Here is a 115,343-nt window from a genome sequence, read left to right on the forward strand (position 1 = left end):
GCCTGAATTCCTTCAGACCCCGCAAGCTTCGCCGCCCACGTTTCTCTTTCTTCTCATATTCAATTGTCAAAAAACAGACCGCTCAATGCAGTCACAAAATCAAACCCCAAAAGCAAAAGCCCTTGGAAAACAACAAGCAGTCAGCTCATCAACATGATTTCTTTAGAACGAAAGACTTCGTCGCCAGCAGCGCCGCCGCCCTCGTTCAGTGAGCGGACTTATAAGAGATCACCCACAAACAAGTCAACACACCAAAATACAAATCCTAAAAAAAACATTCAAAATATTGATTTTAAATGAGAGTTTGAAATTAGTCATACAAACTAACAGATTTTAACGTTTCGGAGCTGCATGACGGGAGCTAGGACTTTTCCTACCACGACGAGGGCGCTCTCTTGGGCATTGCAGGCATTGCGCCCTTCCCAGTCTTATTCGGAAGACGGGCTGAAACGGGCGACCAGAGCGTGCGCATTGCCGGGATAGGTGAAGCGTACATAGGTGACGGCACCCGAATTGCTCCATGTGCGCCGCTCCACGACAAGGCAGGCCTGCCTGTCGGAGATACCCAACAGGCGTGCCACATCTTTCGAGGGCGTTTCGGCACTGATGCGGTGTTCGGCATTGCTCCAGGGAACATGGCCAAGCAGCCAGGGTCCGGGTGCAATCTCCGTGAAGTCGATTTCAGCGGCATCGGGAACGGTTGCCAGATTGACGAGACGCTGCTCGATACAGAATTCCCGCGTGCCCGCAAAATGAATGCAGACGATATCGAGCAGCGATGTACCAATGGCAATATCGAGACTTGTCCGATCCTCACGCTTCGCGACACGCTGTGTGCGCTTCAGGACCTTGAAGCCATATTCCAGGCCAAGGGATTCGACTTCCGCCCTGATATCGTGGATTTCGAGAACCGCGGACTGGATCTGCGGCTGGCGGACGAAACTGCCGGATTTCTTGCGGCGCTCGATCAAGCCGGCCTTCACAAGCTGGCCCATGACCTTGTTGACGGTCATGCGGGAGCAATCGTAGTGGGTGGCGAGATCAATCTCGAAAGGCAACCGGTGACCCGGCGGCCATTCGCCCGATACGATCCGGCCCTCGATATCACCGAGGATTCGCTGGTGCAGGGTTTGCCCGGCCGATGCTTTCGTCACGTCCGCAATGCCTTCCAACGGCTCGATGTCGTTCCTATCGAGCGCATATCAGCTATCGACAAGTTCGGCCATGACCTTGTTGAAGCGATCCGATATTTCGCGGCGATGGACGTGCCGGCCCGCTTGCACCAGTTTTTTACCGCGCACCCAGACGGTATCGACGTGGACGCTACTCGCGAACATCCACTGGTCGAGAATCTGGGATGCCGGAAGATGGGGAACGGCCGAGCAATCAAGCGCGACAAAATCAGCGCTTTTTCCCGCTTCTATCTGATTTTTTGAATCCAGCGCCCTGCCACCGCCTTGAAGCGCCTGCTGGAACAGTTTCTCGCCCGTGGAACGGCCGACATCGGCGATGACATTTCGCGCCCGAAGCGACAGGCGCTGCGAATATTCGAGCATCCGCAATTCTTCCGGCACGGAGATCAAAATGTTGGAATCCGAACCGACACCGTAATGGCCGCCTTCCGCGATGAAACCGGGAGCGGGGAAGATGCCGTCGCCAAGATTGGCCTCGGTGATGGGGCAAAGGCCGGCAACGGCACCGCTTTTTGCCATGCGGCGAGTTTCGGCTTGTGTCATATGCGTCGCATGGATAAGGCACCAGCGCTCATCGACCGGCGCATTCTGCAAAAGCCACTCCACCGGCCGCGCACCTGAAAAGGCGAGCGAGTCCTCGATTTCCTTGACCTGCTCCGCCACATGAATGTGGATCGGGCCGCCTTTCGCCAGCGGTTCGATCGCCGCCAGTTCTTCACCAGTTACGGCACGGAGACTGTGTGGCGCGATGCCGAGCGTTGCACCGGGAAGCCCATTCACCACGGCTTGGGCGCCCTGCATGAGCCTTTCGTAACTGTCGAGCGAATGGATGAAACGTTTCTGACCGTCTATTGGCGCCTGACCGCCGAAACCGGAATGCGCATAAAATACCGGCAGCAAAGTCAGGCCGATACCCGTTTGCGAGGCGGCGGCACCGATACGTTCGGCCATTTCGGCGATATTGCCGTAATGTGAACCATCCATATCGTTATGCAGGTAATGAAATTCACCGACCCGTCCAAAACCGGCTTCCAGCATTTCCATATAAAGCTGGGCAGCAACCGCCTCGACATGATCCGGTGTCATCGACAGCGCGAATTTGTACATGACCGTGCGCCAGCTCCAGAAGCTGTCATCGGCAGGTCCGCGAATTTCAGCAAGCCCTGCCATGGCCCGCTGAAAGGCATGGCTGTGGAGATTGGGCATGGCTGGCACGATAACGGCATGCCGTTCATCCTGCGGCTGCGGAGAAACACCGGGTTCGACGGATGAAACAGCACCGCCCCTGCAGTGGATGCGAACATCTTGCACCCACCCATCGGCCAGAAGTGCTGCGCCCGCGTGAATTACCGTCATGCCACCCTCTCCTCTTGATCTCTTCTGACAAGGCCACGTCGCATACGAAATTACGGCTTGCCAACATGATTATTATGTATATACATTTGACACATAAAAGAAAGGCGAAAAGCAAATGCCAGGGAACAAATATACAAAGGGAATGGCGACGGGTGACACTACCGCATTGTGGCGCAATGCCCGGCTGGCGACGTTTGATCCTACCATGGAAGGCATCGGCGCTATCGAAAATGCAGCCATTGCCATACGCAACGACCGCATCGTCTTTGCCGGCGCTGAAAGCGATCTGCCCGCCGACCTGGCAACGGCCGACGAGATAACCGATTGTGAGGGACGCTGGATCACCCCGGCCCTGATAGACTGCCACACACATCTGGTCTTCGGCGGCAACCGCGCCATGGAATTCGAAATGCGCCTCAATGGCGCGACCTATGAGGAGATCGCCAAAGCGGGCGGTGGTATCGTTTCTTCGGTACGCGACACGCGCGCCCTCTCGGAAGAGGCTTTGGTGGCACAGGCATTGCCCCGTCTGGATACGCTTCTGGCGGAGGGTGTCTCGACCCTCGAAATAAAATCCGGTTACGGTCTTGATATCGAAACCGAACTGAAAATGCTGCGCGTCGCCCGCAAACTTGAGACACTACGGCCCGTTAGAATCGTCACCAGCTACCTGGCCGCGCATGCGACACCGGCCGAATATAAGGGCCGTAACGCCGACTACATTATGGACGTGGTTCTGCCGGGGCTGGAAAAAGCCAATGCGGAAGGACTGGCGGATGCGGTTGACGGTTTTTGCGAAGGCATCGCCTTTTCCGTTGAGGAAATCACCCGGGTTTTCGAGGCGGCAAAACAGTACGGTCTTCCCGTCAAGCTGCATGCCGAACAGCTTTCCAACCTCGGCGGTACGGAGCTTGCCGCATCCTACGGTGCGCTTTCCGCCGATCATCTGGAATATCTTGATGAGGCCGGTGCAAAAGCACTGGCTAAAGCAGGAACGGTGGCCGTGCTTCTGCCCGGGGCCTTTTACGCGCTCCGGGAAAAACAGCTGCCCCCGGTTCAGGCCCTGCGCGATGCAGGCGCTGACATCGCGCTGGCTACCGATTGCAATCCTGGCACCTCACCACTGACTTCCCTGTTGCTGACCATGAATATGGGTGCCACGCTTTTTCGCATGACGGTGGAGGAATGCCTGACGGCGACCACACGCAATGCCGCAAAGGCGCTCGGCCTGCTTGCGGAAACCGGCACGCTGGAAGCAGGAAAATCCGCTGATTTCATCATCTGGGATATCGAACGCCCGGCTGAACTTGTCTACCGCATCGGCTTCAACCCGCTCCACGCCCGCATTTTCAAGGGACAGAAGGTTTCTACATGACTATCACGCTTCACCCCGGCAATGTGACCCTTGCTGAACTTGCCGCAATCTACTGGGATAACGGCACAGCGAAACTCGACCGTTCGTTCGATGCCGGCATAGAAAAAGCAGCGGCCCGCATCGCCGAGATCGCCGCCGGCAATGCGCCGGTCTATGGCATCAATACCGGTTTCGGCAAACTCGCCTCGATCAAGATCGACGCAGCCGATGTTGCGACGCTGCAGCGTAACCTCATCCTGTCGCATTGCTGCGGCGTCGGTGCGGCGCTTCCGGAAAATGTCGTGCGCCTGATCATGGCGCTGAAGCTGATTTCGCTTGGTCGCGGCGCCTCCGGCGTGCGGCTGGAACTGGTGCGGCTGATTGAGGACATGCTGGAAAAGGGTGTCATCCCTTCCATTCCGGAAAAGGGTTCGGTCGGAGCGTCGGGCGATCTCGCACCGCTTGCCCATATGGCCGCCGTGATGATGGGCGAAGGCGAGGCTTTCTATGAAGGTACGCTTCTGCCCGCCGGCGAAGCTCTCACTAGAGCCGGGCTGACCCCGGTCGTGCTCGCCGCCAAGGAAGGGTTGGCGCTGATCAACGGCACGCAAACCTCGACGGCGCTGGCGCTTGCCGGTCTTTTCCGCGCTCACCGCGCGGCACAGGCAGCGCTGATAACAGGTGCGCTTTCCACCGATGCCGCCATGGGTTCTTCGGCTCCGTTCCATCCCGATATTCACACATTGCGCGGCCACAAGGGCCAGATCGATGCGGGGGCTGCACTGCGCAACCTGCTGGAAGGATCCGAAATCCGTGTCAGCCATATCGAAGGCGACGAGCGCGTTCAGGATCCCTATTGCATCCGCTGCCAGCCGCAGGTGGACGGCGCCTGCCTCGATCTTCTGCGACAGGTAGCCCGCACGCTTGAAATCGAAGCCAATGCCGTGACGGACAATCCGCTGGTGCTTTCCGACAATTCCGTCGTATCCGGGGGCAACTTCCACGCTGAACCGGTGGCATTTGCCGCCGACCAGACGGCGCTTGCCATCTGCGAAATCGGCGCGATCGCGCAACGCCGCGTGGCGCTGCTTGTCGATCCGGCTCTATCCTATGGCCTTCCGGCATTTTTATCGAAAAAACCGGGGCTGAATTCCGGCCTGATGATTGCCGAAGTCACCTCCGCTGCGCTGATGAGCGAGAACAAGCAGATGGCTCATCCGGCTTCGGTCGATTCGACGCCAACCTCAGCCAATCAGGAAGACCATGTCTCCATGGCCTGCCACGGCGCGCGCCGCCTGCTACCGATGACGGAGAACCTTTTCGCCATCCTCGGCATCGAGGCGCTTTCGGCGGTTCAGGGCGTTGAGCTGCGTGGGCCATTGAAAACCAGCGCGGAGCTGCAAAAGGCAATCGCCGTGCTGCGTCAGGCGATCCCTTCACTGGAAGAGGACCGTTATATGGCGCCGGATCTGAAGGCGGCATCCGACCTTATTGCGACCGGCGCTCTTGTGTCCGTGATCTCCGACGGCATTCTTCCGAAGCTGGAGGCGTAAGATGCGCGTCTTCGATATTAAAAAAGGCACATCGCCCGTCATTCTCGGCCTGCCCCACACCGGCACCGATGTTCCGGCAGCGATTTGGCAACGCTTGAACGACAACGGCAAGATGCTTGCCGATACCGACTGGCATATTCAAGGTCTCTACGCGGATCTGCTCCCCGACGCGACGACGGTTCGCGCCACCTTTCATCGTTATGTGATCGATGCCAACCGCGATCCTGAAGGCGTTAGCCTCTATCCGGGACAAAACACCACAGGCCTTGTTCCGGAAACCGATTTCGACGGCAAATCGATCTGGAATGAGGGGCAGGAACCGAATCAGGACGACATAGTCTCTCGGCTGGAAACGTTTCATGCACCCTACCACGCGGCCCTTGCCGCGGAAATCGAGCGGGTTAAGGCCATTCACGGCATCGCCATTCTCTATGATTGCCATTCGATCCGCTCGCATATCCCGTTCCTGTTCGAAGGCAAGCTGCCGGATTTCAACATCGGTACGGATATGGGCAGGACCTGCGACCCAGCCATCGAGACAATGGCGGTCGAAGCGACCGCTACGGCAGAAGGTTACACCAGCATTCTCAACGGTCGCTTCAAGGGTGGCTGGACGACACGCCACTACGGAAAGCCCGAAACCGGCGTGCACGCCATCCAGATGGAACTGGCGCAATCCACCCATCTAACGACAGAGGCACCGCCGTTTGCCTATGACGACGCGAAGGCCACCAAGCTTCGTATCCACCTGAAAGACATTCTCACGCGCATCGAAACGACTGCGCTGACACTCGCACACACCAAAAGGGGAACCAAATGACCAATCCTCGTCACAATATCCGCGACGTCCGCGCTGCGCGTGGAACCGAGCTGACCGCGAAATCGTGGATGACAGAAGCGCCGCTGCGCATGCTGATGAATAATCTCGATCCTGAAGTGGCCGAGAACCCGCATGAACTTGTGGTTTATGGTGGCATCGGCCGTGCCGCCCGCACCTGGGCGGATTTCGACAAGATCGTCGCGACCCTGCGCGACCTTAACGAAGATGAAACGCTGATGGTCCAGTCCGGTAAACCGGTCGGCGTCTTCCGCACCCACAAGGATGCGCCACGCGTGCTGATTGCCAACTCCAACCTCGTGCCGCACTGGGCGACATGGGATCATTTCAATGAGCTGGATAAAAAGGGTCTTGCCATGTACGGCCAGATGACCGCCGGTTCGTGGATCTATATCGGCAGCCAGGGCATCGTGCAGGGCACCTACGAAACCTTCGTCGAGGCCGGTCGTCAGCACTATAATGGCGATCTCACAGGCAAATGGGTTCTGACCGGCGGCCTTGGCGGCATGGGCGGCGCCCAGCCACTTGCCGCCGTGATGGCCGGTGCCTGCTGCCTTGCCATTGAATGCAATCCCGATTCGATCGATTTCCGTCTGCGCACCCGCTACGTCGATGCCCGCGCCGAAACTCTTGATGAGGCGATGGAGATGATTGAGCGCTGGACAGCCGCCGGTGAGGCGAAGTCCGTCGGCCTGCTCGGCAACACGGCTGAAATCCTGCCGGAAATGGTCCGCCGCGGCATCCGTCCAGACATGGTAACCGACCAGACCTCAGCGCACGACCCGATCAACGGCTATCTGCCGAAGGGCTGGACGATGGCCAAGTGGAAGGAAAAGCGCGAGAGCGACCCGAAAGCCGTCGAAAAAGCTGCCCGTGCCTCGATGCGCGAACATGTCGAAGCGATGATTGCCTTCCAGGACATGGGCATACCGACTTTCGACTACGGCAACAACATCCGCCAGGTGGCAAAAGAAGAAGGGCTGGAAAACGCTTTCGCCTTCCCGGGCTTCGTTCCGGCCTATATCCGCCCGCTGTTTTGCCGCGGCGTCGGCCCGTTCCGCTGGGCGGCACTATCGGGTGATCCGGAAGACATCCGCAAGACCGACGCCAAGGTGAAGGAACTGCTGCCCGACAACAAGCACCTGCACAATTGGCTTGATATGGCCGCCGAGCGCATCGCCTTCCAGGGCCTGCCGGCGCGTATCTGCTGGGTTGGCCTTGGTGATCGCCATCGTCTCGGTCTTGCTTTCAACGAAATGGTCAAGAACGGCGAGCTCAGCGCTCCGATCGTCATCGGCCGCGACCACCTCGACAGCGGCTCCGTCGCCTCGCCGAACCGCGAGACCGAAGCCATGCAGGACGGTTCGGATGCCGTATCCGACTGGCCGCTGCTGAACGCGCTGCTCAATACCGCATCCGGCGCGACATGGGTTTCCCTCCACCACGGCGGCGGTGTCGGCATGGGCTTTTCCCAGCATTCCGGAATGGTCATCTGCTGCGACGGCACCGATGACGCGGCCCGCCGCATAGAGCGCGTGCTGTGGAACGACCCGGCAACCGGCGTTATGCGCCATGCCGATGCCGGTTACGAAATCGCCGTGGAATGCGCAAAAGAGCAGGGCCTGCGACTGCCCGGCATTCTCGGTAACTAAAGAAAAAACTCGGCGCAGTCTTCAGGCTGCGCCGTTTATCTGATCCGGGAAGAGAGCCGCGATCCACCCATCGTACAGTGCCGACAGCGGTGCCGCATCAGTTTCGACGCCGCTGTCGGCGGCCGGTGGAACTTCTGGTCTGTCTGCGGCTTTCTTACGTTGCTGTTTTTAACCGACCGACTGTATGCTCGTTTGAAAGCCGCGCTAACCGTTAGGCAGGCATGAAGGACATGGTAGATCAAAGAATGGCGTACAGGTTCCTTCCGCTTGCCTTTACCCTCCTGCTCGGGGCACTTCTTCCGGTTTCCGCTACGAATGCCGTGGCGTCCGAAAAGCAGCAAAATGTTCCCGTGCGGATCGATGTGGGCGGCTACAAGCTGAACAGCATCTTGGTCGAGCCGGGAAAAAGCGCCGAGCTTCCGCCGATCCTCTTCATTCACGGCGCAAGCGCCAGTCTCTATGATCCGATGTTTTCGTTTCTCGAAAAGCTCAGAGGCCGTGCAAAACTGCTATTTGTCGACAGGCCAGGGCACGGCAATTCGGATATCGGCGGCAAGGCAAATATTCTCCCGGATGGACAGGCGGACGCCATTGCCCAGCTTATGAAAAAGCGAGGCGTCCCGAGAGCGATTATCGTCGGACATTCCTTTGGCGGCGCCATCGCGGCATCGCTTGCGGTCCGTCATCCGGAGATGGTCGCGGGCCTCGTATTCCTTTCTCCCGCTGTCTATCCGTGGGAGGGCGGCATCGCCTGGTATTACACAGCGGCAAATGCGCCCTTTACCGGTCCGCTGTTCAGCACCTTCATTGCTCCGCCCGCCGGCCTCCTGGCATTGGATCAGGCAACGCGCGGTGTTTTTGCACCCAATTCCAGACCCACCGGTTATGTGGAAGCAACGCATTCCGTGGCGGCCCTGCGGCCCAGGGCCTTTCGGCACAATGCGCAGGAGGTCGCGGCTCTCAATGAATGGGCGCGTGGAGCTTCCTCGGAGTATCGGCGCATCACGGCACCAACCGTCATCATAACCGGTGATACGGACACGATCGTCTCGCCAGAGGTGCATTCCCGTCATCTGGCCAGAGATATTCGCGGCTCCACTTTGATCGTCGTGCATAATCTCGGGCATAAATCTGACTATGTCGCCAGTGACCTTGCCATTGCCGCGATCGAAAAGGTTGCCGGCCGGCCATCCGATTTAAAGGCGGTCCAAAAAACGATTGAGCGACGCATCGAGAATGATCGCGGATCATAAACTTCCGCCCCCGCCCCCTTAACGACCCGATTCTGGACATCACATGAGAATATTACGCGCTTCCGAATACAAAACCATGCCGTGGAAAAATGGCGGCGGCGTTACGGTGGAAATCGCCATCCATCCGCCGGGTGCTTCCGTGGATGCATTCGACTGGCGCGTCAGCATGGCGACCGTTGCTCAGGACGGGCCATTTTCCAGCTTCCCCGGCATAGACCGCACGCTTGCGATTATCGAGGGAAACGGCCTTGAACTTGCTATTTCGGGTCATGAGCCGGTGGCGCTGACGACGAAGAGTACCCCCCTGCCCTTTGCCGCCGATGTTCCCGTAGATGCGACCCTGATGGACGGCGCGATCGTCGACCTGAACGTCATGACCCGCCGCTCATCCTTCGCCCACAGCGTGCAAAGACTATCCGGCAGCCGCTCGATGCAGGCGGCAACGGGAACAAGGCTGATCCTCGCGCTCGATCCTCTGACGGTCGCCGTCAACAACGACACAGCCCGGCTGGAGAAGCTGGATAGCGTTTTCATCACGGAAAGCGTGCCCTTCACCATCGAGGCAGATCATGGTGAAGGCATATTCTTTCTGATCACGCTACAAGATATCTGAAGCGCCGCTGCCTCAGTCCAACCCCAGCGGATCGGCCACCCGTGGCCATAGCTGGAGGCTTGCCTTGCGATAGGCGGTTGTGGCCGGATCGGTCGGATAGGAAGTGGGCGCGGCGATATAAACGATCTCGGAAGCGACCGGCGCAAAACCCGCATGGAAGTGGTTGGTGGACTTCACCAGCAGCACGTCTTTCCTGGCAAAATCGATGCCGAGATTGGAAAAGATATCCGGCTCATAAGTTTGCGTGCGGCTGGTAATGAGAATGATATCGATTTCCGTTCCGACCGGTCGAACGACGGCGGCGCGGCCGAGCGTGACGCGGCTGTTTCGGAAACTCTGCCACCCTGCTTCTGCAGTGCGCATGACCCTGATCCGGAAATCGAGCGGCTCGCCACCTTCGGGACTGGATTTACCGCCAATACGCAGATCAATCTCCGCCCCCTCGCCTGCCGCGTGACAGAAAGACACAGCAATCGGATCCCAGATCGTTGCCACACCGATATTGTCCATGCCGCGCTCCACCATGCGCCGCAGAATATGGGTGGCATCACCCGCAACGCCGCCACCGGGATTATCCCATATATCCGACACCACGACCGGCATATCCGGATGCTCACTTCGAATGGCGAGAACCCTGTCGAGACCCGATTCCGTGTCGAGCATCGGCATGGCAGTCAACTTGCGCATGGCGTAAAGCTCATGACCGAGTTTTTCGGCCATTGCGTCACCTTTTGCCCTGTCATTATCTGTCACGACGACGATACGCGTGCCCATATCTGGGACATCGCCTGCCATGAAACCGTGAATGACGGAAATAGACAGCACGCCGTCCTTACCCTCCAAAGCCTTCAAACGGTCAACATAAGAACGCATCGGTTCGCGGCTGGTGGGGTAAATGGTGATCATGCGGCAATCAAAAGTGGAAATAACCGGCCTGATTTCTCCGCGCAGGGTGCGAAGTGCCAGTTCAACGACGTGCTCACCACGTTCCTCAAAATCCGTATGCGGGAATTCCAGAAACGTCGCCATTATATCGAGATTTTGGACCCTTAAAGGGGTCAAATGGCTGTGGGGATCGAATTCCGCCGCGATCAGTACGTCGGGACCAACAAGCGTGCGGACATGTGACAGGAAATCGCCTTCCGGATCATCATAACCCTGCGCGACCATGGCGCCATGGAGACCAAGAATTACCGCGTCGACCGGCAGGGCGGCGGCAAGCTCGGCAAGTATCGTATCGCGCAGCGTTTCATAGGTCTGGCGCTGTATCAGGCCCGCCGGTTCCGCCCAGCAGGAGGTACCCTCGATTACCGTAAACCCTTCCGCTTTGCCGCGCCGGCGCAGAATTGGTACCGGTGAGGAGCATAGTGTCGGCGTTTCCGGATGTTCGCCGGGCCCAGCGTAAAAAGCCGCGCGAAAGGCGTCCATGTCCGTCGGGACGGGTGAAAACGTGTTGGTTTCGGTGGCAAGCGATGCCGTGAATATGCGCATGACTGTCATTCTCGTTGCCGATGCCCGCTTTTCAGCAGCATTTTTTTGCAATTTAATTAGCCGGGTAATGTTACCAGACGGTGCCGCGTGCTGTGACGTCTTCCACCCGCGTCACGATACCGTTTCGATGGAAAACCATCCTGTCGAAAAGATTAGTAATGACGCAGGTGTGGTTCGGCACAACCTTGACCAGCTCACCGATTTCCGGCCGGCCCGATGTGCAGCCCGACAAATCGACCACCGCATGTTCTTCCGAAAGCGACATGATTTTCGCGCCTTCATACCCTTCAATCAGCCCGTAATCGCTGAACCCAAGGAGATCGGAGGTCAAAGCCTTGGAGCCACAATCGAGCACAGCGCGATCAGCTGTCGGTCGCGACACCACTGTGGCAAGAACATGCATTGCCAGGTCGCCAGCGGTGCAATGTCCGGCACGCAGCATCGAACGGTCATTATATACATATGTGCCCGCCCGATATTCGGTTGCGGAGGGAACGAGGTGAGCAGAGAAAAAATCCGGTGAGCCGCCGCTGGAGCGAACCGGGCAGTCGATGCCCTTTTCCGCAAGCAACGCCATGGTTTCCCGAATGAAGTTCTCCACCTTTTCAGCGCCACCGGGTGCCGGATAGGTCAAAACGCCCTTGAAATTGAGACCCGGTGCCGCGACGATCTTTCCTGCAAGCTGCAACACGGCGTCCGGGGTCTGCACACCGCAGCGTTTTCCGCCGGTATCGCATTCGACAAGAACGGAAAGCGGTCTTTCCGCATCGAATGTGCCGGCAAGGCCGGCAATCGTCACGGCGCTGTCGGCAACCACGCTCAGCTGCCCTATACGCGCATTCAATGCCCTCAGCCGCGAGAGTTTCGCCACGCCGAGGATATTGTAGGTAATGAGGATGTCGTCGAAACCGGCATCCGCGAAAACTTCCGCCTCGCTGACCTTCTGGCAATTGATGCCGATGGCGCCCGCCTGAAGCTGCTGCTTCGCAATGGCTGGTATCTTATGTGTCTTGATATGGGGGCGAAAAGCCATGCCATGTCCATCAAGATAGGACTGCGCCCGCGCAATATTTGCGGCAAGTCGGTCCTCGTCGATCACGGGCATCGGCGTCGAGATCGCATCGAGTGGGGTGCCTTCGTCAGGCCAGGGGTAGGTCATCGTCAAACGCTCTCAGAATCGGAAATTGGCAATCAAACCAGTGGCTTATAGGCGATAACATCCATTTCAACCTTCGCATCGACCATCAGGGGCGACTGCACGGTTGAACGTGCCGGTGGATGGTCGATGAAATATTTCTGGAAGACCGCGTTGAAGCTCGAAAAATCCCGAGCATCATCCAGCCAGACATTGACCTTGACGACATCGGCAAGTGTACAATCCGCAAGCGCCAGAACATCCATGATATTGGCCACAACCTGCTCGGTCTGAGCCACAATGCCGCCAGTTACTACTTCACCATCGACTGTTGGCACCTGTCCAGACACATAGACGAAATCACCGGCCCGCACGGCCTTGGCAAAAGGCCTGCGCTGTCCGCCAGCCTGAGCGTCAGCCGTCTCGAATCGTACCAGTTTCTGCTTTTCCATAGATGCCTCGCAAATAATTTTCATAGAAATCATATTTTTAAGGGTTAAATAGCTCGTTTTGCATCAATATTCCATAAGTGATGTAAATAATTTAGCAATTGTGTAAATCATCAACTCGCGGACGGATGGACGTCACGGTGAGCTATTCGTATCGCCGCACGTTGTCGAACCGAATAATGAGGCTCAAAACCCATTGTCTGTCGCGATCTATGGAAGCGGCTATTGGCTGAGCCACGGCTCTCACTAACCCTTAGCTCTATCGCGTAATGAGGAAGCCCGGTACATTCGGATGGCTGCCCGATGAGAGAAATAGAGAGGTTAGCCGCGGCAAACCTCAGTATCTGAAAATTTATAGGAGCAGTCTCAAGCGCAAACTCTTCAAGACCTGGCACTGTGCGAGTGTTCTTTCCTTCACATCAACCGTGTGCCGAAACCCGCCGGTCCGATACCACTCTGTCCGTGACAGCTTGCGCAATCTTTTGCGCCTGCGCGCGGATATCCGGCACGGCGGTTATCTCCCAAAAGCGGCCCGCCGTCAGCGCCCCGGCGGCAAACAGGCCAGGCCAGATCTGCCCGTCCGCGTTTGACAAGCGCGACTGGCCATCGACCTCGACCCCAAGACCAAAGGCGTCGAGCAAAAGTACGCCATCGTCCCGCATGGTTTCAAGAAGCCGTGAATGACCGATCCCCGCCCTCTCCATTCCGGTACAATTAACGACCCAATCGACCTGAAACTCTCTAAGCGTCTCCGTATGCCGACGGCGATAGAGTACGGCGATCCCCTCGTCCTGCTCGTCGAGAGAGCGGAGATAACCGGCGTGAATCTCTAGAACGCCGTCAGATAATAGCTTTTCAAAAGCCTTATGCACTTCGGGCGCGATTCGGTGCCGGTGAATGTTCCACCACGGCAAAGCATGGCGAAGAAACCGGCTTCGCTGCTCAGATGTCAGGCTCTGCCAAAGCAGCTGGGTCTTCGGCCGTAGACCATCCATGACACTACGCCACGGCGCACCATCGTTCACCTGCTTACGCAGAGCCTGCACTAACCGGCTGATCTCGGTCGAACCTTCTGGTAAGCGCGGATCAGCTGGCGACAGTGGCGGGCTGATATGTGGATGCGGCACAAGTCCGCGGCGGGACAATACGTGGATTGGGCCACGATGTCCCTTTCCTCGAAGCGTCAGGACCTGATCTATCATCGTCAGGCCAGAACCCAGAATACAGATGCGGTCCCCCGCCTTTACTTTCGACAGCCATCCGGACTGCCAGCAATGCCCGATAATGCGATGCGGCGCGTCGTCATCTTTCGCCAGAGTTTGCACCGGCAAACTTGCCGCGCCGACACCAACACATAAGACAACATTTTTAGCGCGCAGCTTCTCACCATTCTCCAGTGCAAAAGAGAAACCGCGATTGCCATCCGAGCGACAGGCTGAAGCCTTGGCACGGATGAAGTCCACCCTCGCCCGCTGATCCCGGCTTCTCAGCAGGCTGGCGAGCCTGTCCCTGAGATAGAGGCCGTAGTCGCCACGTGAGGCAAAAGCCAATGGATCATTGCCGAGCCCATTCTCCATCAGCCAATCGAGAAAGTCATCCGGCCTGTCGGGGAATACGCTCATCCGCCCTGCCGGCACATTGAGCCGGTGATAGGGCAACTCGGTACGATAGGCCGTACCGCGCCCGAAATCCGACTCGTCGCCGACAATGGCGATCGACGCGTCCCCGGGCAGGGATGATAAGAGATGAGCGGCGGTACAGATGGCCGAGAAACCCGAACCGACGATAGCGACATCATAGGACATTTATTCCTCCAACCTGCGACAGCACGAAAGGTCAGGCGGTGGGCGCCGGACCCGTTGATACTCTAGTCGATGAGTAGAGATTAAACACCTGCCAATGTCTACCCTTCACTTTCCGCCGGCGGGATCGCGCCTTGCACATTTGGTGCGCAGGATTGTCAAAGTTAGCCGCGGCGAACTTTCGCTCTGATCGCTCCTTGTCAGTTTTGAAGGAAGTCGAAAAACCGCGTCTCAGCCAGAACGAAGATGAAGTTAGCCGCGGCTAACCGAAAAACTGTCACAAAAAGCAAAACTGATTCTTCCACAATGCCTTAGCGGTACTTCTGCATCCGGGAAAAAAGCCTATTGCGCCAAAAAGAGAATCGGCGCTTATATCTCAGTTGCGGAAAAAACCGTCTTTTTCGAAAAAAACCGCAACTGCAATATCGAGCGAAAGTAGATCCATGACACAGAGTGCCGACTCAAGATTTGCTGCAGGGGCACCCGACCTCACGAGCCTTATACAACAGCATTCGGCTGCATTGTCAGCCCAATTGCAGGCGCATAATGCGAATACGTTTTCGCCGCATACCGAAAAGAGTATGCGCCATTTTTCGCCGGCGGAAACCGCCCGGCTGATTGGCATCGGTGAAGCCTATCTTCGTCAGATCGCCGCTGAGCGTCCGGAGCTCGATGCAGCGCAGGCATCCGGTCGTCGTTCCTATTCGGTAGAGGATATGGACGAGATCAGAAAGTTTCTCGATCAGGGCGCGCGCGGCACGCGTCGCTATCTGCCCCACCGTCGCGACGGCGAGGAATTGCAGGTCATCGCCGTCATGAATTTCAAAGGCGGTTCGGGTAAGACCACGACATCCGCGCATCTGGCGCAATATCTGGCACTGCGTGGTTACAGGGTCCTGGCTATCGATCTCGATCCGCAGGCCAGTCTCTCCGCTCTCTTCGGTCACCAGCCCGAAATGGATGTCGGCCCGAATGAAACGCTCTACGGCGCGATCCGCTACGATGACGAACGCCGGCCGATCGCCGAGATCGTTCGCGGCACCTATATTCCCAACCTTCATATCGTTCCGGGCAATCTGGAGCTTATGGAGTTCGAACATGATACCCCGCGCGCACTGATGCGTCGCGCACCGGGCGACACGCTGTTTTTCGCCCGCATCGGCCAGGCAATCGCCCAGGCCCAGAATTTCTACGACGTCGTCGTCATCGATTGCCCACCGCAACTCGGTTACCTGACGCTTTCGGCGCTGACGGCAGCAACATCGGTTCTCGTGACAGTTCATCCGCAAATGCTTGATGTCATGTCCATGAACCAGTTCCTTGCCATGACTGGCGATCTTCTCGCTGAAATCGGCAGGGCCGGCGCACGCTCCGATTATAACTGGATGCGTTACCTCATCACGCGTTTCGAACCGAGCGATGGGCCGCAGAACCAGATGGTGGCTTTCCTGCGCTCGATCTTCGGTGAAAACGTCCTCATTCACCCGATGCTGAAGAGCACGGCCGTTTCGGATGCCGGATTGACCAACCAGACGCTTTTCGAGGTGGAAAGAACCCAGTTCACGCGCTCCACCTATGACCGCGCACTGGAAGCCATGAACAACGTGAACGCTGAAATCGAGGGATTGATTAAAAAAGCGTGGGGTAGGGCAGCATGAGCAGAAAACAGATTTTCGCCAATCTTGGCACGCCAGGCACAGACAACGATACCACTCCCGAGCGGTCCCGTCCGCGTGTCAGACCCATCCTCGGTTCTCCCGAACTGGTGACGGATGTGTCGAACTCGCCAGTCGGCATGATCGGCCAGTCTCTGAACGAAGTGTCGGAACGCTCCAAGCGTGCTGAAGAGATCGAAAAACGGCTCGCAGAGGGCCTTACGATCGTTTCGCTCAATCCTGCTGATATCGATCCGTCCTTCATACCCGACCGCATGCCAGCCTCAGAAGAGGCGGATGCAGGCCTGGTGGAGGCTATTCGTGAGCAGGGCCAGCAGGTTCCCATTCTGGTGCGCCCTCATCCCGAATTTCCGGGACGTTATCAGGTCGCATTTGGCCATCGCCGTCTGCGCGCCGTTTCCAACCTGGGTATTCCGGTCAAGGCCGTGGTTCGCGATCTCAGCGACGAACAGCTGGTTGTCGCCCAGGGACAGGAAAACAACGAGCGCCGTGACCTAACCTATATCGAAAAGGCGCGCTTCGCCCAGAAACTGCAGATGCGGTTTCCGCGTGATACGATCATGGCGGCGATGTCCCTGCACAAGGGCGATCTTTCCAACATGCTATCGGTTGTCGGTCGCATTCCCGAGGATCTGATCGATCTTATTGGTCCAGCACCCACCGTCGGTCGCCGTAACTGGATGGATCTCGCAGATCAGCTCTCCTCGTCACAGGTCAAGGAAGCTGCGCGCGCTTATGTAAGGGAGCCATCCGTTGCCGCTCTTCCGTCCGAAGAACGCTTCAAGTCGCTTCTGGATTTTCTGAAACCCAAGGCACAGGCAAAGAAAGCCGGTGTTTGGTCTTCGGAAACTGGCAGCAGACTGGCAAAGGTGGTCGAAAGCGACCGCAAGCTGGATATATCCATCGACAAGAACGAGGCGCCGGAATTTGCCGATTTCGTTCTGGAACACCTTCAGGCGCTGTTTGCCGAATACCGGTCCAAGCAGTGATTGTTAATACCAACGACTAACAGGAGACGCATTACAAAAGAAAAAAGCCCCCGAACGTTGCCGCACGGAAGCCTTTCTTTGATCTAAGCAACCAAAGAATCTCATTTCCGCGAATCATAGTCAAGAGTCTTGGCATCGAATTTTTCGGTGAGCGATTTTCTTTTGCCTTGTGAAAGGTGAAAGACATGGACAGCACATGTGTAACGACGCCCTTTGGGCGGCGAGCGATGTCGTTTGGCGTCCTCGCAACTCAGTTTGCCGCACAGAAAAACAAAAAGACCGAGGCGGTCGATAAATGGAAACTCTACCGTTCGGTCTGTGAAGCCAGACCATTGCTCGGCGTGACCGATCGTTCTCTCGCGGTCTTGAACGCCCTTCTGAGTTTTTATCCGAAAAATGAACTCTCCAGCGAAGCCGGATTGGTCGTCTTTCCGTCGAATACGCAATTGTCATTGCGAGCACATGGAATGGCAGAACAGACATTGCGCCGCCATCTCTCGGCTCTCGTCGAGGCCGGTCTCATCATCCGCAAGGATAGTCCGAACGGAAAACGCTACGCCCGTAAGCACAGGGGCGGGGAAATCAGCGAAGCCTATGGTTTTTCGCTGGCACCGCTTCTCGCCCGCAAATCGGAAATCGAGGAACTCGCCGAACGCATCGTTCGCGAGCGGCTCGACCTTCAGCGGCTTCGTGAAAACATCAGCCTGTGCCGCCGCGATATCCAGAAGCTTTGCGAAATGATAGCCGCCAGCGGTGAAGTCGTAACGTCAGAAGGATTCCAGGCGCGCTACAATGCCATTGCCCGGTCTCTCGGCCGTAATTCAAAGCCTGTCGAACTCAAGGAAATCGCCGGATTTTTGGTCTCCCTGCGTGCAGAAGTGACCAACTATCTGGAAAATATTGAAAATTCGGAGAAATCGGGCGGCAATGACTGCCAAAATGAGCGCCTCATAAAGAATTCAGAATCCGAATCTATATCTAAACCGCAAAATTTGCGTGAACCGGTAATCGTCGCACCTGCCGACACGACAGTCGTACAGCCAGAATACGCCGTACCCGTCAATGCAAAACCGTCATCGCAACAGCCAAAGCCTGTTCTTCATAAGCAATTTTTTGTTCCTGATATTGTTTTGGTTGTGAAGGCTTGCCCGGACATTTCCCTCTATGCACCCGGAGGAGCAGTGACTGGATGGCGTGATCTGGAAGTGGCGACATCAGTCATCAAAACCATGTTCAACGTTAGCCAGTCGGCCTACCAGGACGCCCTCACCACTTTCGGTCGACAGGGAACAGCGGCGATTCTTGCCTGCCTGCTGCAAAAGGCGGACCAGATCAGCTCGCTGGGCGGATATCTGCGCAATCTCACCCGTAAGGCCCATGAGGGCGGGTTTGATCTTCAGGCCATGCTTCTGGCGCAACTGCGGGGTCGAACTGACGGGATAGAGAGAAGCATGGCCGTATGAGTTCTTGAGGACGAACAGAAAATGGCGTCGGCTTGCCGAACTCCCAGTCTGCAGCTACATTGACGCTGTTTCTGCAAGACTCCGAAGATTCGCTGTGAGGCTGCCAGTGTTTACAAACAGACTGCGCTGGCAGGAGTCCCTATGGTTAATGCAAAGTAATGAAAGTTAAGCCTTGATTGACTTTCGTTTGAGTTATTCCATGATTGGTTTCAATCGCTTGAGTCCGGGTATCTTTTAGCGGTAGTGCGATGATACGGGCAGGAAAAGCGTGATTTTTATGCGTTTCTTGCGTGACTAGACCGGGGTAATGCCGAGATTTCGATATGGCACTATGTTGGAACTGAACCTTCCTTAAGATCGTGCGTTTCCCTACCTATGTGGGAAGGGGGCGGTGAGCCTATGGTTTTTCCAGACGATATGGAGCTGGCTGTCGCTGTTTACATGGCGGACATTGCCTTGCCTCGACATACCGCCATCGAAAAGCTCTTGAAGGCGGGACTTGAAGATGCCGGTTATTTAACCGGAGGTGAGGGGCGGCCGCCGGAAATTATCGACGGGCAACCAAGTTCAGACTATGTGCAATATCGCACCTATCTGGACGAGGACAGCTGAAAGACGGCTGGAACCAAACCGGGCGAGGGCTGTTTATGGCGCAGTCAATTGTGACAGGATGTGCCGATGTTCTCCAAGTCCCTCTTTATCGCGACAATTGTCATCTCCGCGACGAGCCACCCGATATTTGCTCAGCCTCTAGAGGTCAGCATATTGGAACCGACCAAGACCCGTAGCGCCGAATTCTCGCCTGGGGCGACCGCATCGAATTATATTACCGATGTCTCCGGCAAGACAGTGCGTCTGGTAGGACCGCGTTTTTATCCCGACAATGCGCGGGCGCTGCAGTTTCCCGGCCGGGACTCGAATGTTAATTCTTCGGCTGAAGCGCAACGCTAACGCGATCGCAATATTTCATATTGACGAACAGGGGCAGAATGGGAACCGAAAGCGAAACGTCCGGGCAGAAACCGGATGCGCAAACCTGGATCAAACAGGACGGGCACGAAGCAGAAAAGGCGACCTTTCCTGAACTGTTCTTCGATCTGGTTTTCGTTTTCGCGCTCATTCAGCTTTCCCATGCGCTAGCAAAGGACTTCGGACCGACAGCGGCGCTTGAGGCGGGCATACTGATATTGTCACTTTGGTGGTTGTGGATACACACTACCTGGATCACCAACCTGCTGAATACCGAAAAGGAGCCTGTCCGGATTCTGCTTTTCGTCCTGATGTTCGGCGGGGTTCTTTTGGCCATCGCGCTGCCGGAGGCTTTTGCGGAACAGGGTTTCGTGTTTGCCCTTATCTACAGTGCCATGCAGGTGGGACGGAGCCTGTTTGCACTTTATGCCTTCAAGGGAGAGGACAGGCAGTCTTTTCTGGTTTTTGTGCGCGTGACGATCTGGCTAGTCGTATCGAGCCTGTTCTGGCTGGCTGGTGGGCTTGTCGATCTGACGGATCGAATCATCCTGTGGGGTATAGCGCTCGCGATAGAATATGCCGGACCCGCTTGTCGTTATGTCGTCCCGGGATTGAAAGCAAGCGATGCGGATAAGCTGCATCTTTCCGGCGAGCACCTTGCGGAGCGCTGTGCGCTTTTCGTCATCATCTGTCTCGGGGAAACGATCCTAACCACCGGCCGCACGGCCACGGAATATATGAATTCCGGCCTCACATTCATCGTCTTTTGTTCGGCCTTCGTCAGCACCGTCACAATGTGGTGGATCTATTTCCATCACGGGCAGGAAGAGGCCTCCAGAAAGGCCGAACATGCCGACGAGAAAGCGAAGATCGCCCAAAATCTTTTCAACTATGGCCATCTGCCTATCGTGGCCGGCATCATCCTTACGGCAGTTGGAGAGGATTTCAGCCTGTCCCATGCCCATGAAGGGACGACGATGAGGGAGTCACTCGCCATTCTTGGCGGCCCGATCCTGTTTCTAGCCGGTAATATCGGCGTCAAGATTGCTGCCACCTATCAGCGGCCGATCTCGCATTTTGCCGGAGTAGCGGCGCTCTGCCTGCTTCTGCCGGTGCCGGGCGTGCCGCTTTTTGCGCTGCAACTGGCAAGCACGGGGATTTTGCTGCTGGTGGCGCTGTGGGAATATCTGGCGCTGAAAAAATCAGTCGCCAACGCCTAGGCAGTGGCGAAATTGCGTGCCCTGTCGTTCCATAGCCTCAGGCTGCGGGCATAGGCCTCATCGAAAGGCAGCACCATATCATTGACCAGCATCAGGGCGATGGCAGCGGTGGAGACGATGATGGTTTCCGCTCTCTCGTCTCTGGCCGCCCCCGTCCAGACGGCGCGCCAATATTCGAAGGTGGTGAACATGGTCGGCATTTCGGCCGGTGGGGTTTCGCGGGCCGGAATGACGAACTCGACATCTTCGCCCCTGGAAAGACCGAAGATCCGGGTGCTGCGGAAGGGAGTAAATTGCGCGAAATCCCGCGTATTGCCGAGAATGGCAAGGCTCTCGACGGAAAGCAGCCGCGCCGTATCGCGATGAAGCTCCTGATAGGAGGGGCGGGCGACGCCGATAATGGTGCTTCTGGCGCGAAGCGGATTGAGAAGATGCACGACCGTATTGAGCGGCAGGCGCATTTCCAGAATGCCGTGCAGGCCAAGCAGGCTCTGAAACTGTAACGATAGTCCACCGATCGGCAGATAGGCGATCCCTTGCGAGGCAGTGGCCTTGGCCGCCTGCGAAAGTGAATGGCAGAGCGGTATGCCGCAGGCTTCAGCGGCGAGTTCGAGCTTACCGCCATTTTCTCCCTGGCCCACATGGCCGTGTAACAAGACGCTATATCCCGCCATGGAAACGAGACGCGCGGAATGCAGGAACCAGGGTGCATCGCGATGTTTGGGCGACATATAGGCCGGCCAGTCGAGATCGACCGATGCGGGCGCTTGCTGGTCTCTTTTTATATGGCCCCACATGGCTTCGATAAAACCGGCAAGCTCTGCCGCGGTCACACCGCGATATTGCATGGTCGCAAGCAGCGCTCCTATCTGTATGGGATCTGCATCGCCTTCGAGAATGATCGAAAGCGCGTCCATCGCCTCTTGCTGGCTGAGCGGGCGGCTGTTGCCGATGCCCATCGCCGAGGTCGCTATATATTTGGCGAGCCTGTGCTGCGGATCGGCATTGTGGCCGATGCGGGCAAGGCGGTCCGCTATATTTTCCGGTGTCGGCTGACCTTCCAGAAGAACGCTGGGGCGCAGCGAAAGAGGCGGCGCCTTCATCAGCACCGGCCGTTCCCAGCCGCTAACATTGGCGGCGGCGGGAGCTGCCGCTTTTTCCTGTGAATAATCGATCAGGTTTTCCGCCTCCGCCGCCAGCGAACGAATGCGCAGCCGCATGGTCTCGGCAAAGGGGGTGGGTCGCAAACCCTGGCCGGTGCGTAAGAACAGCTGGTCGCTGTATTTCTCGCGTAGCTGCTGTAATATCCGGCTCATCGATGATGTCGGCAGTCCCATGCCTGCCGCTGCGCGGCTGACGCTTCCTTCCCGCAACAACGCATCGAACGCGACAAGTAGTTTCAGCTGACCAAGCCTGTCGGGCTTTGTCGGGGAAGCTGGTTCTTCTTTTCTCTTGCCGGTTGTCATCTTGCTGTTTTTTTACCCCGCCCCCGATTAGAGGGGGCCTTTTTGCAATTTCTGGAATTTAGAACTGTTCGAAAACAAACGCGTTGCGCCAGACCTCCCTCCTAAATAAGTGGGGGTAAATTCTCAAGTTAAATGCGGGGGCGTAACATGGAATTGAAGTACGGCGGGCAGGATATGGCCGCGACGATAATAAAGGCTGGCATTTCCGTCGCTATGGCGGGAACGGCGCTCAGCGTTGCCTTGCCTGCTGTCGCGCAGCAGGCGACCGACGGAACCACCGTTCTTCAGCAGATAGTGGTGACCGCGTCCGGCTTCGAGCAGAATGTAAAGGATGCTCCGGCCAGCATCACGGTTGTGACGCGAGAAGATCTGGAAAAGGGGTCTTACCGCGATCTGACAGACGCCTTGCGCGAAGTTCAGGGCGTGTCTGTCACCGGCATTGCCAATGAGAAGGATATTTTCATTCGCGGATTGCCCGGCGCTTACACGTTGATCCTGGTTGACGGTAAGAGGCAGAGCACGCGCGATGCCCGTACCAATGGTAATTCCGGCTTCGAACAGAGTTTCGTACCGCCGGTTTCGGCGATCGAACGCATCGAGGTCGTGCGCGGCCCGATGTCCTCTCTTTACGGTTCCGATGCCATGGGCGGCGTCATCAACATCATCACCCGCAAGGTTGGCGATGTCTGGTCTGGTTCCGTCACCAGCGAGGGTACGGTTCAGCAACATTCAAAATTCGGCAATAGCGGTCAGGTGTCCTGGTATGCCAATGGGCCGATCCTGAAGGACCGGCTGGGGCTGCAGATCTGGGGCAGGGGCTTCACGCGCGGCGAAGACCGCATATTGAATGGTACGACGGGCGCGAAGGAATATGATTTCAATGGACGTTTGACCTTCACGCCGAATGAGGATCACGACATCTATCTCGAGGCTGGCAAAGCACGGCTGCGCCGCGATGCCGAGTCCGGCGAGACGCTGGCAGCCAATGCAGACGGCACCTACAACACCAATACGCGCGACCATTGGTCATTGTCGCATACCGGCCGGTGGGGACCGACCACGTCTGAATTCTCCTTCCAGCAGGAATGGGCCGAGCGCACCAACTTCACCAGAAACTTTCGCACGGGACGCGTCACTGAAAATCCGCGCTCGCCGGAGGTTCGCAATAGCGTTCTCGACGGCAAGTTCACCACGCCGTTCGAACTGTTCGGCAACCATACGCTCGTCACCGGCGGTCAATATTTCGAGGCACAGCTGAAGGACCAGAATCCGGGACGCCGTACCGGTCGCGACGAAACTTTCTCGGCGACGCAATGGGCGCTCTTCGTCGAGGATGAATGGCGCATCGTCGATAGCTTTGCGCTGACGGGCGGCCTTCGTCTGGATAACCATGAAAAATATGGCAATCATTTCAGCCCGCGCCTTTACGGCGTCTGGAGCGCAACCGACGATCTTACGATCAAGGGCGGCATTTCAACAGGTTTCCGCGCACCGGAGATCCGCCAGATCGCACCGGGTTACGCCTATACGACTGGCGGCGGTGGGTGCACCTATGCCTCGAACGGTACCTGCGGCGTGATCATCGGCGATCCGGGTCTGGAGGCGGAAAAAAGCACGAGTTATGAATTGGCAGCACTCTGGGACAATGGTGATGTTGCCCTCGGTGCCACCTATTTCTACACAGATTTCAAGGACAAGATTTCCAACGCGCTGGTGCTCAATCCGGATGGAACGCCTGCCCGCTGGAGCGAAGATAGCAATTATCGCCTCTGGTACAATTATAATATCGACGATGCGGTCATTCAGGGCATAGAACTGACGGCAGCATGGTATGCGACGCCGGAACTGACATTGCGCGGCAACTATACCTATATGCATTCCGAACAGAAGACGGGCGATTACGAGGGTTTTCCGCTGGCGCGGACACCCGAGCACATGGCCAATCTGAGAGGCGAATGGGTCACCCCGGTGGACGGGCTGGAAGCCTGGGCCTCGGTGAATTATCACGGATCGGAAATCAATGCGGGTCCGCGCATCGGTACGAACGGCAAACCGGTTACGATCAACGGCAAGGCCGGGCGTAAATATGACGCTTACACCACCCTCGACATCGGGGCGAAATATGCGGTGGCCGAAAATGTCGATCTCAACGCGGCGGTTTACAATGTATTCGACAAGGAAGTCGGCGCTGACGATTTCAACACGGTCATGGAAGGCCGCCGCTTCTGGATCAGCATGACCGCCAAATTCTGATCCGCGATATTTGTGAATTCAGAGGCGCCCGATGGGCGCCTCTTTTTGCCATCCATCCTATTGACCTCAACTAAGGTTGAGGAATTATACCGGCTGCTCTCTAGTGTGTTTCCGCGTTTTTCAGAGCGGAGGCCGTTCAGAAAACGGAGCCGGCATGGAAAATACCATCTTTAAACACAGCCTGACGGTTGGGGAGGTTGCGCGTCGTAGTGGCGTCGCCGTTTCCACCATCCATTTTTACGAGGCGAAGGGATTGATCGAAGGCTGGCGCACCAGCGGGAACCAGCGTCGTTATCATCGCGCGGTCTTGCGGCGCATTGCCATTATCCGCATTGCGCAGCGAGCAGGTATCCAGCTCAGCATCATCAGAGACGCCTTGGCGGATTTGCCGCAGGACAGGGTGGCGACGACGGCTGACTGGCGCGTGTTCTCGCAGTCCTGGCGGGAAATGCTGCAGCTTCGTATCAACAGCCTGATTATGCTGCGCGACCAGCTTACCGGCTGTATCGGTTGCGGTTGCCTCTCACTCGATGATTGTCCCTTACGCAATCCAAACGATGTTCTGGCCGATGCCGGCGCGGGCCCGCGCCGTCTCGTATCCGTCAAATGAGCAAGGTTTCCGGCTGGCCGCTTTAAAAGCAATTGTTCCTACTCGACGTCGGCCGGAACCCAGACACTGACGCTGCCGCCATTGGTGGAAAACAGACCCTTGCCATGCTCGTCAAGGGTGATCTGTTCGTGACGGTGACCAAGGAAATCGCGCCATACAGCTCCCGCCTGCTCAGGGCCGAGATCTATCTGTTTTTCCGCCGCCTCGCCGTTCGACATCACCACAACGCAGCCCGGCTCATCGGCGGTACCGTGGCGAATAAACGCAATGCAGCTCGGGTCGTCGAAAATATCCGTCTGGGCACCGTTGGAAAAGCGGCTGCGTGCCTCGATAAGCTTCGGAAGGCATTCGATAGCCGGCATGACGATCTCATGGTCGTTGCCGTCATTGCCGGTGTCTATATACGTCGTACCGAAAAGATCGGGATAAAAGACGCAGGGCACACCTTCTTCGCGCAGCAGAATGATCGCATAGGCCAGAGGCTTGAACCAGGGTTCAACGGGCGCTTCCAGAGATTGCAGCGGCTGCGTGTCGTGGTTGTCGACAAGCGTGACGGCGTGATCTGGAACAGCGGAAAGCAGCGAGCCATCAAAGATAGTGCGCATGTCGAAATCGCCGCCCTGCTTGGAAGCGTCATGGAAGCGGTGGTGAAGGGCGACATCGAAGAGCATCAGCTGCTTGTCGACCAGATCGAGATAGCTTTTCAGCGCGTCTATATCGGGGTGCCAGTATTCCGCCACAACGAAGAGGTCGGGATTAATCGTGTCGCGCATATGGCCTACCCAGTCGCGGAAGAACCATGCCGGAATATGTTTGGCGGCATCCAGGCGGAAACCATCCACCTGCACTTGTTCGGCAAGCCACCGGCCCCAATATTTCAGTTCCTCATAGACAGCCCTGTTTCGGAATTCGACATCTGCGCCCATGAGATAATCGAAGTTGCCGTTTTCCTCGTCGACCTCTTCATTCCATTCGCCGTCGCCATATTCGTTGACGAGACGGAAAATGCCGTCCTCATCAGGCTCCTCGATGTGGTCGACGCCGCTGAAGCACTTCAGGTCCCAGATGAATTTGGAATGCGTGCCGTTTCGGCCGGGAAAGGTGAAGCGCGTATAGGCGTGCGCCTCGAAATCCTCGTCCTCTATCTCGGTGCGGTCATCGGGATTGACGCGGCGAACCCGCACCTTCTCCCTTTCATCCGCGCCCATCTTGTGATTGAGAACCACGTCGTGAATGACGCGGATGCCGTTTTCCTTCAGCGTCCGACCAGCCTGTTCGAGGGCAGCGCGATCACCGTATTTGGTCGCGACTGTTCCCTTCTGGTCGAATTCGCCAAGGTCGAAGAGATCATAGGTATCGTAACCTACCGAAAAACCGCCGGCAGAACCCTTGTAGGCCGGCGGTAGCCAAACGTCGGTAATACCCATTCGGGCAAGGCTTTCCGCCTTTTCGGCCACCTCGCTCCATAATTTCCCTCCGTCCGGATAGTACCAATGGAAGAATTGAAGCAAGGTGCGTCCGGCCATATTTCCCTCATGATGGTTAGCAGGTCGCGCCATAAACGGCCCGGCGGCGAAAGGGTTCCGCCACCGTATTGACCAAACTTCGATTGTGAGGGGACCACCTTCCCTGATGGGTCCGGTGGCCTGGTCTATGCGTTATTCCGCAATTTCGAGAAGTGCCGCGCCCGCCTGAAGATAGTCGCCTTCCTTGACGATCAGGCGGACCTTGCCGGCCTTCGTCGCCACGATTTGCGTTTCCATTTTCATGGCTTCCATGACGGCCAGAAGATCGCCTTTGGAAACAGTTTCGCCATCGGTCACCTTGAACGATTGCAAGGTGCCGGAAACGGGAGCGATAATTTCACCTTCCTTCTCCTTGACCGACGCGCCGGGGGCAGCGGCATTGCCGCCGCTGACAGCGCCGAGGCCGGAGAGCAGCAGGTTCGGCAGGCCGACAGAAACACGCTTGCCGTCGATTTCCAGAAAGGTGCGCGTGATGGAAGGGTCTTCAGCCGGTGCAGGACGTTCCATGGCGTCAGGCATGGCGGCGAAATCGGTCTCGATCCAGCGGGTATGAACCTTGAAACCGTCGGTGCCGATGAAGTCGTCCGTCTCGATTGCGGCGCGATGGAACGGCAGAACCGTGGCAATGCCTTCGATACGGAATTCTTTCAGCGCGCGGCGCGCGCGGCGCAGAACCTGATCGCGGTCGGTACCCGTAACGATGAGCTTCGCCATCAGCGAGTCGAATACGCCAGGCACGCTGGAGCCGCTGACGACGCCGCTGTCCACACGGATGCCGGGGCCGGAAGGAGCATCGAAAATCGAGATCGCGCCGGGTGTTGGCAGGAATCCTCGGCCGGGATCTTCGGCATTGATGCGGAATTCCATAGAGTGGCCGCGCGGTTCCGGCGTTCCAACCACCCGCAGGGTGTGGCCCTCGGCGATGCGGAACTGCTCGATGACGAGATCGATACCGGTGGTTTCCTCGGTGACGGGATGTTCCACCTGCAGGCGCGTATTGACCTCCAGGAAAGAAATCGTGCCATCAACGCCGAGCAGGAATTCGACGGTGCCGGCACCGGAATAGCCCGCGGCGGCACAGATCGCCTTTGCCGCGTCGTGGATTTTTTGTCGCTGTTCGGCAGACAAGAACGGGGCCGGAGCCTCCTCTATCAGCTTCTGGTTTCGACGTTGCAGCGAGCAATCGCGGGTGCCCAGCACCAGCACATTGCCGTGCTTGTCGGCCAAAACCTGCGCCTCGATATGGCGGGGCCGGTCGAGGAAGCGTTCGAGAAAGCACTCGCCGCGACCGAAAGCGGCGGTCGCTTCGCGAACGGCGGATTCGTAGAGATCGGCGATCTCTTCCATCTTCCATGCGACCTTCAGGCCGCGCCCACCACCGCCATGCGCCGCCTTGATGGCGACGGGCAGGCCGTATTCTTCGGCGAAAGCGGTGACTTCGGCGGCGGTAGAGACGGGGCCGTCACTGCCGGCCACCAGCGGTGCGCCGACGCTGGTGGCGATGCGCCGCGCTTCCACCTTGTCGCCCAGCGCTTCAATGACATGTGGGTCGGGGCCGATCCAGCTAAGGCCGGCATCGATAACCGCCTGCGCAAATTCGGCGCGTTCGGACAAAAAGCCGTAACCGGGATGCACGGCATCCGCGCCGGCGCGTTTGGCAATCGCGATCAGCTTGGCGATATCGAGATAGGTTTCGGCGGGGCGGACGCCTTCCAGCGCATAGGCCTCATCCGCCAACCGAACGAATAGCGCATCCTGATCGGGATCGGCATAAACGGCAACCGATTGCAGGCCGTAATCACGGCATGCGCGGATGATCCGCACCGCGATCTCGCCGCGATTGGCAATCAGCACTTTTTTCATCGCTATTCTCCCTACAGACTTTTAGCCGCCGCGATTTCGGCAAAAGGGCCGATCGGGCGGAACTTGATTTTGGCATTGACGGGGATTTGCCCCGCAAGATCGAGATGGTATTCCGCGACCGCGCCGATGACGGGATAGCCGCCGGTCAACGGGTGGTCGGCAAGGAAAAGAACGGGCTGGCCGCTATGGGGAATCTGGATTGCTCCGGTGGCCGTGCCTTCGCTCGGCAATTCGGCACTGTCCCTGCGCTCCATCGGCACTTCGCCGGCAAGGCGGATGCCGACGCGGTTCGATTGCGGCGTGACCTGCCAGAGCTGGCCGGTCAGCGTATCGAGGCCCTTTTGCGTGAACCAGTCGGTACGCGGTCCGAGAACCACGTCGAGCGTCACAATATCGCCGGTTGCCGGCGGATCGAAGGCCGGAGCCTCGTCGACAGACACGCTGGAAAGTCCTGTCTTTTCGCCCTTCAGCGGCAGAGTAGTGCCCGCAGTCACGCTTTCTGGACCGACTACGGCGAGCGTATCCGTCGCATAGCTGCCCAGCACGGGCTCGACATCGAACCCGCCACGCACAGCAAGATAACAGCGCATGCCCTTCGGCGGCTGACCCAAGGTTACGATATCGCCGGGTTCGAGAGACACGGGAACATGGGTTTGTGCGGTGAAACTGCGATCTGCGGTCTTGACGGTGATGGGGCAGGGCGCGCCCGCAATGCCGATGACGGCGCGGCTCGTGCTTTTGAAGCAAAAGCCGCCGAGCGTCAGCTCGAGACACGGCGAGTTAACGGGATTGCCGACGATACGGTTGGCGGCGTTAAACGCGCCACGATCCAGTGCGCCGGAGGCGGAGACGCCCTGTCCGGTTTGGCCGAAGCGGCCGAGATCCTGAAAAATGGCGGGCATGGGGGCCGCGAGCACCTCGAAATGCGGGCCTTCACTTGTCATCTCAGGCCGGGCGGTGCGCGGCGATGAGGTGGGAACATCAACCGTTCTTCCGGCCTTGTCCATATCGAAGAAACGCACGCGATAACCCGGCTGGAAAAGCGCGCCGGGATCACGGTCTATATCCCACATCTTCACCGGTGTGGTGCCGATGATCTGCCAGCCGCCGGGGCTGTTTTGCGGATAGACGCCGCTGAAGGCGCCAGCCAGCGCCACCGAACCCGCCGGAATGCGGGTACGCGGGCTTTGCCGGCGCGGCACGTGAAGAGCCGTATCGCCGCCAACCAGATAACCGAAGCCGGGCGCGAAACCGCAGAAGGCCACGGTGAATTCGCTTTCGGTATGGCGGCGGATGACTTCGTCGATGCTCATGCCGGTCAGTTCGGCAACGTCGGCCAGATCTTCGCCGTTATAATGGACGGGGATTTCCACCAGATTGTCCGAGGGCGCGATTTTTGCGGAGAGATCGCGGCTGGAAAGCCGTGCAACCAGCGCCTCTGCGCCAATCTTTTCGGGGCGGAAACGGATCATCAGGGTGCGGGCAGCCGGAACTGTTTCGTCGATGCCCTCGATCGGATCGTTCTGAAGCGAGGCGAACAGCGCCAGCGTTTCATCGAGATCGGCAAGTTCGACGAGAATGGTGGTGAGGCTGACGGGGAGAAAACGCATCATATCCTCACGCGTGATAGGCAGAATCGGGAATGTCGGTGATGAACATGTGCCCGGGCGCATGGGTAATCGCGAACGGCACGCCGGACGCCATGACTGCAGCCTGAGGCGTCACGCCGCAGGCCCAGAAAACTGGAACCTCGCCGGGTTCGATCCGCACCGCATCACCGAAATCCGGTTTCGCGAGATCCGATATGCCGATTTCTTCCGGCGCGCCGACATGCACGGGCGCACCGTGAACCGCCGGAAAACGTCCTGAAATTGTCGCGGCATCGGCCACGCGCGAAGCCGGGATCGGTCGCATGGAAACGACCATGTTGCCCTTAAATCGGCCGGCCGGCCGGCAGGGGCGGTTGGTCAGATACATCGGAACGTTGCTTTTGTCGGTCATGTGACGGATTTCGATACCCGCTTCGACCATCGGCGTTTCAAAGGTAAAGCTGCAACCGATCAGGAAAGCAACGAGATCGTCACGCTCTGCCCATGCGGCGGTCGCATCCGCCGTTTCCTCGGCAAGTTTGCCGTCCCGCCAGATACGGTAAAGCGGTAGGTCGGTCCTGAGATCGGCACCGGGGGCAAGAAGCGTGGTTGGTGAGCCGGGATCTGAAACATCTAGCACCGGGCAGGGCTTGGGATTACGCTGCGCATAAAGCAGGAAATCGAAGGCCCAGTCGCGCGGCAGCACGATCATGTTGGCCTGCGTGAAACCGGGAGCGATGCCGGAGGTCGGTGCAACGAGGCCGCCACGATAATCGGCGCGGGCCGTCCGGGCGGCATCCGCATTGGTGTGGCTCAGAAAGGATAAGGGTATCGTCATTGGTCGCCCTTTTAGAGAATGGATGCAAAAGAGCGGATTTCGATGCCCTCGGCTTCGAAACGGCGGCGGATTTCCTGGGCGATCGCCACCGCGCCGGGGCTGTCGCCATGCACGCAGATGGATTGTGCTTCGATCTTGATGCTGCTGCCGTCGATGGCTTCGAGTGTTCCTTCGCGGGCAAGCTGCACCATCCGGTCGGCGATTTTGGCAGCGTCGTGCAGTACGGCGCCCGCCTCGCGGCGCGAGACGAGTTGGCCTTCGGGCGTATAGGCGCGGTCAGCGAAGGCTTCCGCGACGACGGCAAGGCCTGCCTTGCGGGCGAGATCGAGGATGGGCGCATTGGCAAGACCCATCAGCACCAGCGAGGCATCGACGGCCTTTATACCGTCGATGACCGCTTGTCCCTGTTTCGCGTCATTGGCGATGCGGTTGTAAAGCGCGCCATGCGGCTTCACGTAACGCACCGTGGTTCCGGCAGCGGCGGCAACACCCTTCAGTGCACCGATCTGGTAGATGACATCGGCGATCAGCTCTTCGGAGGTCACATCCAGATCGCGGCGGCCAAAGCCGACGCGGTCCGGGTAGGAAACATGGGCGCCGACGACCACGCCTTTTTCGGCAGCGGCCTTAACGGTCCGGTAGATGCCGGCCGGGTCACCTGCGTGAAATCCGCAGGCGATGTTAGCGCTGGAAACGATGGCAAGCATCGCCTCGTCGTCTCCCATGCGCCACGCGCCGTAACTTTCGCCAAGATCGCTGTTGAGATCGATAGCGGCCATGTTTGCCTCCCTTTAGAGCATTTCCAGCAAAAGTGCGTAGCGGTTTTGCGTCGGGAAAATGCGTAATAACAAATATATAGAGCGTTTCCGCTTTTCTCCGAAATGCGGAAACGCTCTAGTTTTTACAGGCCGAGCAGGCCGAAAATGGTGCCGGCGGACTTGTAGCCCATGTACCACGTCAATGCGCATGTCAGAACGCCAAGCCCGAGCAGAATGCGCGAGTAGCGATGGCCGCCCATCAGGTCTTCACGCTTCCATGCGGCAAACAGGAAGATGCTGAGGCCGATGGGCAGGATAAGACCGTTCAGGCCGCCGACGAAGACCAGCATGGCGGCGGGCGGCGTCGTGATGAGCAGGTAGCAGACGAGCGAGACAGCGATGAAGATGACCGTCGCCATGTTGCGGGCGCGTTCGGTCATGTCCTGCTTGAACACGGGCAGGAACGAGACGGAGGTATACGCCGCGCCGATGACGCTTGTGATGGCCGCAGCCCAGAAGATGATGCCGAATAGGCGGAAGCCGAGATCGCCCGCGGCCGACCGGAAAGCCTGTGCGGCGGGATTGGCGGCCTGGCCCGATGTATCGATGACGACGCCGCTGGCGACAACGCCGAGAATGGCGAGGAACAGCACGTAACGCATGATGCCGGTGACAGCGATGCCGGTCAGAGCGGCGCGGTTGACGGCGGGCAGGTTTTCAATGCCGACCATTCCCCGGTCCAGCAGACGGTGTGCGCCGGAATAGGTGATGTAGCCGCCAACGGTGCCGCCGACGATGGTGGTGATGGTCGCGAAATTGATTGTATCCGGCAGGAAGGTCTGGCGGAAGGCATCACCGACCGGCGGCGCGGATACGAATGCAACGTAGAGCGTCAGCACGATCATCAGGATACCGGCGAAAATGATGAACCGGTCGACGGCGAGGCCAGCCCGTTTGGAAACGAAGATGGCGATGGAAAAAATTGCGCTGATGGCGCCGCCGATTTTCGGATCGAGCCCGAAGATGGCGTTCAGGCCGAGGCCGGTGCCGCCAATATTGCCGATATTAAAAAAAAGGCCGCCGATGATGACGAGAATGGCGAGAAGATAGCCGGAGCCCGGAATGGCAGCATTGGCGATGTCGGACGCACGCATGCGCGTCAGCGTTACGATGCGCCAGATGTTGAGCTGAACGACGAAGTCTATGAGGATGGAAGCAAGAATGCCGAAGGCGAATGCGGCACCAAGCTGCATGGTGAATGTCGCCGTCTGCGTGATGAAGCCGGGACCGATGGCAGATGTTGCCATCAGGAAGATTGCTCCCAAAAGAGATGCACGTTTTGACATTTTGAGATCGGCAGTCGGGGTGAGCTTTTTCTGCTCCATGGATTTTCTCCGCTCCTGTCGCAATCCGCCCCTCGCGGATGCTTTATGCAACCGATCTTGTCTTGTTCCGTGAGATTGTCAATATTGTTCAACAATAAATGATAATCGTTCTTTTATTTTGTCTATTTGTTGGACGTTATGAGTATGAATTCATCACGTTTTTTTGGCGCTTTGCTGAAGCTTTGTGCTATGGGCAATCATGCCGTGTCCGAACATGCCTGTCACGGAATTCCCAACGTTGCATTGCTCTTAAGGAAAGCGCCATGACGGAAACGATAGAGGGTCTGCCGCTTGCGGATCGATTGGCAAAGGGTATTCGCACCCTGCTGATCTCCGGTGAACTGATGCCGGGCCAGCGTCTTTCGGAAGCAGCCTTCAGCGAACGTTTCGAGGTCTCCCGCAATTCGCTGCGTGAAGCCTTTCGTCTCCTGACCAAGGATGGTCTGCTGCGTCACGAGGCCAATCGCGGCGTTTTTGTCGCCGTTCCCACCCTGGCTTCGGTGATTGATATTTACAGGGTGCGGCGCATGGTGGAATGCGGGGCGCTGCGTCAGGCCTGGCACAAGCACCCGGCCATCCGGACAATGCGCACGGCGGTCGATGATGCCAGGATAAAGCGCGACCAGGCAGACTGGTTAGGCGTGGGCAGCGCCAACATGAAGTTCCACGCCGCCGTGGTCGACCTTCTCGACAGCGCTCGTCTCAGCGATTTTTACGAGCGCATTGCCGCTGAGCTCAGGCTTTGTTTCGGCCTGCTGAAAGACCCGGAGCAGCTCCATTCCCCCTTTGTGGACATGAACAGCAAGATCCTGTCGCTGATGGAAGAGGGCAAGGCGGCTGAGGCCGGTGACGAGATGGAAATCTATCTCAATCTTTCCGAGCGGACGGTTTTGAAGGCGCTCGAGCGGGCGTCCTGAGAAATCAGGCGGAGCGGGATGAAAACGTCCCTTTCACGTCCGCTCCATTTTTATATCGGCGCCTGATTGCCAAGTTTGTTGCGGTGCGTCATCAATGCCGACATGACGCTTCGCGACCTCACCATTCTCGTTATAGACGAAAACGCGATCCGCGCCTCGATCATCGAGGAGGGGCTGCGCGAGGCCGGGTATAATCGCGTGACGGTCATCCATGAGGTGCACGGCGTGGCGCGGACCATCGAGACGCTGCAGCCCGATGTCATCTTCATCGATCTTGAGAATCCCAACCGCGACATGATGGAGCATCTGTTTCAGTTGACACGCACGGTCGGCCGGCCGATCGCCATGTTTGTCGACCGCTCCGATACCGCGTCCATCGAGGCGGCCGTTGAGGCCGGTGTTTCCGCCTATGTCGTTGACGGGCTGAAGAAAGAACGCGTCAAACCCATCCTCGATATGGCGGTCAGCCGCTTCAACGCTTTCAGCCGTCTGCGACAGGAACTTGCCGAAGCAAAATCGGCGCTTGAGGAGCGCAAGGTCATCGAGCGCGCCAAAGGCATTTTGATGAAAATGCGTGGCCTGTCCGAAGAGGAGGCTTTTGCGCTTCTGCGGCAAACGGCGATGAACGAGAAAAAGAAAATATCCGAGATCGCGCAAAGCGTGGTCACCGCGGCCGGTCTGTTGATGTAACGAACCCGCCGGCGGGACAGTCGAGGAGTGTATGATATGGCGGGACAGGAAAAATCGGCCGGTTCAAAAGCGGGCGCGCCGGCAATTGTTGGCAGCGACCGGCAAAAAATCCTGCGGGCAGGTTTTATTCCTCTTGTCGATGCGTCCGTCCTCATTGCTGCGGCGGAATTCGGCTTTGCCGAGCGCGAAGGCCTGACGCTCGATCTCGTCAAGGATGTGTCCTGGGCGAATGTGCGCGACCGGCTGGCATTCCGGCAATTCGACGTTGCCCATATGCTGTCGCCGATGCCGGTTGCCTCCATGCTCGGACTCGGCTCGAACCCTTCGCCGACGATCACGCCGTTTTCACTTGGGCGCGGCGGCAATGCTATAACGCTTTCGACGCGGCTTTTTGCCCGGATGAAGGCGTTGACGGGGCTTTCCGAAACGGCGGGGGCGCTGGAAAATGCGAAGGCCTTAAAGCAGGTGCTGGATGACATGCGAGCGCGGGGCGAAGCTACACCGACGCTCGGCATGACCTACCCGTTTTCCTCTCACAATTACGAATTTCGCTATTGGCTCGCCGCTGGTGGCATTCATCCCGATCACGACGTCAAACTGGTGGTCGTACCACCGCCATTGACGTCGGATGCATTGGCGGCGGGCGCCATAGATGGTTTCTGTGTCGGTGCACCGTGGAACATCGTTGCTGCCGAGCGCGGTGTGGGCAGGATCGTCGCTGCCAAGCAGGATTTGTGGCCGTCTGCGCCGGAAAAAGTGATCGGGATGCGGCCTGAATGGGCCGAAAGCCAGCAGGAAACGGTCAGCCGGCTGCTGACGGCGCTCGATGCCGCCGCACGTTGGTGCGACCTTGCGGAAAATCACGATGATCTGAGCAGGACACTTGCCGATCCGCGTTATATCGGTGCGCCGCAAAGCATCATCCGCCATGTGCTTGCCGGTGAATTCAACATCGACAGCCAGGGCAACCGCCGGGTCATCGACAAATATTTCCTCTTCCACGGCGGCCATGCCAATTATCCGCGCCAGAGCCAGGCACTGTGGATTTACAGCCAGATGATCCGCTGGGGGCAGACGGAGTTTTCGCAAGGTGGTGTGGAGGCCACCCTGTCCGCTTACCGTCCAGATATTTATCGGGCGGCACTGGGCGATGCCAATGCGCCCGATGATGCCGATATTCGAGTCGAAGGGCAGGAGGCGGGTGACCGGTTCGTGGACGGTTTTGTTTTCGATCCCGCAGACATTGCTGGATATGTGAATGGCTTTTCCGTGCGCAGTTCTGCCCCGTTTTCCATCTCCCAAGGCGAGGCCTGACAGCCGTCGGCCGGGCAAGCTGCGCAAATTTCAAGCGCGGAATTTATCCATTTGCGCAAACCATAGACAAAATTCCTACTGATTAAAATTTAATCGTCCGATTCAATCTCGGAAATTCCGTTTTTTTCCAAGGCGATAGCTTCCATAAGTAAAACTGGCACGCCTCTTGCGTCTTCGTCTTTGCACTGGTCAACGGCGATCGGGGCGAGCAGGGCGCGGCATAAGCGCTTTCACAGACATAGACGTCGCAAGGTTTTGCTGCCCGGAACATTTCCCGTTCCGAAGGCGCAAACTCCGAGCGGCGTTTTTTTATTTTCAGGTTTTTTCGCAAGCGAACGCGCCACCCATGCGGTGGTCCAATAAGGGGAAGATGCGAATGAAAAAGATATTCTCGGGCGATGTCAGCCGCCGCACCATACTGAAGACGACAGCCGCCGCAGCCCTTGTTACCGCCGTGCGCACCGCTTTTCCGTCAGGCGCTTTCGCAGCCACGGCTGAGCCGGAAGTGAAGGGCGCGAAAATCGGCTTCATCGCGCTGACCGACGCCGCCCCGCTTATCATCGCGGCGGAAAAGGGACTGTTCGCCAAGCATGGCATGCCGGATGTCGAGGTTCTCAAACAGGCATCCTGGGGTGCGACACGTGACAATCTCGTGCTCGGCGGCGCATCGAACGGCATTGATGGCGCGCATATCCTGACCCCGATGCCCTATCTCATGCATACCGGCAAGGTGACGCAGAACAACGTGCCTGTGCCGATGGCGCTTATCGCCCGCCTCAATCTCGACAGCCAGGGTATTTCCGTCGCCAAGGAATATGCTGAAACCGGCGTTCAGCTCGACGCGTCCAAGCTGAAGGCAGCTTTCGAGAAGAAGAAGGCAGAAGGCAAGGAAATCAAGGCTGCCATGACATTTCCCGGCGGCACGCATGATCTGTGGATCCGCTATTGGCTGGCCGCCGGCGGCATCGACCCGGACAAGGACGTCTCCACCATCGTCGTTCCGCCGCCGCAGATGGTCGCCAACATGAAGGTCGGCAATATGGACGTCTTCTGTGTGGGCGAACCCTGGAACGAGCAACTCGTCAATCAGGGCATCGGCTTCACTGCCTGTACCACCGGGGAACTCTGGAAAGGGCATCCCGAGAAGGCGCTCGGCATGCGCGCCGACTGGGTGGAAAAGAACCCCAACGCCACCAAGGCATTGCTGATGGCCGTGATGGAGGCCCAGCAATGGTGCGATGAGATGGCGAACAAGGAGGAGATGTCCACGATCCTCGGCAAGCGCCAATGGTTCAACGTGCCACCGAAGGACGTTCTTGGCCGCCTCAAGGGCAATATCAATTACGGCAACGGCCGCGTGCTGGAAAATACCGGTCTGCAGATGAAGTTCTGGCAGGATCACGCGTCCTATCCCTTCCGCAGCCACGACAGCTGGTTCATCACGGAAAACATCCGCTGGGGTAAATTTGCACCCGATACGGACGTGAAGGCGCTGGTTGCCAAGGTCAACCGCGAGGACATCTGGCGCGACGCTGCAAAGGATCTCGGTGTTGCCGATATTCCCGCCTCCACGTCGCGCGGCAAGGAAACCTTCTTCGACGGCAAGGTCTTCGACCCGGAAAACCCGTCGGCCTATCTCGAAAGTCTTTCCATCAAGGCAGCCTCCTGAGGAGGAGACACGGGTGTCGCCCCTCCTCCGCCGGGTTGCCATTTAATGATGGACACCAAAGGCCGGATGAGGGGCGAGACCCTGACCGCAACCGAAATCCAAAGGAAACGCCATGTCCGCATTGGCTCGAAATTTCAAGGAACAGCCGCAGCAACCGATGGTACAAAAGGCAAACGTCGTGACCCTTCCGCCCAAACATCCCTCGCGGTTCAATCTGCGTAAACTGGGTGCTGCGGCGGCCCGCAATATCATACCGCCATTTGTCGTCCTCGCCGTTCTGCTGGGCGTCTGGCAGGTGCTCTGTTCCGCCCCCGGCTCGTCCCTGCCGCCGCCAAGCCAGGTATTCGAGGAAAGCTACGATCTCATCGTATCGCCGTTCTTCCATAATGGTTCGCAGGATATCGGCCTCGGCTTGCGCGTGCTGGTCTCGTTGGAGCGCGTGGCATACGGTTTCGGCCTTGCGGCCATCGCCGGCATCATTCTCGGTGCGGTCATCGGCCAGTCGGTCTGGGCCATGCGCGGCCTCGACCCGATTTTTCAGGTCCTGCGCACCGTGCCGCCGCTTGCCTGGCTGCCGCTTTCACTTGCCGCCTTTCAGGACAGCAATCCGTCGGCCATTTTCGTGATCTTCATCACCTCCATCTGGCCCGTCATCATCAATACGGCGGTCGGCGTGCGCAACATTCCGCAGGATTATCGCAACGTTGCGAAGGTGCTGCGGCTCAACCAGATCGAATTCTTCTTCAAGATCATGCTGCCGTCGGCCGCCCCCTACATCTTCACCGGTCTGCGCATAGGCATCGGCCTCTCCTGGCTCGCCATCGTGGCGGCGGAAATGCTGACCGGCGGCGTCGGTATCGGCTTCTTCATCTGGGATGCGTGGAACTCCTCGCGCCTGCCCGACATCATCGTGGCGCTCGCTTACATCGGCGTTGTCGGCTTCATGCTCGACAAGCTGGTAGCGGCGCTCGGCAAGGTCATCACCCGCGGCGCTGCGGCCAACTAAAAGGGCGACCATCATGAACGCTTATCTGAAACTCGATCATATCGACAAATATTTCGACAAGGGCGGTTCGCGCGCCGAGGTGCTGAAAGGCATCAACCTGACCATCGGCAAGGGCGAATTCGTCTCAGTCATCGGGCATTCCGGCTGCGGCAAGTCCACCATGCTCAACCTCATCGCCGGGCTGACCAAAGTCTCAGCAGGCGTCGTGCTTCTGGAAAACCGCGAGGTCAACGAACCTGGCCCGGAACGCGCCGTCGTCTTCCAGAACCACAGCCTGCTCCCCTGGCTTTCGGTTTATGAAAACGTCAACCTGGCCGTCGCGAAGGTCTTCAGCAGTACCAAGACCAAAGCGGAACGCCACGACTGGGTTATGCGCAATCTGGATCTCGTGCAGATGGCCCATGCCAAGGACAAGAAACCGTCTGAAATTTCCGGTGGCATGAAACAGCGCGTCGGCATTGCCCGGGCGCTCGCCATGGAGCCGAAAATCCTGCTGCTGGACGAGCCTTTCGGCGCACTGGATGCGCTGACTCGCGCCCACCTTCAGGACGCCGTGATGGAAATCCACGCCCGGCTTGGCAACACCATGGTCATGATCACCCACGATGTGGATGAGGCGGTGCTGCTGTCCGACCGTATCGTAATGATGACCAACGGTCCCGCCGCCCATATCGGCGAAGTGCTTGACGTGCCGCTGCCGCGCCCGCGCAACCGCATCGAGCTTGCATCCGACAAGACCTACCTCAAATGCCGCGAGGCCGTGCTGAAGTTCCTTTACGAACGTCACCGCTTCGTCGAAGCTGCGGAGTAACCACCATGGCGCAAAAACTCGTCATCATCGGCAATGGCATGGCGCCGGGGCGCATGCTGGAAAACCTTTTCGAAACCGCCCCCGGCCTCTACGACGTCACCATTTTCAACGCCGAGCCGCGCGTCAATTACGACCGCATCATGCTCTCGCCAGTACTCTCAGGCGAAAAGAGCTATGAAGATATCATCATCCACAATGACGAATGGTACGCGGCCAACAATGTGACGCTGCACAAGGGCGCCAAGGTCACCGGCATCGACCGCGACAACAAGACCGTAACCAGCGAAAACGGCATCACCGTTTCCTACGACAGGCTGGTGATCGCCACCGGTTCCCTGCCCTTCATCATTCCCGTCCCTGGCCATCAATTGCCGGGCGTTCTCGCCTATCGCGATCTCGACGATGTCACGAAGATGCTTGAAATCGCCGAAGGCAAGGGCCGCGCCATCGTCATCGGCGCCGGCCTTCTGGGTCTGGAAGCAGCTTATGGGCTGAAGCGCCAGGGAATGGACGTCACCGTCATCCATCTGATGCCGACGATCATGGAGCGGCAGCTCGATCCGGCAGCGGCCTATCTTCTGGAAAAGGCGCTGAACGAGCGCGGCATCGACATCATCACCAAGGCCAATACCAAATGCATTCTCGGCGCGGAGAAGGTCGAAGGCATCGAGTTGGAAGACGGTCGCGTCATTAAAGGCGACATGGTGGTGATGGCGGTCGGCATCCGTCCCGCCTCGGGTCTCGCCAAGGAAGCCGGCATCGCCGTCAATCGCGGCATCGTCGTGGATGATGGCATGATGACGTCGGATGCCTCGATATATGCGCTTGGCGAATGCGCCGAGCATCGCGGCATGTGCTACGGGCTGGTCGCGCCGCTCTATGAATCTGCGCGGGTGCTGGCGGACCGGCTTTGCGGCGGTTCAGCCGAGTATCATGGTTCGGTCACCAATACCAAACTGAAGGTCACCGGCATCAACCTGTTTTCCGCCGGCGATTTTGCCGAGGGCGACGACCGCGAGGAAATCGTGCTGCGCGATGCCACCGCCGGTGTCTACAAGCGCCTGATCCTCAAGGAAAATCGCATCATCGGCGCGGTTCTTTACGGTGAGACGGCGGATGGTTCGTGGTTCTTCGACCTGATGAAGAAATCGACCGACATTTCCGCCATGCGCGAAACCCTGATCTTCGGCCAGGCCTATCAGGGAGGGTCCCCGCTGGACCCTATGGCGGCCGTTGCAGCCTTGCCGGATGATGCGGAAATCTGCGGCTGCAACGGCGTCTGCAAGGGCAAGATCACCTCGGTCATCACCTCGAAGGGGCTGACCTCGCTGGATGATGTGCGCGCCCATACCAAGGCATCCGCCTCCTGCGGCAATTGCACCGGCCTTGTCGAGAAACTGATGACGCTGACGCTTGGCGACAGCTACAATCCCGCTGCCGTGCAGCCCATGTGCAAATGCACCGATCTCGGCCACGATGATGTGCGCCGTCTCATCAAGGCCAAGGGCCTGAAGACCATTCCCGCCGTGATGCAGGAACTGGAATGGAAGACATCCTGCGGCTGCGCCAAGTGCAGACCTGCGCTCAACTACTATCTCGTCTGCGATTTTCCCGACGAATATGCCGACGACTACCAGTCGCGTTATATCAATGAGCGCGTCCATGCCAATATCCAGAAGGACGGCACCTATTCCGTCGTTCCACGCATGTGGGGCGGCGTCACATCTTCCTCCGAACTGCGGGCGATTGCGGATGTGGTCGACAAGTTCGAAATCCCGATGGTGAAGGTGACAGGCGGGCAACGCATCGATCTTCTCGGCATCGAGAAGGAGGATTTGCCGGCGGTCTGGGCCGATCTCGGCAAGGCCGGTTTCATTTCCGGCCAGGCCTATGCCAAGGGGCTTCGCACCGTGAAGACCTGCGTTGGAGAACAATGGTGCCGCTTCGGCACGCAGGATTCCACCGGCCTCGGCATCCGCATCGAAAAATTCATGTGGGGCTCATGGACGCCCGCCAAGCTGAAGCTTGCCGTTTCCGGCTGTCCGCGAAACTGCGCTGAGGCGACATGCAAGGATATCGGCGTCATCTGCGTCGATTCCGGTTTCGAAATCCACTTCGCCGGTGCCGCTGGTCTCGATATCAAGGGTACGGAAGTGCTGGGCCTCGTCCATACCGAGGATGAGGCGCTGGAGCATATCGTGGCGTTGACCCAGATGTACCGCGAGCAGGCGCGCTACCTCGAGCGCATCTATAAATGGGCCAAGCGCATCGGTTACGACGAAGTCCGCCGCCAGATCATGGACGATGCCGACAAGCGCCGGGCCTATTTTGACCGCTTCGTCTTCAGCCAGAAATTCGCGCAGGTCGATCCCTGGTCGGAACGTGTGTCCGGCCACGACAAGCACGAATTCAGGCCGATGGCGGCAATCGGTTTCAACGAGGCAGCGGAGTGAGAACGATGGACAGCAACTGGATCGATATTGGCGACATTTCCGACATTCCGCTGCGCGGCGCGCGCTGCGTGAAAACGCCTATGGGCAAGATCGCCGTGTTTCGCACGGCTGAAAATCAGGTCTTCGCCATCGAGGATCATTGCCCGCACAAAGGCGGCCCGCTGTCTCAGGGCATCGTGCACGGGGCTTCGGTGACATGTCCTTTGCACAATTGGGTCATTTCGCTGGAGACCGGCAAGGCGTTGGGGGCGGATGAGGGTGAGGTGAGGACCATTCCTCTCCGCAATCTCGACGGGCGGCTTTCGATTGCGCTCGAAACTTTGATGATTGCGGCGGAGTGATATCAGATGTTGGCGACGATACTCCCCTCTGCCCTGCCGGACATCTCCCCCTCGAGGGGCAAGATCGACAAGTGGCACGCTTCTCGCTTCATCTCTGTTGTCGGAGACGCAAGCTGTAAAATAGAGCCGGTGCCACAATTGATCTACCCCTTTGAGGGGCAGATGTCCGGCAGGGCAGAGGGGGGTAAACGCCACGCACCAAGAGGGCAAACCAATGCCCGTTGAAACGAAAACCACCTGTCCCTATTGCGGTGTCGGCTGCGGCGTCATCGCCACCGTTGCCGATGACGGCATCGTTTCCGTCAAAGGCGATCCGGACCACCCCGCCAATTTCGGCCGGCTGTGTTCCAAGGGTTCGGCTCTGGCCGAAACCATCGACCTCGACGGACGGCTGCTCCATCCCGAAATCCACGGAAAGCGGGTGGCATGGGACGAAGCGCTTCAACTCGTTGCTTCAAGATTCTCCGAGGCCATCTCCGAGCACGGCCCGGATTCGGTTGCCTTTTACGTTTCCGGCCAATTGCTGACGGAGGATTATTACCTCGCCAACAAGCTGATGAAGGGTTTCATCGGATCGGCCAATATCGATACGAATTCAAGGCTTTGCATGTCGTCTTCGGTCGCCGGCCATCGCCGCGCCTTCGGGGCCGATACGGTGCCCGGCACCTATGAGGATATGGAGCTTGCCGATCTGGTAATCCTCACCGGATCCAATCTCGCCTGGTGTCATCCCGTCCTCTATCAACGGCTTGCTGCCGCAAAGGCGGCGCGGCCGGACATGAAGGTGGTGGTCATCGATCCGCGCCGGACGATGAGCGCAGATATTGCCGATATGCGCCTCGCCATCCGCCCGGATGGGGATGTGGCGCTGTTTACCGGTCTTCTGGCCCATCTTTCCGGCAGTTCCGCGTTCGATAATGCTTATGTTGGAAACCACACTGTAGGCCTCGATGCCGCGATGCAGGCAGCGACCGGGCACAGCCTGCCGGAGATTGCCGACAAGACCGGTCTGACAATCGTGGAATTGATTTCCTTTTACGAATTGTTCGAACGCACGCAAAAAACCGTCACCTGCTACAGTCAGGGCGTCAACCAGTCGCAAAGCGGCACCGACAAGGTCAACGCCATCATCAATTGCCATCTCGCCACAGGCCGCATCGGCCGGCCGGGCATGGGGCCGTTTTCGCTGACCGGCCAACCCAACGCCATGGGCGGACGCGAGGTGGGCGGGCTTGCCAATATGCTGGCGGCCCATATGGCCATCGAGAGCGCTGAAGACCGCGACCGCGTGCAGCGCTTCTGGGCCTCGCCGGCGATTGCGCAGAAGCCTGGCCTCAAGGCCGTGGATATGTTCCGGGCGGTTGCCGATGGCCGCATCAAGGCGCTGTGGATCATGGCCACCAACCCCGTCGTTTCCATGCCGGATGCCGGTGCCGTCGAGGCGGCGATCAAGGCCTGTCCCTTTGTCGTGGTGTCCGATCTCATCGCCAATACCGATACCGCCCGCCACGCCCATGTGCTGTTGCCATCGCTCGGCTGGGGTGAAAAAGACGGCACGGTCACCAATTCCGAACGACGTATTTCCCGCCAGCGCGGTTTTCTTGACGCGCCCGGCGAAGCAAAGGCCGACTGGTGGCAATTCGCCGAAGTTGGACGGCGCATGGGTTTTGACGCCGCCTTCGGCTTCCGGCAACCTTCTGAGGTTTTCGCCGAGCATGCCGCTCTCTCCGGCTTCGAGAACGCCGGAAGCCGCGATTTCGATATCGGCGGGATCGACCGTGATTCCTACGGTACGATGAAACCGTTTCAATGGCCAAAAGCCGGACGCGGTGAAGCCGCCAATACCCGCTTTTTCGCGGATGGCCGCTTTTTCCATGCGGATGGCAAGGCCCGTTTCATCGCCACGGCACTGCCGGAGACCCGCAGGACATCGGCGGACTACCCGCTGACGCTGAATACTGGCCGTATCCGCGACCAATGGCACACCATGACCCGCACCGGCAAAAGCGCGCGGCTCACCGCCCATATCGCCGAACCCTTTGCCGAACTTCACCCGCGCGATGCGCAGGCGCTGGGCATCGAAAGCGCCGATCTGGTGGAGCTTGAAAGCCCGCACGGCAAGGTCCTGCTGCGGGCGCTGGTCAGCGAGAGGCAGGCACGGGGAGCTGTGTTTGCGCCGATGCACTGGAACGACCAGTTCGCCTCGCAGGCCCGCATCGATATGCTCGTGCCAGCGGTCACGGACCCGCATTCCGGCCAGCCCGCTTCGAAGAATGTCGGCGTGAGTGCACGACGTTTTGTAGCGAAAGCCTATGGATTTGCGATCTCCCGCACCCGGCCTGATGCGCCGGGCTGCGCCTATTGGGCAGTTGCGAAGGCGGATGGCGGCTACCGCATGGAGCTTGCCTTCGAGGAACAGCCGCAGGACTGGACGCTCTGGGCGCGACGGGTTTTCGGCATCGATATCAGGGTTGAGCCTCTGGGTTACAGTGACCGGGAGACGGGCGATCTGCGGCTTGCTTTCTTCGACGGTGATACCCTGCTGGCGGCGCTCTTCGTCGCCAGAGAGCCGGTGGCCGTTGCCCGCAACTGGGCGATTTCACAGCTGAACGAACGCCATGAGGATTTGCGCATGCGTTTTGCGCTGGTCGCCGGGCGTCCCGGCGCCGGCCGCGCCGATCCGGGGGCGACGGTCTGCTCCTGCTTCAATGTCGGGGTCAACCATATCACGGCTGCCATCCGCAATGGCTGCCACAGCGTCGAAGCCATAGGTGCTGCGTTGAATGCCGGAACCAATTGCGGCTCCTGCCGCGCCGAGATCAGGGGGATCATCGATGGATGCCTTAAAACCGCAGCTGAATGAACCGAACCGCATGGAGAAGCTCGCCAAGTTGCCGGTCTTCTGGGGGCTTGAGGGCAAGCGCGTGGTGCTGGCGGGCGGATCGGATGGGGCCGCATGGAAAGCGGAACTGCTGCTTGCCTGCGGGGCGGAACTTCACCTCTATTGCGAGGAAAGCGAGCTTTCGGATTGCTTTGCGGCGCTCGTCTCGACAAGCCAGATGCTGACATGGCATGACCGTTCCTGGGGTCCGGATAGTTTCAAAGGCGCGGAACTGGCGCTGGCGGATTGTGAAACCGACGAAGAGGCGGGAAGATTTTACAATGCCGCGCGCTCTGCCGGCGTGCCTGTCAATGTCATCGACAAGCCGGAATTCTGCCAGTTCCAGTTTGGCTCCATCGTCAATCGTTCGCCGGTGGTGGTGTCGATCTCCACCGATGGCGCCGCACCCATTCTGGCGCAGGCCATTCGCCGGCGCATCGAGACTTTGCTGCCGCTCGCTCTCAAGGATTGGGGCGCGCTTGCCCAGACCATCCGAGAGCGGGTCAATATACGCCTCGCGCCCGGCACGGCGCGGCGATCATTCTGGGAGAAATTTGTCGACCGGGCGTTTACCGAAAGGCTGGATGAGGGCAGCGAAGAAAGGCTGCTGACAGACATCGGCACGCAGGCAGGTCGGAAAGGATCGGCACGCGGCCTTGTGACGCTGGTCGGTGCCGGACCGGGCGATGCCGAGCTGCTGACGCTGAAAGCGGTACGCGCCTTGCAGGCGGCGGATGTCATTCTGTTCGACGATCTCGTTTCATCCGAGGTGCTGGAACTGGCGCGGCGGGAGGCGAAGCGTATGCTTGTTGGCAAACGCGGCGGCCGGGAAAGCTGCAAGCAGGAAGATATTAACGACATGATGATCCGCCTTGCCAAGGCCGGCAAAAGGGTAGTGCGGCTGAAATCCGGCGATCCGATGATTTTCGGACGCGCCGGCGAGGAGATCGCAGCGCTGGAGGCTGAAAACATCCCGGTCGAAATCGTGCCAGGCATCACCGCGGCAAGCGCCATGGCTTCGCGGCTCGGCGTTTCCCTCACCCACCGCGATCACGCCCAGTCGGTCCGCTTCGTCACCGGGCACTCCAGACAGGGCAAGCTGCCGGAGAATATAGACTGGCAGTCCCTGTCGAACCCTTCCGTGACCACGGTTTTTTACATGGGCGGGCGAACCGCTGCCAGCATCGAGGAAGCCCTTCTGGCGCATGGCATGCCGGCCTCGACGCCCGTCGCCATCATGATTTCCGTCAGCCGCGAAAATGAGCAGCGCTGGTGCGGTTCGCTGGTGCAACTGGCTGCGGCGGTTGAGCGAATGGGCGTGAACGAGCCTATATTGATCGGCATCGGTGATGCGTTTGGTGCTGCAATCTCTGCGTTTTCCGAGATCGGCCTGCCGAAGCCGGTCCCGATGTCAATTCAGAAAGCCGGCTAATAATCTTGCTGGTTCGTGCGGATACGTTTTTCGCGTACCTCCGCAAGTGGACCTGATCGGCGCCACAAAACCGTCCCTTGACATTGGTTTTTCGTTCGCTCTTCAATAAAACGAAAAAATTGAAAGAGGAGGGAGGGTGAAATGATGCTCACACCGCGTCAGGATGAAATCGTTGCGCTGGCGAAAGCAAGCGGGCGTGTGCTGGTGGACGAGCTGGCCACGCGGTTTTCGGTAACGCCACAGACGATCCGCAAGGACCTCAACGATCTCTGCGATACGCGGGTGCTGACGCGCATCCATGGCGGCGCACTTTTTCCGAGCGGCAACGAAAACGTCAAATACGAGGCACGCCGTGCGATCGCCTCCTCCGAAAAGCAGGCGATCGGCGCCGCTGCCGCTGCCCTCATCCCCAACAATTCCTCGCTTTTCATCAATATAGGTACGACGACCGAGGCGGTGGGCGAAGCGCTGGCGGATCATCACGAGTTGATGGTCATCACCAACAATATTAATGTTGCCAACAGGTTACGGGTTTTTCCGGGCATTGAGGTGGTGATCGCTGGCGGCGTCGTGCGCGGTTCCGATGGCGGCATCGTCGGGGAGGCCGCAGTGGATTTTATCCGCCAGTTCAAGGTCGATTTCGCCGTCATCGGCGTTTCTGCAATCGATGAAGACGGCGCTTTGCTGGATTTCGACTTTCGCGAGGTCAAGGTTGCCCAGGCGATCATGTCCAACGCTCGCCACGTCATTCTTGTATCGGATTCACTGAAATTCGAGCGGACGGCGCCGGTGCGCATCGGCCATCTTTCACAGGTGCACACCTTCATTACCGATCATTGTCCGGTCGATTCGATCCGATCCATCTGTGCCGATCATGACGTCAGGTTGATTGAAACCGAGGTTGGGGAGCCTTGATCCGAACCGTCCCGGAATTTCGTTTGACATTCGTTTTGTCTTCAAATTAGATGTCCGTGCTTTCAATATATCGATGAGGAGAGCGTCGATGAAAGCGCGGGAGGGTCCATGTCTGACGAGGCAATCCACGATGTTTTCGTGATCGGCGGCGGCATCAACGGCTGCGGCATCGCGCGTGACGCTGTCGGCAGGGGTTATTCCGTTGCGCTTGCGGAAATGAACGATTTTGCCTCCGGCACCTCTTCGGCCGCCACAAAGCTCATTCATGGCGGTTTGCGTTATCTCGAACATTACGAATTTCGTCTGGTGCGAGAAGCGCTGATGGAGCGCGAGGTGTTGTGGGCCATGGCGCCGCACATCATCTGGCCCATGCGCTTTGTTCTGCCATTCCAGAAGGGCGGCGTGCGCCCGGCCTGGCTCGTGCGTCTCGGGCTTTTTCTTTATGACCATCTCGGCGGCCGCAAGCTTTTGCCCGCCACCCGCTCGCTCGATCTGCGCCGTGATCCCGCAGGGAAACCGCTGAAGCCGATTTTTGCCCGGGCTTTCGAATATTCTGACGGCTGGGTGGACGATGCCCGTCTTGTGGTGCTGAACGCCCGCGATGCCGCCGATCGCGGCGCCTTGATCCTCAACCGCACGCAGGTCGTTTCGGCACGCCGCGAAGGCGCCTTCTGGCGGGTCGAAACGACAAATGGTGCCGGAGAAACCGCGACCTACCGGGCGCGCATGCTTGTAAATGCGGCCGGCCCCTGGGTAGACAAGGTTCTGGCTGCGACATTCGGTAAAAACAATGTCCACAATGTCCGCCTCGTGCAGGGCAGCCACATCATCGTGCGCAAGAAGTTTTCCGATCCGCGCGCCTATTTTTTCCAGAACCCGGACGGGCGCATCATCTTCGCCATCCCTTATGAGCAGGATTTTACCCTGATCGGCACGACGGATCGCGACTATACCGCCGACCCCCGGGCTGTTAAGATCAGCGACGAGGAGATCAGCTATCTTTGCAACGCGGCGAGCGAATATTTCGCTGAACCGGTGACGTCGGCCGATATCGTCTGGACCTATTCCGGCGTGCGGCCGCTGTTTGACGACGGCGCATCGAAAGCGCAGGAGGCAACCCGCGATTATGTGCTGAAAACCGAAGGAGCTGAAGGCGAAGCGCCGCTTCTCAATATCTTCGGTGGCAAGCTCACCACCTATCGACGGCTTGCCGAACATGCTCTTGAAAAAATCGGTGATGCGCTGGGTGAAAAGGGCTCGCCGTGGACGGCAGGTTCACATTTGCCGGGCGGAAATTTCGGTGCCGAGGCTTATGCGGGAGAGGTCACGGCCCTGCGGTCGCGTTATCCTTTCCTCGATGAGCGGCATGCGAAGCGGCTCATCCGCTGCTACGGAACGGACGCTGCGTCGATTATTGGCAATGCCGGGGACATGGCAGGGCTAGGACGGCATTTCGGCGGCACGCTTTATGAGGCCGAGGTGCGCTGGCTGATGGCCCGGGAATGGGCGCTGACGGCGGAGGATATTCTGTGGCGCCGCACCAAGCAGGGGCTTTTCTTTACCCAAGAAGAGGTGCGCGGGCTGGAGGATTATATCGATGACATTGCAGGTGGACGCTTGAAGGCAATCTGACGATCCGATCAAAAAGCGGAGGAGGCTTTGGATCACCATGCTTGAATTGCGAAACGTCTCGAAGATGGCCGGCGGTGAATATCATATTCACCCGACCGATCTGACGTTGCAGCGCGGAAGCCTGAACGTCCTGCTTGGACCGACACTTTCGGGCAAGACGACACTCATGCGGCTGATGGCCGGGCTGGACAAGCCAAGTGGCGGTACGATTCTCTTCAATGGGGAGGACGTGACGGGCTGGCCGGTTCAGAAGCGCAACGTCGCCATGGTCTATCAGCAGTTCATCAATTATCCGGCGCTCAGCGTTTATGAAAACATCGCCTCGCCGATGCGCGTTGCCGGCAAGGACAAGGCAACGATCGACAGGGAGGTGAGGAAGGCCGCCGAGCTTCTGAGGCTGACGCCCTATCTCGATCGTACGCCTCTCAACCTCTCCGGTGGCCAGCAACAACGCACGGCACTTGCCCGCGCCATCGTCAAAAACGCCAATCTGGTGCTCCTCGACGAGCCTCTCGCAAATCTCGATTACAAGCTGCGTGAGGAGTTGCGTGAGGAATTGCCGCGCATCTTTGCCGAATCCGGTGCGATCTTTGTTTACGCCACGACGGAACCCTCCGAAGCTCTGCTGCTTGGTGGCAATACCGCGACGCTGAACGAGGGCAAGGTAACGCAATTCAGCCGCACGATCGAAGTTTACAGGCGTCCGGTGGATATCGTAACGGCTAAAATATTTGCCGATCCGCCACTGAACACCATCGAGGTCATCAAGACGGGCGGCGCCTTCACGCGCGCCGACCATGCGGTTGTGCCGGTGCCGGCGCATCTTGCTGCCATGCCTGACGGTCCAGTGACCATTGCCTTCCAGCCACATCATCTTTTCCCACAGCAAAAGGGGCAGGCGGCGCAATCCATCCGGGCGCGGACACTGATCTCGGAGATCGCCGGATCGGAAAGCTTCGTACATGTGGAATTTTCAGGCCAGCGTTGGGTGATGCTGGCGCAGGGCATTCACGACATCGAGCCGGACACGGAGATCGAACTGTTTCTCGATACGCGGCACCTGATGGCTTTCGATACGCACGGCCACGCCATCGGCGAAGCGGCTTAAGGGGAGATCGATCATGGCACGCATCACGCTCGATCATATTCGCCACGCTTACAACGCCAAGGCGCAGGCGGCAGGTGATTATGCCCTGAAGGAAGTTCATCACGAATGGGAGGATGGCGGTGCCTATGCGCTGCTTGGCCCTTCCGGCTGCGGCAAGACCACGTTGCTTAACATCATTTCCGGCTTGCTGCGCCCCTCGGAAGGTCGCATCGCCTTTGACGGAACGGATGTCACCGATCTTTCCACCGAAGATCGCAACATCGCCCAGGTATTCCAGTTCCCGGTCGTTTACGACACGATGACAGTCTATGACAATCTGGCTTTTCCGCTGCGCAACCGGCAAGTGCCGGAAGCCGAAGTCGACCGCCGTGTGCGGGAAATTCTCGAGATGACCGATCTTTCCGGCATGGCCAAACGCCACGCGCGCGGACTTACGGCGGACCAGAAGCAGAAAATTTCGCTGGCGCGCGGGTTGGTGCGATCCGACGTCAATGCCATCCTCTTCGACGAGCCGCTGACGGTGATCGATCCGCATATGAAATGGGTGCTGCGCTCACAGTTGAAGCGCCTCCACCGCCAGTCCGGTTTCACCATGGTCTACGTCACGCACGACCAGACCGAAGCGCTGACTTTCGCCGACAAGGTGGTGGTCATGTATGACGGACAGATCGTCCAGATCGGCACACCCGCCGAGCTTTTCGAACGCCCGGGACATACGTTCGTCGGTTATTTCATCGGTTCGCCCGGCATGAATGTGATGCCTGCCAGCATTGATGGCGCAACGGCGGTTGTCGGCGGCCTTGGCGTTCCGCTTGCCGGCGTGCCGGTGGTGGATGGATCGAAGCGGATCGAAATCGGCATCCGCCCGGAATTCGTTCGGCTGGAGCGGGGTGGCATGCCCATCACCGTCGACAAGGTCGAGGATATCGGTCGGCAAAAAATCGTTCGCGCCCGGTTCGCCGGCCAAAAGCTTGCGATTGTCGTTCCGGAGGAGGAGGACATTCCGGCAGAAGCGGGTGTTCGCTTCGATCCGGCCGCTATCGGTGTCTTTGCCGATTCCTGGCGTGTGAAGATGGGGGCCTGACCATGGAAAAGACCTGGAACAACAAAGCGTGGTTCATGGTGCTGCCGGTTCTGGTGCTGGTCGCCTTTTCCGCCGTCATCCCGCTGATGACGGTCGTGAACTATTCGGTGCAGGATACCTTCGGCAACAACCAATTCTTCTGGGCGGGAACCCAATGGTTTCAGGAAATTCTTGGCTCCGACCGTTTCTGGAACGCGCTCGGACGCAATCTGGTATTTTCCGGCATCATATTGGCGATTGAAATTCCGCTCGGCATATTCATCGCGCTCAAGATGCCCAAATCCGGCATCGGCGTGCCGGTCTGCCTCGTCACCATGGCGCTGCCGCTTTTGGTGCCATGGAATGTGGTAGGCACAATCTGGCAGGTGTTCGGTCGCAGCGATATCGGGTTGCTGGGTTATTACGCCAATCAGCTTGGGCTTGATTACAACTATGTCAACGATCCCGTCGACGCATGGATCACCGTCGTCATCATGGATGTGTGGCACTGGACAAGCCTCGTCGTCCTCCTGTGCTACGCCAGCCTCGTCTCCATTCCGGATGCCTATTATCAGGCGGCAAGGATCGATGGCGCATCGCGTTTTGCGGTTTTCCGGTTCATTCAGTTGCCGAAGATGAAGCGGGTGCTGCTGATCGCATTCCTGCTGCGCTTCATGGACAGCTTCATGATCTATACCGAGCCTTTCGTCGTCACCGGCGGCGGCCCCGGAAATTCCACCACCTTCCTGTCCATCGATCTCGTCAAGGTAGCGCTCGGCCAGTTCGATCTGGGTCCCGCGGCGGCCATGTCGCTGATCTACTTCCTCATCATCCTGCTGTTGTCCTGGGTGTTCTACACCGTGATGACCAGCCACGACGCGGAGACTTGAGACATGAGCGCCTCTGATGTCACCACAAGCGTGGAACTCAACGGTATCGGCAATCCACCGGTAAGAGCCAGTTCGGCAAGAATATCAGGCCTTGCTGCGAATTCACGATCGCGCCGCCGCCATGGGCCATCGCGCTTTTCCTGGCTGGTGCCGACGATCTACATCATCCTGCTGCTCGTGCCGATCTACTGGCTTATCAATATGAGCTTCAAGACGAACACAGAAATCGTCTCGTCGATGACGCTTTATCCGCACCAGCCGACGTTGCAGAATTATCGGACGATCTTCACGGATTCATCCTGGTATTCGGGTTACATCAACTCGATCATCTACGTCGTCATGAACATGGTGATCTCGGTCTCGGCGGCACTCCCGGCGGCCTATGCCTTCTCCCGTTACCGCTTCCTGGGCGACAAGCACCTGTTCTTCTGGCTTTTGACCAACCGCATGGCGCCACCTGCCGTCTTCGCGCTGCCCTTCTTCCAGCTCTATTCCGCTTTCGGGCTGATCGACACGCATATTGCCGTGGCGCTGGCGCATTGCCTGTTCAACGTGCCGCTGGCGGTGTGGATTCTCGAAGGTTTCATGTCGGGTGTACCGAAGGAAATCGACGAGACCGCCTATATTGACGGCTATTCCTTCCCGAAATTCTTCGTGAAGATTTTCATGCCGCTCATTGCCTCCGGCATCGGTGTCGCCTGTTTCTTCAGCTTCATGTTCTCGTGGGTCGAGCTTCTGATCGCCCGCACGCTGACGACGACCGACGCCAAGCCGATTGCCGCGACCATGACGAGAACCGTTTCCGCCGCCGGCATGGACTGGGGCCTGCTTGCCGCCGCCGGCGTGCTGACACTCATACCCGGTGCGCTGGTGATCTGGTTTGTTCGCAATTACATCGCCAAGGGCTTTGCGCTGGGGAGGGTTTGACATGACGAAGATGCCCGATTTCACCTGGATGGCATGGACCTGGCAGACGGCCGCGTTTTTCGGTGCCATCGCCGTGTTGCTGGTTGGGATGTGGTTCTGGGAACAGCTCTCGCCCGGCGGCAACCCCCGCTTCGGCCTGCTGCGTTTCGAGACAACGCGTGGCGACAGGTTGTTCATTTCGCTGCTCGGCAGCGCTTTCATTCATCTTGCATGGCTCGGGCTGATCGGCCCGAACCTGTGGTGGGCTCTCGCTCTGTCGGCGGTTTACGCAATTGGCGTTTTCCGTTTCGTCTAGAGCAGGAAGAACGGTGCGGCGGAGGAAAACCGCACCCGGCAGACTTCGTGCAATCGCAACCCTTGGGAGGACTGATATGCGACGGCATCTGATGACGACGACGGCAGCCATGCTGCTGGCAATGACAGGTTCCGCTTTCGCCGGAATGGAGGAGGCAAAGCAATTTCTGGACAAGGAAATCGGCGATATGTCGTCGCTTTCGCGTGCAGATCAGGAAAAGGAACTGCAATGGTTTATCGATGCCGCCAAACCTTTTGCTGGCATGGACATCAAGGTCGTTTCCGAATCCCTGACAACACATGAATATGAATCGAAGGTCCTGGCACCGGCGTTTACCGCTATTACTGGCATCAAGGTCACGCACGACATCATCCAGGAAGGTGACGTCGTCGAAAAGATTCAGACCCAGATGCAGACCGGCCAGAACCTCTATGACGGCTGGGTGAATGACAGCGACCTCATCGGCACGCATTGGCGTTACCAGCAGGTGCGCAACCTCACGGATTTCATGGCAAATGAGGGCAAGGACGTCACCAATCCTGGCCTAGATCTCAAGGATTTCATCGGCAGCGCCTTTACGACGGCACCGGACAAGAAGCTCTACCAGCTTCCTGACCAGCAATTCGCGAACCTGTACTGGTTCCGCTACGACTGGTTCAACGACGACAAGAACAAGGCGGATTTCAAGGCCAAATACGGCTACGACCTTGGTGTGCCCGTAAACTGGTCGGCTTATGAGGATATTGCCGAATTCTTCACCGGCCGTGATGTCGGCGGCAAGAAGGTCTTCGGCCATATGGACTATGGCAAGAAGGACCCGTCGCTTGGCTGGCGCTTCACCGATGCCTGGCTTTCCATGGCCGGCAACGGCGACAAGGGCCTGCCAAACGGCCTGCCTGTCGATGAATGGGGCATCAAGGTCAACGACAAGTCGCAGCCGGTCGGCTCGTGCGTGGCACGCGGCGGCGATACTAACGGTCCGGCGTCGGTCTATTCCATCGAGAAATATCTCGAATGGCTGAAGAAATTTGCGCCGCCAGAAGCGCAGGGCATGACCTTCTCCGAATCCGGTCCGGTGCCGGCGCAGGGTAACATTGCCCAGCAGATCTTCTGGTACACGGCCTTCACTGCCGATATGGCCAAGCCCGGCCTGCCTGTCGTGAACGAGGACGGTTCGCCGAAATGGCGCGTCGCACCTTCCCCGCATGGCGTCTACTGGAAGGACGGCATGAAGCTCGGTTATCAGGACGTGGGTTCGTGGACGCTGATGAAATCCACCCCTGACGATCGCGCCAAGGCCGCATGGCTTTATGCGCAGTTCGTAACTTCCAAGACCGTGGATGTGAAGAAGAGCCATGTTGGTCTGACCTTCATTCGCGATACCACCATCCATCACAAGAGCTTCACGGACCGGGCCGCCAAGCTTGGTGGTCTGATCGAGTTCTATCGCTCGCCCGCTCGCGTGCAATGGTCGCCAACCGGCACCAACGTGCCTGACTATCCGAAGCTGGCGCAGCTCTGGTGGCAGGCAATTGGCGATGCATCTTCGGGTGCCAAAACCGCTCAAGCCGCAATGGACTCGCTCTGCGCCGAGCAGGAAAAAGTCATGGCCCGTATCGAGCGCGCCGGTGTGCAGGGCGATATCGGCCCAAAACTGGCGGAAGAACACGATATCGACTACTGGAACAAGGACGCCGTTTCGAAGGGCAATCTGGCACCGCAGCTGAAGATTGCCAACGAAAAGGAAAAGCCGGTCACCGTCAATTACGACGAGCTGGTCAAAAGCTGGCAGAAGTAATGTCTGCGTGAAATCTTAAACCGGGGCGGCTTTGCCGCCCCGTCATTGCGTTTGAAAGGGAGTGACATAATGGGCGGTTATATTCTGGCGATCGATCAGGGGACGACATCGACAAGGTCGATGGTCTTTGATCGCGACATGCGGGTCATCGGTGTCGGCCAGCGAGAATTTCCGCAGCATTTCCCGGCCTCTGGCTGGGTCGAACACGATGCCGAGGATATCTGGAAAAGCGTGCTTGAAACAATCCGGCTGGCGCTTGCCGATGCCGGTATCTCCGCTTCCGATATCGAGGCGATCGGCATCACCAACCAGCGCGAAACGACTGTGCTGTGGGACCGTAATACGGGCGAGGCCGTGCATCGGGCCGTTGTCTGGCAGGATCGCCGTGCTGCACCAATTTGCGAGGATCTGAAACGAAGGGGGCTGGAGCCGCTCTTTTCGAAAAAGACCGGTCTGCTGCTCGACCCCTACTTTTCCGGCACGAAGCTGAAATGGCTTCTCGACAGCGTCAGCGGCCTTCGCGAAAAAGCCGTGAAGGGCGAAATCTGCTTCGGCACGGTCGACAGTTTCCTGATCAATCGCCTCACCGGCGGTCGCCGCCATGTGACCGACGCTACCAATGCCTCGCGAACGCTGATCTACAATATCGAGGACAATGCCTGGGATGACGAATTGCTGTCCATCCTCGACATTCCCCGCGCCATGCTGCCGGAGGTGCTTGATTGCGCGGCCGATTTCGGCGTAACGGACAAGGCGCTTCTGGGTGCGGAAATTCCGATCCTCGGCGTCGCCGGTGATCAGCAGGCTGCCGTTATCGGTAACGCCTGCTTCGAACCCGGCATGATGAAATCGACCTATGGCACCGGCTGCTTTGCGCTTCTCAATACCGGCACCGACCGGGTCGCCTCGACAAACCGGTTGCTGACGACCATTGCCTATCGCCTCGATGGCGTGACGACCTATGCGCTCGAAGGCTCGATCTTCATTGCCGGCGCCGCCGTGCAATGGCTGCGTGACGAGCTCGGTTTCATATCGGTCGCGTCTGAAGTCAGCGCGCTTGCCGAAAAGGCTGATCCCAAGCAGCGGGTTTACCTCGTGCCGGCCTTCACCGGCCTTGGCGCGCCCTATTGGGATGCCGAAGCGCGGGGCGCGATTTTCGGCCTGACGCGTGGCACCGGCCCTGCGGAGTTCGCCCGCGCGGCACTCGAAAGCGTCGCCTATCAGACTTTCGATCTTCTGGATGCCATGCGCAACGACTGGGCGGGCGACAATGGCAAGACGGTGCTCCGGGTCGATGGCGGCATGGTTGCCTCGGATTGGACCATGCAGCGGCTGGCGGACATTCTCGCTGCACCGGTCGACCGGCCGGTATTCCTGGAAACCACCATTCTCGGTGCGGCATGGCTCGCAGCATCGCGCGCCGGCATCTGGCCGGACCGGGAGGCCTTTGCCGCCCATTGGAAACGGGATCGCCGTTTTCTGCCAGATATGGATGAGACGGAGCGTAAGAGCGCCATCGCGGGGTGGCGTGATAGTGTTGGCCGCTGCCTCTCGAAACGGGAAGATTGACTCGAGCAAGCGTCTTTTTTACGCAAAACTGCCCGGTGCGATGCTCTTGCTGGATACCAGATCGGAAAGGGCGCGCACCAGTTTTGTGTCCGCGCCCTTACTTGGCTGAAGCACGAATTCCACGTCTTCGAGCGCCGGCAGGACATCAGCCGCAATCTCCCTGAGGCCGGCTGGCGCCATGCTGCGCGGTTGCACGAGGATGCCCATGCCCGCCCTTGCGGCAGCGGTCAGTCCGCTAAGGCTGCCACAGGTGCAGACGATCCGCCACGCGAGACCTGCCCGATCCAGCGCTTCCTGTGCCGCCTTTCGAGTAATGCTTGGCGGCGGAAAGGCGATCAACGGCAGGGCGTCCGGTTGGCTCAGCATTCGCTCCGGGTCACGCGCGAGCCATACCAGAGGTTCGCGGTACAGGAAGTGGCCGAGCTTATCACCGAGTCGACGTTTCGCGAGCACGACGTCCAACTCGCCATTATCCTGCATCTGGTAAAGCACGCCGCTCAGCGACACCGTCAGCTCCAGATCGACCAAGGGATAGAGGCGGATGAATTCTTCCAGAATGGCGGTGAGCCGGCTAGCGACGAAATCCTCGGAAACGCCAAGCCTTAAGCGCCCGCGCAGGCGGTTTTCGCTGAATAGCGATGAAACTCTGCTGTCGATCTCCAGCATATTGCGGGCATAACCGAGCAGCGCCTCGCCTTCGCCCGTCAGCTTCACCTGATGGGTGCTGCGCGCAATCAACCGACGGCCAAGTGCCGCCTCAAGCCGCTGAATATGCTGGCTGACGGTGGATTGGCCGATGCCCAGCCGCTCGGCAGCCAGCGTGAAGCTGCCGGTTTGCTGAAGCATCACGAAGCTGGCAAGATGTTGAAGGTTCAGCATTTATCTCATATCGTGATAACTGTTAGTCTTTGCATCCGAATTCATGATGAGCGATAGTATGGGATATTTCAAGCAAAACCGATGTCGGAAAGACCTCCCATGACCCGCTTCCTGCCTGACCGTTTCACCATGATGCTGGTGGCCACCGTGATCCTGGCTTCCCTTTTGCCGATCAGCGGACAGCCGGCGGTGTATTTCGGGCTTGCCACGAAACTGGCAATCGCATTGCTGTTTTTTCTCCACGGCGCGCGGCTGTCGCGGGATGTGGTGATTGCGGGTATCTTGCACTGGCGCCTGCACATGGCGATCCTTCTCGTCACCTTCGGCCTTTTCCCGTTGCTGGGCGTGGCGATCGGTTTCATTCCCGAGAGCATTCTGCCGGCACCGCTTTATATGGGTGTGCTGTTTCTCTGCGTCCTGCCGTCGACGGTGCAATCGTCCATCGCCTTCACATCCATGGCAGGCGGAAACGTGCCTGCCGCGATCTGTTCAGCCTCCGCCTCGAATATTTTCGGCATGGTGCTGACACCGCTGCTGGTCGGGCTGCTGTTCACGGTCGGTGGCCATGGTGGTGGATTTTCGCTGGATGCGTTCCTGCAAATCTTCCTGCAACTGCTCTTGCCCTTCATCGCCGGCCAGGTGCTGCAGCCGTGGATCGGTGACTGGATCAGGGCACGCAAGAAATTGCTGTCGCCGGTCGATCGCGGTTCCATCCTGATGGTGGTCTATCTTGCCTTCTCCGAAGCAGTTATCGAAGGCATATGGCAGACGTTTTCCGTGCGCGATATCGGCGTTGTCATCGGCATCAATATCGTTCTTCTGGCGCTTGTTCTCTGCGTGACGATGTTCGGCAGCCGGGCGCTTGGTTTCGACAAGGCGGATGAAATCACCATCACCTTCTGCGGGTCGAAGAAGAGCCTTGCCAGCGGCGTGCCCATGGCAGGAGCGATCTTCGCCGGCCAGAGCATCGGCGCAATCGTATTGCCAATCATGCTCTTCCATCAGGTTCAGCTGATGGTCTGCGCAGTGCTGGCCCAGCGTTATGCCCGCAAGGCCCATGAAAAAGCAGCGATAACGGAAACTGTCGCTGCGGAAGGCGCGGCAGTATCCACCCGCTGAGGGCTGAATTTTAGGCAAACAAAAACGGCCCCTTAACGGGGCCGTTCGTTTGACATCCGGATCGGCTTAGTTGACCTGGGCCGGCGTGACCTGTGCTTCGATCGTCTTCGGCGCATCTGCGCTGTCGGAGGAGATCGCGATACGGCGCGGTTTCATGGCTTCCGGAATATTGCGGACGAGATCGATGTGAAGCAGGCCATTCTTCAGGGAAGCGGTCTGGACTTCGACATGATCAGCCATCTGGAAGCGGCGTTCGAAAGCGCGCGTTGCAATGCCGCGATACAGGAACTCGCCTTCAGACGACTTCTCATCTGCAGCCTTCTCGGCTTTCACCGTCAGCGTATTGGCACGGGATTCTATGCTTAGTTCCGTTTCATCGAAACCGGCAACCGCCATGGTTATACGATAGGCGTTTTCACCCGTCCGCTCGATGTTATAGGGCGGATAGGACTGGGCCTGTTCGGGCTGGCCGAGGCCGTCGAGCATCGAAAAAAGACGGTCGAAACCGACGGTGGAGCGATAGAGGGGGGAAAAATCGACGTGACGCATGGTGTCCTCCTTATGAAGCGACTGTTTGCGGTTGATCCGGCGTCCCGTTCTGGCGACGGCCGGACATATGGCGCGGCCCCGTTCTGGCGGCCGCATGAATGAGATGGGAATGGCTTGGCGCTCCGTCAAGGGGGCGCTTTAAAGCGGAAAGGGCGACAACAAGATGAACCATCGCTGAACATCCGGTTCCAGCAACGTTCAGTTTGAGAGCCATAAATATCCGTCATCGGAGACATGCTCCGTGGCAGAAGCAATAACGTCCCTTCTTCTTCTGTCCTATTCGCCGGAACCGCGACTGCTTTAACCGACGGTTCCGGCAATTTTTTCTTTGACCTTCCGCCGTCGCCGACCTATCCCGAAAAGGCAGAGAAGCCGGAAAAGACCGATGATCGAAGCCACATTGCGCGAGAGCGAAGACAACCCGGTTCCCGGCAACCATACCGTCGGTTATTTCACCGGCCACGGCGGCAAACAGCTTCGATACGCGATCTTCCGCGCCAGCCGACACATTGCGCGCGGAACTGTGGTTCTGCTGCATGGTCGCAACGAATGTATCGAGAAATATTTCGAGACCGTCAGCGATCTGACGGCCATGGGATTCTGGGTCGCGACCTTCGATACGCGCGGGCAGGGCGGTTCCGAACGGCTGCTGAAGAAGCCAGGCGCCGGGCATGTACGACGTTTTTCCGACTACAAGCGCGATATAAGTTTGTTTCTCGAACAGGTGGTGCTGCCGGATACCCGGCTGCCATTCTTCATGATCGCGCATTCAACCGGCGCACTTGCAGCACTGGCCGCAGCACCCGGCCTGTCGAACAGGATCGACCGTCTGGCGCTTTGTTCGCCCTTTATCGAGCTGGACAGCCAGCAATCCGTTCCTTCGTCCGTCATCCGGCTGGTCGCGACCGCTTTAAGCCTGTTGGGTCTTGGAAAGCTTCAGCTCGGCAGGGATCAGCGCGAACGGGATTTCGATGGCAACCCGCTGACCTCTGACGCCAGACGTTTTGCCAGAAATCTTGCGCTGCATCGGCAATTTCCGGAACTCTTCATCGGCGCACCGACAGCGCGATGGGTTTATGAAGCGCTGAAAACGATGGGTCGGGTGACCCGTCAGGACCATCTGACGGACATAACCATTCCTACCCTCATTCTTGCGCCGATGCTGGATACGATCACGCCCTATAAGGCGCAGGAGGAACTCTCGCGCAACTTCCGCGCGGCGCAGCTTCTTCCCATAACCGGCGCGCGCCATGAATTGCTGCATGAGCGCGACGTTTTCCGCAAACAGGCGCTGGCGGCCATCGACGCCTTTTTCGCGCCGGAATGACGCGGCGATGACGGGGATGGCGCGGTTTGCGCCATCCCCGTCAGTCGCACCATCTACAGTTTTGAAAGAATGGCGAGCGCCTGTTCGTGCACGGCTTTGGAACCGGCTGCCAGAATGCGGCCGCCATTTTCCGGACGACCCCCATCCCAGGTGGTGATGATGCCACCCGCCTGTTCAATCACCGGAATGAGCGCGCCGACATCATAGGGCTTCAGGCCCGATTCGATCACCAGATCGACATGGCCGGCGGCAAGCAGGCAATAGGCGTAACAATCCACGCCATAACGGAAAAGGCGAACCTGATCCTGCACCTTGTCGTAAAGGGGCTTTTCTTCCGCCGTGAAGATATGGGGTGTCGTGGTGAACAGTACAGCATCCGACAGCGAAGCGCATTCGCGCGTGCGGATCTTGCGCTCACCATCCGGCCCGAAATACCATGCGGCCTCGCCGTCGGCGAAATAACGCTCTTTCGTGAAGGGCTGGTCCATGATGCCCATCGAAGCGCGGCCGGCCGACTGGAAGCCGATCAGCGTGCCCCAGACCGGCACGCCGGAAATGAAGGCGCGTGTGCCGTCAATCGGATCGATAACCCAGATATGTTCGCGATCGAGACCGACATTGCCGTGTTCTTCACCAAGAATGCCGTGTTGCGGGAAACGTGCCTCGATGAGGGCGCGAATGGCGCTTTCTGCTGCCTGATCGCCTTCCGTCACCGGGTCATAGCCGCCGTCCTCCTTGTTGGTGACGGCAATGCCTGTGCGGAAGCGGGGAAGCGTTTCAGCGCTGGCGGCTTCGGCAAGTTTGAAGAAGAAATCCCGGTCGGGCAGCATGCGAAACCTCATTGCCTGAATTATTGGGCCTGAATTGTATGGCGAAATGCATAGACCGGAATTGCACCCGCCGTCCACACGTACGGATGCAGGCACGGCCGATTCCAAATTTTCAGCATAAGCCTAAAAAAAGTGCATAAAATAAAATGATTGACAATTGTGCATATAATGCGTAGCGTGACCCTGCAGTCTTTGACTGTAAATACCCTCCTTGGGTGTTTCCTCCCTAGACTTGACCGCGCCAAGGCGCGGTTTTTTTTGTCCGGCGCGTGGCCAGGCTGTCTGGAACAGAGGTCTGAAATATCCTGGAATTTGATGTGTTATTCGGCGGCGAGCGAGGTTTCGATCGCGTATTCCGAAACAAAAGCGCCGAGCTGGCGCATGAATATTTCAAGCGATGCCTGAATGGCGGGAAAATCTGCTTTCTTCGAAAGCGTTTTTTCATCGACGTACAGCGCCCGATTGACCTCGATCTGGAGCGCGTGAAGAGAGCGGATCGGTCGGCCGTAATGTTCCGTGATGAAGCCGCCGGCATAGGGCTTGTTGCAGACCGCAACGAAACCCAGTTCTTCAAGAAAATGCAGAGCGGCGCGGGAGACCTCCTGGGAAGCACTGGTGCCGTAGCGATCGCCTATAATGACATCCGGCCGCAGGTTCGAGCCGGCAACGCGGATATTGCCCGGCATCGAATGGCAATCGATCAGTACCGCCATGCCGAAATTGGCGTGGGTGCGTGACAGCAGCCGGCGCAGGCAGGCGTGGTAGGGTTTGTAAATCGTCTCGATCCGTGACAGCGCCTCGTCCACCGGCAGGCGGTGGGCATAGATGTCCATATTCTCGGCGACGATACGGGGTACCGTTCCCAGGCCGCCGGCAACCCGCATGGAGCCGATATTGGCGTAGGGAGGCAGAGTGCCTTCGAACATGCGCGGATCAAGCTCGTAGGGCTCGCGATTGACGTCGAGATACGCGCGGGGAAAATTGGCTTTCAGCAGCGGCGCACCGATGTCGGGCGCAGCGGCGAACAGCTCGTCAACGAAATGATCTTCCGAGCGCCGGATCTCGTGCGAATCAAGCCGTGCCGATTCCAGAAAGGAGATGGGGTAACAGCGACCGCTATGGGGTGAATTATAGACGAATGGCAGGGTTTGAACGGCAGGTTCCGTTACTTCGAACAGCTCGTATTCACCCGTTATCCAGTCCATTCAGTGCCATTTACCATGTCGTAAACTATCAGGATGTTCATGTTGCCAGTTACGGTGCGGCAAGTCCATACTATCGACCATGCAGCGCTATACCGATTCTTGTGTTCACATGATATTTACCGTGAAAATCCTATAATCGGGCTAGGGTATCTCAAACATTGAGCAGTTACGGTCACTTATGATGAATCAGAAAATTCTTCTCGCTGAAGATGATAACGATATGCGCCGCTTTCTCGTCAAGGCGCTGGAAAAAGCCGGTTACAAGGTTTCTTCCTTCGACAATGGCGCAAGCGCTTACGACCGGCTTCGCGAAGAGCCTTTCTCGCTGTTGCTGACAGATATCGTCATGCCCGAAATGGATGGCATCGAGTTGGCCCGGCGCGCGACTGAACTCGACCCCGACCTGAAAGTCATGTTCATCACCGGCTTTGCGGCCGTCGCGCTGAACGCCGATTCGAAGGCTCCAAAGGATGCCAAGGTGCTTTCCAAGCCGTTCCATCTTCGCGATCTGGTGGATGAGGTCAACAAACTCCTTGTGGCGTAAGGGGTCTCAAAAAACCTTCACAAAACCGAAAAAAAGCAGTTGACGCATGAACCGGTTTTGTGGTCTATCCGCCGCCACGGAGGGCGTGTAGCTCAGCGGGAGAGCACTACGTTGACATCGTAGGGGTCACAGGTTCAATCCCTGTCACGCCCACCATCCGAATTCTTAAATATCAAGGCCTTGCGAGAAATCGCAGGGCCTTTTTGCATAGTGGCCTCAGTGTCAATTGAACCTGTCCCCTATGGAGTACGCGTCAACGGTCCCATCACAGGAACCCGCTGCGACACCGTCATAAATACCACTCCAACTAGGGCAAAGAGGATCGGCAGGAGGACTTTGCGGCCTTCCATGCGGCATGGACATGGAAGAGGGCGTGATGAACCGAAGCCTTTACGCGCTACCCGCCATTTGGCGTCCTGAGTGCATCGCGCCTTGCCGTCCCTTGTTCTTAAGACATCCGACTGCCGCCAGCTGATTGGTATAGGCAAGCTGATTGACTGCCTATTCGATCCGCGGAGTTCGCTCGAGCGACGGGCTATCCTGTAGGCAGCCTCCAAACTATCCATGCGCTCCGCAATAAATTTCACTCAAAAAAATAAAATGCAAACCGGATTGACGCTTGCCCGGTTTCCCGATATCTCAAACGTCATGCAATAAATTACACGACTTAAAATTTATTGCGGATTGGTCATTGTCCTTGGGAGGGGAATATGTTGGCTTTTCTGAAATCGACCGTTGCCGCGGGTGTTTTAGCCGTGGCGATTTCCGCAGGCGCCGGCTCTCAGGCCGCTGCTGCGGGCAAATTCGCCTGTGAACCGGGCGAGACCTATGTGATGAACGTCATGGTTTCCAGCCACCCCTATTGGGTGCCGGTGTTTGAAGGTTTCAAGCAGGCCGCGAAGGCCTTGGGCTGCGAGGCCGTTTTCACCGGTACGCCCGAATACGACATCACCAAGCAGATCGCGTCCTTCGAGCAGGAACTGGTGAAGAAGCCGAAGGGTATATTGCTGCATCCGATGCAGGCCGATCCCTTTATCGAACCGATCAACAAGGCGATCGACTCCGGTGTTTCGGTGACGACTTTTGCGGCAGATTCGCCGAAGTCAAAACGCACCGCCTACATCACCTCGGACAATGTTGCCGAGGCGAAATTTGCGGCTGACGAGATCGTCAAGAAGCTGGGCAAGAAGGGCGAATATGCCGTTCTCGAAAATCCGGGCCAAAGCAACCATGATCTGCGCGTCACCGCACTCATCGATTACATGGGGCGCACTTATCCGGAAATGAAGCTCGTCGGCCGCCAGGCGACCAACCAGGATGCAAACGTCGCCTATCAGGCGGTGGGTGCCCTGTTGCAGGCCAACCCCAATCTAGGCGCATTGTGGATTCCTGAAGCCGGCTCGGCTGAAGGCGCAACGACCGCTGTTCTCGAGGCCAAGAAGAAGGTCCTGATCCTGCATGCGGATATTACCCCGGCGACGCTGGAGCACATCAAGCAGGGCAACATCTACATGTCCATCAATCCCAATCAGGGCGTTCAGGGCTTCATGGGTTTCATGAACACCTTTCTGGGTGCCCATTCGGATCTGATCGACCCCTTCAACGACTACAAGGTATCTGGCTTCAACCCGATGCAGGTTCCTTCAATGGACAATGGTTTCGCCGTGATTACCAAGGCGAACGCCGCTTCCTTTGATCTCAATGACTATATGAAGGGGCGCTGACGCGCCGCCCTGAAACCGGCGAGGTTTACGCCTCGCCGGCAAAGGGGAGCCACGTTCGGGAGGGGCGTTATGGGAGAGGTCATCCTCAACATGACGAATATTCACAAGGCGTTCGGGCCCGTGCGGGCGTTGCGCACTGCTGCCTTTGAGCTGCGGCGGGGAGAAATCCATGCGCTCGCGGGTGAAAACGGCGCCGGTAAATCGACGCTGATGCATATTATCGATGGCATTTTGCAGCCTGATGGCGGCGAAATCCTGCTGGACGGCAAATCGGTCAAGATTTCCTCGCCCAATGCGGCGAACCGGCTCGGTATCGGTTTCGTGCATCAGGAGATTGCGCTTTGCCCGGAAATTTCGGTTGCCGAAAACATGTTCATGTCGGAGACCGGCCAGAGTAAATCCTGGTTCATGAATTATCGCGATCTTGGCAAGCGGGCGGCAACCATCCTCAAAGAAATCGGCGATATCGATCCCACCAGCCGTGCCGGTGATCTGTCGATTTCGCAACAGCAGATCGTCGAGATTGCCAAGGCGCTGACGCTGGACTGCCGTATCCTGATCCTTGATGAACCGACGGCGGCTTTGACCGAAACCGAGGCCCAGACCCTTTTCCGGATCATGCACCGGCTGGCGGAACGCGGAATTGCGATCATCTATATCTCGCACCGGATGGCGGAGATTTTTGAGCATTGCGACCGCATCACGGTGATGCGCGACGGTTGCCACATCAGGACGGAGAATATCTCGGAGATTTCCCCGGAGGAAGTCGTCAACAGCATGGTGGGACGGGTGCTCGACAAGCTCTACCCACCGAAACTTGCGGAAGAAGAGAAATCGAATGACGTCATTCTCTCTGTTCGGGGACTGAACGAGGGAAAGCGCGTTTTCGATGTCGATTTCGATCTGCGCCGGGGCGAAATCCTCGGGCTCGCCGGCCTGATCGGCGCAGGTCGAAGCGAAATTGTCCGTGCGGTCTGCCGGCTGGAGGGAAAACCAAAAGGCGAGGTCACGTTGCGCGGCCGGCCGCTGAGGCTCAATGACTATCGCGACAGCATTCGGGAGGGGCTGGTCTATCTGTCGGAAGACCGCAAGGGCGATGGGCTGTTTCTCAACATGTCCATTGCCGCGAATGTCTCGGCGCTCGATGTCGGCAGGATATCGAACGGCATGGGCTTTATCGAACGGCGCAAGGAAATGAAGCGCGCCGACGAGTTGGGACGCCGGCTGAAATTGCGGGCAAACAGCGTCGGCGACGCTGTCTCTACCTTGAGCGGCGGCAACCAGCAGAAGGTGGCACTGGCAAAGATGCTGTCGGTGGAGCCACAGGTCGTCTTTCTCGACGAGCCGACACGCGGGGTGGATGTGGGCGCAAAGGCCGAAATCCACCGCCAGATCCGGGAATTGGCACGCGAGGGTGTGGGCGTGATCGTCATATCCTCTGAATTGCCGGAACTCATCGGTGTCAGCGACCGCGTGCTGGTCGTGCGCGAGGGGCGCATTGCCGGCGAGGTTGAGGGTGAGAACATGACGGAAGAAAAGATCATGCAGCTTGCATCGATCAATATTGCAGAGAGCACGGCAGGGGCCTGAGGGAGCGGGAAAATGGCAACATCGGAAACACCTTCGGGCATTGCAGAAGTGGCGGTTCGCCGCACAGGCTGGTGGGAACCGGCGCTCAAGGCACGGGAGACCGGACTTATCGTCATCATCCTCGCCCTTTTCGCGGTGATGTCTTTCATATCCCCGTATTTCCTGACGGTCGACAATCTGCGGGCCATGGCGATGGTTTTCGCCATCGAAAGCATCGTCGTGGTCGGCATGACGATCCTGTTAATCTCGGGCGGCATTGATCTATCCGTCGGTTCCGTCACGGCGCTTGCGATGGTTGCGGCTGGCTGGCTATTCCTCAACGGTGTCGATCCCTGGGTCGCGGCCGGGCTGGCAATCTGCCTCACCACATTGGTCGGCATGGCCATGGGATTTCTGACAACGGTCATCGGCCTGCATCACTTCATCGTATCGCTCGGCGTCATGGTGATTGCGCGCGGCGTCTGCCTGCTCGCAACGGGCGGCCGGCCGCTTGGTCTCTACTCGCTGCCGCCGGAATTCAAATTCATCGGCCAGGGCGCGCTTAGCGGCATTCCGCTGGTGCTGATCATATTCGCGATGGTGGTCGTCTGCTTCGATCTCTTGCTGCGGCGCACGACGGCATTCCGTAAGGTGTTCTATACCGGCAGCAATCCGAAAGCGGCGGCTTATTCCGGCATCCGCGTCGGCCGGGTGGTGTTTGCCACCACCACACTTTGTTCGATGCTGTGCGGTGTCGCAGGCGTGATCTACATGGCCCGCTTCGGGTCAGCACAGCCGAGCTTCGGAGTCGGCATGGAACTTAACGTGATTGCAGCCGCGGTCATCGGTGGCGCCAGCCTTTCGGGCGGCTCGGGCACCATTCTCGGCGCAATCCTCGGGGCGATCCTTCTGTCGGTCGTTTCCAGTTCGCTTGCCTTGCTCAATGTGTCTGTCTACTGGCAGGACATCATCAGGGGAAGCATATTGCTGACGGCGGTCCTGTTCGACCACTATCTTGTCAAGCGTCGCCGCTGAGCGCCTGTGGTAATTGGAGATATACGATCATGCTGGATACCAAGGACGATTTCGATCAACAGAGGCAGATGTACTCCGTCCTGGTGCTGCATTTCATCGAGGGCGTGAAGCAGTCGGAAATTGCCGAGCGGCTCAATCTTTCCCACACCAAGGTGAACCGCATGATAGCGGCGGGCCGCAAGGCAGGCATGGTAAAGATCACTATCGCCAGTCCCTATCAGAGGCTGGTGGACCTCGAAAACGAGATCACACGCCGCTTCGGCCTCAGACAGTCGGTGGTGACACCGACGGTGTCCGACAATCCGGAAACCGCGCTGCAGATGGTCGGACGCGTGGCCGCCAACCACTTGCTGGAGACGATCCGCGACGGCGACGTGATTGCGATTACCGGCGGCAAGGCGGTGAGTGCCGTCGTCGATAATCTGGAGGCCGAGCGCCGTTTCGATGTGCGGGTAGTGCCGCTGACCGGCGGTGTCCAGGGCAAGCACTATACGGATGTCAATCATCTGGCCACGCAACTGGCGGAGAAGCTCGGCGGCAGCGCGTCGCTCATTCATGCGCCGCTATTTGCCGAGGATGAAGAACAGCGTGATCTCCTGATGAATGTCGCTTCGATCCGCGAAGTGTTCGACTTAGCGCGACAGGCGCAGGTGGCACTGGTTGGCATCGGTTCCGTGGAGGCGCCCGGTTCCGGTTATTACGATCTGCTGCCGGATGCGGCCCGTGGCGGGCAGGCGCTGGTGGATGCGGGCATTGCCGGGGAATTCCTTGCCCATCTCACCATGGCGGATGGGCAGCTGGCGCGGATCGATCTCAACTCGCGCGTGGTGGCGCTGGACCCTGGGCAGCTTGCCCGGTGCCCGAACATCATCGGCGTGGCGGCCGGGGCCATCAAGGCCGGACCGGTGGCAGCCACGCTTGCCGGCCGCTATCTGACCTCGCTCGTCGTGGACGAGGCGATCGCCGGCTATTTACTGGATCAGGAAGAGGGGGAAACTTCGTGACGGACAATTCAATATTGACCCGGACGATTGGCGGCAGCGGTATCAGCGCATCAGCCGTGGGGCTGGGCACCTGGGCCATCGGCGGCTGGATGTGGGGCGGCACCGACGAGCGGCAATCCATCGCCGCTATCCATGCCTCCATTGACGCCGGCATTTCCCTGATAGATACCGCGCCAGCCTATGGCATGGGGCTTGCGGAAACCATCGTCGGCAAGGCGATTGCCGGCCGGCGCGACAAGGTGGTGTTGGTCACCAAATGCGGGCTGGTCTGGCATGTGAACGAGGGCGCCTATTTCTTCCACCAGGATGGCAAGCCCGTTCACCGTTATCTCGGCGCCGCTTCGATCCGGCATGAGGTCGAAGAGAGCCTGAAGCGGCTCGGAACCGACTATATCGACCACTATGTCACCCACTGGCAGGATGCGACGACGCCGATTGCCGAGACGGTGGAAACGCTTGTGCGCCTGAAGGACGAAGGCAAGATCCGTTCGATCGGCGCGAGCAACGTCTCGCCGGAGGATTTGGTAGCCTATATCGCCACCGGCGCGCTGGATGCCATCCAGGAAGAATATTCAATGGTGCGGCGGGACATCGAGACGACACTTCTGCCGCTTTGCCGCACGAGTGCTGTTTCGGTCCTGAGCTACTCGTCGCTGGCGCTCGGTCTCCTCTCGGGCAAGGTTGGACCCGAACGGGTTTTTGCAGGGGATGATCAGCGCAAGGGCAATCCGCGTTTCAGCCAGGCAAACCGCGAGAAGATCGCGCGGCTGACGCGGGGTCTGGAGCCGGTGGCCGAAGCGCATGGGGCGTCGATTGCGCAGGTCGTGATTGCCTGGACGATTGCCCAGCCCGGCATAACATTCTCGCTGTGCGGCGCGCGCGATCCGGCTCAGGCGGTTGAAAACGCTGCTGCGGCCCGCCTGCGCCTCGCGGAAAATGAACTGGCTCTCATCAGCGCCGGCGTTGCCGAGCATCTCGTGGGGCTCGATGCGTAAATCATGTAGCTGAGACGGGGCTTCAGGCGAATAGCGCATAATTTTCGCCACCCCTCACTCTCGTCGCTTTAAACGTTTAACAACATTGGGACGCTGGTTGTTAGCCAGCGAACGGTATTCCTATGCCCAGTTTTCGCGAGGACGCTCTACGCCGCATCCGGCAAGACGGTGATTTCGACGCCGTCGTCATCGGTGGCGGTATCAATGGTATCGCCGCCTATCGCGATCTCGCTTTACAGGGACTGCGGGTGCTTCTGGTAGAGCGCAACGACTTCTCGTCCGGTTGCAGTGCCGCACCCTCGCGCATGATCCACGGTGGCCTGCGATATCTCGAAAACGGTGAATTCGGCCTTGTGGCGGAATCGCTGCGGGAGCGTGATGCGCTTCTGACGCTGGCACCGCATATGGTTCATCCGCTGCCGACGACGATCCCGATATTCTCAACCTTCAGCGGCTTGTTCAACGCGGCTGCGACCTTTGTGAGTTCCGGCGGAAAACCCGCCAGCCGGGGGGCACTGGCCATCAAGGCGGGCCTCATGCTCTATGATTTCGTCACCCGCAAAAATCGCATCCTTCCCCGACACACCTTCCGCAACGCACGCAAGACGTTGCAACGCTGGCCGGGCCTGACGCCAGGCATCAGATATTCGGCCACCTATTACGATGCGTGGATCAGCCAGCCCGAACGGCTTGCGCTGGAGCTTCTGATCGACACCCGGGCCGATGCGCCGCAAAGCATTGCGCTGAACTATGCCGAGTTTGTCCGTGCTGGCGGTGATTATGGTCTTAAGGTGGAGGGCACGGACGAAACCTTGCCCGTCCGGCCACGCATCATCGTCAATGCGACGGGCGCCTGGATCGATGAGACGATTGGAGCGCTAACGACCACACAGGTTGCGGGGAGGGCGAAACCGACCGTTTCCGGCACCAAGGGATCGCATCTGATCCTCGCCAACGAGGCGCTCTTTAAGGCCTTGAACGGCCATATGATTTTTTTCGAGAATGCCGACAACCGTGTCTGTATCCTCTTTCCCTATCTTGGCCGGGTTCTCGCTGGTTCGACAGATATCAAGGTTGATCGTCCCGAACGGGTGCGATGCGAACCGGAAGAGCGTGATTATATTCTCGATGCGGTCCGTCAGGTCTTTCCGCATATTTCCATCGACCATTCCGACATCGTCTACAGTTTCAGCGGCATCCGCCCGCTGCCGCGCAGCGACGCGGCCTTTACCGGAAGAATATCCCGCAGCCATTTCATCCACCGCGTGGAGGGCGATCCGCCGCAGCTCTGCATGATCGGCGGCAAGTGGACGACGTTCAGAGCCTTTGGCGAACAGGTGACCGACGAGGCTCTGGCCTTTCTCGGACGCAAGCGGCTGACTGGCACAATGAACCGCCCGATCGGCGGCGGCAGGAACTTCCCCAGCGGTGCCGGGCGCCTGCCGGCCCTGCTGTCGGAGGAATTTTCGATCGACCGGGACCGGGCCGAGTATCTGGCATCGGCCTATGGTTCACGTGCCTTCGAGTTGATGGGTTTTTGTCGGGGCCGTCCGGATGACAGTCCGCTTTGCGAGAAACCGCCGATCACGGCGGCAGAGGTGGTCTGGCTGATCCGCTGCGAACATGTCCGCCATCTGACGGATCTCATCCTGCGCCGCACGACGCTTGCCATTACCGGCGTCATCGATGCCGATCTGATCGATGCGATCCTTGGCGTCGCAGCGCGCGAGCTGGGATGGGCGCCACAGCAGGCGGCGGACGAACGGCAGCGGCTCGTTGATGAACTGGAGACCTTTTACGGGGTCACGACGGCAATGCTTAAACACAGATGCAAGGAGAATGCATGATGATGCGGATTTCGAAAAAGGCGCGCATGAACCGGCTGTTCCGCAATGGTGGATGCTTGGACGTTGCCATTGACCACGGCGTTTGCAACGAGCCGAGCTTCCTCGTCGGGCTGGAGGATATGGCTCAAACTGTCGACAGGCTGGTGGAAGCAGCTCCCGATGCCATCCAGATGACCTACGGACAAGCGGACCTGCTGCAGCAAAGGCCGCAGCGCGACAAGCCGGCGCTCGTCATGCGCATCGACATGGGCAACCCCTATAATTCAACGCGCCACAGAACCATGTGGTCGCAGCTCCAGAACTATCACGATCCGATCATCGGCGCGCTGGAGATGGACGCCGCCTGCGTCGTCGTGAACCTGTTCATGTTGCCGGACGAGCCGGAACTGTTTCGCCAATGCGTCGAGAATATCAGCCGCGTGCGCGCCGATTGCCATCGTTACGGCATGCCGCTGATGATCGAACCGCTGGTGATGTTGCCCAATGATGTGCGCGGCGGTTACCAGGTGGATGGCGATGCTGAAAAGATCGTCACCCTGGTGCGTCTTGCCTCGGAAATGGGAGCCGATATCATCAAGGCCGATCCCACCAGCAATCCGCTGGATTTTCACAAGGTCATCGAGGCAGCGCGGTGCCCGGTTCTGGTGCGGGGCGGGGGGCGTGAGGACTTGCGCAACGTGCTGGCGAAATCAGCGGCACTGGTGGCCGAAGGTGCGAACGGGATGGTCTATGGACGCAATATCTACCAGCATGACAACCCCAAGGCCGTCGTTGCGGCCTTGATGGCTATCATCCATCAGGGTGCGGGCAGCGAAGAAGCATGGGACATCTATAATCGTGGCTGATAAAAATCATATATTGGGTCTGGATGTCGGCAACACGGTTATCAAGGCGGTGCTGTTCGACACGGCCGGCCGGCAGGTCGCGCAACACGCCATCGACGGCCATTCGACATTTCCGCAGCCCGGTTACGTCGAGCGCGATCTGGAGGAGTTGTGGCGCAACGGATGCGAGGCGATCCGCCAGCTTCTGGCAAAATCGTCCGTCGATCCCCGGAGCATCCTTGCCGTCGGTTGCGCCGGCCACGGCAACGGTCTCTACCTGCTGGACAAGGATCAGCAGCCCCTGATCGGTATCCAGTCGCTTGACAGCCGAGCCGCCGATGTGGCGGTAGAGCTTGACCGGAAAAGCGGCGCGCAACTACAGAACCGTTGTCTGCAACGGCCTTGGCCCGCGCAAACGCCCAGCCTGCTGGCCTGGGTGAAAAGGCATGCGCCCGATACATATGCCCAGATCGGAACGGTGCTGTTCTGCAAGGATTTCCTGAACTTCCGCCTGACCGGTTGTCTTGCCAATGATATTTCCGATCTCAGTGGTGCGGGGTTGCTTGCCTTCCCCGGAGCGAAGCTCGACCGGGAACTCCTGTCGCTCTACGGGCTTGAGGATGCCGTCGCCTTTTTTCCGCGCCTCGTAGAATCGGCGGATATCGTCGGCCATGTGACAGCTGAGGCTTCGGCTCTGACGGGGCTTTCCGAGGGCACACCCGTTATCGGCGGTTTTTTCGATGTCGTCTCCAGCGCCATGGGGTCGGGCGTCATCAACGCCGGGGAGGCTTCTATCATCGCCGGCACCTGGAGCATTAATCAGGTTTTCGCGGATAAACCGGTCATCAGCCCCGATGTCTTCATGGTCACGACCTTTGGACGTGGCCGCTATGTCAATATCGAGTCCAGCGCCACCTCTGCGGCCAATCTTGAATGGTACGTGCACCGTGTTCGCGGTGACCATGGTGACCATGCCTTCGAGCGCTGCAACGATCTGGTCGGTTCCGTTTCGCAACGCGCCGACGATCCGTTCTTCCACCCGTTCATCTTCGGCTCGCGACTGGGCGCGGAACTTCGGGGCGGGTTTTATGGTCTGGCGGGATGGCATGGCGAAGGCCACATGCTGAGAGCCCTGTTCGAGGGTGTGTGTTTCGAACACCGCCGCCATATCGGCGTTCTCAGGGAAGCGGGGCTGCCGATCGACAGTGCCGTCATGTCCGGCGGCGGTTCCCGCAGCCAGCATTGGCCGCAGATCATGGCGGACGTTCTTGAAATCCCGCTGCGTGTCGCGGAGGCCCGCGAGACCGGCGCGCTTGGTGCGGCCATCGGCGCGGCCGTGGCGGTCGGTCTCTATACCGGCTATGAAGCGGCGGTCGCAGCGATGACCCGCGTGGCCAGTGCCTACCGGCCGGATGCGGGGCAACTCCCGCATTATCGGCGGCGCTACGGCCTCTACACACAATTGACCGACCAGTTGCGCGGCTTCTGGAGTGATCTGCGTTTGCAGGACTAAAGGCTCCCGGTTTTCCTGATCAGCGGCACGCAATGATGCGTGCCGCTGAGCTTGCTCGTAGCTTGCAATATATGCTGGCGTTTCGGAAGGTTCGGATATCGCGTAATATTTTGTATGTACTGTAATATTACGGTTTTATAATTTATTTCTGTTTTCTTAATTGCGCTAAAAATATGAATTAAAGTAATTTTTAAGCATAGTTTTCTAATATTATCCTCCGGTCTGGTTGTTGACATTTTGGGCTTGCGCGCAGTGACCTCAGCCGTCGCGGCCGGGATTTTTTGTGAGGATGAGACATGCTGTTTAAATCGACAACGGGCCGTAATATCTTCGCAGTCGCCGCGTGCGGCGTCGTTGCAACGATCGCGGCTTCGGCCGTGCTGTTTTATCGGTCCTTTGAGGATACGAGGGCCAACAGTATGGAGCGTATGCAGCAGATCGCGCAAGCCGAAGCCCTGACGACCGAGAAAAATATCGGCGGCATGATTCACATCGTCAATAGCCTCGGCTCGGTTCTGGAATCGATGAAGCAGTCGGGCGATGCCGATCGGAGCAAGGCCGATCAGCTTATCCGGCACATGCTGGCGAACAATCCCGATTTGCTTGGTCTCTGGACCGGATGGGAGCCCAATGCCTTCGATGGCAAGGATGCGGACTTCGTCAACAAGGAGGGATATGATGCGACTGGTCGTTATGTACCCTATTGGGTGCGGAGCGGAGGCAAAATAAGCAACACCGCATTGACGGATTATACCACCGCGGGTCCAGGCGATTATTATCAGTTGCCCTTCACATTGAAGAAAACAGTCGTCATCGAACCCTATTCTTACGCAATCGATGGCAAGGAGGTTCTGATTACCTCGGTCGCCAAACCTGTCATCGTCGACGGTAAAACTCTGGGCGTCGCTGGCCTCGATCTGTCGCTGGAGGAAACGAACAAGGCGTTGTCAGCCGTCCGGCCGATGGGAACGGGCTTCATGAGCCTTGTGAGTGGCGGCGGCAAGATCATCAGCCATCCCGATGCGACGATAATGGGTAAGAACCTCGCAGATGGCGGCGCACAAACTGCAGGCTGGGATAAACTGATCGCCAATCCCGGAAAAGAGCTGGAAATGACGGCACAGGACGGCACGGTTTCCCTTGCCGTCGCCTTGCCGGTCATGCTCACCGGCGACATGAAATGGTACGCAATCGTCTCGGTTCCGGAAGACACGGTCTTTGCGCAGCTGCATGCAATGATGCGTGACGCCGTCCTGACGATCGTAACGGCGGCGGTGCTGCTGGCGATGGCCGGCTGGTTTATTGCACGGCGGTTCATCAACCGCATCACGAATGTCATCGATGAGACCGCCCAGATCGCTCGGGGAAATCTCCAGCTGACATTGAAGGATATCGAGACCAGGGACGAGATCGGCGATCTTGCCCGCTCGCTTGACGTTTTGCGCGAAAACAATCGTGAAAAAGCCTTGCTGGAGCAGGAAGCGGAAGCCAACCGAACTCTTGGCGAACAGGAGCGGGTGGCCCGCGAACACAAGGCGGCCGATGAGGCGAGCGGCATCCGTTTCGCGGTTGACAGTCTGGCTCAGGCGTTGGCCAGGCTCGCAGATGGCGACGTGTCCTGTCGTATCAACGATCCCTTTGTCGAGCGGTTCGATGCCGTGCGCAACGATTTTAACGGTTCTGCCGGGAAGTTGCAGAACGCGCTTCTGCGGGTATCGGATAATGCCGCCGGTATTGATGCCGGCGCTAATGAAATCAAGGCAGCCTCCGATGATCTGGCAAGGCGGACGGAGCAGCAGGCTGCTGCCGTGGAGGAAACCGCCGCAGCTCTTGAAGAGATTACAATAACCGTGAAAGACGCCGCGAACCGTGCGCACGAGGCGGGCCGTCTGGTTTCCCGCACGCGCATCGGTGCGGAACGATCGGGCGAAGTCGTGCGTCAGGCCGTAATCGCGATGGAGCGGATCGAAAAATCCTCGAACGAGATTTCCAGTATCATCGGTGTGATCGACGAGATTGCCTTCCAGACCAACTTGCTTGCGCTCAATGCCGGCGTGGAAGCGGCGCGAGCCGGCGAGGCGGGCAAGGGTTTTGCCGTGGTGGCGCAGGAGGTGCGCGAACTTGCACAGCGTTCTGCCGGCGCGGCGAAGGAAATAAAGTCGCTGATCACAAAATCGAACCAGCAGGTCGAAGAGGGCGTGCATCTTGTCGGCGACACCGGCAAGGCACTCGACGCGATTGTCGCCGAAGTGCAGGAGATCAACCAGCACGTCGCCGCGATCGTCGAATCCGCGCAAGAGCAGTCGTCCGGCCTTCAGCAGATCAATACCGCCGTGAATCAGATGGATCAGGACACGCAGAAAAATGCCGCGATGGTGGAAGAAATGACCGCCGCAAGCCACAATCTTGCAGGCGAGGTCGATGCGCTGAACCGGTTGCTCGGCCAGTTCGAGCTGGGTTCAGGCGCACTTGCTCATCGGGGGGCTCTCAAGGCGGCTTGATCGGCCGCCACGGGGTTTAGTTCGCTTCACGTTCAGCGTCGCCAACCATAGGAAGCGGCCTGACGAAGCGCTGTTCCAGAACCTCGCTTCCCCACTGGCTGCCGGGACGTTCCTCTACACAGGTAAAACCCTGGGCCTCGTAAAGATGCCGTGCCGCCAAAAGTCCGTTGAAAGTCCACAGATGGGTTTCGGCGAATACTTTTTCGTCCGTGAACGCAAGGGCGGTTGCCAACAGCCTTCGCCCGACGCCGCCGCCACGCACGCCATCATCGACGATGAACCAGCGTAGATGCGCGGTTCCCGGTCCCAGATCTTCACCGTCGATTGCAACGGAGCCGATGACATCGTCTCCACGCATTGCGACCCAGATCGCATTTTGCGGGCTTTCGAGCCGGTTGCAAAAGGAGGCGAGACCTTCGGCAACAACGGATTCGAAGCGCTGGCCGAAGCCTGATGTCCGGGCATAATAAAGCGCATGCATTTGCGTGATACGGGCAATAAGGCCGGGCCTGTAGCCCCTGACGATTTCGATCGGGGGAGCCGCGGCGTAGGCCCGGTCTCCCAGCGCGTCGGCATAAAGGCGAAGCCCGTCAAGGATTTTTTGGCCATCCGCAGGCGCGAGCCGCGACAGTGCGTTTGATACCTGTCGGTTGGCAAAGGTGTGGATGGCTTCGACCCGCTTCTGTCCTCGCCCGGCGAGGCGCAACCGCTTGATACGACTATCCTCTTCGTCCGTTTCTTCCAGAACATCGCCCGAAAGAACCAGTTTGCGAAGCATGCGGCTGATGCTCGACTTTTCAAGCCGAAGCATCTTTCCCAGATCGCGTGCGGTAATGCGTGGGCATGCCTCGATCTCGATCAGGGCGTGCACGGCGGAGGGCGGCAGATCGGTGCCGGCAAAGTCTCCACCCATGAAGCCGAGTTCGCGCACGAGCCGACGCGAGGTGGAGCGGATATCGTTTATGGGAAAGGGTCTTTCGGACATGCCAAAATCCATTATGGCATGCATCATGCAACCATAATCATATTCGATCGGTCTTGCCAAGGTCACCACTGCGCAGCGCCGATAGCGTGAAAACCTCTCGAAACCGCTATGGTGGTTTCAAAGGGGTCATTCGGTACGGGTGATTATCCGACTATATTGTCGATAAGCTCGACAGGCCTCGATTTTCTCGCGCTGACACCGCTCTAGTCACGAAACCGCAGGTTCCGGCGTGTCAGTTGGTCGACGGTGGTGCAGCCCATCAGCTTCATGCCGCGCTCGATTTCGATGCGCATCAGCTCAAGCGCCCGCTCGACACCCGGCTGTCCGGCGGCGGCAAGCGGGAAAAGGTAATAGCGGCCAAGCCCCACGGCCTTCGCCCCCAGAGACAGGGCTTTGAGGACGTGCGTTCCGCGCTGAACACCGCCATCCATCATGACATCGATACGGTCACCGACTGCGTCGACAATCTCGGCCAGTTGGTCGAAGGCGCTACGCGAGCCATCGAGCTGGCGACCGCCGTGATTGGAAAGCACGATGCCGCTGCAACCGATATCGACGGCGCGTCTGGCGTCCTCCACGGACATGACACCCTTCAGACAAAAAGGGCCGCCCCATTCACGCACCATCTGTGCGACGTCGTCCCACGTCATGGATGGGTCGAGCATTTCGGTGAAATAGCGACTGATGGAAAGCGCGCCGCCGTCCATTTTGATGTGGCCGTCGAGCTGGGGCAGGCTGAAGCGCTCATGCGTCAGATAATTGATCCCCCAGGCCGGCTTGATGGCGAATTGCGCAATGCCGGAAAGATTGAGCTTGAACGGAATGGCAAAACCGGTGCGCTTGTCGCGCTCACGGTTCCCACCCGTGATGCTGTCCACCGTCAGCATCATCGTCTGCACACCCGCAGTCTTGGCGCGCGCCATCATATCGCGGTTGAGACCACGGTCCTTGTGGAAATAAAACTGATAGACCTGTGGGCCGCCGCTGATCCGGCGCGCTTCCTCGAGGCTGGTGGTGCCGAGTGAAGAAACGCCGAACATCGTGCCGAATTTTCCGGCTGCGGCCGCAACCGCCCGCTCCCCCTGATGGTGGAAGAGACGCTGAAGCGCCGTCGGGGAACAATAGACCGGCATCGCCAGCTTCTGCCCCATGACGGTGACAGACATGTCCACATCGGCCACACCCCGCAGCACCTCGGGAACGAGATCGCAATTCTCGAAGGCGGCCGTGTTTCTCCGGTACGTCACCTCATCGTCGGCAGCACCGTCGATGTAGTTGAAGATCGGTCCGGGAAGACGCTGTTTTGCCATTCGGCGAAAATCGTGGAAATTGTAGCAGTCTTTAAGTTGCATTTGTTAGTCCACCGATCCGCTCTGCAAACGTTAAAAGATGAAACCTGTCCCGGGAATTCTGCGTCTCATACGTCCGTCAAGCTGCCTCAGCTGCGCAGGCCCGGCGCTTCCTGTCCGGTGCTTTCTACATATTCCGTATATCCGCCGCCAAATTGGTGGATACCGTCAGGCGTCAGTTCCAGCACCCGGTTGGAAAGGGCGGCCAGGAAATGGCGGTCATGCGAAACGAAAAGCATCGTGCCTTCATATTCCGACAGGGCCTTGATCAGCATTTCCTTGGTGTCGAGGTCGAGATGGTTCGTCGGCTCGTCCAGCACGAGGAAATTCGGCGGGTCGAACAGCATGGCAGCCATGACCAGACGGGCCTTCTCACCGCCGGACAAAACGCGGCAGCGCTTCTCCACATCGTCACCGGAAAAACCGAAGCAGCCGGCAAGGGCGCGCAGCGGTGCCTGCCCGGCTTTCGGGAAACGTTCCTCCAGCCATTCCAGAATGGTGCTGTCGCCGTCCAGAACATCCATGGCGTGCTGGGCGAAATAACCAAGCTTGACGCTGGCGCCGAGAGTGACATTGCCGGAATCCGGCGTGGTCGTGCCAGTCACGAGTTTCAGCAAGGTGGATTTTCCGGCACCATTGACGCCCATGATGCACCAGCGCTCCTTGCGCCGCACCATGAAGTCCAGTTCGCCATAGATCGTGCGACTGCCATAGGCCTTGCTGACTTTCTTCAGCGCTACGACATCTTCGCCAGATCTCGGCGCCGGCGCAAATTCGAAAGCGACCGTCTGGCGCCGCTTGGGCGGCTCGACGCGGTCGATCTTTTCGAGTTTCTTGACGCGGCTCTGCACCTGTGAGGCATGCGAGGCACGCGCCTTGAAGCGCTCGATGAACTTGATTTCCTTGGCGAGCATCGCCTGCTGGCGTTCGAACTGCGCCTGCTGCTGCTTTTCGTTCTGCGCACGCTGCTGTTCGTAAAAGCCGTAGTCGCCGGAATAGGTGGTGAGGTTGCCAGCGTCAATTTCGATGATCTTGGTAACGATGCGGTTCATGAATTCGCGGTCGTGCGAGGTCATCAAAAGCGCGCCGTCGTAGTTCTTCAGAAAATCTTCGAGCCAGATCAGGCTTTCGAGATCGAGATGGTTCGATGGTTCGTCGAGCAGCATCACGTCCGGGCGCATCAGAAGGATGCGGGCGAGCGCTACGCGCATCTTCCAGCCGCCGGAAAGTTTGGCGACATCGCCATCCATCATTTCCTGACTGAAGCTCAACCCGTCCAGAACCTCGCGCGCGCGGCCCTCCAGCGCGTAGCCGTCCAGTTCTTCATACCGCGCCTGCACTTCGCCGTAACGCTCGATGATGGCATCCATTTCGTCCATCCGGTCGGGATCGGACATGGCGGCTTCCAGCTGCCGGAGTTCGGCTGCGACTTCGCTGACCGGGCCGGCGCCTTCCATGACTTCGGCCACGGCGGAACGGCCAGACATTTCGCCGACGTCCTGGTTGAAATAACCGACCGTCATGCCCTTTTCGACGACGACCTGTCCCTCGTCGGGCTGTTCCTCGCCGGTCATCATTCGGAACAGCGTGGTCTTGCCAGAACCGTTGGGGCCGACAAGGCCGATCTTCTCGCCGCGATTGAGCGCAGCGGAGGCCTCGATGTAGAGAATGCGGTGACTGTTCGACTTGCTGATATTTTCGATGCGGATCATGACAGGGGCCTGTGAATGGGAGCGGCTCTCCTATGCCATGTGTCGCCGGCGCTGTCACCTGCCGCGCACGCTGTGCCAGCCATGCAACCCGGCAAGGTCGCCCCGGGAACATCGCTCCCCGGAAGCGGGGTCGTTTCCGGGGGATGCTGGCTCGATTTTCCGTTAATTGGTCAGCGTTGCCAAACTGCCGGCAGCCTTGCGGGCAATTTCGCCGAAGGCGGTAACGATCTGCTCCATGTTTTCAGGCGCGTAATAATTGTCGAGACTGGACGCACAATGTTGCAGCAGCGACTTGCCCTTGTCCGGCGCCATGAACGCGACGCTGAAAATCTTGATACCGTCTTTCTTGGCCGTATCGCAGGTATTGCGCACGGTCTGGTCGATGCTGGAACTCCAGGAGGAGCTGTTTCCCGTCATTTCGCCATCCGTCATGAGAACGATGTATCGCTCGAAGGATTCGCTTTTCTTGTCCTTGTGTTCTTTCGCTTCAACGGTATTCGCTTTTTTAAGGGCGTTGTATGCGGCATTCAGACTGCTGCGGGCATCCGTACCGCCAGACGGAAACTCCGGGATCTGTTTGTCGACATAGGTGGCAATGCTGCTAGTACCCCAGGTGATAGGCTGGGCCGCGTAGGTCTCATGCGTATAGACCGAGGCTCCTGTTCGAACCAGTTCGGAACCGCCGTTGGCGGTATAAGTGGGATCGGCCTTGTTCAACGTCGCGACGAGATAGCCGACCGCGGTTTTTAGCGAAGTAGCCTTGTTGACGTAGCAGGGCGATGTATTTTTGAGATTGGGATAACTCCCCCAGTTATCGACCGTGTAGTTCTGGCACGACGTTTTCTTGGTGTTGAGCGTATCGGTCTTGAAGGACATCGAACCCGAGCGGTCGAGCACCAGATACATGGAGATCGGCGCGCCCTTGTTGACAGTGCTTACCGCGGTGCCTGTCGCGGCAAGGTCGAGTGTTTTCGCCCCGAAGAACCCCAAGAGCGGATTAAGCTGCATCTGGTAGTTTATCGTGGTCTGGATGGTGTAGGTCTTGCCGCGCGCATCGTCCGTTGTGCCAATATTGACTGGAGAGTTTTTCTCGAGCGCCTTCTTCTCCTCCTCGGTCAGGGTCTTTTCCATCTGGCTGGCGATGAAGGCCTTGGCGATTTCCTTGATTTGTTCGTCCGTCAGAGCGCCTTCTTTCAAGCGGGCCTCGGTCGCCGCCGCGAGAGCCGCCGAATCCGCCGTGTTCTGCAGGTCCGCTTTCACCTGCATCACATTCGCCAGCTCCATGCCGGCTCCCGCAAAACCAAGTAGCACCGGCAGCAATATTGCCGTCATCATGCCAAAATTGCCGCCCGTATCGGCAAGGAAACGGCGCGTCATTTTTTGATATGCGGAGGAGATCATAACGGGCTCACTAATTAGAACATTAGACTGAGCGCAGGAAACCCGCAAACGATGTAGAATCCACTAATGTAGACGGTTAAATTTTATACGTCGTTCAAATTGGTGCAGTTTTTCAAGTATTAATTCGAGTATGCTCATAATAACACGTAATGTATCATTACTGGACGGGAATGACGTCGACGGCCTGTTTGATCTGCTGGTTGCCGTAGCTCTTCAATACGCCGATCACCGGCGCGACATCGGAATAGTCCCGGCCATAGCCGACGACGATATGGTCGCTGCCGGCAACGATATCGTTTGTGGGGTCGAGCTCCAGATAACCGGCGGCCTCACCGCACCATACGCGAACCCAGGCATGCATCGCATCGGCACCTTCCAGACGTTCCTTGCCCGGCGGGGGGATGGTGCGCAGGAAGCCGCTGACGTAACCGGCGGGAATGCCGAGGCTACGCAGCGCCATGATCATGATATGCGAAAAGTCCTGGCATACGCCGCGTTTCAGCTTGAAGGCTTCCGACGGTGTCGTATCGACAGTCGTCGCTTCACCGTCATAGGTGAAGTCCTTGTGTATGCGTTTGCACATCGAGAGTGCGATTTCGCGAATGGTCATTCCGGGCTTCAGCAATTCCCGCGCATAGGCCGATATTGCCGTATCTGTCCCCAGTCTCGGGCTGGCGCCGATGAAGTGATGCGGTGACTGGAAGTCGACCGACCAGACGTCGGCAAGGTCTTGCGGCAGGCGTGAAAGCTCGGGTGAAAAATCTGCCGTCAGCGCAGGTGCCTCCACCATCACACGCGCCTGCATGCGGATATCCAGCTTTTCGTGCGGTGCGCGCAGATGCACTGAGGTGGCCGATTGATGAAAGAAATCCTCAAAGACCGCCCGTTCTTCCGGCACCGGCGAAACATCTATGGTGCCGGCGATGAAGCGCTGACGGCCCGGGATCGACAGGGGCAGCACGCGGATGATGTGACGCGCGCCATGGGCCGGCGTGTCGTAGGAGTAACCCATATGCAGGGAAAGGTCATAAAGCATCGGGTTATCCGAGATATGTCTGGGCCAGAACATCGGAGAGATGTTCCATGTCCGTTTCGAGCTGGCGGTAGATCGCGCCATTCATGTTTTCCGGCGTCATGACGGCAAGGCCGGAATGCAGCCGCATTGCCTCGCGGTAAAAGGGCGACATCTGGCCGTTCGTAAAGGCGTTCGGCAGCTGCTCCACCTCAGTACGAATCTCGTTCAGCTGAAACAGGATGGACCGTGGGTTGAGCGGATCGAGCGCCAGAAGATCGGTGACGGTCAGACCCGCCGTGCTGACATTGTATCGGCGGCGATGGGTCATGACGCTGTCACCGATTTCGAGCAGCATGTCATAGGATCCATCTGGCGCATCCGGTCCGGTCATGTGGCCGAGAAGCCTTGTCATATGCAGGCCACGTTCGAGATAGCGGCCGATCGACAGGAAACGCCAGCCGGTGAAACGATACATGTTTTCGTGCACGAGACCGGCGAAGCCTGCAAGCTTGCGAAGGAGGATCGTCATGGCATGGGTCGCGTCGTCGCCCGGCGAAACCTTTGCGTGGAACCGACGGGCAGTCTTGGCAAGGTCATTCAGCGCAAGCCATCCGTCCGGCGAAAAACGGTCTCGGATGTTGCTGGCGGAATAGAGCGCGCTGTTGATGTTGTTCAGCAGGCTTTCCGGCACGGCATCGTTCATTTCCACATCCAGCGCTTCGAGATAACGAGTCACATGCGCAAGCAAGGGCTGACGTGGGTCGGCGGATTCGGCATAACGTCCGTGCCAGGCGCGCAAGATGCGCAATGCGCCTTCCGAACGTTCGATATAGCGGCCGAGCCAGAAGAGGTTGTCCGCCGCACGGCTTGGCAGGCTGCCCGGCATATTGCGGGTGAAGCTTTCTTCCGCCGGTAAAAGCGTGGTGCGTTCCACCGGCTTGTCGCTGACGATCCAGACATCCGCAGCACTGCCGCCTGATTGCATGGCGATGGCCGATACATCGTTGCTGCTGCCGATCCGCGCAAAGCCGCCCGGCATGATCTGCCAGCCATCCTGGGTGCGGGCGGCAAAAACGCGAAGGCTCATCGGGCGCGGCACGAGCTTGTTGTCGATATAGGCCGGCGTGGTGGAAAGCGTCACCACCTCTTGGCCGACAAGCCTGTGGCCATCGGAAGCGAGCCAGTCGCTGATCGATTCCTTCGCCGTTTCGCGTAAGGACGAGCCGAGCACGGACTGACCGTTGTCTTCGAAGAAGGGCAGCCGGGAATAGGCCGGGCCGATGACCATGCCTTCGATGTTGCCGGCAACGTGGCGGCGCTCGGATTCCTGTCCGCACCACCAGGTCGCGATGGACGGCAGTTTCAGGTCTTCGCCAAGCAGGTGGCGACAGACGCGCGGCATGAAGGACAGCAGGGCCCGTGTTTCGAGAATGCCGGTGCCGAGCGCGTTGACGATTGTCAGTGCTTCATTGCGCAGCGCCTGGACCATGCCGGGCGTGCCGATGTGGGATTGCTGGTTCAGTTCCAGCGGATCGGAATAGGAGGCATCGAGGCGCCGCCAAAGCACGCCGATCGGTTTCAGTCCGGCCACGGTCCTTACCATCACGCGGCCGTTGACCACGGTCAGATCCTCACCCTCTAGCAGCATGAAGCCGAGATAGCGGGCGATATAGGCGTGTTCGAAATAGGTTTCGTTGGCGGGGCCGGGCGTCAGCACCGCGATGCGGTCATCCGGATGTTTTCTGTGCGACTGCAAGGTGTCGCGGAAAGCGCCGAAAAATGAAGCGAGACGGTGAACATGGGTTTCGGCATAGATGTCGGAAAGCGCGCGTGTGGTCGCCACCCGGTTTTCCAGCGCAAACCCTGCGCCGGAAGGCGCCTGTGTCCTGTCGGCCAGTACCCACCAGTTGCCATCAGGTCCGCGTCCAATCTCGAACGAGCAGAAATGCAGATAATGGCCGCTTGCAGGTTTTACGCCGACCATCGGCCGCAGATATTCCGGATTGGAGGCGATCAGTGCCGGCGGTACGTAACCTTCCTTCACCAGCCGGTTTTCGCCGTAAAAATCGGCGACCATGGCTTCCAGAAGATTGGCGCGCTGTTTAAGCCCTTCGGAAAGAACCGTCCATTCCTTGTCGTCGATCAGCACCGGAATATGAGAGATCGGCCAGTTTCTTTCGCTGCTGCCCTTGCTGTAATCGCGGTAAAACACGCCCGCATCGCGCAGATAGCGGTCGGTGCGGGCAAAGCGCTCATGCAGTTCGCGTTCCGACATGCGCGACAGGGCACCGAGCAGGGTTTTCCAGACCGGTCTGACCTTGCCGTTGGTATCGAGCATCTCATCGGCCACGCCGGGCAAGGTGGAGTAGTCAAGCCCGCGCGATTGCGCGCTCGTTTCCGTCTTGCGTTCCGTGGCCGGGGCTTTCGACAATTTATACTCCGTATGGCCGGCGCAGATCGAGCGTCAGCGGAAATTCTGGCGACACGGTTTCCGCCATCAACGGATATTGCCCGGCCGTATGTCCCCATGGTTCGAAACGGGCAAGGCGGCGTGCCTCGGCCTCGTTGCCGTTGACGGGAAAGGTCTCGTAATTGCGACCACCCGGATGAGCAACATGGTAGATGCATCCGCCGATCGATCGTCCCGACCATGTATCATAAATGTCAAAGGTCAAGGGCGAATTGACCGGCAGAACGGGATGCAGGCCGGAAGAGGGCTGCCACGCCTTGAAACGAACACCGGCCACCGCAACGCTTCGGTTTTCCGTCGGAGTTAGCGGAACGGCGCGACCGTTGCACGCCACGGTATAGCGCGCAGGGTTGGAGGTTTCGAGGCGGACCTGCATACGCTCGACGGAGCTGTCGACAAAACGCACGGTTCCCCCGATGGCACCCTGTTCGCCCATAACATGCCAGGGCTCCAGAGCCTGGCGCAATTCCAGCTTCGCGCCTTCGTATTCCACCTCACCGAAGAAGGGGAAACGGAACTCCTGCTGGGCTGTGAACCATTCCGGCTTCAGGTCGAAGCCATTTTCCCTCAGGTCTCCGAGCACGTCCATAAAGTCCGCCCAGATGTAGTGCGGCAGCATGAATCGGTCTGCAAGTGCCGTGCCCCAGCGCACGAATTTGCCGGCGGCAGGGTTCTTCCAGAAACGGGCGATGAGGGCACGCACCAGCAATTGCTGGGCGAGCGACATGCGGGCATTCGGCGGCATTTCGAAGCCGCGGAACTCCACAAGACCAAGGCGGCCGGTCGGCCCATCCGGAGAAAACAGCTTGTCGATGCAGATTTCGGCGCGGTGGGTGTTGCCCGTCACATCCGTCAGGAGGTTGCGGAACAGGCGGTCGACCAGCCATGGCAGCGGCGGCGCACCCTGGCCAGGGGCAGGCACCTGCGCCAGCGCGATCTCCAGTTCGTAAAGGCTGTCGTGGCGGGCTTCGTCGATGCGGGGCGCCTGACTCGTCGGTCCGATGAACAGGCCGGAGAACAGGTAGGAAAGCGACGGGTGCCGCTGCCAGTGCAAGACAAGGCTTTTCAGAAGGTCGGGACGGCGCAGGAAAGGGCTGTCATTCGGGTTGGCCCCGCCCACGACCACATGGTTGCCACCACCGGTGCCGGTGTGACGGCCATCGATCATGAATTTGTCAGCGCCCAGACGCGTCTGTCGCGCCTCTTCATAGACCGCCGTGGTGATGTCGACACAATCCTTCCAGCTTGCGGCCGGGTGGATGTTGACCTCGATGACGCCGGGATCGGGCGCTACACGGATGACATTGATACGCTCGTCATGCGGTGGAGCATAACCTTCGATATGGACGGGCAGCCCGAGCTCGGCCGCTGCCGCTTCTGCCGCTGCGACCAGTTCCAGATAATCCTCGATGCGTTCGACAGGCGGCATGAAGACGCAGAGCCGTCCATCGCGCGGTTCCACCGACATGGCTGTGCGCACCGCGCCGCCGATTTCACCAAGCGTCTGCTCGATGCGTTCCTGGCCGGATGCCTCATCCGCATGGAAAGACGCTTCCGGCATGGTGCGTCCGGAGGGCTGGAATTTCTCGGGAAGCGGCCCTCGCGGGATCGAAGGGTCAGCTTCATGGATATAAGGATAAGCGGATGGCGGCACATGGGGCAGGGTGCCAAGCGGCAGGCGGTAACCTACCGGGCTATCACCCGGAACGAGGAAAATCTTGCCGCGCCGTGTTTTCCATTTCTCGCTGACCCAGCGTTTGTCTGTGGTGGGCTTGGCGTTCCACGCCTGCACCGGAAGAATATAACCCGTCGGTGTCGTCAGCCCGCGTTCGAACACGCGGGCAAGGCGATTGCGTTCTTCCGGGTCTTTCAGTTTCGAGTTGGACGGATCGACATTTTCGGGAAGACTACCTTCCTTGATGATCCATTCGGCAGGATCCTCATAGGCCGGAAGCACCAGATCGGGCTCCACACCGAGATGAGTGGCGATACCGCTCAGTAGCTTTTGCGCGTCGTCGGCCGCAACACCGGTATTTGCGCCTTCTTCGGCAATCAGCGCAGGGTTCTGCCAGATCGGCAGACCGTCCTTTCGCCAGTAGAGCGAAAATGTCCAACGCGGCAGGCTTTCGCCTGGATACCATTTTCCCTGCCCGTAGTGCAGGAAGCCGCCGGGCGCGAAACGTTCGCGCAGGCGGCGGATCAACACGTCCGCTTTTTCGCGTTTCGTCGGTCCAACCGCGCCGGTGTTCCATTCCTCGGATTCGAAATCGTCGATGGAAACGAAGGTCGGCTCGCCGCCCATGGTCAGCCTGACGTCATGGGCGTTCAGAACCTGATCGACCTTTTCGCCGAGTGCATTGAGGCTCTCCCAGCTTTCATCGGAGAAGGGTTTGGTGATGCGCGGGGTCTCGGCAACGCGCCGAACCTGCATGTCGAAAGCGAATTCCGTATTGGCCTCGCCGAAATAACCGCCGGAAATCGGCGCGGCATTGCGGAAATGCGGCGTTGCCGCCAGCGGAATATGGCTCTCGCCGGTCAAAAGCCCCGAAGTGGGGTCGAGACCGACCCAGCCGGCGCCCGGCATATAGACCTCGGCCCAGGCATGCAGATCGGTGAAATCGACCTCTGTCCCTGACGGGCCATCCAATGCCTTGAGATCCGGTGTCAGCTGGATGAGGTATCCCGACACGAAACGTGCGGCAAGGCCGAGATGTCTCAAGATCTGGACGAACAGCCAGCTGGTGTCGCGGCATGAACCCTTGCCGGAAGCCAGCGTTTCTTCCGGCGTCTGAACACCCGGCTCCATGCGGATGACGTAACCGATTTCCTGCTGCAGACGGGCGTTGAGGCCGACGACCATATCCACCGTCGGCTGCCCGGGTGTGTGGTCCACGGTGGCCATGAAGGCGGAAAGCAGGGGGCCGGTCGGTTCCGGTTTCATGTATATGGACAGATCTTCCCGCAGCTCCTGCGGATAATCGAACGGCCACTTGGTCGCCTCTTCCTCAACGAAGAAATCGAACGGATTGTAAACCGTCATATCGGCGACAAGATCGACCTCGATCTTAAATTCCGTCGCCGGCTCGGGAAAAACGAAACGGGCGAGATAATTGCCGTATGGGTCCTGTTGAAGGTTCACGAAATGATTGGACGGTGAAACCTTGAGAGAATGGCTGATAACATGGGTTCTGGAGTGCGAGGCGGGCTTCAATCTTATGATTTGCGGTCCAAGGCGAACCGGATTGTCGTATTTATAATGCGTCAGATGATAGATGCTCGCTTTGATCGCCATTAATCTGCCTTGCCCGGTTTTCCGGTTTATGCGGTTTGTCCGCCCCTCTGAAATTATTTGGATTTTGTGCAATGCAGGAAAAGAAAGCAAGGATCATTTCCGGAGGCACCCGCATTGTTGGCCGAGGCGCCGATGTTTGCTGGCGCGAAGAATTGCCGCGGCTTTTTAATTGTCTCCCTGGGGATTTCTCCGCGGTTGTGGACAAGGTTGAACGGCGTGTTATTGCTGGGCATCGCAAGGTGCAGCATCGCAAACCGCTTTCCTTGCCGACTGACGTTTCGGAATGGAATGAATGGCAACAACGGTGACCGACGATCAGCGCAAGAGTGCGGCGAACCTTTCGGGCTTCGATCTCGATTTTCGTTCGCAACTACGCATGATGGGCAATGCCTTCTGGACGTCGCCGGTTCGCAACCGGCTGATATTGCTGTCGATTGCCCTGCTCACGGTGATATTGCTCACCGCTTACGGGCAGATCAGGCTCAATGAGTGGAACGCGCCGTTTTACAATGCGCTGGAGCGGCGCGATCTTGACGCCTTCCTCCACCAGCTCGAAGTCTTCGCGATCATTGCCGGGCTGTTGTTGCTTCTCAATGTCATTCAGACCTGGCTTAACCAGATGACGGCGCTGAACATGCGCGAGGGTCTTGCCAAGGATATGGTGGACCAGTGGCTGAAACCGGGGCGCGCCGCCCGCCTTGCCGGTTTCGGCACGATTGCGATCAATCCGGACCAGCGTTTGCACGACGATGTCCGCAACCTTGCGGAAAGCAGCACGGCGCTTTCCATCGGCCTTGTGAATGCGACGATCCTGCTCATCAGCTTCATCGGCGTTCTGTGGACATTGTCGGCAGGCTTTTCCATCACGATCAACGGCGATCCGGTCGCGATTCCCGGATACATGGTCTGGGCGGCGATCCTTTATGCGGGCTCGGCGTCCCTGCTCAGCAACCTTGTCGGCTATCGTCTGGTCGGCCTGAATGCTGAACGTTATTCAAAAGAGGCCGAACTACGCTTTTCCCTGATGCGGGCCAGCGAAAATCTGGCGGCGATTGCGCTTGCGCGTGGTGAAAAAAACGAGCGGCGGCGGATCGGCGTCGATATCGATGCCGTGCTCGGCGTAATCCGCGGGCTCGCTTTAGCAATGACGCATCTGACCTGGGTGTCGTCGGGCTACGGCTGGTTGGCGGTTGTGGCGCCCATTCTTATCGCAGCACCAGTTTATTTTTCCGGCAACCTCACCTTCGGCGGGCTGATGATGGCCGTCGGCGCCTTCAACCAGGTCAATACCGCACTTCGCTGGTATATCGACAATTTCGGGCCGATTGCCAGCTGGAAGGCGACGTTGCAGCGTGTTTCGGTGTTTCGCAACGCTCTGATCCAGATGGATAGCGTTGAACAGCACGGCCTCGCAATCGATCTTCAACGGAGTGCCGACAACGAAAAAATCCGCCTTCGGTCGGTGACTATCTGCCGTGATGCGGGCGGGCAGGATCTGGAGCGTGGTTTCCGGCTGCGCGAGGCCGAGGTTGAAATCGGGCGGGGTGATCGTCTGATGATCAATGGCGAACAGGGCGTGAACCGGCGGCTGCTGTTTGCCGCCATGGCCGGCCTGTGGCCATGGGGGCAGGGCAGCATCGAAATGCCCGAACAGTCCGACACGCTTTTCATTGCCCAGCACGGCTATTTGCCAACAGGAACGCTGCGCGAAATTCTGGCCTATCCGCGCGCGCCCCAGCGGTTTGTGGAGGCAGACTATGTCGCGGCGCTGACCGCGTGCGGTCTCGGTGAAATGGCGCCCCGGCTTGATGAACACATTCGCTGGGACAAGAAGCTGGATTCGGATGAACAGGCCAGCATCAGGATCGCCAATGCCCTGTTGTTGAAGCCGAAATTCATCGTCATCGACGATTTGCTGGAAGGGCTGGAAAAACAGACACAGGATACGCTGGCGGAGGTTTTGAATGGGATCGACGGCGTAGCGATTATCTATATCGGCAGATCAGAGACATTTTTGTCGGTTCTTACCCCGGCTTTGGCCCATCTGGACCATGCCACCATGAAGGAAAATACCGTAAAGCCGGATGTCGCTCCAAAATAAGCCGCAGGGTTATGCTGCTGTTGACCTCATCGTGCGGATCAAAGCCGCAAATGCCATTTTTCGAGGTCCAGCCGTTGCTGTTTGGCAAGGCTTATGGTGCCGTCCGGCTCCATCTGCGAGCGCAGAACAAAGGTGCCGGTCGCCAGGCTGATGGCAATGACGCTGGCAACCGCGAGAATGATACGGTCGTAGCGCTGCTGTATCTTATTGTTTCCACTCCAGTCATAGGCCATTCGCACGCCCTCGCGGTTTTTTGGAATCGTGCCGCATCATGGTTAACCGAAGCTTACGATGGCTTCGTGATTCCTTGCTGTTTTGGAAGGGCTGCCGCGAAAAATCGGCTATTGGCTGAGGGGGCGCGGTTGTTTAAATCCGGCGTCGGGAGGTTCTTGAAAGGAATTTGATATGGAACAGCAACCGCCCGCCGATATGGAACTCACGCTCAGAACGCTTGCCATGCCGGCTGACGCTAATCCGGCCGGCGACATTTTCGGCGGTTGGGTGATGTCGCAGATGGACCTTGCCGCCTTCGTCCGCGCCAATGATGTGGCAGGCGGGCGTACCGTCACAGTGGCGGTTCATGAAATAGTCTTCAAGAAACCGGTCAAGATCGGCGATACATTGTGTGTCTATACTAGGATCGAAAAGGTTGGGCGCACCTCCGTCACGCTCAAGATCGAGGCCTGGACCCGCAGGCACTATCAGGATTCCCGGGAAAAGGTTACGGAGGCCGTCTTCATCATGGTAGCGGTGGATGACAAAGGCGAGCCGCGCCCTGTGCGCAAAGAGGCGTAAGGCGCTTGCCTTCGAAGCAAACTTCCAACCGTTCGCAGGCAGCCGAAAGAGCATGAGGCTCTTCGGCTCCGCCAATTCGATGTCCGAACGCGCAATACTTTAGAAATATCCAATTTATTTATCAATTTTTGCGATCAAGGTATGGAATAGGGCGGGGATCAGGCTGTGACCATTCCAGGTGTTGTTATTGTTGGTGGCGCTCACGGCACGCTTGCCCTTGCCCGAAGCCTTGGCGCCCTTGATGTGCCTGTGCACTATATCACCCATGATTCACCGCTGCCGGGCTGGTCGCGTTTCGTGAAGAACACGATCCGCTGGTCCGGTCCTCTTGATGCAGGGGCGATGGCGTTTTTACGCGATATGGCAGACAAGCATCATCTGAAAGGGTGTCTTCTGGTGCCATCAGGGGATGGCGAGGTTCAGCTCGTTTCACAACATCGCGATGAGCTTTCCGCCCTTTACAAAATCGTCCTGCCTGATTGGTCCTCCCTTCAATGGTTGTGCGAGAAACCGCTGCTCTACAAACGCGCGGCGGAACTCGGTGTCAGCTTCCCCAGGACCTATGCCATGGTCTCGTCCGATGACGCCGATGCGCTGGACGTGACGTTTCCCGTTATCCTGAAGCCGAATATGGGCGGGGGCGATACCGCGATTTCCCGGGCGAAGGTTATCCGCGCCGATGACAGGCAGGCGCTGAAAGCCGCTTTTGCCGCTGCGAGCGGCGAGATCGGCGCGGGCAATGTCGTCGTGCAGGAGCTCATTCCCGGCGGGGGAGAAAGCCAGTTTTCCTATGCGGCGCTCTGGCGCAATGGCGAGCCTGTTGCAGAATTCACCGCCCGGCGCCTGCGTCAGTATCCCGTCGATTTTGGTTACACCAGCACCTGTGTCGAGGTTGTCGACAACCCTCAAGCGATCGATGCGGCAAGGAAAATATTGAAATCGGCCGGTCACAGCGGGTTGGTCGAGGTGGAGTTTAAGCGGGATGGCAGGGATGGATCGCTGAAACTTCTCGATGTTAATCCGCGCCCATGGTCGTGGTTCGGCCTGTGTTCAGCGGCCGGCATCGATCTCGGCGCGCTGCTGTGGCAGGTTGCCAACGACATGCCGACCGGCCAGATGCTCGATGCGCGGCAAGGTGTGTCATGGTCCTATCTTGTCCGTGATGCCATTGCCGCATTGACGTTGAATCGACGGGGACAGGCGGGAATTGGGGACTATGTCGCCTCTCTGCGCACAATCCGCAGCTGGGCGGCTTTTGCGGCGAACGATCCTTTGCCGGGCCTTATCGACCTGCCGCTGACGGTCTGGAGAGTCATCAAAAAACGGGTTCTGCCCGGTTTGAAGTTGCGGTAATCGGTAATGGTGTTATTGCGGTCGGTAAAACGCTCTCTGAAATATGGGGTCATAAGGGCGGGGCTGGAGGTAGCTTCCCTGCCGGCGGTTCGTGCGGCTTTTCCGGCTCTTGCAGGGCGTGGCGTGATCTTCACGCTGCACCATGTTCGTCCGGACGAGGAAGCGTCAGCTTTTGCGCCGAATGCACACTTGTCGATCACGCCACAATTTCTGGAAGAGGCGATAGAGGCGGCGCTCGAATGTGGTCTCGTTCCCGTTCATCTGCACGATCTGCCGGGCCTGCTCGCCGATAATTCCGAGAAACGGTCGTTCTGCGCTTTCACGCTTGATGACGGCTATCGCAACAATGCCGAATATGCTGCACCGATTTTCCGGAAATATGCTGTTCCCTATACGATTTTCATCACGCCGGGTTTTGTGGAGCGGACGCGTAGCGTGTGGTGGGAAACCACTGCCGCGCTGACGCAGAAAGCCACGTCCTTTGAATTCGATTTCGGGACAGGGCCGGAGGAGATTAAATCCGGCAGCCTTCCACAAAAAGCGGAAGCCTTTGCGCGTCTGGAAAACTTCGTTCAGATATTCGCGGAGGACGAGGCGGTGGAGAGGATCGACCGTGTCGCGAGGCAACATGGTATCGATCCGATCGCGATCGTGGAAAAACTCGTCATGGATGCGGCCGAACTCAAGGCGCTGTCAAGCGATCCCCTGGTCCATCTCGGCGCGCATACCATGATGCATGTGAACATGCGCAAGATCGATGCGGCGCGTCTGGCATACGAAATCGAGGAATCGACAAGACGGGTGGAGACCTATGTCGGCCGTCGGCCGAGGTCCTTTTCCTATCCCTATGGCTGGATAAAGGCCGTGGGAGAACGCGAGGCGAAAGCGGTGTTTGATGCGGGATTTCCCGTAGCTGTTACCACGCAGGCCGGTGTTCTTGGGGCCCATAGCCTTGAAAAGCCGATGCTGTTGCCGCGCGTTTCGCTGAACGGTCGCTTTCAGAAAAAGCGCTTTGTCAAAGCGCTCATCTCAGGCCTGCCTTTCCGGTTCGTCTAGGGATCAACCTCTCCCTGCCATCTTTCGCCGATGACGACGACATGTGTCGGTGCAGCTAATCGAGCTGTCGTGTTGTTTTTGTTATTCACATCCATTTATCTATTGATTATAAATAAATTTATCGAAGGAAAACATTACAACTTTTCTTAAGGTTTCGCCCGTGCTGTTGATATTTTCCGATGACCTGACCGGTGCGCTTGATGCGGCCGCCCCCTTCGCCGGGCGTGGGCTTTCGACTGAAGTTGCGATCGGTCTTGACGGCGTCCCTGCAGCGGTGGCCGATGCGCCGGCCGTCCTCAGCGTCAATCTGGGTTGTCGGGATGGCAAGGCGGATGAAGCCCGCCGCCGTACGCAGGAACTGATAGCACTGGTTCCGGCCGATACAGTTCTGTTCAAGAAGATCGATTCCCGCCTGAAAGGACATATCGCCGCGGAAATGGATGCTGTTTCCTACCGGCATGCGCTTGTAGCGCCAGCCATTCCGGATTTTGGACGCATCGTCGTAGACGGTTCCGTGTCCGGCTTTGGCGTTGAGGGCACGATTTCGGTTCATGAAAGACTGGGCGGTCACGCCAGCCGCTGCACAATACCAGACACCCTATCGCATGCGGACATCAGGGAGGCTTTGCTTGCCGGGCGCGCAAACGGGGTTGATCTTCTGGTGGGCGCGCGAGGGCTGGCCGAGGCGCTGGCCGAAATGATGACAGCGCAGGCAGTGCCCGAAGCGGCATCTATTCCCGCGGGTAAGGGGCTTTTCGTCATAGGTTCGCGCGACCCGATCACCGTTGAACAAATTGAAATCCTTAAAGGAACGGGGTTGGTATCGGTCACCGATGCACCCAATGGCGTCGTGCCCTTTGACGCGCATGCTCGTTCCAGCCTGACGCTCGTTTACGCGACGCAAGGGGCGGAAGATCTTTCCCCGCTCGAGGTTTCAGACCGGCTGGCGTGTGGCGTCGTGCCGCTTTTCACCACCGGGACCGACACGTTGCTTTTGTCCGGCGGCGCCACGGCCGAAGCGGTGCTGCTGGCCATGGGGGTATCGCGTCTGCGCCTTGCCGGCGAGTGCCTGCCCGGTCTTGGTGTCGGCTGGTCCGGTGACCAATGTATCATTGCGAAGTCAGGTGGTTTTGGGCAAGCTGACACGTTGAAACGGATTGCGAAAATGATGCTTGGCGAAAATGACGCTGGAGAAAGCTGACCAGATGGGGCTGATGAAAGAAACGGCGCGCAAGGCACTTCCGGACATTATTTTCGAGAGAATGCACCGGGCGATCAAATCCGGCGCCTACAAGCCGGATGAACGGCTTCCGACCGAACATGAACTCGCCATGGAATTCGAAGTGTCGCGACCGGTGGTCCGCGAGGCGCTTCGGCGGCTGCGCGAACAGGGGTTCATCTATTCGCGAAGGGGTTCCGGCAGCTATGTGCGGGCATTCGGCCTGCGCGAGCCGCTGGGCTTCGGCCAGCTCGAAAATGTCGCTGACCTGCTGAACTGTTATGAATTCAGGCTGACTCTGGAGCCGGCAGCTGCTGCTGCGGCGGCCCTGCGGCATGATGGCGAGAGGCTCGTCGCAATCAAAAAGGCGCTCGAGCTGATGCGGGACGCGACCAATCGCCAGTCCCACCGTGAGGATGCCGATTATCAGTTCCACCTTGCCATCGCGCGGGCGGCACGGAATAGCTATTTCTCGACTGCGATGGAGGCTCTCAAGGACCACATTGCGGTGGGAATGAAGTTTCACGGCATGTCGGTGAAGCGTGAGGCATCCGGCCTTACCCGCGTGTTTGCCGAGCACGAGGCGATTGCGGTGGCGATTGCCGAAGGAGATGCCGAGGCCGCGCGGCGGCTGATGCACGACCATCTGACGGGATCACGTGACCGCCTCTTCGAGTCTTCGCATACGGATTGAGGCAAGTGACGGCGAGCCGGTGCGCGCGATAGCGCACCGGACTTTCGATTAGAAAGCGCGGCGGTAAATGCCGAGCACGTCATCAAGGCTCATATCGACGGGATTGTTGTCCATCAGCCGGCGGATTGCGTGAGCGTCTTGCGCATAACGGGGAAGGTCGGTTTCGCTTGCCCCGTGCCGCGCAAGGGACATTTCAATGCCGAGGCCCGCGCAGAAATCTGTCGCTGCCTTGCGAAGATCATCGGATGAAAGATGCTCGCGAAGCCCAAGCGCTCCGGCCACCTCCGCCGTCTTTGCCGAAACCGCGTGCTGGTTGAAAGCCAGAACATGCGGGAAGACGATAGCGTTTGCCAGCCCGTGCGGCAGGTTGAGAAGCGTGCCGAGCGGATAGGCGATGGCGTGACCCGCCGCCGTATTGACCGGGCCAAGGCAGATGCCGCCATAGTAGGAGGCGAGCATCATTCCTTCGCGGGCTTCGGTATCAGCGCCGTCGCGAACGGCGCGCGCCAGATATTTGCCCACCAGCGAAAAGCCCATGCGGGCAAAACCGTCGATCATCGGATGGGCCTTGCGATTGGTGAAAGCCTCCACGCAATGCGCCATGGCATCCACCCCCGTCGCCGCTGTCACAGCTGATGGCACGGAATACGTGAGTTCCGGATCGAGCACCGCGAAATCGGCAATCAGATGAGGGCTTTCGACCGCGACCTTGCTGCCCTTGACGGGATCGGTGATGAGCGAGCGAATCCCGGCTTCCGAGCCGGTTCCGGCGGTGGTGGCAATCTGGACGAGCCTGGTGTCGCGCCCTGCGACCCTGTTCGGTCCCGCCACATCCTCAAGCGTCTGGCTGGAATTCCAGAGAGCGGCGACGAGTTTCGCCACATCCATCACCGAGCCACCGCCGAGGCCGATGACGAGATCGGGTTTGGCGGCGCGCGCTGCGGCCAGTGCTGCATCGAGCGTCCCTGTGTCCGGTTCGCCGGGAATGGCGTCGAAGACAGTGAAAGGACCCTGCAATTGCAGCCGGTCGGCAAATTTCGCTGTCAGCGGTGTGGCGATCACCAGGGTGGAAGCGGTTTTGCCGGCCCAGGCGCCGACCTGTGAAATGGTGCCTGCGCCAACGGCAAGCCTGCGCGGCTGATGGATGAGAATGGAGGCTGTGGACATGGTGTTCATCCTCTTGCGCCCTTGCCCGCCACGAGCTTGCGCGCATAGGCGATGGCCTCATTCATGTTGCCGTGATTGGCGATGCCTTTGCCGGCGATGTCGAAGGCCGTTCCATGATCGACCGAAGTGCGATCAATTGGCAGATCGACCGAGACATTGACGGCGGTATCGAAGGCGACGAGCTTGATCGGGATATGGCCCTGATCGTGATATTGCGCGACAACCAGATCGAAAGTGCCCGAATAGGCGCGGTGGAACACGGTATCGGCGGAGATCGGCCCGTGTACCTCGATGCCTTCAGCGCGCGCGGCGGCAACCGCTGGCGCAATCTGGTCATCATCCTCGGTGCCGAACAGACCGTTTTCGCCGCAATGCGGATTGATACCGGCAACCGCGATGCGCGGCCGCTCGTAACCGATGCGCTTTAAATGAGCATTGCCAGCGCGGATGGTCGCCAGCACCCGCTCCGTCGTTGCCCGGCGAATGGCTTCCTGCAGGGACACATGGGTCGAGACGTGAATGACCTTCAGCCGCTCGGAGGCAAGCAACATGTAGGCGGCTGAAGAACCGGTCAAGCTGCGCAGCATGCCGGTGTGGCCGTCATAATGGTGGCCCGCAAGATTGAGGGCCTCCTTGTTAATCGGAGCAGTGACGATGCAGCCGATTGCGCCCGCTTCGGCATCCCGCACCGCTTTTTCAATGAAACGGAAAGCGGCGTCTCCGGCAACCGGCGACAGCGTGCCCCATGGCAGCGGCGCACCCTCCACCGGCAGATCGACCACATTCCGAGTAAGATCGATGTCGATGCCAAGCGCACCCCGCGCCGCTTCCAGCGTGGCAAGGTTGCCATAAATCCGCGTTGCTTCCCTATCCGGGGCGGACATTTCCGCAAGCGCGCGGACGGTGATTTCCGGGCCGACGCCGCAGGGGTCACCCATGGTGATACCAATGATGTTGCTCATCCGATTCTCCCGTCCTTGGCGTCTGCCCAGCCGGGCGCCAACCGGACATATTTGATTGCGCGGCGATGATAGGTGTAGCTTGCGTGCAGGGTACCGTCCGCTGCCTCCAGAAGCCATGGATAGGACATTTCCAGATTGCGGCCGTCGGTCGAATCGTTGGACAGGCAGGTGCCCGGCCCGTCCTCGATCAAAATCCGGGTAGGAAAGCTGCGGCCGTCGTCATCGGACAGGCAGATGGAAACCGGCGCGCGCGGCACACCCCATATGGGCACACATCCACCGCTCGGATCGGCATCCGGTCTGTCGTCTTCCTCGCCCAGTTCGTCATAAAGCGAGGCGCGGCGGTCGCTGGATTGCGCGGCGTTGATGGGGTTGCAGATCATTGCCAGTCTGCCGTCTGCGAGCCTGATCGCGGCGATGGAGGAATTGTTGTTCGGCACGTCGGTCAGCTGCGGCTCTGCCCACGAGCGACCGCCATCTGTGCTTTCCGTGCGGTAAACGAAATCGGCCTGACGGCGGCGAAAAAAAGCGGAGTAGCGTCCATTCGCGCCCGCAACCGGGCTCATATGAACGCAGCCGGTCGAGCCCGCCAGCTCCTGCAATTGCCATGTGAGGCCGTTATCCTTCGATATGCCGAGTGCTGCGGTATCGTGGCTGCCGTTCCATTTCTGGCCGGGGCGCTGGAGGCAGCGGAAGATCGGTAGAAGCCAGGCGCCGTCATCGCGGATGCGAAGCGGCGCACGGATGAAGCAGCCTTTCGGAAGATCGAGAAAACGGCCATCTTCGGTGGAAAGCTTTTCCGGTATTGCCGGATCGAGTACGACCCGCGCCATGCGGATGCGGCATTCGTCCTGATTACCGGAGGGCTGGGCGGTGTGAAACAGCCAGAGAGTGCCATCAGGTGCGGTGAAAATAACCGGGTTCTGTTCGGAATGGGCGGGATCGTTGCTCAGGCGCTGCGGCGCTCCCCACCGGCTCGCGCCGGGTGTGAGCGCGGACGCGAAGATCGAAATATCCGATTTTCCCTCCAGCGTTCCGCCAAACCAGGCGCACAGCAGGGTGCCGTCCTGCAAAAGGTGCAGAAAGCTCGCATGGTTCTGGATCATCGGCGATGGCAGAAACGCTTCGTGCCGGTTTTCCGAAACGGCATGGATGGCTCCGGTCATGGCGTGAGCAATGTCATCAGGGGTCATCGTGGTCTCCTCTTGGTCTGATGAAAATGACATATTCAAAAAGTTGTCAAGTTTATTTAAGACAAAAAGAGGTCCTAAAATTTTTGATGACTTAAAATAAATATATGTTTTATAACGATAAAACTTCTGTATTAGGTCTCAATAAAAAATCCTTCTGAAAAATAATTTGACAAAAAATGTGATAGCGTCGATGCTTTGATAACGGGTGGAGGAGACGATCATCCGCACGCCATGCTCCTCAATGCAGGAGACGGGGCTTTTGAATGCCTCTTGCGGCACGCCGCCATGTTGCTGAATTTCTGATCTGGGAGGAGAACGGAATGAAGAAGTCATTGATTGCGGGCGCCCTTGTTATGGGTTGCCTTAGCGCCGCGGTTTCGCCGGCGCTTGCGGCGTCGGGGCCGATCAAGATCGTACTGGCGGAAGAGGCTGACCTGCTGGAGCCTTGCATGGCGACCCGCTCCAATATTGGTCGTATCATCATGGAAAATGTCAGCGAGACGCTGACCGAGCTTGATGTGCGCGGCAAGAACGGCGTGCAGCCGCGCCTCGCTGAAAAATGGGAGCAAAACGCGGATGGCAGCTGGCGTTTCCACCTGCGTGAAGGCGTGAAGTTTTCCGACGGCACGGGTTTCGATGCCAAGGATGTCAAGCATAGCTTCGAGCGCATCATGAGCGACAAGAATGCCTGCGAATCCCGTCGTTACTTCGGCGGCATGACCGTCACCCCCACGATTGTCGATGACCATACGATCGACTTCAAGACAGAGCCAGCCCAGCCCATTCTGCCGCTCCTGATGTCGCTCGTCACCATCGTGCCCGAAGAAACCAAGATGGAATTTATCCGCGAGCCTGTTGGCACCGGACCTTACAAGCTGACCAACTGGACACCGGGCCAGCAGATTGTTTTGACTGCACGTGACGACTATTGGGGCGCCAAGCCGCAGGTGACGGAAGCGACCTATCTTTTCCGCGCTGATCCCTCGGTTCGCGCCGCCATGGTGCAGACCGGCGAAGCCGATCTTTCACCCTCCATTTCGCAGCTCGACGCGACAAACCCGAAGACCGACTTTTCCTATCTCGACAGCGAGACGGTCTACATGCGCCTCGACCACAACATCGCGCCGCTGAATGACGTGCGGGTGCGCCGTGCACTCAACCTCGCCATCGACCGGCAGGCTTTCCTCGGCACGCTGGTTCCCGAAGGTGCAGTGCTGGCCACCGCACTCGTTCCGCCGACCACCCTCGGCTGGAACCCTGATGTCAAGGTTTTCCCCTACGACCCTGATGGCGCGAAGAAGTTGCTGGAGGAGGCAAAAGCTGCTGGTGTGAAGGTGGATACGCCGATCACCATCATCGCGCGCACCGCGAACTTCCCTAATGTCACCGAGATCATGGAGGCGATCCAGCAGCAATTGCAGGAAGTCGGCTTCAAGATCGACCTCAAATTCGTGGAAGTGGCCGAGCACGAAAGCTATTATTCCAAGCCCTTCAAGGAAGGCCGGGGACCGCAGATCGTCGCTGCCATGCACGACAATTCCAAGGGTGATCCGTCCTTCACCATGTTCTTCAAATATGCCACCAAGGGCACGCAATCCGGCTTCTCGGACCCCAAGGTGGATGACTTGATCGAACGAGCATCTGCAGCCGTCGGCGATGAACGCGCCAAGCTCTGGTCCGAGCTCATCGCCTACCTGCATGACGATGTCGTGGCGGATGTGCTGCTGTTCCACATGGTTGGCTTCTCACGCGTCTCCGAACGGCTGGACTTCAAGCCCACCATCGCCACCAATTCGATGCTGCAGCTTTCGGAAATCGGCATCAAGTAAGCCGGTATTTCATCTGCCAAAGAGCGGCGGCGGAGCTTTAGCTTCGCCGTCGTGCTGAACACCGGAGGTAACCATGCTGAGCTTCATCCGAAAACGTTCCGTTGCGAGCCTGATCTCCCTGATCGGCCTCATCGTAATGGTTTTCTTCCTCTCCCGCCTGACGGGCGACCCGGCCGCACTGTTTTTGCCGGTGGAGGCTTCGGAGGAATTGAAGCAGCAGTTTCGTGCGCTGCATGGGCTGAACGATCCGTTGATGGTGCAGTTCCTGCGCTACGCGGGCGACGTGATGACGGGGGATCTGGGTGAATCGCTCAGGAAAGCCCGCCCTGCGCTGGATGTGGTGCTGGAGGCTTTCATCTGGACGCTGTGGCTTGCGGTCATCACCATGTCGCTCGTCACCACAGCAGCAATCGTCGTCGGTTCGCTTGCCGCTTTCCGCTCCGGTGGCTTCTTCGATCGCATGGCCTCCACCATTTCGCTCATCGGCGCTTCCGTGCCGGATTTCTGGCTCGCGATCGTGGCGATCGTGGTGTTTTCCGTCAATCTCGCCTGGCTGCCCACCTCCGGCACCGGCTCGGTGCTGCACTGGATACTGCCGATCTCGGTTCTGTTCGTGCGCCCCTTCGGCATCATCGTTCAGGTGGTGCGCGGCTCGATGATCGGTGCGTTGTCCTCTGCCTATGTCAAAACGGCGCGCGCCAAGGGTGTGAAATCGGGTCCGATCATCTTCATCCACGCCTTGCGAAACGCCATGCTCCCGGTCATCACCGTCATCGGCGATCAGGCGGCAAGCCTTCTCAACGGCGCGGTCATCGTCGAAACCATCTTTGGTTTCCCCGGGGTTGGCAAGCTGATGATCGATTCCATTCTTCAGCGCGATTTCAACGTCGTGCTGGCAGCAATTCTCGTGACCGCGCTTGCGATATTCCTGATGAATCTTCTGATCGATATCGCCTATGCGTTGCTCGATCCACGTATCCGGCACTGAGGAGACGTTCAGCCATGAGCCTTTCGAACGCCGATACAGAAATCATTGATGAGCCATCCTTTGCAATGCGCATGCTGCGCATGTTGTGGGCGGATAAATTCGCCCTCTGCGCCGCGATCTTCCTCGTCGTCGTCATCATTCTCGCCTTTGTCGGCCCGGCGTGGCTTGGCGAGCTGGCGACGAAGCAGAACCTGCGTGGACGCAACCTTGCCCCGTTCGAATGGCAACGCGAATGGTATTTCTGGCTGGGGGCGGATGCGCTCGGTCGCCCGCTGCTGGCGCGCATCGTTGCCGCCACGCAAAATACGCTGATGATCGCCGCCGGTGCCGTTTTCCTTTCCGCCGTCACCGGCACCGTGCTTGGCCTGATCGCCGGTTTTTCCTCCAACCGTGTTGGCCAGATCATCATGAGGCTCGCGGACGTGATCATGTCGTTTCCGTCACTGTTGATCGCGGTCATCGTGCTTTATCTGCTCGGCTCCTCCATCCTCAACCTGATGCTGGTTCTGGCGATAACCCGCATCCCCGTTTACATCCGCACCACAAGGGCCGAAGTGCTGGAGGTGCGTGAACGCATGTTCGTACAGGCGGCGCGCGTGATGGGCGCTTCGGGCAAACGTATCCTGTTCCGCCATATTCTACCCGTCGTCCTGCCGACGCTGACAACGCTTGCGACGCTCGATTTCGCCTATGTGATGCTGGCGGAAAGCGCGCTGTCTTTCCTTGGTATCGGCATTCAGCCGCCGGAAATCACCTGGGGCCTGATGATCTCGCAGGGGCGGCAGTACCTCACCAACGCCTGGTGGCTGTCCTTCTGGCCGGGCCTTGCCATCATACTCACCACCCTGTCGCTCAACCTGCTGTCCAACTGGCTGCGCATTGCGCTCGACCCTGTGCAGCGCTGGCGGCTGGAAATGAAAGGCCGCAAACATGGCTGACCATCTTCTCGATGTGCGCAACCTTTCCGTGGAGTTTCACACCGCAGGCGGTGTCGTGCATGCGGTGAAGGATGTTTCCTATCATATCGACCGTGGTGAAACGCTTGCGATCCTGGGTGAAAGCGGCTCGGGCAAATCGGTATCGTCCTCGGCCATCATGAACCTCATCGACATGCCGCCCGGACGTATCAGCGGCGGCCAGATATTTCTTGATGGCAAAGACCTTCTGACAATGCCGGCTGAGGCCCGCCGCGAGATCAATGGCCGGCGCATCGCCATGATCTTTCAGGACCCGCTCAGCCATCTCAATCCGGTCTATACCGTCGGCTGGCAGATCCGCGAGGCGATGACCACCCATGGAATGGACAGGGTGAAAGCCGAAGCGGAGGCGAGGCGGCTTGTCGCGCGCGTTGGAATTCCTGATCCGGACGGAGCCTTGAAGAAATATCCGCATGAATTTTCTGGCGGCCAGCGCCAGCGTGTGATGATCGCCATGGCGCTTGCGCTCCGGCCCGATCTCCTGATCGCCGACGAGCCGACCACGGCACTCGATGTGACGGTTCAGGCTGAAGTTCTTGCCCTGCTCAAGGAATTGCAGCGGGAAACCGGTATGGCCGTTCTCATCATCACCCATGATCTTGGCGTCGTCGCCGAAATCGCCGACCGGGTGGTTGTGATGGAAAAAGGCGTGCTGGTGGAGGCAGGCACGGTTCGCGAGGTCTATCGCAACCCAAAGCATCCCTATACCCGCAAGCTCATCAGCGCCGCCCCCGGCAGGGGCGAAATGCACGAGCCGAATGCGACCGGCGAACCGCTCCTCCGTGTGCGCGATGTGCGCAAACGTTATGGGGCTTTCGAGGCACTGAAGGGCGTTTCCTTCGACCTTATGGCGGGGGAAACCATAGCTGTCGTTGGCGAAAGCGGTTCCGGCAAATCGACACTCGCGCGCATTCTGCTCCGGCTCGACGAGCCGGATGCCGGCAGCGCCGAGTGGAAGGGGCGTGATCTCTTCAAGCTTTCGCCTGCCGAACTCTTTGCCCTCAGGCGTGATTTACAGATGGTGTTTCAGGATCCAACCCAGTCGCTGAACCCCCGCATGACTGTGTTCCAGCTGGTTTCCGAAGCCTGGGTGATCCATCCGGACATACTACCCAAAGCGAAATGGCGCGAACGGGTCGCGGAATTGCTGCATCAGGTCGGCCTCTCGCCGGAACATATGCGCCGTTATCCGCATCAGTTTTCCGGTGGGCAGCGGCAGAGGATCGCGATTGCCCGCGCGCTGGCGCTGGAGCCGAAGCTCATCATCTGCGATGAAGCGGTCTCGGCGCTCGACGTGTCTGTCCAGGCTCAGGTTGTTGCACTTCTTGACAAGCTGCGCCGTGAAATGGGCCTCTCCTTCATCTTCATCGCGCATGACCTGCCGGTGGTCCGCGATTTTGCCGATCACGTCATGGTCATGCAGCGGGGAGAGGTTGTGGAATTCGGGACTGTCCGGCAGGTTTTCGAAGCGCCGCGCGAGGCCTATACGCGCGCACTTCTTTCCGCCAGCCTCGATCCCGACCCCGATATGCAGTCTGTGCGTCCGATCGATGCCGATCACACTATTGGAAATCCAAGCGGAGTTCTTTCATGACCAAACAAGCCTTCGTCGCGCTCGTGACCTGTTTCAACGAGGACGAAACCATCAATTACGAAGCGACCCGTGCGCAGGTGCGCCGTCAGGTGGCGGCCGGCAACAACATCATGTGCGCCGGAACTAACGGCGATTTCACCGCACTGACGCATGAAGAAAAAATCCGGCTGACGGAAGAGGTGGTGGACGAAGTTGCGGGCCGTGCGAAGGTCATCGTCAATGCCGGCATGCCCGCCACTTTTGAAACCCTACAACTCGCCAAAGCCTTCGACCGCATCGGCGTCGACGGTATTGCCGTCATCACACCCTTCTTCATCGCCTGCACCCAGGATGGGCTGATCCGCCATTTCTCGACTGTGGCCGACGCCGTCGAAACACCGGTCTATCTTTACGATATTCCCGCCCGAACCCAGAATCACATAGAGCCGGAAACCGCCCGCAAACTTGCCGCCCATGGCAACATTGCCGGCATCAAGGATTCGGGCGGTGCGCAGCAGACGCTGGAAGCCTATCTACAGGTAGCAAAGGAGATGCCCGGTTTCGAAGTCTATTCCGGCCCGGATCATCTCGTTCTCTGGTCGTTGCAGAACGGTGCCGCCGGCTGCATCTCCGGCCTCGGCAACGCGCTCCCGGATGTACTTGCCGGCATTCTCAATGCTTTCAACGCCAGCGATATCGCTGAGGCCGAACGCCAGCAGGCGATCTATACGGATTTTCGCACCGATCTCTATGCGCTCGGTTTTGCGCCCGCCATGGTCAAGCGCTCGCTTTACCTTCAGGACCCATCCGTCGGCGCCAGCCGGCAACCCGCCCTTCTACCGGATCAGGAACAGGACGATCGGATCGTGGAAATCTTACGTCGTTATCACCAGCTGTGACGCCACCGCCCGAATGTGACGTGCAGGAGTGACGCGGTGTGGCGCCACGTGAAAAATATCCACAAAACGGCCAGAAGCCGAAGCATTTATACAGCCTTGTCCGTGACGAATAATTTGTGACACAAACACGAAATTTCCCTTGTCAGTCCCGCCATTGATGTTTATGAGGAGCGCGCAACGCAAGCGTTCGCGCATGCGGAGAGGTGGCAGAGTGGTCGAATGCACCGCACTCGAAATGCGGCATACCTGCAAGGGTATCGTGGGTTCGAATCCCACCCTCTCCGCCATAATTTACGCTAAGCCGTAAGATTTTTCCGAGATAGCCTGATTCATTCGTTGGTCGCTTTGATGCTGCAGTCCGCTAGCGAAGCCGGTGCCGCTTTGCGCCAGCGGAGGCAGACTGGTTGAGATAGCCGTTGGCTTCCATTTCGTTGCTTCCCACCCGCGATCTTCAGCACCTGTTGGAGGCCCACATGGTGACGATCCCGAAAAATTGGGATGCCGGCAAGTGCTCATTCATATCCGCCATTGCCTCTTACGGCAGAGGCGCTATCATAATTGTGTTGTAGGACGATAAGCTTTGGGAGGAGCGATACGTGAGACGGATGTGGCCAGACGAATTTGCCTTTCTGCTGGACGGCGCGGAAGAGGTTGACCTGCATATTCCATCGGGGGCACACGACGACAGTTCGCCCGAAGAAACGATATCCAAGAAGGCTTTGAAAGCCCGCATCAGCCAGCAGGATTTTGAAAAGATTTGGCATCTTGCAGAGGCTCGCTATCGGCTGACCGGCAGGTTTTCGGGCAAGGCGATTACGCTGATCGCCAACAATCCTCACTATCAGAAATGGCATCCCTCCGACGGCGGCAGCGTCGAGAGCGTGTCCGATAGCGGTCAGAAATACACGACGCGCTATGTGATCGTGCATTTTCTCGTTGACGATGTTCGCGAGCTGGTCGAAGCCTGAACTCCGCAGCAACGGTTCTTGCCATTTACTGGTCGAAGGGCCTTTCGAAATCCAGCGGTGCCGGGTAATTCTTGGCACCGCTTGGCGGCGTCTTAGGCGTGAGCTTCAATATCACCGCAAGACTACGATGGACAGCGCGTGTCCTTAGTCCACTGAAATGCCTCTATACTGGTGCCGTCTTTGATCTCTCCGATGGCAGGGTTGACGTACTGACCTTCCGCAGGCTTCACCGCTGCTGAGATGTAAAAATTTCCTCCGAATTAAAATAGTTTTCCTTTAAAGAAGGGAAAACACGTTATGCCGGAGGACCCCATGGCAAAGGACAGCACAAAGACCGAGCCTGCGCTTTTGTCGCAGGACCCGCATGCGGTTCGCGAACCGAGGGTCAATAATCTGGAAATGGCGATCGGCCATGAGGTGCGTGCCTACCGCAAGAAGCTGGGCATCACGGTCACCGATCTCGCATCGGCCACCGGTGTATCGGTGGGAATGCTCTCAAAGATCGAAAACGGTAATATTTCGCCGTCCCTTACCACGCTGCAGACGCTTTCAAAGGCGCTCGGCGTGCCGATCACGGCGTTCTTCCGTGGCTTCGAGGAGCCGCGCAGCGCCACCTTCGTCAAGGCGGGCCAAGGGGTGAACATCGAGCGTAGAGGCACCCGCGCCGGCCATCAGTACAGCCTCCTTGGCCATATCGACAACAATACCAGCGGCGTCACCGTCGAGCCCTATCTCATCACGCTGACGACGGACTCGGATGTATTTCCTACCTTCCAGCATGAGGGCATGGAGTTCCTCTACATGCTGGAGGGAGAGGTGGTTTATCGCCACGGCGAGCAGCTTTTCACCATGCAGGCGGGTGACAGCCTGTTTTTTGATGCTGATGCGCCGCACGGCCCGGAGGAACTGGTGAAGCTTCCCGCTCGCTATCTGTCGATCATTTCCTATCCGCAAAGGCGGCTGACAAATGATTGAAAAGTTGCCTTAGAAGAAAAAAATATTCCTGATAGTTGACGAGATGGAATTCCATATGCTAGCTCTTCATTCAGAAACGAATGGAGGTGCCTGTCGATGTGCGGCATTGTTGGACTATTCCTGAAAGACAAAAGTCTTGAACCGCAGCTGGGTGAGCTGCTTTCGGACATGCTCGTGACCATGACGGATCGTGGACCGGATTCCGCCGGCATCGCGATCTATGGAAGCGCTGCCGATGGCAGGGCAAAAGTGACCATCCAGTCGGCCGATCCCGTCGCCGATTTTTCGGGCCTTGCCGAAGCGCTGAAGAAAAATGGCGTTGAAGCTTCGGTTGCGGTGAAAAGCACCCACGCGGTCCTGGATATTCCATCGGCAAAGCTCACGGAAATTCGCTCGGTCCTCGCCGCCATCCGTCCCAATGTGCGGGTGATGGGCTCCGGCGACAGCGTGGAAATCTACAAGGAAACCGGCCTGCCGAAAGATGTCGTCGCCCGTTTTGGCGTGCGCTCCATGGCGGGCAGCCATGGTATCGGCCACACCCGCATGGCAACGGAATCGGCTGTGACGACGCTTGGCGCACACCCCTTCTCCACCGGTGCCGACCAGTGCCTGGTGCATAACGGTTCGCTCTCCAACCACAATAATCTGCGTCGGGAACTGGTACGCGAGGGCATGACCTTCGAAACCCAGAACGACTCGGAAGTGGCCGCCGCCTATCTCACTGCTGAAATGGCCAAGGGCAAGGATCTGGGAGAAGCGCTGACCGGCGCGCTCGATGATCTCGATGGGTTCTTTACCTTCGTCGTCGGCACCAAATCCGGTTTCGGCGTGGTGCGCGATCCCATCGCCTGCAAGCCAGCGGTGATGGCCGAGACCGATCAATATGTCGCTTTCGGCTCAGAATACCGCGCGCTGGTCAATCTGCCCGGCATCGAAAATGCCCGCGTCTGGGAGCCGGAGCCGGCGACCGTCTATTTCTGGGACCATGAAAAGGCCGCGTGAAACCGTCATCGGCGCATATTGCGAAAGTCATATCCATGCCAGTTTTCGATCTCTCCCACACGCCTTTGCGTGAACTCAACAGCGCGCTCCATGGGCTTTCCTCGGGCACAAACGACACAGAATTCGAAGTTGTCAATCCGCGCGGCCACCATGCCGTCGCTGTTGGCATCGACAGCCCCGTCATCGTCGATGTTCGCGGCTCGGTCGGTTATTATTGCGCCGGCATGAATGATGGCGGCACCGTCACCGTTTACGGCTCGGCCGGGCCGGGCGTTGCCGAAAACATGATGTCGGGCACCGTCGTCATCGAGGGCGACGCTTCGCAATACGCAGGTGCCACCGGTCGCGGCGGGCTGCTGGTCATCAAGGGCAATGCCGCTTCCCGCTGCGGCATTTCCATGAAGGGCATCGATATCGTCGTGAAGGGCAATATCGGCCACATGTCCGCTTTCATGGGTCAGTCCGGCCACCTCGTCGTCTGCGGCGATGCGGGCGATGCGCTGGGTGACTCCCTTTATGAAGCGAAGCTTTTCGTGCGCGGCTCGGTCAAAAGCCTGGGTGCCGACTGCATCGAGAAGGAAATGCGGCCCGAACATCTGGAAAAGCTTGCCGAGCTTCTTGAAAAAGCCGGCGTCTCCGATGTCAGCCCAAGCGAGTTCAAACGCTACGGTTCGGCCCGCACGCTCTACAATTTCAACATCGACAACGCCGACGCGTATTGAGGCGAGGGATTTTCCGATGAGCTATCACAACCCCTTCACCCCACCGCGCAAGTCCGCGACTTTCGATGATCATACGCTGGCGGAAATCCGCCGTGCGGCTGCGACCGGCATCTATGATATTCGCGGCGCAGGCACGAAGCGCAAGGTGCCGCATTTCGACGACTTGCTGTTTCTCGGCGCGTCCATCTCGCGTTATCCGCTCGAAGGTTATCGCGAGAAGTGCGATACGACCGTCACCCTCGGCACGCGCTTTGCCAAGAAGCCGATCACGCTGAAAACGCCGATCACCATTGCCGGCATGAGCTTCGGCGCGCTTTCCGGCAACGCCAAGGAAGCGCTCGGCCGTGGCGCGACCATTGCCGGCACGTCCACCACGACGGGCGATGGCGGCATGACGGATGAGGAACGCGGCCACAGCCAGACGCTGGTCTATCAGTATCTGCCGTCGCGTTATGGCATGAACCCCAAGGATTTGCGCCGTGCGGACGCCATCGAGGTGGTCGTCGGCCAAGGCGCGAAACCGGGCGGCGGCGGCATGCTGCTTGGCCAGAAGATTTCCGATCGCGTCGCCAATATGCGCAATTTGCCGAAGGGCATCGACCAACGTTCCGCCTGCCGTCATCCTGACTGGACCGGCCCGGACGATCTGGAAATCAAGATCCTTGAACTGCGCGAAATCACCGATTGGGAAAAACCGATCTACATCAAGGTTGGTGGTGCGCGCCCCTATTACGACACCGCACTTGCAGTGAAGGCCGGTGCCGATGTGGTGGTGCTTGATGGCATGCAGGGCGGCACGGCGGCCACGCAGGACGTCTTCATCGAAAATGTCGGCATGCCCACGCTTGCCTGTATTCGCCCCGCAGTACAGGCGCTTCAGGATCTCGGCATGCATCGCAAGGTGCAATTGGTCGTGTCCGGTGGCATTCGCTCGGGTGCGGATGTCGCCAAGGCTCTGGCGCTTGGTGCCGATGCGGTTGCCATCGGAACGGCGGCGCTGGTGGCGCTGGGCGATAACGACCCGAAATGGGAAGACGAATACCAGAAGCTAGGCACCACGGCCGGCGCTTATGATGACTGGCACGAGGGCAAAGACCCCGCAGGCATCACCACGCAGGACCCGGAACTTGCCGCACGTCTTGATCCAATCGCCGCCGGTCGCCGCCTTGCCAACTATCTGAAGGTCATGACGCTCGAAGCCCAGACCATCGCACGCGCCTGCGGCAAAAACCATCTCCACAATCTGGAGCCGGAAGATCTGGTGGCTCTGACCATGGAGGCTGCGGCAATGGCGCAGGTTCCGCTGGCGGGAACAAACTGGTTCCCGGGTAAAGGCAGCTTTTAAAAAACACAATGGACGGGCGCATTTGGGAGGATGTGGCCGTCTTTTTTCGATGAAGTGTCTGATATTCAAAAAAAGGGGAATGACGTGACACTGGACCTCTCCAAGTTTGCTGCCGAAAAAGGCATCAAATATTTCATGATCAGTTATACCGATCTCTTCGGTGCCCAGCGCGCCAAGCTGGTTCCTGCAGAAGCGATTGCCGATATGCAAAAGGGCGGCGCCGGATTTGCCGGTTTCGCCACATGGTTCGATCTGACGCCCGCCCATCCCGATCTCTTCGCAGTGCCGGACGCCTCCTCGGTCATCCAGCTTCCCTGGAAAAAGGATGTGGCCTGGGTTGCTGCCGATTGCGTCATGGAAGACCAGCCTGTGGAACAGGCGCCGCGCGTCGTTTTGAAAAAGCTCATCGCGGAAGCGGCCGGGCAAGGGCTGCGGGTCAAAACCGGCGTGGAACCGGAATTTTTCCTGATTTCGCCGGACGGCGCGAAAATCTCTGATGAGTACGACACGGCGGAAAAGCCCTGCTACGACCAGCAGGCAGTGATGCGTCGTTACGATGTGATCGCGGAGATATGCGACTACATGTTGGAGTTGGGCTGGAAACCCTACCAGAACGACCATGAGGACGCGAACGGCCAGTTCGAGATGAACTGGGAATATGACGATGCGCTCCAGACGGCGGATAAACATTCCTTCTTCAAGTTCATGGTCAAGTCGGTTGCCGAAAAGCACGGGCTGCGCGCGACATTCATGCCGAAGCCTTTCAAGGGGCTGACCGGCAACGGCTGCCACGCTCATATTTCGGTCTGGGATCTGGACGGCAAGGTCAACGCTTTTGCCGACAAGGCAATGCCTTTCGGCCTCTCCGCAAAGGGCAAGACGTTTCTGGGCGGCATCATGAAACATGCCTCCGCTCTTGCGGCCGTCACCAATCCGACGGTTAATTCCTACAAGCGCATCAACGCGCCGCGGACCATCTCGGGCGCGACCTGGGCGCCGAACACGGTGACCTGGACCGGGAACAACCGCACCCACATGGTTCGCGTGCCAGGGCCGGGGCGTTTCGAACTGCGTCTGCCGGATGGTGCCGTGAACCCCTATCTGCTGCAGGCCATCATCATTGCGGCCGGTCTCTCGGGTGTCCGCTCACAGGCCGATCCCGGTTCACATCACGATATAGACATGTATCGCGAAGGTCATACCGTGACGAATGCGCCTAAACTGCCGCTCAATCTTCTCGATGCGCTGCGCGAATACGAGAAGGACGAGGAACTGCAGCAGGCATTGGGCATAGAGTTCTCAAAGGCCTATCTGAAGCTCAAGCAGGGAGAGTGGAACGCTTATTGCGCGCAATTCACCGCTTGGGAGCACCAGACAACGCTCGACGTTTGAGTTCGGGTTTCCCCGCCGCCCTCGCGGCTTTTCCCCGCGCTCATCAGACAGCGCGGGGTTTTTCCAATATCGATGACAGAGAGAGTGCCGGATGACGAACTTCGTCCTGACCGTAACCTGCAAGTCCACCCGAGGCATCGTCGCTGCCCTTTCAGGCTTTCTCGCTGAAAAAGGCTGCAACATCGTCGATAGTTCGCAGTTTGATGATCTCGGCACTGGCCGTTTCTTCATGCGCGTGGGCTTCATTTCCGAAGAGGGAGCAAAGCGTGACGACTTGATGGCTGGACTGATGCCGATCTCGCAGAAATTCGGCATGGAAGTGGCGCTTCATGACCAGTCCGAGCGGATGAAGGTCCTGCTGATGGTCTCGCGCTTCGGCCATTGTCTGAACGATCTGCTTTACCGTTGGCGCATCGGTGCCTTGCCGATCGATATTGTCGGCGTCGTCTCCAACCATTTCGATTACCAGAAAGTGGTGGTCAATCATGATATTCCCTTCCACCACATTCCGGTGACGAAGGAAAACAAGCCACAGGCTGAAGCCCGGATCATGGATATTGCCGAAAGCACCGGAACCGAACTGATCGTGCTTGCGCGTTATATGCAGGTGCTTTCCGACCGGATGTGCGAGACGATGTCGGGGAAGATCATCAACATCCACCATTCTTTCCTGCCGTCCTTCAAGGGCGCCAACCCTTACAAGCAGGCCTATCAGCGCGGCGTGAAGCTGATCGGTGCGACGGCCCACTATGTCACCGCCGATCTCGATGAAGGTCCGATTATCGAGCAGGATATTGTGCGTATTACCCATGCCCAGAGCGCGGAGGATTATGTTTCGCTCGGCCGGGATGTCGAGGCGCAGGTTCTGGCACGCGCCATCCACGCCCATATCCACCACCGTACTTTCATCAACGGTAACCGCACCGTGGTCTTCCCGCCAAGCCCGGGCAGCTATGCATCGGAACGGATGGGGTGACGCGGCATTGCGACAAGCTGGTCGCGCGCTGTTGCCATAAACATGGTGCGCGGCTAAATAAGTTGGTACGCCATAATATAAAGAGCCAGAACCTGTTTTCACGCCCGGCGGGCGGAAGCGGGATGTGCCAAACGAGGTGATACCATGACCGGTGCTTTGCAGGGAACTGCCATTCGCGTTGAGCGTCCGACCAAGACGCTGAGGGAGCTTGCGCTCGACAAGGTGCGCGACGCCATCGTGAACGGTTACTTCCGTCCGGGAGACCGCCTTGTGGAGCGCGATCTCTGCGCCCAGCTGGGCGTTTCCCGCACCATCGTGCGCGAAGTCCTGCGGCATCTGGAGTCCGAGGGGCTGGTGGCGAATTTGCCGAACAAGGGGCCGATGGTTGCGCTGCTCGATCTCGCCGAGGCCAAGCAGATTTACGAAATCCGCGGTGCGCTGGAGGGAATGGCGGCTCGCCTTTGTGCGGAGCGTCGCGATCCCGCCATTGTCGAGGCGCTTGAGGCTTCGCTCGAGCATATTCGCGAAAGTTACGTTGCCAAGGATATGCCCGGTGTTCTCGCGCATACCTCGTCTTTTTATCATACGCTGTTCAGCAAGATCGACCGGCATGTCGCCTGGGGCGTCGTCAATTTGCTGACGGTGCGGATCAACCATCTTCGCTCCATGACGATCAAGACGAAAAGCCGCGATACCGAAGGTCCGGCGCAGATGAAAAAGATCGTCGATGCGATCCGGAAAGGTGACGGGGACGCCGCTTACAAAGCCGCTCTCGATCATGTCACCAGCGCATGCGCTATCGCCGAAGCCGTTCTCACCGCGCAAAAAACGGCTGACTGACGGTTTTTGGCGCTCCGTTCTGCTTGTCTTGCGGTTGCCCAGCTGGCGGCCGCAGGCTCTTGGTTTTTTGATTTTATGGTTGTTTTACAATAATTTAGAAAAACAAATGACCGCTTATTGACAGGGCAATCCGTTTGGTGTGATGGTATGCCATAATAAATAATATAAAGAGCGGAGCTTAATATGAACTGGAATCCGATTTCCCGGAAATGCATAGCCGTGCGCGCCAAAACCTCTCTGGCGGGCTTTGTCATCAGTCTTCTTGCCGGTGCGGCCGTTGCACAGGACTGCACGCCGAAAATATCCAACGATCACCTCATCAAGCCCGGCCATCTCGTGATGGCGACCAGCCCGACATTGCCGCCCATGGCCTATGCCGACCAACAGGGCGTGCTCAAAGGCCTTCGTATCGAGTTGGGTTATGAAATCGCCAAGCGCCTCTGCCTGAAGCCCGAATATATCAGCACGGAATATGCCACCATGGTGCCGGGCCTGCAGGGCGGCCGCTGGGATATGATCAATGCAGGTCTGTTCGTGACGGCGGAGCGGCGCAAGATCCTGTTCATGATCCCCTATGAGAGTCTCGCCATCAGCATTTCAACGGCCGTCGGTGCATCCGAGCCCATCACCAAGGTGGACGATCTGGCCGGCAAGGCCGTCAGCACCGATATCGGTGGCTATGCCGAGCGCAAGATCAAGGAATTGAACGAGGACTTCAAGAAACGCGGTCTTGCGCCGATGACCATAAACCTGTTCGACAATTACGCGACCGTCTATCAGGCGCTGCGGGCAGGTCAGGTTCAGGCCGCGGTCTCCATCGATCCTGTCGCCAAGCAATACCAGGATCGCGGCGAGTTCACGCATGCACTTTCCGGCATGTACCCCACGCCCGGTTCGCTTTCCTTTGGAAGCAAGGACGTCGCCAGTGCCGTCTCTGCTGCTCTCAAGGAAATGAAGGCCGATGGTTCGCTTGAAAAGCTGATGGGTGGTTATGGCGTGAGCATCGCGCCCGGCGATCTCGCCGTTCTTGGTCCAGAAGGCTGAAATCTCCTCCATCTGAACTGTCAGCGCGGCGGGAGAGTTCTCGCCGCGACCATTCCCGCATGAATTGGAGAAAGACGTGAAGGGTTGGAACTGGGAAGGTTTCTTCGAATATCTGACGAATTATTATCTTTTCGAGGGGGCGATGGTGACGCTCGGCCTCACGGTTTTTGCCATGACGGCGGGTCTTGCGCTGGGCTTCGTCATTGCGGTGATGCGCATGTCGAAATACCGGTTCCTTTCCGGACCGGCCTATTTCTACACCTGGATATTTCGTGGCACGCCGCTGCTGGTGCAGCTCATCATCATCTATACCGGCCTGCCGCAGCTCGGCATCAAGCTGACGGTTCTGCAGTCCACCCTGATCGGCCTGTCGCTTTGCGAGGCCGCTTATCTGTCGGAGATCGTCCGGGCAGGTATCGCCGCGGTTCCCAAAGGCCAGATCAATGCGGCGCGCGCCATCGGCATGACCGAGGCGCAGGTGATGCGCTACATAGTTGCGCCGCAGGCCTTCCGCATCATCATTCCGCCGCTTGGCAATTCCGTCAATGGCGTGCTGAAGACAACGTCGATCGCCTCCAT

The 115,343-nt window shown here is 58.5% G+C and carries 96 protein-coding genes and 2 tRNA genes (1 of these 98 running past the window's edge); 70 read left to right on the forward strand and 28 right to left on the reverse strand.

All coding sequences use genetic code 11. The features are described 5' to 3' along the window. The coding region (locus GH784_RS27265; protein ID WP_210251780.1) for a hypothetical protein at positions 1 to 212 on the forward strand (212 nt) is incomplete at its 5' end. A gap of 216 nt (positions 213 to 428) precedes the next feature. On the opposite strand, the gene hutC is transcribed toward GH784_RS27265, so the two are convergent. Then, positions 429 to 1,154: a histidine utilization repressor gene (hutC, locus tag GH784_RS00010; RefSeq protein WP_205649994.1), complete on the reverse strand. Its 726-nt coding sequence runs from the start codon at positions 1,152 to 1,154 to the stop codon at positions 429 to 431. A gap of 48 nt (positions 1,155 to 1,202) precedes the next feature. Then, entirely contained in the window at positions 1,203 to 2,549 is a 1,347-nt protein-coding gene (locus tag GH784_RS00015) for a formimidoylglutamate deiminase (protein ID WP_127966085.1), read from the reverse strand. A 115-nt stretch (positions 2,550 to 2,664) separates the two neighbouring features. Between GH784_RS00015 and hutI the strand changes: the two genes are divergently transcribed. From hutI to GH784_RS00045, 6 genes are all read left to right on the forward strand, one after another. Then, a complete protein-coding gene (hutI, locus tag GH784_RS00020; protein ID WP_127966086.1) occupies positions 2,665 to 3,924 on the forward strand; it encodes an imidazolonepropionase in 1,260 nt (419 codons plus the stop codon). Further along, a complete protein-coding gene (gene hutH / locus GH784_RS00025; protein WP_127966087.1) occupies positions 3,921 to 5,456 on the forward strand; it encodes a histidine ammonia-lyase in 1,536 nt (511 codons plus the stop codon). Before hutI ends, hutH begins: the two co-directional genes overlap by 4 nt. A 1-nt stretch (position 5,457) precedes the next feature. Further along, complete coding sequence (hutG, locus tag GH784_RS00030) at positions 5,458 to 6,276, forward strand: N-formylglutamate deformylase (protein WP_153793126.1); 819 nt, start codon at positions 5,458 to 5,460, stop codon at positions 6,274 to 6,276. Further along, positions 6,273 to 7,946 (forward strand): urocanate hydratase, encoded by a 1,674-nt coding sequence (gene hutU, locus GH784_RS00035; RefSeq protein WP_025595291.1) that lies wholly within the window; start codon positions 6,273 to 6,275, stop codon positions 7,944 to 7,946. Before hutG ends, hutU begins: the two co-directional genes overlap by 4 nt. Positions 7,947 to 8,191: 245 nt before the next feature. Continuing rightward, positions 8,192 to 9,199: an alpha/beta fold hydrolase gene (locus GH784_RS00040; RefSeq protein WP_246670439.1), complete on the forward strand. Its 1,008-nt coding sequence runs from the start codon at positions 8,192 to 8,194 to the stop codon at positions 9,197 to 9,199. Positions 9,200 to 9,242: 43 nt separating this feature from the next. Beyond that, positions 9,243 to 9,812, forward strand: coding sequence for a HutD/Ves family protein (locus GH784_RS00045; protein ID WP_194842938.1), 570 nt, complete (start codon positions 9,243 to 9,245; stop codon positions 9,810 to 9,812). A 12-nt stretch (positions 9,813 to 9,824) separates the two neighbouring features. Here the strand turns inward: GH784_RS00045 and GH784_RS00050 are convergent, their stop codons facing one another. The 4 genes from GH784_RS00050 to GH784_RS00065 all read right to left on the reverse strand — a co-directional run bounded on the left by GH784_RS00050 (position 9,825) and on the right by GH784_RS00065 (position 14,692). Next, positions 9,825 to 11,303 (reverse strand): M81 family metallopeptidase, encoded by a 1,479-nt coding sequence (locus GH784_RS00050; protein WP_127966090.1) that lies wholly within the window; start codon positions 11,301 to 11,303, stop codon positions 9,825 to 9,827. A gap of 70 nt (positions 11,304 to 11,373) precedes the next feature. Further along, entirely contained in the window at positions 11,374 to 12,462 is a 1,089-nt protein-coding gene (locus tag GH784_RS00055; protein WP_127966091.1) for a D-TA family PLP-dependent enzyme, read from the reverse strand. Between the two features lie 32 nt (positions 12,463 to 12,494). Beyond that, positions 12,495 to 12,890 carry a RidA family protein gene (locus GH784_RS00060; RefSeq protein ID WP_003511636.1) on the reverse strand — a complete coding sequence of 132 codons (396 nt, stop codon included), beginning with the start codon at positions 12,888 to 12,890 and terminating at the stop codon, positions 12,495 to 12,497. 416 nt (positions 12,891 to 13,306) lie between these two features. Further along, positions 13,307 to 14,692 (reverse strand): FAD/NAD(P)-binding protein, encoded by a 1,386-nt coding sequence (locus tag GH784_RS00065; RefSeq protein WP_153793127.1) that lies wholly within the window; start codon positions 14,690 to 14,692, stop codon positions 13,307 to 13,309. 440 nt (positions 14,693 to 15,132) lie between these two features. Here GH784_RS00065 and repA point away from each other — a divergent pair, with 440 nt between their 5' ends. The 6 genes from repA (at position 15,133) to GH784_RS00095 (ending at position 21,006) form a co-directional block, all read left to right on the forward strand. Continuing rightward, positions 15,133 to 16,347: a plasmid partitioning protein RepA gene (repA, locus tag GH784_RS00070; RefSeq protein WP_029658853.1), complete on the forward strand. Its 1,215-nt coding sequence runs from the start codon at positions 15,133 to 15,135 to the stop codon at positions 16,345 to 16,347. Next, positions 16,344 to 17,354 carry a plasmid partitioning protein RepB gene (gene repB, locus GH784_RS00075; protein ID WP_013761957.1) on the forward strand — a complete coding sequence of 337 codons (1,011 nt, stop codon included), beginning with the start codon at positions 16,344 to 16,346 and terminating at the stop codon, positions 17,352 to 17,354. Before repA ends, repB begins: the two co-directional genes overlap by 4 nt. 185 nt (positions 17,355 to 17,539) lie before the next feature. Then, positions 17,540 to 18,817: a plasmid replication protein RepC gene (repC, locus tag GH784_RS00080; RefSeq protein ID WP_080670475.1), complete on the forward strand. Its 1,278-nt coding sequence runs from the start codon at positions 17,540 to 17,542 to the stop codon at positions 18,815 to 18,817. A gap of 399 nt (positions 18,818 to 19,216) precedes the next feature. Next, entirely contained in the window at positions 19,217 to 19,429 is a 213-nt protein-coding gene (locus GH784_RS00085) for a hypothetical protein (RefSeq protein ID WP_013761955.1), read from the forward strand. Positions 19,430 to 19,495: 66 nt separating this feature from the next. Then, positions 19,496 to 19,768 carry a hypothetical protein gene (locus GH784_RS00090; RefSeq protein ID WP_003511627.1) on the forward strand — a complete coding sequence of 91 codons (273 nt, stop codon included), beginning with the start codon at positions 19,496 to 19,498 and terminating at the stop codon, positions 19,766 to 19,768. A 38-nt stretch (positions 19,769 to 19,806) separates the two neighbouring features. Next, the gene (locus GH784_RS00095; protein WP_111803334.1) at positions 19,807 to 21,006 is read left to right on the forward strand and encodes a low temperature requirement protein A; all 1,200 of its coding nucleotides are present in this window, start codon (positions 19,807 to 19,809) and stop codon (positions 21,004 to 21,006) included. Here GH784_RS00095 and GH784_RS00100 read toward each other — a convergent pair. Next, positions 21,003 to 22,472 (reverse strand): glycosyl transferase family protein, encoded by a 1,470-nt coding sequence (locus tag GH784_RS00100; RefSeq protein ID WP_112178536.1) that lies wholly within the window; start codon positions 22,470 to 22,472, stop codon positions 21,003 to 21,005. The genes GH784_RS00095 and GH784_RS00100 overlap by 4 nt on opposite strands. Before the next feature lie 147 nt (positions 22,473 to 22,619). On the opposite strand from GH784_RS00100, the gene GH784_RS00105 reads away from it, so the two are divergent. Both GH784_RS00105 and soxR read left to right on the forward strand, forming a co-directional pair. Then, positions 22,620 to 24,725 (forward strand): TonB-dependent receptor plug domain-containing protein, encoded by a 2,106-nt coding sequence (locus GH784_RS00105; RefSeq protein WP_065687985.1) that lies wholly within the window; start codon positions 22,620 to 22,622, stop codon positions 24,723 to 24,725. 154 nt (positions 24,726 to 24,879) lie between these two features. Further along, positions 24,880 to 25,335, forward strand: a complete 456-nt coding sequence (gene soxR / locus GH784_RS00110; RefSeq protein WP_003511623.1) for a redox-sensitive transcriptional activator SoxR — start codon at positions 24,880 to 24,882, stop codon at positions 25,333 to 25,335. A gap of 38 nt (positions 25,336 to 25,373) precedes the next feature. Here the strand turns inward: soxR and amyA are convergent, their stop codons facing one another. The 6 genes from amyA to GH784_RS00140 form a co-directional block, all read right to left on the reverse strand. Then, complete coding sequence (amyA, locus tag GH784_RS00115) at positions 25,374 to 26,861, reverse strand: alpha-amylase (protein ID WP_003511622.1); 1,488 nt, start codon at positions 26,859 to 26,861, stop codon at positions 25,374 to 25,376. A gap of 132 nt (positions 26,862 to 26,993) precedes the next feature. Further along, positions 26,994 to 28,724, reverse strand: a complete 1,731-nt coding sequence (locus GH784_RS00120; RefSeq protein ID WP_127966094.1) for an acetyl/propionyl/methylcrotonyl-CoA carboxylase subunit alpha — start codon at positions 28,722 to 28,724, stop codon at positions 26,994 to 26,996. Between the two features lie 11 nt (positions 28,725 to 28,735). Then, positions 28,736 to 30,334, reverse strand: coding sequence for a 5-oxoprolinase subunit B/C family protein (locus GH784_RS00125; RefSeq protein ID WP_112178534.1), 1,599 nt, complete (start codon positions 30,332 to 30,334; stop codon positions 28,736 to 28,738). A 7-nt stretch (positions 30,335 to 30,341) separates the two neighbouring features. Further along, positions 30,342 to 31,151 carry a putative hydro-lyase gene (locus tag GH784_RS00130; protein WP_003511619.1) on the reverse strand — a complete coding sequence of 270 codons (810 nt, stop codon included), beginning with the start codon at positions 31,149 to 31,151 and terminating at the stop codon, positions 30,342 to 30,344. An 11-nt stretch (positions 31,152 to 31,162) separates the two neighbouring features. After that, positions 31,163 to 31,930, reverse strand: coding sequence for a LamB/YcsF family protein (locus GH784_RS00135; protein ID WP_003511617.1), 768 nt, complete (start codon positions 31,928 to 31,930; stop codon positions 31,163 to 31,165). 122 nt (positions 31,931 to 32,052) lie between these two features. Further along, positions 32,053 to 33,294 (reverse strand): NRAMP family divalent metal transporter, encoded by a 1,242-nt coding sequence (locus GH784_RS00140; protein ID WP_003511614.1) that lies wholly within the window; start codon positions 33,292 to 33,294, stop codon positions 32,053 to 32,055. A 263-nt stretch (positions 33,295 to 33,557) separates the two neighbouring features. On the opposite strand from GH784_RS00140, the gene GH784_RS00145 reads away from it, so the two are divergent. From GH784_RS00145 to glpK, 19 genes are all read left to right on the forward strand, one after another. Continuing rightward, on the forward strand, positions 33,558 to 34,211 hold the full coding sequence (locus tag GH784_RS00145) for a GntR family transcriptional regulator (RefSeq protein ID WP_003511611.1): 654 nt from the start codon (positions 33,558 to 33,560) through the stop codon (positions 34,209 to 34,211). A gap of 102 nt (positions 34,212 to 34,313) precedes the next feature. Beyond that, the gene (locus GH784_RS00150) at positions 34,314 to 34,901 is read left to right on the forward strand and encodes an ANTAR domain-containing response regulator (protein ID WP_065660503.1); all 588 of its coding nucleotides are present in this window, start codon (positions 34,314 to 34,316) and stop codon (positions 34,899 to 34,901) included. A 36-nt stretch (positions 34,902 to 34,937) separates the two neighbouring features. Further along, positions 34,938 to 36,215 (forward strand): CmpA/NrtA family ABC transporter substrate-binding protein, encoded by a 1,278-nt coding sequence (locus tag GH784_RS00155; protein WP_076845411.1) that lies wholly within the window; start codon positions 34,938 to 34,940, stop codon positions 36,213 to 36,215. Between the two features lie 376 nt (positions 36,216 to 36,591). Further along, a complete protein-coding gene (locus GH784_RS00160) occupies positions 36,592 to 37,884 on the forward strand; it encodes a CmpA/NrtA family ABC transporter substrate-binding protein (protein WP_035199775.1) in 1,293 nt (430 codons plus the stop codon). A gap of 112 nt (positions 37,885 to 37,996) precedes the next feature. Next, positions 37,997 to 38,890, forward strand: coding sequence for a nitrate ABC transporter permease (ntrB, locus tag GH784_RS00165; protein ID WP_127966095.1), 894 nt, complete (start codon positions 37,997 to 37,999; stop codon positions 38,888 to 38,890). A gap of 13 nt (positions 38,891 to 38,903) precedes the next feature. Next, positions 38,904 to 39,701, forward strand: coding sequence for an ABC transporter ATP-binding protein (locus GH784_RS00170; protein WP_003511595.1), 798 nt, complete (start codon positions 38,904 to 38,906; stop codon positions 39,699 to 39,701). Between the two features lie 5 nt (positions 39,702 to 39,706). Next, complete coding sequence (gene nirB / locus GH784_RS00175) at positions 39,707 to 42,154, forward strand: nitrite reductase large subunit NirB (protein ID WP_076845412.1); 2,448 nt, start codon at positions 39,707 to 39,709, stop codon at positions 42,152 to 42,154. 5 nt (positions 42,155 to 42,159) lie between these two features. Further along, entirely contained in the window at positions 42,160 to 42,495 is a 336-nt protein-coding gene (nirD, locus tag GH784_RS00180) for a nitrite reductase small subunit NirD (RefSeq protein ID WP_003511593.1), read from the forward strand. A gap of 214 nt (positions 42,496 to 42,709) precedes the next feature. Next, on the forward strand, positions 42,710 to 45,358 hold the full coding sequence (locus GH784_RS00185; protein WP_127966096.1) for a nitrate reductase: 2,649 nt from the start codon (positions 42,710 to 42,712) through the stop codon (positions 45,356 to 45,358). Further along, positions 45,330 to 46,808: a siroheme synthase CysG gene (gene cysG / locus GH784_RS00190; RefSeq protein ID WP_164876629.1), complete on the forward strand. Its 1,479-nt coding sequence runs from the start codon at positions 45,330 to 45,332 to the stop codon at positions 46,806 to 46,808. Before GH784_RS00185 ends, cysG begins: the two co-directional genes overlap by 29 nt. A gap of 141 nt (positions 46,809 to 46,949) precedes the next feature. After that, positions 46,950 to 47,723 carry a DeoR/GlpR family DNA-binding transcription regulator gene (locus GH784_RS00195; protein WP_003511588.1) on the forward strand — a complete coding sequence of 258 codons (774 nt, stop codon included), beginning with the start codon at positions 46,950 to 46,952 and terminating at the stop codon, positions 47,721 to 47,723. 108 nt (positions 47,724 to 47,831) lie between these two features. Beyond that, a complete protein-coding gene (locus GH784_RS00200; protein WP_127966097.1) occupies positions 47,832 to 49,355 on the forward strand; it encodes a glycerol-3-phosphate dehydrogenase in 1,524 nt (507 codons plus the stop codon). Between the two features lie 37 nt (positions 49,356 to 49,392). Beyond that, the gene (locus GH784_RS00205; RefSeq protein WP_013761937.1) at positions 49,393 to 50,463 is read left to right on the forward strand and encodes an ABC transporter ATP-binding protein; all 1,071 of its coding nucleotides are present in this window, start codon (positions 49,393 to 49,395) and stop codon (positions 50,461 to 50,463) included. A 13-nt stretch (positions 50,464 to 50,476) separates the two neighbouring features. Next, entirely contained in the window at positions 50,477 to 51,547 is a 1,071-nt protein-coding gene (locus GH784_RS00210; RefSeq protein WP_013761936.1) for an ABC transporter ATP-binding protein, read from the forward strand. A 2-nt stretch (positions 51,548 to 51,549) separates the two neighbouring features. Continuing rightward, positions 51,550 to 52,416 (forward strand): carbohydrate ABC transporter permease, encoded by an 867-nt coding sequence (locus GH784_RS00215; RefSeq protein ID WP_003511582.1) that lies wholly within the window; start codon positions 51,550 to 51,552, stop codon positions 52,414 to 52,416. A 3-nt stretch (positions 52,417 to 52,419) separates the two neighbouring features. Continuing rightward, on the forward strand, positions 52,420 to 53,343 hold the full coding sequence (locus GH784_RS00220) for a carbohydrate ABC transporter permease (protein WP_003511581.1): 924 nt from the start codon (positions 52,420 to 52,422) through the stop codon (positions 53,341 to 53,343). 1 nt (position 53,344) lies between these two features. Further along, positions 53,345 to 53,638 carry a DUF2160 domain-containing protein gene (locus GH784_RS00225; RefSeq protein ID WP_013761935.1) on the forward strand — a complete coding sequence of 98 codons (294 nt, stop codon included), beginning with the start codon at positions 53,345 to 53,347 and terminating at the stop codon, positions 53,636 to 53,638. A 76-nt stretch (positions 53,639 to 53,714) separates the two neighbouring features. Beyond that, on the forward strand, positions 53,715 to 55,436 hold the full coding sequence (locus GH784_RS00230; RefSeq protein WP_003511579.1) for an ABC transporter substrate-binding protein: 1,722 nt from the start codon (positions 53,715 to 53,717) through the stop codon (positions 55,434 to 55,436). Between the two features lie 69 nt (positions 55,437 to 55,505). Next, a complete protein-coding gene (glpK, locus tag GH784_RS00235) occupies positions 55,506 to 57,005 on the forward strand; it encodes a glycerol kinase GlpK (RefSeq protein WP_127966098.1) in 1,500 nt (499 codons plus the stop codon). 18 nt (positions 57,006 to 57,023) lie between these two features. Here the strand turns inward: glpK and GH784_RS00240 are convergent, their stop codons facing one another. Beyond that, the gene (locus tag GH784_RS00240) at positions 57,024 to 57,884 is read right to left on the reverse strand and encodes a LysR substrate-binding domain-containing protein (RefSeq protein WP_003511576.1); all 861 of its coding nucleotides are present in this window, start codon (positions 57,882 to 57,884) and stop codon (positions 57,024 to 57,026) included. Between the two features lie 99 nt (positions 57,885 to 57,983). Between GH784_RS00240 and GH784_RS00245 the strand changes: the two genes are divergently transcribed. Then, positions 57,984 to 59,003, forward strand: a complete 1,020-nt coding sequence (locus GH784_RS00245) for a bile acid:sodium symporter family protein (RefSeq protein ID WP_003511574.1) — start codon at positions 57,984 to 57,986, stop codon at positions 59,001 to 59,003. 66 nt (positions 59,004 to 59,069) lie between these two features. Here the strand turns inward: GH784_RS00245 and hspL are convergent, their stop codons facing one another. Continuing rightward, positions 59,070 to 59,552 (reverse strand): heat shock protein HspL, encoded by a 483-nt coding sequence (gene hspL / locus GH784_RS00250; RefSeq protein WP_003511572.1) that lies wholly within the window; start codon positions 59,550 to 59,552, stop codon positions 59,070 to 59,072. 385 nt (positions 59,553 to 59,937) lie between these two features. On the opposite strand from hspL, the gene GH784_RS00255 reads away from it, so the two are divergent. Then, positions 59,938 to 60,879, forward strand: a complete 942-nt coding sequence (locus tag GH784_RS00255; protein WP_003511570.1) for an alpha/beta fold hydrolase — start codon at positions 59,938 to 59,940, stop codon at positions 60,877 to 60,879. A gap of 53 nt (positions 60,880 to 60,932) precedes the next feature. On the opposite strand, the gene hisN is transcribed toward GH784_RS00255, so the two are convergent. Both hisN and GH784_RS00265 read right to left on the reverse strand, forming a co-directional pair. Continuing rightward, positions 60,933 to 61,709, reverse strand: coding sequence for a histidinol-phosphatase (hisN, locus tag GH784_RS00260; RefSeq protein ID WP_003511569.1), 777 nt, complete (start codon positions 61,707 to 61,709; stop codon positions 60,933 to 60,935). Positions 61,710 to 62,029: 320 nt separating this feature from the next. Beyond that, positions 62,030 to 62,914, reverse strand: coding sequence for an N-formylglutamate amidohydrolase (locus GH784_RS00265; RefSeq protein ID WP_003511568.1), 885 nt, complete (start codon positions 62,912 to 62,914; stop codon positions 62,030 to 62,032). Positions 62,915 to 63,095: 181 nt separating this feature from the next. Here GH784_RS00265 and cpdR point away from each other — a divergent pair, with 181 nt between their 5' ends. The 11 genes from cpdR to GH784_RS00320 all read left to right on the forward strand — a co-directional run bounded on the left by cpdR (position 63,096) and on the right by GH784_RS00320 (position 76,470). Then, positions 63,096 to 63,458 carry a cell cycle two-component system response regulator CpdR gene (cpdR, locus tag GH784_RS00270; protein ID WP_003497910.1) on the forward strand — a complete coding sequence of 121 codons (363 nt, stop codon included), beginning with the start codon at positions 63,096 to 63,098 and terminating at the stop codon, positions 63,456 to 63,458. A gap of 81 nt (positions 63,459 to 63,539) precedes the next feature. After that, positions 63,540 to 63,614: transfer RNA gene (locus GH784_RS00275), tRNA-Val, on the forward strand. 554 nt (positions 63,615 to 64,168) lie between these two features. Beyond that, on the forward strand, positions 64,169 to 65,182 hold the full coding sequence (locus GH784_RS00280; protein ID WP_003511565.1) for a substrate-binding domain-containing protein: 1,014 nt from the start codon (positions 64,169 to 64,171) through the stop codon (positions 65,180 to 65,182). A 69-nt stretch (positions 65,183 to 65,251) separates the two neighbouring features. Beyond that, complete coding sequence (locus GH784_RS00285) at positions 65,252 to 66,772, forward strand: sugar ABC transporter ATP-binding protein (RefSeq protein WP_065687975.1); 1,521 nt, start codon at positions 65,252 to 65,254, stop codon at positions 66,770 to 66,772. Between the two features lie 12 nt (positions 66,773 to 66,784). Beyond that, a complete protein-coding gene (locus tag GH784_RS00290) occupies positions 66,785 to 67,786 on the forward strand; it encodes an ABC transporter permease (protein ID WP_065687974.1) in 1,002 nt (333 codons plus the stop codon). 29 nt (positions 67,787 to 67,815) lie between these two features. Next, positions 67,816 to 68,790 (forward strand): sugar-binding transcriptional regulator, encoded by a 975-nt coding sequence (locus tag GH784_RS00295; protein WP_038494403.1) that lies wholly within the window; start codon positions 67,816 to 67,818, stop codon positions 68,788 to 68,790. Beyond that, the gene (locus tag GH784_RS00300; protein ID WP_065687973.1) at positions 68,787 to 69,785 is read left to right on the forward strand and encodes an aldo/keto reductase; all 999 of its coding nucleotides are present in this window, start codon (positions 68,787 to 68,789) and stop codon (positions 69,783 to 69,785) included. The genes GH784_RS00295 and GH784_RS00300 overlap by 4 nt, the downstream gene beginning before the upstream one ends. Before the next feature lie 122 nt (positions 69,786 to 69,907). Further along, entirely contained in the window at positions 69,908 to 71,632 is a 1,725-nt protein-coding gene (locus GH784_RS00305) for a glycerol-3-phosphate dehydrogenase/oxidase (RefSeq protein WP_065687972.1), read from the forward strand. Between the two features lie 2 nt (positions 71,633 to 71,634). After that, entirely contained in the window at positions 71,635 to 72,477 is an 843-nt protein-coding gene (locus tag GH784_RS00310) for a class I fructose-bisphosphate aldolase (RefSeq protein WP_003511545.1), read from the forward strand. Then, the gene (locus GH784_RS00315; RefSeq protein WP_164876630.1) at positions 72,470 to 73,969 is read left to right on the forward strand and encodes an FGGY-family carbohydrate kinase; all 1,500 of its coding nucleotides are present in this window, start codon (positions 72,470 to 72,472) and stop codon (positions 73,967 to 73,969) included. The genes GH784_RS00310 and GH784_RS00315 overlap by 8 nt, the downstream gene beginning before the upstream one ends. 296 nt (positions 73,970 to 74,265) lie before the next feature. Beyond that, positions 74,266 to 76,470: a methyl-accepting chemotaxis protein gene (locus GH784_RS00320; RefSeq protein ID WP_076845417.1), complete on the forward strand. Its 2,205-nt coding sequence runs from the start codon at positions 74,266 to 74,268 to the stop codon at positions 76,468 to 76,470. A gap of 16 nt (positions 76,471 to 76,486) precedes the next feature. Here GH784_RS00320 and GH784_RS00325 read toward each other — a convergent pair whose 3' ends face one another. The 7 genes from GH784_RS00325 to GH784_RS00355 form a co-directional block, all read right to left on the reverse strand. Then, positions 76,487 to 77,455, reverse strand: a complete 969-nt coding sequence (locus GH784_RS00325) for a MarR family winged helix-turn-helix transcriptional regulator (RefSeq protein WP_173997542.1) — start codon at positions 77,453 to 77,455, stop codon at positions 76,487 to 76,489. Between the two features lie 203 nt (positions 77,456 to 77,658). Then, on the reverse strand, positions 77,659 to 78,807 hold the full coding sequence (locus GH784_RS00330; protein ID WP_127966099.1) for an alpha-hydroxy acid oxidase: 1,149 nt from the start codon (positions 78,805 to 78,807) through the stop codon (positions 77,659 to 77,661). Positions 78,808 to 78,893: 86 nt separating this feature from the next. Beyond that, entirely contained in the window at positions 78,894 to 80,516 is a 1,623-nt protein-coding gene (locus GH784_RS00335) for an ABC-F family ATP-binding cassette domain-containing protein (protein ID WP_013761917.1), read from the reverse strand. Between the two features lie 162 nt (positions 80,517 to 80,678). Beyond that, the gene (locus GH784_RS00340; protein WP_076845419.1) at positions 80,679 to 81,917 is read right to left on the reverse strand and encodes a vWA domain-containing protein; all 1,239 of its coding nucleotides are present in this window, start codon (positions 81,915 to 81,917) and stop codon (positions 80,679 to 80,681) included. 157 nt (positions 81,918 to 82,074) lie between these two features. Beyond that, positions 82,075 to 82,953: a transglutaminase family protein gene (locus tag GH784_RS00345; protein ID WP_065660424.1), complete on the reverse strand. Its 879-nt coding sequence runs from the start codon at positions 82,951 to 82,953 to the stop codon at positions 82,075 to 82,077. 4 nt (positions 82,954 to 82,957) lie between these two features. Beyond that, positions 82,958 to 85,363 carry a circularly permuted type 2 ATP-grasp protein gene (locus GH784_RS00350; protein ID WP_003511535.1) on the reverse strand — a complete coding sequence of 802 codons (2,406 nt, stop codon included), beginning with the start codon at positions 85,361 to 85,363 and terminating at the stop codon, positions 82,958 to 82,960. Position 85,364: 1 nt separating this feature from the next. After that, positions 85,365 to 88,694 (reverse strand): transglutaminase family protein, encoded by a 3,330-nt coding sequence (locus GH784_RS00355; protein ID WP_003511533.1) that lies wholly within the window; start codon positions 88,692 to 88,694, stop codon positions 85,365 to 85,367. A 71-nt stretch (positions 88,695 to 88,765) separates the two neighbouring features. Between GH784_RS00355 and GH784_RS00360 the strand changes: the two genes are divergently transcribed. Beyond that, entirely contained in the window at positions 88,766 to 89,002 is a 237-nt protein-coding gene (locus tag GH784_RS00360; protein WP_153793128.1) for a hypothetical protein, read from the forward strand. Continuing rightward, positions 88,987 to 90,795, forward strand: a complete 1,809-nt coding sequence (locus tag GH784_RS00365) for an ABC transporter ATP-binding protein/permease (protein ID WP_153793129.1) — start codon at positions 88,987 to 88,989, stop codon at positions 90,793 to 90,795. Before GH784_RS00360 ends, GH784_RS00365 begins: the two co-directional genes overlap by 16 nt. 38 nt (positions 90,796 to 90,833) lie before the next feature. Here GH784_RS00365 and GH784_RS00370 read toward each other — a convergent pair whose 3' ends face one another. Further along, positions 90,834 to 91,028 (reverse strand): hypothetical protein, encoded by a 195-nt coding sequence (locus GH784_RS00370; RefSeq protein WP_013761913.1) that lies wholly within the window; start codon positions 91,026 to 91,028, stop codon positions 90,834 to 90,836. A 172-nt stretch (positions 91,029 to 91,200) separates the two neighbouring features. Here GH784_RS00370 and GH784_RS00375 point away from each other — a divergent pair, with 172 nt between their 5' ends. The 5 genes from GH784_RS00375 to GH784_RS00395 all read left to right on the forward strand — a co-directional run bounded on the left by GH784_RS00375 (position 91,201) and on the right by GH784_RS00395 (position 95,912). Then, positions 91,201 to 91,590, forward strand: a complete 390-nt coding sequence (locus GH784_RS00375; protein ID WP_003511527.1) for an acyl-CoA thioesterase — start codon at positions 91,201 to 91,203, stop codon at positions 91,588 to 91,590. A 165-nt stretch (positions 91,591 to 91,755) separates the two neighbouring features. Beyond that, positions 91,756 to 92,943 (forward strand): carboxylate--amine ligase, encoded by a 1,188-nt coding sequence (locus GH784_RS27670; protein ID WP_013761912.1) that lies wholly within the window; start codon positions 91,756 to 91,758, stop codon positions 92,941 to 92,943. 6 nt (positions 92,944 to 92,949) lie between these two features. Next, entirely contained in the window at positions 92,950 to 93,999 is a 1,050-nt protein-coding gene (locus GH784_RS00385) for a polysaccharide deacetylase family protein (RefSeq protein WP_013761911.1), read from the forward strand. Positions 94,000 to 94,159: 160 nt separating this feature from the next. After that, positions 94,160 to 95,200 carry a four-carbon acid sugar kinase family protein gene (locus GH784_RS00390; RefSeq protein ID WP_013761910.1) on the forward strand — a complete coding sequence of 347 codons (1,041 nt, stop codon included), beginning with the start codon at positions 94,160 to 94,162 and terminating at the stop codon, positions 95,198 to 95,200. 4 nt (positions 95,201 to 95,204) lie between these two features. Continuing rightward, positions 95,205 to 95,912, forward strand: a complete 708-nt coding sequence (locus GH784_RS00395) for a FadR/GntR family transcriptional regulator (RefSeq protein WP_003511522.1) — start codon at positions 95,205 to 95,207, stop codon at positions 95,910 to 95,912. 48 nt (positions 95,913 to 95,960) lie between these two features. On the opposite strand, the gene GH784_RS00400 is transcribed toward GH784_RS00395, so the two are convergent. Genes GH784_RS00400 through GH784_RS00410 form a run of 3 tightly spaced genes read right to left on the reverse strand, consistent with a single transcriptional unit; the run spans position 95,961 to position 99,234 of the window. After that, on the reverse strand, positions 95,961 to 97,088 hold the full coding sequence (locus tag GH784_RS00400) for an iron-containing alcohol dehydrogenase (protein ID WP_013761909.1): 1,128 nt from the start codon (positions 97,086 to 97,088) through the stop codon (positions 95,961 to 95,963). Continuing rightward, entirely contained in the window at positions 97,085 to 98,041 is a 957-nt protein-coding gene (gene pdxA / locus GH784_RS00405; RefSeq protein ID WP_003511520.1) for a 4-hydroxythreonine-4-phosphate dehydrogenase PdxA, read from the reverse strand. Before pdxA ends, GH784_RS00400 begins: the two co-directional genes overlap by 4 nt. Next, positions 98,038 to 99,234: a sialidase family protein gene (locus GH784_RS00410; RefSeq protein ID WP_013761908.1), complete on the reverse strand. Its 1,197-nt coding sequence runs from the start codon at positions 99,232 to 99,234 to the stop codon at positions 98,038 to 98,040. Before GH784_RS00410 ends, pdxA begins: the two co-directional genes overlap by 4 nt. Positions 99,235 to 99,554: 320 nt before the next feature. On the opposite strand from GH784_RS00410, the gene GH784_RS00415 reads away from it, so the two are divergent. From GH784_RS00415 to GH784_RS00490, 16 genes are all read left to right on the forward strand, one after another. Further along, entirely contained in the window at positions 99,555 to 101,063 is a 1,509-nt protein-coding gene (locus tag GH784_RS00415; RefSeq protein WP_026330723.1) for an ABC transporter substrate-binding protein, read from the forward strand. Positions 101,064 to 101,136: 73 nt separating this feature from the next. Further along, a complete protein-coding gene (locus tag GH784_RS00420) occupies positions 101,137 to 102,051 on the forward strand; it encodes an ABC transporter permease (RefSeq protein ID WP_013761905.1) in 915 nt (304 codons plus the stop codon). A gap of 14 nt (positions 102,052 to 102,065) precedes the next feature. After that, positions 102,066 to 102,989: an ABC transporter permease gene (locus GH784_RS00425; RefSeq protein ID WP_013761904.1), complete on the forward strand. Its 924-nt coding sequence runs from the start codon at positions 102,066 to 102,068 to the stop codon at positions 102,987 to 102,989. Beyond that, on the forward strand, positions 102,982 to 104,622 hold the full coding sequence (locus GH784_RS00430; protein WP_013761903.1) for an ABC transporter ATP-binding protein: 1,641 nt from the start codon (positions 102,982 to 102,984) through the stop codon (positions 104,620 to 104,622). The genes GH784_RS00425 and GH784_RS00430 overlap by 8 nt, the downstream gene beginning before the upstream one ends. Continuing rightward, the gene (locus GH784_RS00435; protein ID WP_038494355.1) at positions 104,619 to 105,500 is read left to right on the forward strand and encodes a dihydrodipicolinate synthase family protein; all 882 of its coding nucleotides are present in this window, start codon (positions 104,619 to 104,621) and stop codon (positions 105,498 to 105,500) included. Before GH784_RS00430 ends, GH784_RS00435 begins: the two co-directional genes overlap by 4 nt. A 197-nt stretch (positions 105,501 to 105,697) precedes the next feature. Further along, positions 105,698 to 105,787 (forward strand) — tRNA-Ser (locus GH784_RS00440). Positions 105,788 to 106,105: 318 nt separating this feature from the next. Further along, positions 106,106 to 106,468, forward strand: a complete 363-nt coding sequence (locus tag GH784_RS00445) for a hypothetical protein (protein ID WP_003511512.1) — start codon at positions 106,106 to 106,108, stop codon at positions 106,466 to 106,468. A gap of 297 nt (positions 106,469 to 106,765) precedes the next feature. After that, complete coding sequence (locus GH784_RS00450; RefSeq protein ID WP_013761901.1) at positions 106,766 to 107,443, forward strand: helix-turn-helix domain-containing protein; 678 nt, start codon at positions 106,766 to 106,768, stop codon at positions 107,441 to 107,443. 96 nt (positions 107,444 to 107,539) lie between these two features. Then, complete coding sequence (locus GH784_RS00455) at positions 107,540 to 108,445, forward strand: class II glutamine amidotransferase (protein ID WP_111788905.1); 906 nt, start codon at positions 107,540 to 107,542, stop codon at positions 108,443 to 108,445. Between the two features lie 35 nt (positions 108,446 to 108,480). After that, positions 108,481 to 109,167 (forward strand): GltB/FmdC/FwdC-like GXGXG domain-containing protein, encoded by a 687-nt coding sequence (locus tag GH784_RS00460; RefSeq protein WP_035200614.1) that lies wholly within the window; start codon positions 108,481 to 108,483, stop codon positions 109,165 to 109,167. 16 nt (positions 109,168 to 109,183) lie between these two features. Beyond that, positions 109,184 to 110,512 (forward strand): FMN-binding glutamate synthase family protein, encoded by a 1,329-nt coding sequence (locus tag GH784_RS00465; protein ID WP_003511507.1) that lies wholly within the window; start codon positions 109,184 to 109,186, stop codon positions 110,510 to 110,512. 84 nt (positions 110,513 to 110,596) lie between these two features. Further along, entirely contained in the window at positions 110,597 to 111,904 is a 1,308-nt protein-coding gene (glnT, locus tag GH784_RS00470) for a type III glutamate--ammonia ligase (protein WP_127966105.1), read from the forward strand. 91 nt (positions 111,905 to 111,995) lie between these two features. Continuing rightward, the gene (gene purU / locus GH784_RS00475; protein ID WP_003511505.1) at positions 111,996 to 112,880 is read left to right on the forward strand and encodes a formyltetrahydrofolate deformylase; all 885 of its coding nucleotides are present in this window, start codon (positions 111,996 to 111,998) and stop codon (positions 112,878 to 112,880) included. Between the two features lie 144 nt (positions 112,881 to 113,024). Then, positions 113,025 to 113,720: a GntR family transcriptional regulator gene (locus GH784_RS00480; protein ID WP_003511504.1), complete on the forward strand. Its 696-nt coding sequence runs from the start codon at positions 113,025 to 113,027 to the stop codon at positions 113,718 to 113,720. Positions 113,721 to 113,903: 183 nt separating this feature from the next. Next, positions 113,904 to 114,764: a transporter substrate-binding domain-containing protein gene (locus tag GH784_RS00485; protein WP_013761897.1), complete on the forward strand. Its 861-nt coding sequence runs from the start codon at positions 113,904 to 113,906 to the stop codon at positions 114,762 to 114,764. Between the two features lie 76 nt (positions 114,765 to 114,840). Beyond that, positions 114,841 to 115,343 carry the 5' portion of an amino acid ABC transporter permease gene (locus tag GH784_RS00490; RefSeq protein WP_003511502.1) on the forward strand. Its footprint extends 187 nt past the window's final position, so only the first 503 of its 690 coding nucleotides appear in the window; its start codon is at positions 114,841 to 114,843; its stop codon lies beyond the right edge, outside the window.

The sequence above is a fragment of the Agrobacterium tumefaciens genome (assembly GCF_009649785.1).
GTDB classification, from domain to species: Bacteria; Pseudomonadota; Alphaproteobacteria; order Rhizobiales; family Rhizobiaceae; genus Agrobacterium; species Agrobacterium tumefaciens.

Excerpts from the sequence above, each read along its gene's own strand:
- GH784_RS00015 (WP_127966085.1), bottom strand. The coding sequence starts at position 2,549 with ATGACGGTAATTCACGCGGGCGCAGCACTTCTGGCCGATGGGTGGGTG.
- hutI (WP_127966086.1), top strand. The coding sequence starts at position 2,665 with ATGCCAGGGAACAAATATACAAAGGGAATGGCGACGGGTGACACTACC.
- hutH (WP_127966087.1), top strand. The coding sequence starts at position 3,921 with ATGACTATCACGCTTCACCCCGGCAATGTGACCCTTGCTGAACTTGCC.
- hutG (WP_153793126.1), top strand. The coding sequence starts at position 5,458 with ATGCGCGTCTTCGATATTAAAAAAGGCACATCGCCCGTCATTCTCGGC.
- hutU (WP_025595291.1), top strand. The coding sequence starts at position 6,273 with ATGACCAATCCTCGTCACAATATCCGCGACGTCCGCGCTGCGCGTGGA.
- GH784_RS00040 (WP_246670439.1), top strand. The coding sequence starts at position 8,192 with ATGGCGTACAGGTTCCTTCCGCTTGCCTTTACCCTCCTGCTCGGGGCA.
- GH784_RS00045 (WP_194842938.1), top strand. The coding sequence starts at position 9,243 with ATGAGAATATTACGCGCTTCCGAATACAAAACCATGCCGTGGAAAAAT.
- GH784_RS00050 (WP_127966090.1), bottom strand. The coding sequence starts at position 11,303 with ATGCGCATATTCACGGCATCGCTTGCCACCGAAACCAACACGTTTTCA.
- GH784_RS00055 (WP_127966091.1), bottom strand. The coding sequence starts at position 12,462 with ATGACCTACCCCTGGCCTGACGAAGGCACCCCACTCGATGCGATCTCG.
- GH784_RS00060 (WP_003511636.1), bottom strand. The coding sequence starts at position 12,890 with ATGGAAAAGCAGAAACTGGTACGATTCGAGACGGCTGACGCTCAGGCT.
- GH784_RS00065 (WP_153793127.1), bottom strand. The coding sequence starts at position 14,692 with ATGTCCTATGATGTCGCTATCGTCGGTTCGGGTTTCTCGGCCATCTGT.
- repA (WP_029658853.1), top strand. The coding sequence starts at position 15,133 with ATGACACAGAGTGCCGACTCAAGATTTGCTGCAGGGGCACCCGACCTC.
- repB (WP_013761957.1), top strand. The coding sequence starts at position 16,344 with ATGAGCAGAAAACAGATTTTCGCCAATCTTGGCACGCCAGGCACAGAC.
- repC (WP_080670475.1), top strand. The coding sequence starts at position 17,540 with ATGGACAGCACATGTGTAACGACGCCCTTTGGGCGGCGAGCGATGTCG.
- GH784_RS00085 (WP_013761955.1), top strand. The coding sequence starts at position 19,217 with ATGGTTTTTCCAGACGATATGGAGCTGGCTGTCGCTGTTTACATGGCG.
- GH784_RS00090 (WP_003511627.1), top strand. The coding sequence starts at position 19,496 with ATGTTCTCCAAGTCCCTCTTTATCGCGACAATTGTCATCTCCGCGACG.
- GH784_RS00095 (WP_111803334.1), top strand. The coding sequence starts at position 19,807 with ATGGGAACCGAAAGCGAAACGTCCGGGCAGAAACCGGATGCGCAAACC.
- GH784_RS00100 (WP_112178536.1), bottom strand. The coding sequence starts at position 22,472 with ATGACAACCGGCAAGAGAAAAGAAGAACCAGCTTCCCCGACAAAGCCC.
- GH784_RS00105 (WP_065687985.1), top strand. The coding sequence starts at position 22,620 with ATGGAATTGAAGTACGGCGGGCAGGATATGGCCGCGACGATAATAAAG.
- soxR (WP_003511623.1), top strand. The coding sequence starts at position 24,880 with ATGGAAAATACCATCTTTAAACACAGCCTGACGGTTGGGGAGGTTGCG.
- amyA (WP_003511622.1), bottom strand. The coding sequence starts at position 26,861 with ATGGCCGGACGCACCTTGCTTCAATTCTTCCATTGGTACTATCCGGAC.
- GH784_RS00120 (WP_127966094.1), bottom strand. The coding sequence starts at position 28,724 with ATGAAAAAAGTGCTGATTGCCAATCGCGGCGAGATCGCGGTGCGGATC.
- GH784_RS00125 (WP_112178534.1), bottom strand. The coding sequence starts at position 30,334 with ATGCGTTTTCTCCCCGTCAGCCTCACCACCATTCTCGTCGAACTTGCC.
- GH784_RS00130 (WP_003511619.1), bottom strand. The coding sequence starts at position 31,151 with ATGACGATACCCTTATCCTTTCTGAGCCACACCAATGCGGATGCCGCC.
- GH784_RS00135 (WP_003511617.1), bottom strand. The coding sequence starts at position 31,930 with ATGGCCGCTATCGATCTCAACAGCGATCTTGGCGAAAGTTACGGCGCG.
- GH784_RS00140 (WP_003511614.1), bottom strand. The coding sequence starts at position 33,294 with ATGGAGCAGAAAAAGCTCACCCCGACTGCCGATCTCAAAATGTCAAAA.
- GH784_RS00145 (WP_003511611.1), top strand. The coding sequence starts at position 33,558 with ATGACGGAAACGATAGAGGGTCTGCCGCTTGCGGATCGATTGGCAAAG.
- GH784_RS00150 (WP_065660503.1), top strand. The coding sequence starts at position 34,314 with ATGACGCTTCGCGACCTCACCATTCTCGTTATAGACGAAAACGCGATC.
- GH784_RS00155 (WP_076845411.1), top strand. The coding sequence starts at position 34,938 with ATGGCGGGACAGGAAAAATCGGCCGGTTCAAAAGCGGGCGCGCCGGCA.
- GH784_RS00160 (WP_035199775.1), top strand. The coding sequence starts at position 36,592 with ATGAAAAAGATATTCTCGGGCGATGTCAGCCGCCGCACCATACTGAAG.
- ntrB (WP_127966095.1), top strand. The coding sequence starts at position 37,997 with ATGTCCGCATTGGCTCGAAATTTCAAGGAACAGCCGCAGCAACCGATG.
- GH784_RS00170 (WP_003511595.1), top strand. The coding sequence starts at position 38,904 with ATGAACGCTTATCTGAAACTCGATCATATCGACAAATATTTCGACAAG.
- nirB (WP_076845412.1), top strand. The coding sequence starts at position 39,707 with ATGGCGCAAAAACTCGTCATCATCGGCAATGGCATGGCGCCGGGGCGC.
- nirD (WP_003511593.1), top strand. The coding sequence starts at position 42,160 with ATGGACAGCAACTGGATCGATATTGGCGACATTTCCGACATTCCGCTG.
- GH784_RS00185 (WP_127966096.1), top strand. The coding sequence starts at position 42,710 with ATGCCCGTTGAAACGAAAACCACCTGTCCCTATTGCGGTGTCGGCTGC.
- cysG (WP_164876629.1), top strand. The coding sequence starts at position 45,330 with ATGGATGCCTTAAAACCGCAGCTGAATGAACCGAACCGCATGGAGAAG.
- GH784_RS00195 (WP_003511588.1), top strand. The coding sequence starts at position 46,950 with ATGATGCTCACACCGCGTCAGGATGAAATCGTTGCGCTGGCGAAAGCA.
- GH784_RS00200 (WP_127966097.1), top strand. The coding sequence starts at position 47,832 with ATGTCTGACGAGGCAATCCACGATGTTTTCGTGATCGGCGGCGGCATC.
- GH784_RS00205 (WP_013761937.1), top strand. The coding sequence starts at position 49,393 with ATGCTTGAATTGCGAAACGTCTCGAAGATGGCCGGCGGTGAATATCAT.
- GH784_RS00210 (WP_013761936.1), top strand. The coding sequence starts at position 50,477 with ATGGCACGCATCACGCTCGATCATATTCGCCACGCTTACAACGCCAAG.
- GH784_RS00215 (WP_003511582.1), top strand. The coding sequence starts at position 51,550 with ATGGAAAAGACCTGGAACAACAAAGCGTGGTTCATGGTGCTGCCGGTT.
- GH784_RS00220 (WP_003511581.1), top strand. The coding sequence starts at position 52,420 with ATGAGCGCCTCTGATGTCACCACAAGCGTGGAACTCAACGGTATCGGC.
- GH784_RS00225 (WP_013761935.1), top strand. The coding sequence starts at position 53,345 with ATGACGAAGATGCCCGATTTCACCTGGATGGCATGGACCTGGCAGACG.
- GH784_RS00230 (WP_003511579.1), top strand. The coding sequence starts at position 53,715 with ATGCGACGGCATCTGATGACGACGACGGCAGCCATGCTGCTGGCAATG.
- glpK (WP_127966098.1), top strand. The coding sequence starts at position 55,506 with ATGGGCGGTTATATTCTGGCGATCGATCAGGGGACGACATCGACAAGG.
- GH784_RS00240 (WP_003511576.1), bottom strand. The coding sequence starts at position 57,884 with ATGCTGAACCTTCAACATCTTGCCAGCTTCGTGATGCTTCAGCAAACC.
- GH784_RS00245 (WP_003511574.1), top strand. The coding sequence starts at position 57,984 with ATGACCCGCTTCCTGCCTGACCGTTTCACCATGATGCTGGTGGCCACC.
- hspL (WP_003511572.1), bottom strand. The coding sequence starts at position 59,552 with ATGCGTCACGTCGATTTTTCCCCCCTCTATCGCTCCACCGTCGGTTTC.
- GH784_RS00255 (WP_003511570.1), top strand. The coding sequence starts at position 59,938 with ATGATCGAAGCCACATTGCGCGAGAGCGAAGACAACCCGGTTCCCGGC.
- hisN (WP_003511569.1), bottom strand. The coding sequence starts at position 61,709 with ATGCTGCCCGACCGGGATTTCTTCTTCAAACTTGCCGAAGCCGCCAGC.
- GH784_RS00265 (WP_003511568.1), bottom strand. The coding sequence starts at position 62,914 with ATGGACTGGATAACGGGTGAATACGAGCTGTTCGAAGTAACGGAACCT.
- cpdR (WP_003497910.1), top strand. The coding sequence starts at position 63,096 with ATGAATCAGAAAATTCTTCTCGCTGAAGATGATAACGATATGCGCCGC.
- GH784_RS00280 (WP_003511565.1), top strand. The coding sequence starts at position 64,169 with ATGTTGGCTTTTCTGAAATCGACCGTTGCCGCGGGTGTTTTAGCCGTG.
- GH784_RS00285 (WP_065687975.1), top strand. The coding sequence starts at position 65,252 with ATGGGAGAGGTCATCCTCAACATGACGAATATTCACAAGGCGTTCGGG.
- GH784_RS00290 (WP_065687974.1), top strand. The coding sequence starts at position 66,785 with ATGGCAACATCGGAAACACCTTCGGGCATTGCAGAAGTGGCGGTTCGC.
- GH784_RS00295 (WP_038494403.1), top strand. The coding sequence starts at position 67,816 with ATGCTGGATACCAAGGACGATTTCGATCAACAGAGGCAGATGTACTCC.
- GH784_RS00305 (WP_065687972.1), top strand. The coding sequence starts at position 69,908 with ATGCCCAGTTTTCGCGAGGACGCTCTACGCCGCATCCGGCAAGACGGT.
- GH784_RS00310 (WP_003511545.1), top strand. The coding sequence starts at position 71,635 with ATGCGGATTTCGAAAAAGGCGCGCATGAACCGGCTGTTCCGCAATGGT.
- GH784_RS00320 (WP_076845417.1), top strand. The coding sequence starts at position 74,266 with ATGCTGTTTAAATCGACAACGGGCCGTAATATCTTCGCAGTCGCCGCG.
- GH784_RS00325 (WP_173997542.1), bottom strand. The coding sequence starts at position 77,455 with ATGTCCGAAAGACCCTTTCCCATAAACGATATCCGCTCCACCTCGCGT.
- GH784_RS00330 (WP_127966099.1), bottom strand. The coding sequence starts at position 78,807 with ATGCAACTTAAAGACTGCTACAATTTCCACGATTTTCGCCGAATGGCA.
- GH784_RS00335 (WP_013761917.1), bottom strand. The coding sequence starts at position 80,516 with ATGATCCGCATCGAAAATATCAGCAAGTCGAACAGTCACCGCATTCTC.
- GH784_RS00340 (WP_076845419.1), bottom strand. The coding sequence starts at position 81,917 with ATGATCTCCTCCGCATATCAAAAAATGACGCGCCGTTTCCTTGCCGAT.
- GH784_RS00345 (WP_065660424.1), bottom strand. The coding sequence starts at position 82,953 with ATGCTTTATGACCTTTCCCTGCATATGGGTTACTCCTACGACACGCCG.
- GH784_RS00355 (WP_003511533.1), bottom strand. The coding sequence starts at position 88,694 with ATGGCGATCAAAGCGAGCATCTATCATCTGACGCATTATAAATACGAC.
- GH784_RS00360 (WP_153793128.1), top strand. The coding sequence starts at position 88,766 with ATGCAGGAAAAGAAAGCAAGGATCATTTCCGGAGGCACCCGCATTGTT.
- GH784_RS00365 (WP_153793129.1), top strand. The coding sequence starts at position 88,987 with ATGGCAACAACGGTGACCGACGATCAGCGCAAGAGTGCGGCGAACCTT.
- GH784_RS00370 (WP_013761913.1), bottom strand. The coding sequence starts at position 91,028 with ATGGCCTATGACTGGAGTGGAAACAATAAGATACAGCAGCGCTACGAC.
- GH784_RS00375 (WP_003511527.1), top strand. The coding sequence starts at position 91,201 with ATGGAACAGCAACCGCCCGCCGATATGGAACTCACGCTCAGAACGCTT.
- GH784_RS00385 (WP_013761911.1), top strand. The coding sequence starts at position 92,950 with ATGGTGTTATTGCGGTCGGTAAAACGCTCTCTGAAATATGGGGTCATA.
- GH784_RS00395 (WP_003511522.1), top strand. The coding sequence starts at position 95,205 with ATGGGGCTGATGAAAGAAACGGCGCGCAAGGCACTTCCGGACATTATT.
- GH784_RS00400 (WP_013761909.1), bottom strand. The coding sequence starts at position 97,088 with ATGAACACCATGTCCACAGCCTCCATTCTCATCCATCAGCCGCGCAGG.
- pdxA (WP_003511520.1), bottom strand. The coding sequence starts at position 98,041 with ATGAGCAACATCATTGGTATCACCATGGGTGACCCCTGCGGCGTCGGC.
- GH784_RS00410 (WP_013761908.1), bottom strand. The coding sequence starts at position 99,234 with ATGACCCCTGATGACATTGCTCACGCCATGACCGGAGCCATCCATGCC.
- GH784_RS00415 (WP_026330723.1), top strand. The coding sequence starts at position 99,555 with ATGAAGAAGTCATTGATTGCGGGCGCCCTTGTTATGGGTTGCCTTAGC.
- GH784_RS00420 (WP_013761905.1), top strand. The coding sequence starts at position 101,137 with ATGCTGAGCTTCATCCGAAAACGTTCCGTTGCGAGCCTGATCTCCCTG.
- GH784_RS00425 (WP_013761904.1), top strand. The coding sequence starts at position 102,066 with ATGAGCCTTTCGAACGCCGATACAGAAATCATTGATGAGCCATCCTTT.
- GH784_RS00430 (WP_013761903.1), top strand. The coding sequence starts at position 102,982 with ATGGCTGACCATCTTCTCGATGTGCGCAACCTTTCCGTGGAGTTTCAC.
- GH784_RS00435 (WP_038494355.1), top strand. The coding sequence starts at position 104,619 with ATGACCAAACAAGCCTTCGTCGCGCTCGTGACCTGTTTCAACGAGGAC.
- GH784_RS00445 (WP_003511512.1), top strand. The coding sequence starts at position 106,106 with ATGTGGCCAGACGAATTTGCCTTTCTGCTGGACGGCGCGGAAGAGGTT.
- GH784_RS00450 (WP_013761901.1), top strand. The coding sequence starts at position 106,766 with ATGCCGGAGGACCCCATGGCAAAGGACAGCACAAAGACCGAGCCTGCG.
- GH784_RS00455 (WP_111788905.1), top strand. The coding sequence starts at position 107,540 with ATGTGCGGCATTGTTGGACTATTCCTGAAAGACAAAAGTCTTGAACCG.
- GH784_RS00460 (WP_035200614.1), top strand. The coding sequence starts at position 108,481 with ATGCCAGTTTTCGATCTCTCCCACACGCCTTTGCGTGAACTCAACAGC.
- GH784_RS00465 (WP_003511507.1), top strand. The coding sequence starts at position 109,184 with ATGAGCTATCACAACCCCTTCACCCCACCGCGCAAGTCCGCGACTTTC.
- purU (WP_003511505.1), top strand. The coding sequence starts at position 111,996 with ATGACGAACTTCGTCCTGACCGTAACCTGCAAGTCCACCCGAGGCATC.
- GH784_RS00480 (WP_003511504.1), top strand. The coding sequence starts at position 113,025 with ATGACCGGTGCTTTGCAGGGAACTGCCATTCGCGTTGAGCGTCCGACC.
- GH784_RS00485 (WP_013761897.1), top strand. The coding sequence starts at position 113,904 with ATGAACTGGAATCCGATTTCCCGGAAATGCATAGCCGTGCGCGCCAAA.